The organism is Flavobacterium ammoniigenes (genome assembly GCF_020886055.1).
Lineage (GTDB): Bacteria > Bacteroidota > Bacteroidia > Flavobacteriales > Flavobacteriaceae > Flavobacterium > Flavobacterium ammoniigenes.
On record NZ_AP025184.1, the window covers coordinates 1,211,099 to 1,326,441 of the forward strand.

Below are 115,343 nucleotides of genomic sequence, written 5' to 3' on the forward strand. Positions count from 1 at the left end.
GGCAAGTGCTATTATCAAATGGTAGTTAAAGTGTAAACTCATTTTATAATCGAAATCAGAAAGCCGAAGGATTCAATTCTTTCGGCTTTTTGTTTTTAGTGTACCAAAACCGACACAAAAAAGGCTATTCTATTTCCTTCTGAAATCCTTATATTTGCACTCTTAAAAAAACAGATTCAATGTCATTACAACACATTCTTACCCCATCTATAGCAAAAGCGATTCAAGATTTATTTGAAGTATCCGTTGATAAAGTAGAGTTTCAGGCTACTCGCAAGGAGTTTGAAGGCGATATTACAATGGTTATTTTTCCTTTGTTGAAATTGGTAAAAAGCAACCCAGTGGAGTTAGGAAACAAAATAGGGAATTATTTGGTGGAGAACGTTCCAGAAGTAGCCCGATTTAATGTGGTATCTGGATTTTTGAATATTGTTATTTCAGACTCGTATTACTTGAATTTCTTTGACGGAATCAAAGACGATGTAAATTACGGTTTTGTAACGCCAAATCCTTCTGACAAGGCAGTGATGGTGGAGTATTCTTCGCCAAATACCAACAAGCCATTGCATTTGGGACACGTACGTAACAATTTATTAGGCTATTCGGTAGCAGAAATTATCAAAGCTTCAGGGAAGAAAGTCTACAAAACTCAAATTATCAACGACCGTGGAATTCATATTTGCAAGTCGATGTTGGCTTGGAAAAAAATGGGTAATGGCGAAACGCCAGAATCAACTGGGCTTAAAGGAGATAAATTAGTTGGAAATTACTACGTAGCTTTTGATAAAGCCTACAAAGAAGAAATCAATGAGTTGATGGCGGCTGGTAAAACAGAAGAAGAAGCTAAAAAGCAAGCGCCCATCATTTTGGAAGCACAAGAGATGTTGCTAAAATGGGAAGCAGGAGACGAGGAAGTGAAATCGCTTTGGGAAATGATGAACCAATGGGTGTATGATGGTTTTGCCACTACCTACAGTAATTTAGGCGTTAACTTTGATAGCTTTTATTACGAAAGCAATACCTATTTATTAGGAAAAGATGTGGTTCAAATTGGTTTAGAAAAAGGTGTTTTTGAAAAAGATCCAGACGGTTCCGTTTGGATTGATTTGACTGACGAAGGTTTGGACCGAAAAATCGTGTTGCGTTCTGATGGAACAGCGGTATATATGACACAAGATATTGGTACGGCAATCCAACGTGTGAAAGACCACCCCGATGTGGGAGGAATGGTATACACGGTGGGTAACGAACAAGATTACCATTTTAAAGTGTTGTTTTTGATTTTGCAAAAGCTCGGTTTTGATTGGGCTTCAAGCTTGTACCATTTGTCTTACGGAATGGTCGACTTGCCTTCGGGTAAGATGAAAAGCCGTGAAGGAACCGTAGTCGATGCGGATGATTTGATGCAAGAAATGACAAGTACCGCGCAAACTATTTCGGAAGAATTAGGCAAATTAGAAGGCTACTCTGAAGAAGAAAAAACCAAATTATACAACACGATTGGCTTGGGTGCATTGAAATACTACATTTTGAAAGTAGATCCTAAAAAACGCATCTTGTTCAATCCGGAGGAATCGGTTGATTTTGCTGGAAATACAGGACCGTTTATTCAATATACTTATGCGCGTATTCAGTCGATTATTCGTAAAGCGACTTTTGATTTTTCGGCTACAGCCAAAACTAATGACTTGCACGAAAAAGAAAAAGAACTGTTGAAACAAATTGAACTGTATCCAGAAGTAATTCAGAATGCAGCACAAAATCACAGTCCTGCTTTGATTGCGAATTATACCTACGAGTTGGTACGTGAATACAATTCGTTTTACCAAGCGGTGCCTATCTTAGGCGAAGAAAACCAAGAAAAGAAAATATTCAGAGTGCAACTCTCTAAAAAAGTAGCCGATACAATTGCTTCTTCGTTTAGTTTATTAGGGATCAATGTTCCGGAGCGAATGTAAAATTGGAACCCAAAAATAAAGTAAAACGACTTCTATCCGAGGTCGTTTTTTTGTTGGTATAAAAGCTCATTTTCCCCCTTTAATTATCTAAATATTGAATTGCCTAATTATTGAATTAGTTTATCTTTGCACTTCAATAAAATCAAATACTATGTTTAGTAATTTAAGCGATAAATTAGATAAAGCCTTTCACGTCTTAAAAGGACACGGAAAAATCACGGAGATTAACGTTGCCGAAACTTTAAAAGAAGTGCGTCGTGCGTTATTGGATGCCGATGTGAACTTTAAAATTGCCAAAGATTTTACTGCTAAAGTAAAAGACAAAGCGATGGGTCAAGATGTATTGACGACATTGCAACCAGGGCAATTGTTAGTGAAATTGGTCAAAGACGAATTGACCGAATTGATGGGTGGCGATGTGGCTGGAATTAATCTTTCGGGAACGCCTACGGTGATCTTGATGTCGGGTTTACAAGGTTCTGGGAAAACGACTTTCTCTGGTAAATTAGCCAATTACTTACAGACAAAAAAAGGAAAAAAACCACTTTTAGTGGCTTGTGATATTTATCGTCCAGCAGCGATTCAGCAGTTGTATGTGGTTGGAGATTCCATTGGTGTTGAGGTATACTCAGAACCTGAAAATAAAAATCCGGTTGAAATTGCTCAAAACGCCATCCAACACGCTAAAGCCAATGGTTTTAATGTGGTGATTGTCGATACAGCTGGTCGTCTAGCAGTAGATGAAGAAATGATGAACGAAATTGAACGCGTTCATAAAGCGATTCAGCCGCAAGAAACGTTGTTTGTTGTGGATTCGATGACGGGTCAAGATGCAGTGAATACCGCTAAAACTTTCAACGACAGATTGAACTTTGACGGAGTAATCTTAACCAAATTAGATGGAGATACTCGTGGTGGAGCAGCACTTTCTATTAAATCAGTAGTCAACAAACCCATTAAGTTTGTAGGTACAGGTGAGAAAATGGAAGCGATTGACGTGTTCTATCCAGACCGTATGGCGGAACGAATCCTCGGAATGGGAGACGTGGTGTCTTTGGTAGAAAGAGCACAAGAACAATACAATGAAGAAGAAGCTCGAAAACTGCAGAAGAAGATCGCGAAAAACGAATTCGGATTTGATGATTTCTTGGCACAGATTCAACAAGTAAAAAAAATGGGTAATATGAAAGACTTGGTGGGAATGATACCAGGTGCTTCAAAAGCCATGAAAGATGTGGAGATTGAAGACGATGCGTTCAAACATATTGAAGCGATTATCCATTCGATGACACCCATTGAAAGAAGCAAACCGGCTTTAATTGATATGAAACGTAAAACGAGAATTGCTAAAGGTTCAGGTACTAAAATCGAACAGGTGAATCAATTGATGAAGCAATTTGAGCAAATGAGCAAGATGATGAAAATGATGCAAGGTCCGGGAGGTAAAAACCTGATGAAGATGATGGGTGGAATGAAAGGAATGCCTGGAGGTATGCCGGGGATGAGATAATAAAAGGTTATAAGTTTAAGAGGTTAAAAGGTTAAGAGATTAAAAGGTTAAAATTACAACACACTATTCAGAGTTTATTTTTTTTAGTTTAAACATATAAACTCCTAAACAACTAAACTATATATAATGCAACTACTAGACGGAAAAAAGACATCGGAAGATATCAAACAAGAAATTGCAGCTGAGGTTCAAAAAATGAAAGCCAATGGCGAAAAAGTACCTCACTTAGCCGCAGTTTTGGTTGGAAATAACGGCGCGAGCTTGACTTATGTGGGCAGCAAAGTGCGTTCATGTGAACAAATTGGTTTCGAATCGACTTTGGTTTCTTTACCAGAAACGATTACAGAAAGCGAATTGTTAGCCAAGATTGCTGATTTGAACGAAGATGATAATTTGGACGGTTTTATAGTACAATTGCCTTTACCCAAACACATCAACGAAGAAAAAATATTGATGGCTATTCACCCCGATAAAGATGTGGATGGTTTTCATCCAACGAATTTTGGTAAAATGGCTTTGGAAATGGAAACATTTTTGCCAGCCACCCCGTTTGGAATCATGCAGTTGTTAGAACGTTACAAAGTAGAAACCGCCGGAAAACATACTGTAGTTATTGGAAGAAGTCATATTGTAGGCCGACCAATGAGTATTTTGATGAGCCGCAAAGGCTATCCAGGAGATTCAACGGTAACCTTGACACACAGTAGAACTAAAAATATTGAAGAATATACAAAGAATGCCGATATCATTATTACTGCTTTAGGCGTGCCTAATTATTTAAAAGCGGATATGGTAAAAGACGGAGTTGTTGTAATTGACGTGGGTATCACTAGAGTAGAAGATGCTTCACATCCAAAAGGCTATGTAATTACCGGTGACGTTGATTTTGATGAAGTAAGTAAAAAATCCTCTTTTATTACCCCGGTTCCTGGTGGTGTAGGCCCTATGACTATTGCGATGTTGCTGCAAAATACGCTTTTGGCAAGACAAATTAGAGCTAGAAAATAAGAGTTAATCTTAATATAACTAAAAGGCCGTTCGTGAGAACGGCCTTTTGTTTGTACTAATTTCTTCTGAATTTAGAATTATCTCTTCGGGGAATTTCTATTTTTCGTCGGGTTGGTTCTGATTTGGGTAAACTCGCTTCTTCAGTTTTACTAGAAGGTTCGATTAGCTGATTCAATTCTTTAATTTCGGCATCGGTCAATTCGCGGTAGCGCCCCACAGGTATATCAAGTGAAATATTGATAATTCGGATGCGTTTCAAAGCAGTTACTTCGTAGCCTAAATACTCACACATTCTTCGAATTTGGCGATTCAAACCTTGTGTCAGAATAATTTTGAAGGTGTATTTACTAATTTGTTCCACCTTACATTTTCGGGTTACAGTTTCCAATATTGGAACACCATTGCCCATGCGTTCAATAAAACGATCGGTTATTGGACGATTTACGGTTACGGTATATTCTTTTTCGTGATTGTTTCTGGCACGCAATATTTTGTTGACAATATCCCCGTCATTGGTCATGAAAATCAATCCTTCGCTGGCTTTGTCTAATCGGCCAATTGGGAAAATACGTTTGGGATAGTTGATGTAATCGACAATATTATCACGAACGTCTAAATTAGTCGTGCATTCGATTCCAACGGGTTTATTGAAAGCTAAATAAATTGATTTTTCGTTTTTCTCGACAATCAGTTTGCCATCGATACGCACTTCATCATCAGGAGACACTTTAGTGCCCATTTCTGGAACACTACCGTTGATGGTCACTCTTCCTTCTTCGATGAGTTTATCGGCTTCCCTGCGGGAGCAATAGCCGGTTTCTCCAATGAATTTATTAAGGCGTTTTAGATTTTCGTTTGTATTTTCCAAAGGATCAGTTGAATCAAGAATTTATTTATTTCATTTTTATGCGTGGTCAAAGATACAAACTAGAAATGTTATTTAGAGCAGGATTATAATTCTAAAATAGAAAAGGTGCTTTATTCAAGCACCTTTAAAGTTTGTTTTAATTCCAATCCCATCGAATCCCAAATGAGACATTATTTAAAGGTACTTGATTGATATTAGAATTCTTTTTAAACATTGGATTCAGATCGTATTTCAAATACAAACTTGTCGCGCGATAACCAATGTAAGTACTCAATCCGTAATTGAAATCAGATACATTGAAATCGCCTTTTTGTTTGTTTTTTTCTTTGTCACCATCGACTTCATAGTGAAGTAATTGTTTCGATTTAACACGAACTCCAGCATAACCACCAATTCCCAAACGCACTGATTCGTGTGTTCTGAAATAGGATGTTGTGCCGTCTTTTGAATATTTTTTTGGTGAAAAATCAAATTCTAAATGAAAAGGCGCAGTTAAGTACACATTTCTTAAACGCGATTCTTCTAAATTAAAAGTTGAAGTGGCCAAATAGGTTTGATCTCCGTTCTTTACAAAATAGCGATTGTCTGTTGGACGCAAATTGTTATACATAACAGAGAAACCATATTTTGCATGTACTAAATTATGATTTTTAAAGACCCTAGTATTATAGGTTAGTCCCCATTCATAAAAGTGAGAACCCCAAACTCTAAAATCGGAATTTTCTATATTTCCATCTTCAGGAATGGCATTGTTTAATCCCATAGCAAAAACAAATTGCGAAGTGGTTTTTTTGGATTTGCGTTCTGATTTTTCTTTTTGATGTTTTTCAAAATATTTTTTAAAGTCCTTTACAATATCAGCTGAGTCAGTGATAGTATAGGAAACATTATAAAATTTCCCATTAATTTTAATACTATCTTTTTTAGTTTTTTCATAATACTTACCATCTACTTTATCTTGCACCAATTGTGCTAATTTAGCTTCTTCAATTGCTACTTTGTTTTCAATATTTTTAGCGCATTCTTCTGCAACTCTCTGTTTAAGTTCTTTCCCTTTTTCTAAAGTGATTTTCCCTTCTTTCACTTGTTGGTCAATGCCTTCAACTTCAATTTTTAAATTTGTTTTTTCTTTAGTGGTAATTAATTCAATATTTGAAGCAATTTCTTTTACTTGTTTTTCAAATGTTTTTTCTTGCGCAACTACTTTACTTAAAAAGCTTACGACAATGAAAATAGTGTAGAGGATAATTTTTTGCATAATGGTTTAATTTTTAATTAATGTAAGATTTTGATTTACTCGAAATTTCTGTTAGCAATAACTGTTTTGATTTTATTAAAGTTCTTATTTAATTTGTCTAGTGTTGTTTCGCGATACACACTATCTAATTCTTTTTCAACACCACTAAGCAGAGTTGTAGCATTAATTTTTATTTTGTTTTTTGAAACAGTTTTTATGTTAGTAGTGATCGCTTTTTGCCCCGTTTGTATTTCATTTAAAAGGGCTTCTGGACTCAGGTATTTGTAATTAGCTGGTTGAGTAGTTTCTGAATTGGGTGCTATTTCTTGAGCCACTATTTTTTGAATGGGTTCTAATTCTTGGATGTTTTTTTTCTCTCTAATGATAGTTTTTGTGTTGATTTTGTTTGTATTGGTTTGAACCAATATGGGTGATTGTTTTTCGACTGCAATTGTTGCGCTTGGAGCTGCGAAATCATTTTTTGGCTCATTTACAGTTACAATAGAACTTGAATTGTCATTTTGAGTGTTAGATATTGGTGTTGTAGTGTAGAAAATTCCTAAACCAAAAAACACTACTACTGCAGCGGCAACAGCTATCCAATTGTATTTTTTGATTGGTTTATTTTTCTCCGTACTATTTAGCATCTCGTCTAATCGATCCCAAGAAGAAGCCGAAGGTGGAATAGTCCTGTTATTCAACTTGTCTTTGATTTGAGTATCTATTTTATTTGGTTCCATTGAGTTTCTTTTTTAATTCAACGATTTGATTCTGTAATAATTTTCGAGCATGTGACAACTGCGATTTTGAGGTCCCCTCACTTATTTTAAGCATTGTTGCTATTTCTTGATGTTTATAACCTTCTATTGCAAATAAATTAAAAACCATTTTATAACCATCTGGTAAATTGTCAATTAAGTGTTGAATGTCATCAATTGAAAATTCTTCCATTTCGTAAGCCGATTCATTTTGGCTTAAATTATTGTCTTCAGTATTTTGATGAATAATTTGATTTTTATTTGCTCGAATAAAGTCAATGCATTCATAAATCATAATCCGTCTTATCCATCCTTCAAAACTGCCTTTGTGTTCAAATTTTTTCAAATGGGTAAACACTTTCATAAAGCCAGTTAACATGATATCTTCCGCATGATGAATATCGCTGATATAATTCCTGCAAACGCCTAACATCTTTGCAGAAAATTGATCATAGATCTGTTTTTGAGCCTGCCGATTGTTGTCAATGGCTAAATCAATGAGTTCTTTTACTTCTTGATGTAGGGGAATTACTTTCATTTACAATTTTGTAAATTATAATTTCGGTTTAGAAATTAGTCTCTGTAGTATTAGACGAGTTTTTCTAATTAATGGTTGTATAAGGTTTACTATTTTTTTTAAAATTAAAAATATTCAAACCAAAATAGTTTTATTGAAATAGAAAGTCAACTATTTTTTTGTACACTATTTTGTTTTGCAAACTGTGTCCTAAACCTTGAGTGGTTTCTAATACAGAGGCTTTCCAATAGTGGTTTATTTTTTGACTTTCGTCATGCAATACAACTGTGTCGTCTAGGTCATGCAATAGAAGTCCTTTAGCAGTTATCGAATGCGCATAATATTGTGCTGAAAACTCAGCCACTTTTATTTGGAAACGGTCCCAATAGTGTTGGTGAATTAGTTGTTCCATTCGGCTGCTCAATCGCAATAAGCCAACGTAATTCTTAAAGATAATGGCGTAATCAGAAGGTGCGCCTAACAACACCATTTTCTCTACGGTTGGATTATTGTAGGTGGCTTGGTAGTACAAACTTGCTTTGCCTCCAATGGAGTGTCCAATAATATAATTGGGACTGTACTTTTTGGCTACTATATTGATACTTGCAGCGTAGCGTATCACGTTAAATTCTTTTCCTTCCGATAATCCGTGAGCGGGTGCGTCAATAGCAATAATGGTATGGCCGGTTTCAAGCAAATGTGGAATTAATTTTTTCCATCGTGCCGTATTGCTTTCCCAACCATGTAGTAGAAAAATAATTTTTTCATTGCCTCTCCAAATATAGGTTTGGATAGCTTGTCCGTCTTTGTCAAAAATTTCTTTTTCGGCTTCAGCCAAAAAGGGAGGAAGTTGGGTAGTCATTAGTTTTCCTTTTCGAGGATGACTAAAAAGAGAGAAAGCAAGCAGTGTTGCTTTTTTTGGTGCAAACAAACACAGTAGGTTGATATAAGCTCCGTAGGATTTGGTGGTAATAAAGAAAAGGAATCGTTTCATATAAAAAAGTCCCGATTTGCATCGGGACTTAAAGTATTTAAAATTTAGAAAATAATTTTTCCATTTTTTCTCTTTCTTCTTCGGCTAACGTACTGTCAACTAAAATTCTTCCAGAGTGCTCATCGGTGATGATTTTCTTTCTTGATGCAATTTCCACTTGTGTTTGCGGTGGGATAGTAAAGAAAGAACCTGCAGATGCGCCTCTTTCAATAGAAACCACTGCTAATCCGTTACGAACACTGCTTCTGATTCTATTGTAAGCAGTCAACAAACGCTCTTCGATTTGTCCTTGGAACTCTACTGATTTTTCAGATAAGAATTCTTCTTCTTTCTGAGTCTCCGCCATAATAGCTTCCAATTCAGATTTTTTGTGTTTCAAGTGGGTTGATTTGGCTTCTAATTTTTCTTTAGAATTAGCAATCACCTCTTTTTTGTGTTCGATAGAGGCTTTCATTTCTTTGATTTGCTTTTCAGCTAATTGAATTTCTAATTCTTGAAATTCAACTTCTTTAGTCAATGAATTGTATTCTCTGTTGTTACGAACGCTCTCTTGTTGTTTGGTGTATCTTTTGATCGCTTCTTTGTGCTCATCAATAGCATTTTTCTTTACTTTGATTTGCTCTTCGATTACTTCAAGTTCGCTTTTTAATTTTTCTGAACGAGTGCTTAAACCAGCTACTTCATCTTCTAAATCTTCTACCTCTAAAGGAAGTTCTCCTCTTACGTTTCTGATTTCGTCAATTCTAGAGTCAATTAATTGTAAATCGTAAATTGCTCTTAACTTGTCCTCGACACTTAATTCTTTTTTAGTCGCCATATTTTATAAGTACTTAACTGGATTTGTATTTTCTTCTGAAAAAATGATGGCAAAATTAAGGATTTTTTTTCTAAGAAAGTCAACAATATAATTTTTTGTATACCGTTCGCTTTCAAAATGTCCAATATCGGCCAAAAGTAACTGGTTTTCTGCTTCATAGAACTGATGGTATTTCAAATCGGCGGTCAAAAATGCATCGGCTCCAGCTTGAATAGCGTTTTGAATTGCAAAACTTCCAGCTCCGCCTAAAACCGCTACTTTTTGAATGGATTTTTCAAGAAATTGCGAATGACGAATACCGCCCGTTTGCATTTTTTCTTGCACCATTTCCAAGAATTCTTTTTCGTTCATAGGAGTTGCTAATTCGCCAATCATTCCTAATCCAATATTTTGATGTTGGTTTTTCAGGTCGTAGATTTCGTAAGCAACTTCTTCATAAATATGGGTTTGAAATAAAGCCTTTAGAATTTTGCTTTCTAAATGCTTTTCAAAGGTAACTTCGATTTTAATTTCATCGGCTTGAACTAATTCAAGGCGTTCGCCAATTACGGGATTACTATGTTCGTTGCCTTTATAGGTTCCCATTCCGTTTGAGTTGAAGCTGCAGTTGTCATAATTACCAATACTTCCCGCTCCAGCTTTGAATAATGCGTTTCGAACTTCCTCTGCATTTTCAGGAACTGTATACGTCACTAATTTGCGGATGAAATTTTCTTTTGGGATCAGGATTTTGGTATTTTTCAGTCCCAAGGCATTGCAAAATATTGTATTGACTCCTTCAGGATGATTGTCCAAAGCGGTGTGAACCGCATAGATGGCAATGTCGTTTTTGATCGCTTTAATAATGGCACGTTCTACATAGTTTTTGCCTGTAATTTTCTTCAAACCCGAAAAAAGGATGGGGTGAAAGCAAACCACCAAATTGCATTTTTTGTTAACCGCTTCGTCAATGACACTTTCCAAAGCATCATGACACACTAAAATTCCGGTTGCTTCATTTTCTTGATTTCCTACTAATAGGCCCACATTATCAAAGTCTTCGGCATAAGCCAAAGGAGCCATTTCTTCGAGGATGGGGAATATATCTTTAATTTTCATTTTCATGTATTAGAGTGAACAAAGTAACGAATAATGGTCGCAACTTTTATATAAAGATAAAATATTCTACTTTCGTAGGATGAATCTTTTTCGAAAAATACTTTTCCCTTTTGCTATTCTGTATGGTTTCATAACGGGTATTCGTAACTTTTTGTTTGACAAAGGGATTCTAAAATCGTATTCATTTCAACTTCCCGTTATCGTCGTTGGAAATTTAAGCGTCGGCGGCACTGGAAAAACACCTCAAATAGAATATTTAATTCGATTACTATCGGAACGTTTTTCACTTGCGACATTGAGTCGAGGTTATAAAAGAAAATCAGTAGGATTTATTTTAGCGAATGCCAATGCAACTGCAGAAATCCTAGGAGATGAACCTTTTCAGTTTTTTCAAAAATTTCCTTCTATACAAGTAGCAGTTGATGCAGATAGAAAAAATGGGATTGAACAATTATTGGTACAGGATAAAAAGCCAGAAGTCATTTTGTTAGATGATGCGTTTCAACACCGCAAGGTGAAAGCTGGATTTTATATACTGTTGACAGCCTATGATGATTTGTTTTCGGAGGATTTCTTATTGCCTACAGGCAATTTAAGGGAATCAAGAAGAGGCGCGCAAAGAGCAGATGTGATTGTGGTAACCAAATGTCCAACAACACTTACTAAGGAGGAACAATCAAGCCTTAAGTACAGCCTCAATGCCTATTCCAATGCTACTATTTTTTTTAGTGTTATTGCTTATGATACTTCGGTTCATTCTAAAAATTCGTCTATTTCAGTGGCTGAAATTAAGCAATCCGATGCTGTACTTTTAGCGGGGATTGCCAAACCCGATTCCTTTTTTGATTACTTAAAAAATGAGCAATCCGTTTGTTTGACTTATCCAGATCACCATCATTTTACAGAAAGTGATATTCTACATATTCAACAACAAGCGGGGGAGAAGAAAATTGTAACTACCGAAAAAGATTATGTACGTTTGAAAGATTCGGACTTGAAAGACCAATTGTATTATTTACCCATTCGCACTTCTTTTATTAATGATTCAGATCAATTTGATGCCGCAATATTGGATTATTTGAAGTGCTAATTTACCCTTTCAGTTTACTGGTAAATAAAATCAAATCAATCAGACGAGACGAATAGCCAATTTCGTTGTCGTACCAGCCTACTACTTTTACCATTTTATCAATTACAGAAGTGAGTTGTGCATCAAAAACACAAGAATTAGTATTGCCAATTACATCTACTGAAACAATTGGGTCTTCGGTGTAGGCTAATATTCCTATTAAATTCGTTTCGGCAGCCGATTTGAAAGCAGCGTTAATTTCGTCAATCGTAACTGCTCGTTTGACATTGAAAGTAATGTCGGTTAACGAACCGTCAGGAACAGGAACCCGGATACCACAGCCTCCTATTTTATTGTCTAAATGAGTGAATATTTTAGTCAAAGCTTTAGCTGCTCCAGTAGTTGTTGGAACAATAGATTGACTGGCTCCACGCGCACGACGTAAATCTTTATGGGGTTGGTCGTGTAAACTTTGATCGGTGGTAAACGAGTGAATGGTAGTAATGTATGCTTGTTCAATTCCGCACAATTGGTCAATGATTTGGATCATTGGTGCGGCATTATTGGTCGTACAACTCGCATTAGAAATAATGGTTTCACTTCCGTCAAGAATTTCTTCATTAACTCCTAAAACAACAGTTTTTATGCTATCGACTTCAGCAGGTGCTGATAGAATTACTTTTTTGGCTCCAGCCAAAATGTGTGCATTCAGTTCGTCAAATGTTTTGTATTTTCCTGTCGATTCGATGACATAGTCGATGTTGAGACTTTTCCAGTCCAAATTAGCAATGCTTTTTTCGTGAAAGAAAAGAAATTGCTGTCCGTTGATCATAATGCCTTGGTCGTCTGAGTCGACTTCAAAAGGCAGAACACCATGAATACTATCGTATTTCACCAAATGCGCCATTGTCTTAGTTTCGGCAATGTCATTGATGGCAACGACTTCGATTTCAGGATGATTCAATAGCAATCGAAATAGGTTTCGACCTATTCTTCCAAAACCGTTAATTGCAATTCGAATTTTCAAAATGGTGTGTTTAAAGAATATGTTTTTGTGCCTTGTATGAAGAACGAACTAAAGCACCACTTTCAACATGGCGGAAGCCTAATTCCAATCCGTATTTTTCATATTTTTCGAATTGTTCTGGCGTAATATATTCTTTTACAGGTAAGTGTTTTTTACTTGGTTGCAAGTACTGACCAATAGTCACCACATCCACATTAGCAGCACGCAAGTCGCGTAGTGTTTGCATTACTTCTTCCTCTTCTTCGCCTAAACCAAGCATAATTCCTGATTTGGTTCTGTTGATGCCTTTTTCTTTTAAATAACGCAATACTTCCATACTACGATCGTATTTGGCTTGGATGCGCACTTCGCGTGTTAAACGACGTACGGTTTCAATATTGTGAGAAACTACTTCCGGATTGGCTTCTACGATACGATCTAGGTTTCTTTCGATGCCTTGAAAATCGGGAATTAAAGTTTCTAAAGTCGTGTTCGGATTCATTCTGCGAATGGCTTTTACGGTTTCTATCCAAATGATAGAACCACCATCTTTTAAATCATCACGATCAACACTTGTAATCACGGCATGTTTGATGTTCATGATTTTAATAGAACGAGCTACTTTTTCGGGCTCATCCCAATCTACTGTTTCTGGACGTCCTGTTTTTACCCCACAAAAACCACAAGAACGTGTACATACATTACCCAAAATCATAAAGGTAGCAGTACCTTCTCCCCAGCATTCGCCCATATTAGGACAACTTCCAGAGGTACAAATCGTGTTCAAGTTGTATTTGTCTACTAAGCCACGTAATTCCGTATATTTTTTACCAATAGGTAATTTTACACGCAACCATTTTGGTTTAGACGTAGGTAATTTATTTTCTAAAACAGTTTCCATACAATCAATTTTTCGGTTACAAATATAAGGAATGTTGTTGAGTTGAAATGCCTTATTTTGGTTTAACAAAAGTTAAATAATAGCGGTTCAATTACTTTCCTTTTTGGATGATTTCAGCCAATAATTTTTTGGCTCTTAAAATTTTGATTTTAACATTACTCAGTGGTTCTTCAATTTTGTTGGCTATTTCTTGGTAACTCATTTCTTGAAAATAGCGCATTTGAATGACTTCTTGATAATGGGGTTTCAATTCTTTGATGAATTTTAATAACTGCGAAAGGTTTTGCTCTGTAATTAATTTATCTTCTACAGAAGGGGTAGTATCGGCGACGTTTTGGGCTCTTTGATCTTCTTGTTCCGTGATTTCGACAAACAGGCTTGACTTTCTTTTTCGCAACAAATCGACATGGCCATTTTTAGCAATGGCAATCAACCAGGTGTTGAATTGGAATTCGTTATTATAGGTGCTTATTTTATTAAAAGCTTTGGAGAAAGTTTCGATGGTAATGTCTTCGGCATCGGTTTCATTTTCTGTACGCACCAACATAAAGCCATATACTTCGTTCCAATAATAATCCAATAGAAAAGTGAAGGCGGTTTGATCGCCCAGTTTTGCTTTTTCTATTTGTTGGTTTATTTCCAATGGATTGGTTTTGAGAATAAATTGGTAAAATACGCATTTGCTTGCGTAAAGATAAGTACAATTTCAACGATTGGGAACCACCATTTAAGATCGTTTTCTTTTAATTTACCTGCTGAAAATCCAACCACTGTCCAAGCCACAATATAACGCACTAGGAAAATGCTCAGAACGATAATCCACTCATATTGAAACGCTAATAAAATGGCCGCCATTAAGACAAATGTCAACTGGGAAGCATAAAAAATCCCTAGTCGCAATTGATCCATTATTGGAAAATAATTAGCAGTGGCAATTTGTCTTCTTTTTTGATTAAAAAAATCTGAAAAAGAAGTTTTAGCTTTGGATATTGAAAAACTTTCAGGCGTAAAAGCAATCGTTGTATTTTTACCATTTGCCGCCTGATTGATAAATAATTCATCGTCGCCAGTACGAATTTGCATATGGTCAATAAATCCGTTTACATTAAAAAACTCTTCTTTTTTGTAGGCCATATTTCGACCCACACCCATATACGGTTGGCCTAATTTAGCCCATGAAAAATAGTTAATGGTTGTCAATACATTTTCAAAACGAATGATTTTATTTAAGAATGAGTTGGTAATTTTTTCATATTTACCATAACCCAAAACAATCGTTTTTTGCATGGTAAATTGCGAACTCATAGCAGTAATCCAATCTTTTGATGTTGGATAACAATCGGCATCAGTAAATAGCAGGTATTCTTTTTTAGCCGCTTTGATTCCTAAAGTCAAGGCGTATTTTTTGTTCCCCCAAAAGGCTTCGTTGTTTTCTACTTTTACCAAACGTACGTTAGAGTATTGCTTTTCAAATTGTTCGAAAATTTCTAGAGTATTATCTCCAGAAGCATCGTCAATTAATACAATTTCAAAATCAGGATAATTTTGTTCAGCCAAAAGCGGAATGAAATTAGCTACATTTTCTTCTTCATTTTTGGCACAAACAATTACCGAAATAGGAATTCTTTTGGGTGTAATTTTTTGTGCTTTCGCAAAAGCAAATTGCCCAAAAACACCTAGATAATAGGCCAATTGAATTACGGCTATGCCAATAAAAATGTATAAAAGTATCATCATGTGAAAATAGTCTTTTTAAATCGTGTGCAAAGGTAGGAATACAAAAACGAATTTGAAATGAATACGAAGCAAATTTTTAGAACAATTAACCAATTTAATTTGCAATTTAAAAAGCTGAAAATAGAGTTAAATTACATTAACTTCTGCTTCGATATGAATTCCAAAAGTAGCAAACACGGTCTCCTGAATGTTTTTGGATACGGCCAAAATTTCTTGCCCGGTGGCATTTCCATAATTGACTAATACGAGTGCTTGGTTTTTATGAACTCCAGCATCGCCAAAACGCTTGCCTTTAAAACCTGCTTGTTCAATTAACCATCCCGCTGGAACTTTCACTTCGGTAGCCGAAACTTCATAGTATTTCATTTCAGGAAATTGTTGGTGTATTTTCTCGAAATCCGATTTCAAAACAATAGGATTTTTGAAGAAACTACCGCTGTTTCCTAATTCTTTTGGATCGGGTAATTTACTTTGACGAATCGCAATAACGGCATTGCTCACATCTTTTAGACTTGGAGTTTGAATGTTATTTTTTTCTAATTCGCCAAGAATATCTCCGTAGGAAGTATTGATCTTGTGGTTGCGTTTAGTTAGTTTAAAAACTACTGAAGTAATGATGTATTGGTTTTTGACTTCGTTTTTGAAAATACTTTCTCGATAACCAAAATGACATTCTTCGTTGGAAAAGGTTCTTATCTCTTGGTTTGCAATAGCCATGGCTTGACAGGAAACAAAATGATCTTTAATTTCTGCACCATATGCCCCAATATTTTGTACCGGCGTCGTTCCAACATTGCCAGGTATTAATGACATGTTTTCTAAACCGCCAAAATTTTGTTCTATCGTCCAAAGCACAAACTCGTGCCAATTTTCACCAGCCTGACTTTCGACCCAAACAAAATCATCATTTTCCTTAATAATTTTTTTGCCTTTCAAATCGATATGAATGACCAAGGCGTCTATGTCTTGGGTTAAAAGCATGTTGCTTCCGCCACCTAAAATGAATTTCTTCTCTGTTGGATTATTTACTAAAACAGTTTTCAATTCTTCAACTGAATGTACTGCTGTAAACTGTTTCGCTTTGGCTTCAATGCCAAATGTGTTGTAGTTTTTTAGAGAAAAATGAGAATGTAGCGTCATGAAAAAAATTGCTTTTTGAAAGTTCAAAAGTAAGAATTAAAATTCGTCAGTGGTAACTGCACGATTGATAAAATCGTTCAAAGGTTTTAAAGCAATTAATTTTCGCGTCATTTTGAGAACAAAATCTTCTTTCAATACTTCTGAAATGTCAAATTTATGACTTGCTTCAAAGCTTTTTAATTTTAAGTTCTCTATTGCTGGATGGTCTTTTTCATATCCACGAGGCGGATTTTTTAAAGTGCTGGCTTCATTTCGATCAAAATCGCCAAACTCCTTTTTGAAATTTTTCTCCTGTAAAATTGCTTCCAAGTCATCATAAAAATAAGCAATTTCTCGGCGAACTTTTTTCAAATCGTCTGCTTCAGGACAGTAGAATCCGCCAGCAATAAAACTTTTATCTCGTTCAATATGAACATAGTAACCCGAACGGTTATTCCCTTTTGAACCCGAAGAAATCCAGATTCCAACGTAGGTTTTGTATGGTGTTTTGTCTTTGGAAAAACGAATATCGCGATTAATTCTAAACGTACAATTTTTAATTTCCAATAGTTCCAAAGAAGGATCTAAAGGTTTCAAAGCATCCAAAAAATGACCAACTAATTGTTGGTAGTCTTTTTTGAATGTTTTGTATCTTTTTTTGTTGTCTAAAAACCAATCTCGATTGTTATTGGCTTTTAAATCGTCTAAAAATTGTAGGCTGTCTTTAGAAAGCATGGTGTGTTTTTTAGAGTTGTTTTTTTTCAGCAGTTGTAGCCAAACCTTTAGTGGTCCAATTAATTATGCCGCCCTCCATTTCAATAATGGATGTAAAACCTAGTTCGATTAGTTTTTCTGCAGCTAAATGACTTCTTTTACCACTTCTACAATATATAAAAACTGGTTTAGATGTGTCGTATTTGGTAGTATTAGTTGAAAAATCGGGGCTATACCAATTTACATTTTCAGCATTTTGTAGATGATCTACTGTAAACTCTTCAGGAGTTCTGACATCCAAAATTTGCGCATTGGGTGTAGCGGTAATTTCATTTTTAAATGCAACGGGATCTATTATTTTGATGTTTTTTGATGATTGGGCGTTACACGATACAATAGCAAATAATAGAAAAGCTGAAAATATTGGAGCTAATGATTTCATTTATAGGTTTAATAAAATTAATAAGCTAAAGTACCTTTTTTTTAATTTTAATCGAAGTATAATCGTTATAAATTAAAAATTTTATAGCTCTGAAGTGTCGATTTAACAATGGTTTCGGTACGTTCTGGATGCGTATCCGAAATAAAGAGTTGTCCAAAGGTGTCGCTGTTTACCATGTCTATAATTTTAGCCACACGACTTTCGTCTAATTTGTCAAAAATATCATCAAAAAGTAAAATGGGTTTGACACCACTTTGTTTTTTCAAAAATTCAAATTGTGCCAACTTTAACGCAATTAAAAATGATTTTTGTTGGCCTTGTGAACCAAATTTCTTGATGGGATAGGAGTCAATTTCAAATGATAAATCGTCTTTATGAATCCCAACACTGGTGAATTGTAACGCGCGATCTTTGTTGATATTTTCAACTAATAATGTTGCCAAATCATTGTCGAATAAATGACTTTCATACACGAGTTGAACCGTTTCTTGCGAATCAGTAATAGCTTGGTGGTGTTTGTTGAAAATAGGAATAAATTCTTGAATAAATTCTTTTCTTTTTTGGAAAATAGATTGCGCAAAACCGTTGAGTTGCTCGTTGTAAATGGATAAAGTATCGTTGTCAAAAACATGATTTAAAGCAAAGTATTTCAACAAGGCATTGCGCTGACTAATTACTTTTTGGTATTGAATAAGTTGTTGTAAATAAAGTGCATCTAATTGTGATATCACACTATCCATGAATTTGCGACGTGTTTCACTTCCTTCAATAATTAAATCCCTGTCGGCAGGTGAAATGATTACCAAAGGCACAAAGCCAATATGGTCTGAAAATTTATCGTAGACTTTTCCGTTGCGTTTAAGGATTTTCTTTTGCCCTTTTTTGAGACTGCACACAATTTGTTCAGCTCTATTCTCTTTTTCCAGTTCAGCATCGATTACAAAAAACTCTTCACCGTGTTTGATATTTTGGACAGCAAGCGGATTGAAATAACTCTTTCCGTAGGATAAATGGTAGATTGCATCGAGTACATTGGTTTTTCCGATTCCGTTTTTACCAACAAAACAATTGATTTTGGTGTCAAACTCGAAATTGGCCTCCGAAAAGTTCTTGTAATTGAATAATGAAATCTTTTTTAAATACATTTTTTGTCTTGCTGGAATGAAGAATGGGGCTTTATGAGAGCGCTTTTTCAAACTGCCCGCAAATTATTGAAAAATATCCATAAAATGCCTTTTAGATTTGAATAAAAATTTTATTTTTGCCACTCACTAAATTTAATTGAAATGGCCACTTATAATAAAAGAGGATATAAAACCCCGAAAGAAAAAGAAGTTAAAGAAGTTGTAGAAGATGTACTGATTGATGAAAAAGACAGCACCACTGCTGGTGTTTTTTCAAAATTGGACGAAACTGCTTCTAAAACGGAAGATTTTGTTGCTAAAAATCAAAAAGTAATCATTGGATTTGTTGCTGCTATTGCTTTAGTGACTGTTGGGTATTTAGCCTATGAGAAATTCATCGCTACACCAAAAGAGGAAGAAGCGGCTAATGAAATGTTTGTGGCTCAACAAAATTTCCAAAAAGCAACTGACGGAGTAGCAAGTGACTCTTTGTATAAATTGTCATTGAATGGTTCTGAAGGTAAATTTGGTTTTATTAAAATTGCTGAAGAATACGCTGGAACAGATGCAGGAAACTTGGCTAACTATTATGCAGGTATTGCTTACTTGAATACAGGAAAATATGCTGAAGCTATTGATTTCTTAAGCCAGTTTGAATCAAAAGACATGATATTAAGTGCTTTGGCTAAAGGGGCAATAGGCGATGCTTACGCTCAAAAAAACCAACCCAAAGAGGCTTTAGAAAATTACATCAAAGCGGTTGAGGCTAGTAAAAACGATTTTACAACGCCACGTTTCTTGTTAAAAGCTGGTAAAACAGCTTTGGCATTAGGAAACAAAGAAGAAGCTTTGAAATACCTTACCGATATTAAAGATAATTATGATACAACTCCTGAAGCAGCTTCAGTTGATGTATTGATTGGATTGGCACAATAGTTCATTTCCAAACTACAATTTAGGTTAGCAATTATAGTCCCATTAGTTTTCTAAGGAGTTGTAATTTCTAACCTTTATTTTTTATCTTTAACTCACAACCTTAAACTTGATTTACGATGGCTACCGAAAATAAAAATTTATCAGAATACGATAAAAATAGCGTTCCAGATGCTCGCAATTTTCGTTTTGGAATTGTAGTGGCCGAGTGGAATGAAACCATTACCGAAGGGCTTTATAATGGTGCGTTTACAACCTTGATAGAGAACCAAGTTCCTCAGCAACAGATTATTCGTTGGAATGTTCCGGGAAGTTTTGAATTGGTGTATGGTGCCAAAAAAATGCTGCAAACTCAAAATGTCGATGCGGTAATCGTAATTGGTTGCGTAATTCAAGGACAAACCAAACATTTTGATTTCGTTTGTGAAGGCGTAACTCAAGGAATCAAGGATTTAAATGTACAAACGGATATTCCTGTTATTTTTTGTGTGTTGACCGACAATACCATGCAACAATCAATTGATAGAAGCGGTGGTATTCACGGCAACAAAGGAACAGAGGCGGCTATAGCGGCTATCAAAATGGCTTTTATTCGTCAGCAAGCTTCCTTTTCTAATCAAATGGACAATCAGCACTTATTAGTAAATGCTACTTTGCAAATTGATAGTAAGCCATTGCAAATAGAAGAATAGATAAAACAAAATACATTTTGAAACCTATACTGTTAACTAACTAGTATAGGTTTTTCTGTTTTTTGTAATTAGTGATGTTTTAAAACCAAGTATAAATTCCCTAAATTTGTGCTTTATGGTTTGGCCATAAATTAAACCCAACAATTAAAACTTTTTTGATGTCGAGTATTATTCAATTACTTCCTGATCATGTTGCCAATCAAATTGCCGCTGGAGAAGTGGTGCAGCGACCAGCTTCTGTGGTGAAAGAGTTATTGGAAAATGCGGTCGATGCCAAAGCAACAGACATCAAATTGATCATTAAGGATGCTGGTAAGTCCTTGATTCAAGTGATTGATAATGGAGTAGGTATGAGTGTAACCGATGCGCGTTTGTGTTTTGAGCGCCATGCTACTTCAAAAATTCGCCAGGCCGAAGATTTATTTTCCTTGCACACCAAAGGTTTTCGCGGTGAAGCCTTAGCCTCTATTGCGGCGATTGCTCATGTCGAAATGAAAACCAAGCAGGACCAGGAAGAACTAGGAACACATCTTATTATTGAAGGAAGTAAATTTATTTCTCAAGAAGTGGCAGTTTTGCCCAAGGGAACTTCGTTTGCGGTTAAAAATCTATTTTATAATATTCCGGCTCGACGCAATTTCTTGAAATCGGATATTGTGGAATACCGTCATGTGATTGACGAGTTCCAACGTGTTGCCTTGGCACATCCCAATATTCATTTCACTTTTTATCACAATGGAAGTGAAATGTTCAATTTGCCTCAATCTAATTTCAGACAGCGAATTGTGGCTATTTTTTCGGGTAAAACCAATGAAAAATTAGTTCCAGTTCAAGAAGAAACTGAAATTGTCGAGATCCAAGGATTTGTGAGCAAACCTGAATTTGCCAAAAAAAATAGGGGAGAGCAATTCTTTTTTGTTAACGATCGCTACATCAAAAGTGGCTATTTGCATCACGCAGTGATGGCAGCCTATGACGGAATTCTGAAAGATGGGACTCAACCAAGTTATTTCTTGTTTCTGACTGTTCCACCTCATACGATTGATATCAATATTCATCCAACTAAAACCGAGATTAAGTTTGATGATGAACAAGCTTTGTATGCGATTTTAAGAGCCGCTATCAAACACAGCTTGGGACAATTTAATGTGGCCCCTATTTTGGACTTTGATCGCGATGCTAATTTGGATACGCCTTATCATTACAAAGATGTTGAAGGAGCCATGCCTACTGTTCAAGTGGATGCTAATTTCAATCCTTTTGCTGACGAAAAAGCAACAAAATCCTATTCGGGTTCAAGTTCTAATTATAAAAAAACCGCAATTGCTTCGAGTTGGGAAGGATTGTATGTGGGTTTAAAACAAGAAACAGAAACCTTTTCGGCAGCTAGCAATTTTAGCTTTGAAAATGAAGAAGTCACCGCTTCTTTGTTTGATCTAGAAGATGCTGAACCCACGGTACATAGAACCTATCAAATTCATAAAAAATACATTGTGTCCCCAATCAAATCAGGGATGGTGATTGTCGATCAACAACGGGCACATCAACGCGTGTTGTACGAACAATTTTTGGTTAGTATGACGGTGCAACAAGCTTCTAGCCAGCAATTGTTATTTCCATTGAATTTGTCTTTTTCAAATAATGAGTTGGAATTGATTGCCGAATTGCAATTGTCTTTGATGAATACAGGATTTGTTTTTGAGGAAACCCAAGCCGACCATATTGTTATTTCTGGAATTCCAGTCAATATCACCGAAAGTGAAGTTGCTTTAGTTTTGGAACAATTGCTATCTGATTTGGAAGATGGTATTCCGGAAAGTAGTTTCAGTCAAAACGATACGATAGCCAAATCGATGGCGAAAAGTTTGGCGGTTAAAACCGGAAGTTATTTGACCGAAAAAGAACAAGAAAATTTGGTTAATGGCCTGTTTGCTTGTAAGGAGCCTAATGTTTCCCCATTTCAAAAACCCACTTTTATCACGATGCGTGTGGAAGATATAGATAAAAAATTTGCCCTATGAGAAATGTAACAGAGACGGTTAAACAGTTAATCATTATTAATATTTTATTTTTTATTGGTACCCTTTTAGTATCGGGTCCTGCCTATAAATACCTCGCTTTATTTTTTCCTGAAAACCAAGATTTTAAAGCTTGGCAGCCCATAACTTATATGTTTATGCACGGCGGATTTATGCATATTTTGTTTAATATGTTCGCTTTGTATTCGTTTGGTTCGGCTTTAGAATTATTTTGGGGAAGCAAGAAGTTTTTGTTTTTCTATATTTCGTGTGGATTGGGTTCGGCCTTAGTGCATACCGGAGTGAATTATTATCATTTTCAAGAAGGTTTAAATACCCTGCTTTCTAATGGTTTTTCGAAGGTAGAAATTCTACAGTTGTTGAATGAAGGTAAAATAGATACCCGTTGGCAAGAGCTTTTAACCGTTACTGAATTTCAGAATTTCACTAGCGCCTATTTAGGAACAGCTGTTGGTGCTTCGGGAGCGATTTACGGAATCATTGTTGCGTTTGCATTCATGTTTCCAGAGGCTGAATTAGGTTTGATGTTTATTCCCATTCCGATTAAAGCCAAATACTTTGTACCTGGATTGGTATTGATTGATTTATATCTAGGTGTTTCTGGTAAATCCATCTTTGGCGGAGGCGGTATTGCTCATTTTGCGCATGTTGGAGGGGCTTTGTTTGGTTTCTTAATTATGTGGTATTGGAAGAAAAATCAGTTCAATTCGAACCGTTGGAACTAGTTAAGAATCAGTAATATTTTTACAAATGAGTAGTATACTGGACGATATAAAAATGCAATATCAATTTGGAGGAGTAGCCTTTAGGCTTATCTTTTGGAATGTTTTGTGTTTTCTTGTTTCAGTACTATTTTTCTATAACTTTCAGTTGGGAGTTTTCCATTTTCCATCGTGGATCGCATTGTCTTCAGATCCAAATGTATTTATTACAATGCCTTGGACTTTAATTAGCTATGCTTTTTTTCATCATGGAATTGGGCATTTGTTTTTTAATATGATGGTCTTGCATTTCTCCAGTATGCTTTTCTTGACTTTTTTTAATTCCAAACAATTTATGGGATTGTATTTGTTAAGTGCACTATTTTCAGGAGTAGCATTTGTGGTGGGTTATTATTTTTTGCAAATGAATTCATCTATGGTGGGTGCTTCAGGAGCAATAATGGCAATTTTAGTGGCTACAACGACTTATCGTCCATTAATGACTGTTCGATTACTGTTTTTTGGTAACGTTAAATTATGGCACCTAACAGCAGTAATTTTGGTACTGGACTTCATGCAGTTTAAAATTGAAAATACTGGTGGACATATTGCGCATTTGGCGGGTGCTTTTTTTGGATTTATTTTTATTAAATTGCTTCAAAATGGAATGGATCTGAGTCGGATTTTAAATAATCCATTTAAACAATCAAAACGTACTCCTTTTAAAAAGGTACATAAAAATTATTCCAAACCGCTAGCAAAGCCGAGTTCAAGAATAGTGGTAAAAGATAAAACGCAGCAACAAATTGATGAAATTTTAGATAAAATTAGTCAATCCGGTTATGATTGTTTGACCCAAGAAGAAAAAGAATTTCTGTTCAAAGCAGGAAAATAATTTTAGATAGAATACGAAGATGAAAAATCTTTCATGGTTTAACAAAGGGATGTTTCTTTTAAATATAGTGCTGACTGTAGTGACATTCAGTGCGTATTTGTTACCTTTTTTAGCACCGAAAGCATTTCCATTATTATCGGTATTGACCTTGTTTATGCCTTTATTTTTTGTGTTTAATGCTTTGTTCTTTTTTTATTGGGGAGTCCAATTTAAAAAGCGAATGATTTTATCAGGCTTGGTTCTTTTAATGGGAATTACCTTTATTAATAAATTCTATAAATTTTCTACCAAAGAATTTCCCGAAAGCGAAAAGGATTTTACAGTCATGAGTTACAATGTTCGGTTGCTCAATCTTTTTAAATGGATTGATAGAGACGATGTGCCTTTGCAAATTGTGAGTTTTATCAATGATGAAAATCCAGATATTTTATGTATCCAAGAGTATTCTACTTCAGCGGATATCGATTTGAAAGTATATCCCCACAAATATATTTTAATGGCGGGTGACCAAATTAAAACCGGCCAAGCTATTTTTTCTAAATTTCCTATTATCAATGAAGGAAATATTGTTTTTCCTAATTCGAATAACAATGTCATTTTTGCTGATATTAAGAAAGGAAAAGAAACGATTCGTGTCTATAATATGCATTTGCAATCCATCAAAATCTCTCCCGATGTTACTGAAATTAACGATGATATCAATGTGATTAATCAAAGCAAATCGCAAAAATTGTTTAACCGAATCAGTAAAGCTTTCAAACAACAACAGCAACAAGCGGAATTGTTTAAAGAACACAAAAATGATTGTCAATATCCTTTAATCATTTGCGGCGACATGAATAATAGTGCGTTTTCTTATGTATACCGAAACATAAAAGGCAAATTAAGAGATAGCTTTGAAGAAGCTGGTAAAGGTTTTGGTGCAACCTATAAGTTTCGCTATTACCCAGCGCGCATCGATTATATTTTTGCTGATGAAAAAATGAAAGTGAAAAAATTCGAAAGCTTTTCGAGTTTTGAAAATTCGGACCATTATCCTATAATGGCTAAACTTTCTTTTGAGTAATTACTTTATGTCTAGGGATTGCGATTTCAAATAATCCAAAGCAAATTTTCCTTCGTTGAATACCAAATCCAATACACTAAGATTGTTGATGAAACCAAATTTATCATCAAACACTTGGGTGTAACTTTCAAATTGAGATTGGTCTTTTTTTCCGTTGGCCAAATAGCGAAAATCAATTATTTCGTTAGCCTTAATTTCATGTACATATTCGGTTGTTGTAGTATACTCAATTTTCATTCGAAGGCAACGTGTAATCAACTCAAATACTTCTAGATTTAAGTCCATTAAAAAGGAATGTTTTTTTTCAAAAACCGGAAGTAAATCGTCTTCAAAAAATTCAAAAAATGGAGAACTTCTGTAGGCGGCTTCTAAAGATTTGAAGTGTTGTTTTTGCCAATCAAAATCATTTTCAATTTGAATGTCTTTTGTTTTTTGATGGGCTATTTTCGAATGTTTTACAGGAATATTGAGTAGTTGAATTCCATTAGGACTGTAGATATAAGTCCGATTCCGATTGGTTTGTTTTTGGAAATTATCTTCCATTTCAAAAGTGACTTTTTCGGCTTGAACAATAGCCGCAAAATGACTGATAGAAGGGAAGTAAGTAGGGTGAATAAGAATGTTCATTCGGTTATTCGTTGATTTGGTTATTTGTTGATTTGATAATTTCGTAATCCATTTAACTTATTAGTAATGCTCTCTAATTCCAATCTTAATTTTGAATATACTTCTTCCGAAATAAAATTCATTTCAAAGCATAAGATAAGTTGGTTAATTACTTCAATAGCAGAGCTAAAAGCCATCGTAGTAAAATGAGCTTTGTCTTTATAAGTAGTTCTTGCAGAGCCTTCCGCTATATTAGAATAAATTGAAACTGCAGCTCTTCGTAATTGGGAAATTAATCCAAACTTTTCTTGATCAGGAAATGTTGAAGTTATGGTATAGATTGTTTTGGTAAATTCTTTTGATTCGTTCCAAACTTCAAGTTTTTCAAATGAATAAGTATACATTTTTTTCAAATTACCAAATTATCAAATCAACGAACAAACAACTTTAAATTACATTGTTTTCTTTTTCTTCCAAAAATATTCTCCAATGAAATAAGCGACTAAAGCGAATAGGAAAAATTTAAAATACGATTGCGGTTGCCCTTCGCCACTCACTGTTGTGAACAAACGTTCCCAACGAATTTTTTTCAATCCTTTAGCATTGGAATCATAGCTCATCCAAATAAAAGTTGGTTTTCCAACAATATGATTTTCGGGCACATAACCCCAATAGCGACTATCTTCTGAATTATGACGATTGTCTCCCATCATCCAATAGTAATTTTGTTGAAAAGTGTAAGAAGTAGCAATTTTTCCATTAATTCGAATCTCTGATCCAGTTACTTTTAAGTCGTTCTTTTCGTAATCAGTGATGATGGCTTTATAAAATGGTAAAGTTTCTAAATTTAAAGCTACCGTTTTTCCTTGTTGCGGAATATAGATAGGACCAAAATTATCGCGGTTCCATTTGTTGATATGAGGAAAAATCCCAGATTCTACTTCTTTCGAAATGATTTTTTGCACTCCTGTAATTCCTGGAATTTGTTGTAATCGTTCCGCATTAGCAGCAGTTAAGGCAGCTATGAATAAGGTATCTCTTTTTTCGGCATCCATAAAACCTGCACCATCAGTGATGTCCATATCTTGTAATAGATACTCAAAATCAATTGGAGTTTTTCCGTCAAGTGCTACTTTGTAAGAAAATTGAGGTCTCGCTCTTTCTGGTAAAATCAATTCTTTACCATTTACGAATACAATACCGTCTTTGATTTCAAATTGATCGCCAGGAACTCCAACACAACGTTTTACATAATTGGATTTTTTATCAATGGGTTTGTCTACTCTTAAACCCGATTGATCTCTGAATTTGTATACTGTATCGATTGGCCAATTGAAAACTACTATATCATTTCGCTCCACTTTTTGAACTCCTGGTAGTCTAAAATAAGGTAGTTCAGGCCAAGTTAAATAGGATTTCTTTTTGGTTAATGGAATGGTGTCATGAACCATTGGAAGCGCAACAGTAGTCATTGGAGTTCGTGCTCCGTAGTTGACTTTGCTTACAAATAAAAAGTCACCAACCAATAACGTTTTTTCTAAGGAAGAAGTTGGAATAGTAAATGGCTGAATGAAATAGGTGTGAACAAAAGTCGCTACTACAATCGCAAAAAGCAATGAACTTATAGTATCTGCAGTTTTGTTTACAGGTTCAGAACTTCTGTCTAGAGTATAGTTTAATTTTTGGGTATAGCTTATGTATGCGATATACAAACCGAAAGTAGCCACACCTAACACCTTATCTACAGTGGCGTTTTTGCTAAAACTACGAAGGGTTTCAACCCAAATTACAGGAAATATAATTAAATTGATAATAGGCAAAAAAAGTAAAATGGTCCACCAACTTGGTCTTCCAATTATTTTTAAAAGTACAATTGCATTGTATACAGGAATAGCGGCTTCCCAACTTTTTCTACCTGCGCTTACATACAATTTCCATGTTCCAATAAAGTGAACTACTTGTACTAGTAAGAAAAAAATAAACCATTGTGCTACTGTCATAATCGTGTCATTTAAGTTCTAAAGTTATCGATAAACTTTATGAATTATTTAAAATTTAATACGTCCTTCATGGTGAAAACTCCCTGTTTTCCGGCTAACCATTCGGCTGCAATGACGGCACCCAAAGCAAAACCTTCTCGGTTGTGAGCAGTATGTTTGATTTCGATACTGTCTACTTCAGAGTTGTAGGTTACGGTATGTGTTCCAGGAACTTCTGCAATTCGTAAGGCTTCAATATGAATTTCATTATCAGCCGCTTTGTCCAATGTCCAGTTGGTATAGTGACTATTTTCAATAACACCTTTGGCTAATGAAATAGCAGTTCCACTAGGTGCATCTAATTTTTGCGTGTGATGAATTTCTTCCATGTCAACAGAATAGGAAGTGTACGAAGCCATAATCTTAGCCAAATAATCGTTCAATTCAAAAAACAAGTTAACTCCTAGGCTAAAATTGGAACTTGAAATAAAGCCTCCTTTTTTCTCCTGGCAAAGTGCTATAATTTCATCATAATGCTCTAACCAACCGGTTGTTCCTGAAACTACAGGAACATTGGCATGAAAACAATTAGATATATTTTCTACCGCTGCCATAGGGACACTAAAGTCAATTGCTACATCTGCTTTTTCAAGGCCTTCATAGGTGTTGTTTTCGTCTTTTTTCAAGACAATTTCATGACTTCTTTCCAAAGCAATTCGTTCGATTACCTTGCCCATTTTTCCGTATCCTAAAAGCGCAATTTTCATTTTATTTAATTATTTAGTTATTTAGAGATGAATTTCTAATCTCTAAAAATTATAACTGAGCGTTAGTCCCACATTTGCTTTGAATGTTACAGCATCGGGATAAACGGTCGGTTGGAATGATAAATTTTCATTGACATTGAATTGGATCAATGCCGCGTCTACATTGGCATCAATTATATTTAAAGCATAAAAACCTGCCACAAACAATGCGCTTAAGTCACGATTTCGTTGGTAGAATTTTTGTGCAGTAATAAGTCGGTTAGTATCTAAATAGCTAAATTTATCATCACTATAGCCTTCTAATCTTCGTTTGTAAGCACCGCGATAGTCTTGGTATTTAGCATTGCTAGTAATGTAAAAATACAAACTGGTTCCAATAGCGCCATACACCAAAGGAATTTTCCAATATTTTTTATTGTAGGCTTGTCCCAAGCCTGGTAAAACTGCAGAATAAAAAGCAGCTTTTGCAGGTGTTAAAGGGTCGATGTTATTCGATTTCAAGCTGTCTTTTACCGTTTGCGATGGAATTGTTTTGCTTTGTGCAAAAACGAAAATGTTTCCCAAAAACAAAAATAAAAGAGCTATGAAAAGTCGTTTATGCACTATCCTTTGATTAGTTTGACAATTCGCTTGAAGTCTTCTTCAGAGTGAAAAGGAATGGTGATTTTACCTTTGCCATTTCCAGCTACTTGAATGTCAACTTTGGTTCCAAAATAGTCTGTGAATTTATTTTGCTCGCTTGCCGCCACTTCAAAAGAAGTTGATTTAGTTGTAGCAGCAGATTTTGGTTTCAAACTTTCTTGATACTTCTTAACCAAAGCTTCTGTTTCACGAACAGATAAATTTTGGCTTACGATTTTTTGGTAAATATCCGTTTGAACATCTTGGTCTTCAATGTTGATAATGGCTCGGCCATGCCCCATACTGATAAATCCATCTCGAATTCCAGTTTGGATGATTGGATCTAGTTTTAACAAACGCAAGTAATTGGCAATTGTAGAACGTTTTTTACCCACACGTTCACTCATTTGCTCTTGAGTCAATTCAATTTCGTCCATCAAACGTTGGTAAGAAAGCGCAATTTCTATAGGATCTAAGTCGTGTCGCTGAATATTTTCTACCAAAGCCATCACCAAAGACTCATTATCATTGGCAATGCGGATATAGGCAGGAACGGTTTTTAGACCAACTAAAGTAGAAGCGCGCAAACGGCGCTCTCCAGAAATCAATTGGTACTTATTGAAGTCTAATTTGCGAACCGTGATAGGCTGAATCACGCCTAATTCTTTGATAGAGGTTGCTAATTCTTTTAATGATTCTTCATTAAAATTACTTCTAGGTTGAAACGGATTAATTTCAATCGCATCAATTTCCAATTCAATAATGTTGCCCACAACTTTGTCAGCATTCTTGTCATGTACTGATTTGATATCGTTCTCTGGATCCTTCAATAAGGCCGATAATCCTCTTCCTAAAGCTTGTTTTTTTATTGCTTTTGCCATACAATTAATTGCTGTTTTTTTGAATTACTTCCTGGGCTAAATGCAAGTAGTTGGTAGCTCCTTTACTTGTAGCGTCATAATTTATAATGCTTTCGCCAAAACTCGGCGCTTCGCCTAACTTGATATTTCTTTGGATAATGGTTTCGAACACCATATCGTTAAAATGTTTTTGTACTTCTTCCACCACTTGGTTGGATAAACGCAAACGGGAATCAAACATGGTCAATAATAATCCTTCAATGTCTAATTCTGGATTGTGAATTCTTTGAATACTTTTGATGGTATTCAATAATTTTCCTAAGCCTTCTAATGCAAAATATTCGCATTGAATCGGGATAATTACCGAGTCAGCCGCAGTTAACGCATTCAAAGTTAAAAGCCCAAGAGAGGGAGCACAATCAATAATGATAAAATCGTAATTGTCTTTTACACTTTGCAATGCTTGTTTGAGCATATATTCTCTATTTTCTTTGTCAACCAATTCAATTTCAATGGCAACTAGATCAATATGAGCTGGGATAATATCGACATTCGGAGCCGAACAACCTACGATGGCTTCTTTTGGGGAATGGCTATGTTCTAAAATTTGGTAGGTGCCAATTTCAACTGCTTCCACATCAATTCCTAACCCAGAAGAGGCATTGGCTTGAGGGTCTGCATCAATTAGCAGTACTTTTTTTTCTAAAACACCTAATGATGCAGCAAGATTTACCGATGTAGTGGTTTTTCCGACTCCCCCTTTTTGATTGGCAATAGCAATGATTTTACCCATTTATTTTTTTGAATTTTGAAACGTAAAAATACAATTAATTATCGTTTCTGAAAATCTATTTCGTAAAGATTTGTTACTACTTGATTTGGGGCTCTTTGGCAACTTTAAAAAGGATATTTCAAGCTGGTTATATCAATTTTTCTGTTGAAAAATTCACCCAATTGGCAGAAAATAAAAAATCCCTTTTGCTAAGCAAAAAGGATTTTTGTCGGGGTGGCAGGATTCGAACCTGCGGCCTCCTGCTCCCAAAGCAGGCGCGATAACCGGGCTACGCTACACCCCGTAACGCGAGTGCAAAGATAGAATTAATTTTTATTTAAGCAAGTCAAAACTACAAATAGGCGATGATTATTTTTTAATAGCTAAAAATGATATTTTTTTGTTTGCCGTTTTTATTTTAAAACTACCTTTGTTTTCTTTTTAAAATATACAAATACATACAATCATGTCAGATACAATTGAAAAAATAAAATGCCTAATTATAGGTTCTGGACCAGCAGGTTATACCGCTGCAATTTATGCGGCAAGAGCCAATATGAATCCGGTTTTGTACCAAGGAATGCAACCTGGTGGACAACTTACCACTACTAATGAAGTGGAAAATTTCCCAGGATATGTAGATGGTGTAACAGGACCAGAAATGATGGTGCAATTGCAAGCTCAAGCACAACGTTTTGGTGCTGATATTCGCGATGGATGGGCTACTAAAGTTGATTTTTCCGGGTCAATTCACAAAGTTTGGATTAATGATACTATTGAATTGCATTGTGAAACAGTAATTATTTCAACTGGAGCAACAGCGAAATATTTAGGTTTGCCATCAGAACAACATTATTTGAAAATGGGAGGTGGGGTTTCTGCTTGCGCAGTTTGTGATGGATTTTTCTATAGAAATCAAGAAGTAGTGATTGTAGGAGCAGGAGATTCAGCTTGTGAAGAAGCGCACTATTTATCTAAATTGTGTAAAAAAGTAACGATGTTAGTTCGAAGTGAAAAATTTAGAGCTTCTAAAATCATGGAGGAGCGCGTACGTGCTACAGAGAATATTACCATTTTAATGAATCACGATACTGTTGAAGTCTTGGGAGATGAACAAGTGGTAACGGGTGTTAAAGCTAAAAACAAAACTACTGACGAAATTTTTGAAATTCCAGCAACTGGTTTCTTTGTAGCTATTGGTCACCAACCGAATACCGCTATTTTTAAAGAGTATATTTCTTTAGATGAAACAGGTTATATTGTCAATACACCAGGCACATCAAAAACAAATGTTGCAGGAGTATTTGTTGCAGGAGATGCTGCTGATCATGTCTATCGTCAAGCAATTACAGCTGCAGGAACAGGATGTATGGCGGCATTGGATGCGGAACGTTATTTGGCCGCTAAAGGACATTAATTCCTTCAGAATAGTATAAAAAAAAGTCCCGTAATTGGGACTTTTTTTATTTTTTAAGAGGAAGTTTTTTTAGCAATTTAGCTTCTCCTGAAAACTTACGAATTTCTATTTTTGGATTTCCATATACGTTTATTTCCGTATTATCATTAGCATCTAGGATGAGGTTGTTTTCTACAAGTAGACTACAATTTGCTTTTCCTTCAATGGTTAAATCTGACGTTTTAGAATTAAATTTGCTCGCGTTTAATTCAGCCAAATTGTCAATCCGAATAATCGAGTTGTCTGAGTCACCTTCAATTGTCGCTGTTGCTTTTTGGTACAAATCACATTTCAATTCGGCACTGTTAATTAAAGCTTTTAACGAGCTATTTTTACTTAATTCAATAAATGAGGTTTCGCTTTTTAGATTGAGTTCTATTTTCGATTTGTCGTCTGCTTGCAAATTGAAGTTACCAGCATTGACATTCAAAAATAATTTGGATTTATCCAACGATTTGAAAGTGATGGTGTCTAAAATGATTTCATGAATGGCATTGATTACCGATTCATCTTTTGCAGTAACCAGATTTAGGTCATTGGTGTAGGTAACTTTTATGGATAGCTTTTTGAATCCTTGAATTTCTTTTGTAGTTGAAACGATCAGAATTTTATCTTGAACTTTCGTGCTAATGATTTCATGTAAATTATCATCGGCTTCAATATTTATTTGGTTTTTTGCTCCTTTTTCTAAATGGATTTCTATATTGTCTTCAACTTCAATCGCAGTAAATGATTTAATTTCTTTGCTGGAAGAAGTAACTAATTTTGAACCTCTAATTTTTTCAGTTTTTTGAGCTTGAAGTAAACATGAAAAAACGCAAAGCACAATAATGGTAAGAAAAAGTTTTAGTTTCATGGCGAATAGGTTTTATACAAATATAAAAAAATCATTCACTTGTGATGAATGATTTTTCTTATTTATCTACGGAATGAAATTAATTGTATTCGATACTTCCGCCTGAACTTGTTTTCTTTTGAAGTGTTTTAGGGGCCACTTTATAGGTGATGGAGCCGCCACTAGAAGCTTCAGATTGTAAGCTAAGAATAGGATGAACTATCAATGAAGCACCACTAGAAGCGTCTGCAATTACTTCATTGGTTAACATTTCTGAGCAATCATTAGAGCTCCCACTAGATGCTTGCGCGTCTAACTTAAAAGCCAAACCTTTCAAATTTAAGTTAGCGGCACTACTCGTTTTACAATTAATAGATTCCATTTCGAGATCGAGATTGATTTGAGCTGCACTAGATGCTTTAATATAAATTTGATTTCCTTTAATAGTGTTTAAACTGTGAATAGAGGAAGCACTCGACGCCTCCAGATTTTCAATTGTGGGCATAGTAACCTTTACTTTTCTAGTTCCATTGCGAATGTTTAAGTAGGGTTCACTAGAAATGATTAATCTACCATTCTTTACTTCAGTAATAATGCTACTTTGAAGGTTGTCATCCGCTTCAACTAGTATTTCAGTTTTATCCGACTGTTCGATAGTTAATTCAATAGCGCTGCTTACATCTACACCGGTAAATTTTTCAGTTATAGTTCTGGTTTCAGTGGTAATGTTTCCACTACCTTTCTTGCTGTTGTAGTCGAAATGACACCCACTAAAAAATAATGCAGTTATGACTAGAACAATAATTTTGGTAATCCAAGTGATGATTTTAATCATGATTATTCTTTTTTAATAATTACACCTTCTTTATTAATTGTTAATCCTTTTTTAGCGGATTGATTGATAGTTACTACTTCACCATTTACTTTAACTGTTGTTGTTACTACGGTATCATTACCCGTTATATCTTCAGTAACTCCAGTTTCAACATCATTGTACTCATCTTCATTCTCTGGACAATTCAAGCATTTTACTTGTAAACTGTTTACCTTATAAAGGTAATCATCTGAGCTATAGTGTAAATTAAAAAAATCATTATTGGATTGATCGTAATGTTGTGCTGATTTATCCACTTTGAATACCATTCCTTCGGGTAAGTACAAATATATAGCTACTTCTTGATCGCGAAATTTTTCTGCTACCGAAGTTAGTAGGTAATTATCAAATACTAATTTATTTCCTTCTAATTTGTATCCAAATTGAATTTTTTCAGCGCGTTTTTTTGCTTCATTAAACGATTTCCCTCTTGCTCTTCTTTCTATTTGAATGTAAGGTGCTTTTTCATCTGATTTTTCAATTTCAAAATGAATATTATTGGAATAAATTACCTCATTTTTTGATGCGTCTTGAACAAATCTGAAATTATCAGTATCATCAAGATCATTAGTATAATTTTCGTTGTATCGGAACTCGATTTGCAAGGTGTCCGTAGGAAGAATGTTTAATGTTTCTTTTTTAATGGTCTTTCCTTCATAAGCCACTTCTGAAGCTTGTTGAATTCCAATTGAAATTAGGGCTGCAATAGCCAGGATCCATAAAGCAAATAGTGTATATTTAGCAATACTACCAATAGATTTCATACTAGGCGATAATAATCTAAATCCTAAAAGTGTCAAGAAAAAGAATGGAATTCCAACTCCCAAAAACATTAACAATCCAAATACCCAAATTGGATAGTCAGTAAAGTTACCTGCATTGGCAAATTCAGTCCAAGGGAATTCAATGAAAGCACCTGTTCCTAATGTGAAAATTCCAACGAACAAAAAGAATAAAACGGTAACGCCTGTTATAATTAAAATTACGCCTAAAAATTTCGCAAAAACTTTGAAAATGTTACTGATGATTTCGCTTAACGAATTACCAAATTTTTCAGCACCCGTTTTGATTTGATTGCCATATTTGTCGTAATCTACATTTTTAAATTTCTCAGAAACCGAATCAAATTCCTCACGCACTTTTTTCTCAATGCTAGAAATAGTTACGGGTTCACCAGTCATCTCCAATTTTTCTGAGGTAGTTACTGCTTCAGGAGTAGCTATCCATAAAATGATATAAGCTAAAATTCCTGTTCCAAAACCAAAGAAAAACAGTAATAAAATTACACGAATCCAAACTACATCAATTCCCAAATAGTGACTTAAACCAGCCGCTACACCACCAATCATACCTTTGTCTTTATCACGGTATAATTTTTTGGATTTTTTGTAAGCCTGATAATTGGATTCTACTTTTGAATCGTCTTCAATAATATAGTCTTCAGGTTGGCCCATTACGGCAATAACTTCGTCGATTTCTTTCAAACCAATCACGTGTTTGTCTGAAAGTAGTTTTTCGCTAAGCAATTCCGAAATGCGCATTTCAATGTCTTTGATAATCTCCTCTTGTCCTGATGAGTTGTTCAAAGAACGTTTGATGGCGTCAAAATAACGCGATAATTTTTGGTACGCATCTTCGTCAATATGGAATACAATTCCGCCTAAATTTATGGTTACAGTTTTATTCATGACTATTCGTTTTGATTGGTGATTAAGTTTACGGCATTCGATAATTCCATCCAAGTGCCGTTCAATTCAGTTAAAAATGTCTGTCCGTCTTCGGTCAAACCATAATATTTTCTTGGTGGACCAGAAGTCGATTCTTCCCAACGATAGTCTAATAAACCATCATTTTTTAGTCGGGTTAGTAATGGATAAATCGTTCCTTCTACCACTAATAATTTGGCGTTTTTTAAGGTGTCTAAAATCTCGGAAGTGTAGGCATATTTCTCTTTTAAAACCGAGAGAATGCAAAACTCGAGAACCCCTTTACGCATCTGGGCTTTTGTGTTTTCTATATTCATAATTAGTTTATTTTTTGTTTGAAGCTAATCCCGCTTTGCATTGCAATCTTTGTATTTCGCTACGCTCCATAAAAAAGATTTTCCTTTCACCCGAAGATTCGGGACGGGGCTAGGGGAATGCTTTATTTCATGAATTTGATGGTCAAAGGATAACTATAGTATTCTCCGTTTGCAGTCTTCACAGCTGCTCTAATAATTAAGAAAAACTCAACGATTTTTAAACATGCCAAAAAGAAAACGGCAATGGCTCCGGTAGTAATCAAACCAATGTTTTCTGAAAAGTTTAAGTCTTGCACTACAAAGTGTCTGTCATGAATCAATTCATCAAAGGTTACATGGCTTAAAAAAGTAATCAGAAAGCTTGGAATAAAAATGGCTCCTAAAATCAAAGAATACAATAAAACGCTCAATTGAAAATTGATGCATTGTTTGCCATTGTAATCCACAAAAGTAGATTCATTTTTTTTGGAACTCCAGATAATTATAGGAATTACAAAATTACCTAATGGGAAAAGGTATTGTCCAAAAGCGCCTAGATGAGTTACAGTCGCCCAATTTTTTTCTGTATTTGTTTGCATAATTAAAGTGTATAGTAATTTCTTATGCAAATATATATCTAAAAGACAGTATCTTGTTTTGCATAGTAGTAAATATTAACATAAAATTAACATTTTTAAATTATTACTAAATACTTAAGTAGTTGTTTTTAAGTGTAATAAGTGAATTTTGAAAGTTTTCTGTTTATTAATCCTAAATTACTATTTTTACTAAAAATTAGCCATTATGACCCTTACAGCCTCCAAACTGAATCAATTTTTACTATTTAAATTACCTTCTGCTTTTATTTGTGGAGTTCGTGTAAAGACTATCCATGCTACTGAATGTGTGGTATCGGTCAAACACCGATGGATCAATCAGAATCCTTTTCAGTCGATGTACTTTGCAGTTCAAGCGATGGGTGCTGAGTTGAGCACGGGTGCTTTGGTGATGTATCATATTCAAAAAAGTGGGAAGAAAATATCGATGTTAGTTGCTAACAATAAAGGTAATTTTACCAAAAAGGCAACTGGGCGAATTACTTTTAGCTGTAATGACGGTCATTTAATCGAGGAGGCTATTCAAAAAACAATAGCCACAGGCGAGGGGCAAACTTTTTGGATGAAATCCATTGGAATGAATGAACAAGGGGTGCAAGTTTCTGAAATGGACTTTGAATGGAGTGTGCGAGTTAAATAAAAAAAAGCCTCTTGAATAGAGGCTTTAGAATTTAATACAGAAAATGCAGCTATTAGCTTAGCATTTTTTTCCTGATGCTTTATGTGCTTTTGCATCACATTTTTTTCCTTCTGCTTTACATTTGGCTTGGCATTTCGTTACTTCGTCATTTGACATTTTAGCGTGTTTAGAACAACATGCCATTTCTTTTTTCTCTTGTTTAGATTCTTGAGCAGTGATGCTTACTGAAAAGAATGCTAAGGCTAGAATTGCAATTACTTTTTTCATATTCTTATTTTTTTATCGATTGATTTTATTTTCTCACACAAATATAAAATATATTTTGATATTGAATTTATTCTAACGTTAATGTTTACTTAAATCGTTTAGTGTTTATAGTACTTTTTCTTCCACCAAAAAGCCACATTTACTAATGCTATCAAAGCGGGAACTTCTACTAGTGGACCAATCACGCCCGCAAAGGCTTGTCCGCTATTAATGCCAAAAACGCCAATGGATACAGCAATAGCCAATTCAAAATTATTTCCTGAGGCGGTAAATGATAAGGCCACTGCATCTCGGTAATTAGCGCCAATTTTCTTACTTACAAAAAACATTAGCGTAAACATTATCGCAAAGAATATCACGAGAGGTAAGGCAATACGAAGAACATCTAGAGGTAAATCTACTATCATTTCGCCTTTCAAACTGAACATTATTACAATAGTAAACAATAAGGCTATCAAAGTAATAGGAGATACAAAAGGAATAAATCGCTGATTGAACCATTTGTCTCCAAGGATTTTTTTAATCGCATAACGGCTACTTACCGCCAATACAAATGGAATACCCAAATAGATCCCAACGGTTTGAGCAATTTCGATGATAGTAATATTCAACGCTAAACCTTTGATACCAAACAGCGGCAACATAATTTCAAGATAAAAATAGGCATACAAGCTAAAAAAGAATACTTGTAACAAACTGTTGATACCAATTAATCCTGCGGTAAGTTCTCGATTACCTTCGGCAAGTTCGTTCCAAACAATAACCATAGCAATACAAGGTGCTAGTCCAATGATTATGAGTCCTGTCATGTATTCTGGGAAATCTCGTAAAAACAAAACCGCCAACGAAAACATTAAAAAAGGGCCAACAATCCAGGTGATAAAAAAAGAAGCAGTTAACAACTTTGGCTTTTCAAACATTTGAGGCACTTTCGAAAAATCAATTTTGGTTAATGGTGGATACATCATTAAAATTAATCCAATGGCTAATGGAATATTGGTTGTTCCAGAAGAAAAGGTATTGATAAAACGCGATGAATTGGGAATGAAATACCCAATACTTACGCCAACCAGCATCGCTAAAAATATCCATAATGTTAAATATCGATCTAAAAACCCTAATCTTTTTTTCATGATGAAGATGTATGAAATTCGTTTGAGTTATTTTTTTATTTGCGAAAAAACATGATGCATTTCAGAAGCAATTTCCAAGCTTCGTTCCGCATATTTTACATCCATTAGGTCCGTACCGTCAAAAGCTTTAGGATCTTCATATCGAATGGGCAATCGTTTTTCGGCTCCTGCAATGAAAGGACAACCGGCATCGGCTGACGAACAGGTCATGATGGCTGCAAATTCACTTGTTGGATTGAATGCATCATCAAACGTTTTGGAAAAACAAACAATAGCCGCTTCATTTTCGTCATATTTTACAGCATAAACCGGATTGTTGTCACTGCTTAATTGTTGGATTTGAAAACCTTGATTGGTAAGGGTTTCGCCAACTTTTGGAAACATAGCCGTAGCCTCTGTTCCGCCCGAATAACAAAACACATTTTGAATATCAAAATGAAATGCCATCGTTTGAGCCCATATTTGTGACAAATGGCTGCGACGGGAATTGTGAGTACAGATGAAATTCAAACGAATGGATTGTTGTGTATCGATTTTAGTTTGAATGTATTCAATTAATGGTCGAACAACTTCTTTTCGTTCAATGGAAATTGTTGTTTTCGAACAACTTTCAATTGTAGTAATTAAATTTTGAAACATAGTTTTATTATTTGATTTAACAGCAACCTGAATCGGGTGAACAACAAGAAGTGGTTTTTGCTTTCCATTGTCCAACATGGGGCATATTTTTTTCCGGGATACCACAGTGGTCTGGAGCTAAACAGTTAGTGATTTTTGAAGTCAATTGAAAATGAGTTCCGTTAAATTCCAATCCAAACTTTCCTATACTGTCTTTCATTTGGTATTCCACTTCAATCTCTAAATCGGCTATGCCTAATTTTTGTTCCGACAATTCGATAATATTCAAAAGCTTATCAGGATGCAAACGATGATCGTAGTCTTGGGCTTCCCACAATTGGAAGTTGGCTACTTCTTCGTTTCGAATAGTTCCGCCGCAGTCGATAAAGTGTTTGGTTATTTTGCCTACTTCGGTGACATGAAAGTGAGGTGCTACGAGTTCGCCATTAGGCAACTGAAAAGCAATAGTTGTTGCTTTTTGTAATTCGGATTAAATAGCTGATAGTGTCATATTTTTTTGTTTTAGTTAACAACATTCTTTCTTAGTAAGTTGTGTATTAATATGCTCAAAAAAGCCTTTCAATGGATGGAAACCTTCTTCATTTAGACAATAACAAATGGAAGTCCCTTCAATATTTCCTTTGATAAGTCCGGCGTTTTTTAACTCCTTTAAATGTTGTGAAACGGTGGGCTGGGCGAGAGGCAATTCATTAACGATATCGCCACAAATACAAGAATCTGTTTTTAGTAAGTATTCAATTATGGCTATTCGTGCAGGATGCCCAATTGCTTTAGCTAAAACAGCCAACTCATTTTGTGTTGTTGTAAATCCTTCGGTTTTGGTAATTCCCATTGCGTTATATTTTAATATTGCAATATTACGATTAAAGTATTTTATAATGCTAATTATTATTCATAAATATTTCGCATATTTGTTCAATTATAAACTTTAAAAATAGTATAAGCGATGAAAAAATATTTCTTAATCAGTTTTCTATTTCTAGCTCTAGGAATACAAGCGCAAGGTTATAAGTATAAAATTGTTACCAGCATAGAGTCTATTGTGCCAGGCGGGGTAGGTAGATCTAGAATAATTGAAAATGGAACTGAAGTTGATTATACTCAATTTACTACTATAAGAACTAAAGACGGTAAAGAAAAAACAGAAAAGGATCGAAGTGATGTAAAAATTGACGAATTAAAAGAATCTACTTTGGTTAATTTTTATAGTTTGGTTGGAATAAATTTTCAAAACATAGCCTCTAATGATGCAATGATAACTTCTATGTTAAATAAATATAGTAAAGAAGGATGGGAATTAATCAACATAGTGAGTGGTGTTGAAAGCGATTCCGGAAAAGGTGATGGTGACGGAATATTTATTACGCGATATTATTTTAGAATAAAATAATAATCAATTATGAAAGTCAAAAACCCCTAACACATTCGTATTAGGGGTTTTACTTTTGGTAGCGAGGACGGGAGTTGAACCCGTGACCTCAGGGTTATGAATCCTGCGCTCTAACCAACTGAGCTACCTCGCCATTTCTATTGGTTATGCATCTCTCAATGCGGGTGCAAATATAGAAATAATAATAATGTTTGCAAGTATAAAATAAGAAAAAAAATATTTTTAAAAAGACTTTTTTTTTGACTTTATATTCTTATATTTCGAGAAAATTAAACAGCATTCATGGATCCAAAAGTTCGCTATGAGATTGAGTTTCCCATCAACTCTTCCCCCCAATTATTGTATCAATACATTTCTACTCCTTCCGGTTTATCAGAGTGGTTTGCCGACAATGTGAATTCCCGTGGAGAGTTCTTTACATTCATTTGGAATGACTCTCAAGAGAAAGCGAGATTGGCCTCTAAAAAATCAGGAGAGAAAGTAAAATTCAAATGGGTGGATGACAATAATAAAGACTCAGAGTATTTTTTTGAAATCCATATTCTTGAAGATGAACTAACAAAAGATGTATCGCTTTTAGTAATTGATTTTGCTCCAGCCGATGAACTTGAAGAAGCCCAACAATTGTGGGAAAATCAAATTTCCGATTTGAAACATCTCATCGGATCAGTCTAAAAATTGTATTTTATAACTTATATTTGCCCTGAACAAAATTCAGGGCTTTTTTATGATTAATAGTAACGGGAATAGTAGCGCACAAGAGAATAGTTTAATTCATAATCGTGGATTTTTATACGGTGATGCCGTTTTTGAAACGGTAAAAATTGTAAATGGTAAAATTCTCTTTTTAGAAGATCATTATTTTAGATTGATGGCTTCTATGCGTATTTTACGAATGGAAATTCCGATGGATTTTACCATGGAATTTTTTGAAGACCAAGTACTTACTACTGTTTCTAATAATGGTTTTTCCGCATCGGCTCGTGCACGAATTACCGTGTATCGTAATGATGGCGGTTATTATTTGCCAACTACCAATACTATTTCTTTTCTGATTCATACTACTGCTTTAGAAAATCAAGCTTATGTTTGGGAGTCAAAATCCTGTGAAGTGGATTTGTACAAAGATTTTTATGTTGCTAAACAATTACTTGCTACATTAAAAACTACTAACAAAGTGCTGCATGTCACAGCTAGTATTTATGCAGATGAAAATGATTTGGATAATTGTATTTTGCTTAACGAAACCAAAAATGTGGTAGAAGTGTTGCAAGGCAATATCTTCATGGTTAATGGTAATACATTGATTACTCCCCCAATTTCTGAAGGCTGTTGTAATGGTATTTTGCGTAAGCAGGTACTTAGTTTGGCCAAGAAAATGGAAGGCTTGGAAGTAATCGAAGGGGTTATTTCTCCTTTTGATCTTCAAAAAGCAGATGAGTTGTTTTACACCAATGTTATTAAAGGGATTAAGTCGATTACCAAGTATAGAAAGAAAGAATTTGGTACCGCATTGGCTTCAGAATTAGTTCAAAAGTTAAATGAAATGATCGCCAATTAATTCAAATAGGGATCATCTGGTGCGTTGGACCAGATGAGATAATCACCTCCTAATTCAATAATTTTTTCTTTCCAAAAATGCGTAGTGGATTTACTGATAATTTTGTTTTCATGAGTATTGGAAGTGGCTATCCATGAGTTTTGTTCCATTTCCAACTCCAATTGATTTTCATCCCAGCCAGTATATCCTAAGAAAAAGCGAATGTTATTTTTGCCGATTTTTTGTTGCTTAATTAACTCTTTCACCGATTCAAAACAGCCGCCCCAGTAGATACCATTTGAGATTTCGACACTATTGGGAATCAAATGGGGAACATCGTGAATAAAATAAAGATTGTCTTGTTCTACCGGCCCACCGTTATACACTTTAAATGGAGTGTTTATTTCTGGAAGCAAATCAGTAATCGAATATTGTAAAGGCTTATTGAGTATAAAGCCTACAGATCCTTCTTTGTTATGTGCGGTTAGTAAGATTACAGCTCTTGCAAAAGAGGCATCACCCAATATTAATGGGTCGGCTATAAGTAGTTGCCCTTTATTAAGTTGTGCTGAAATCATAACTCCAATTTTTATTAAAATTAATAATAAAATGTAGACGAATCATTTTTTTTCGTTTAAAGGCAAAAAAAAACCTTCCGATAAGGAAGGTTTATTTGTATAAGGAAAACTAAAATTAGTTTACAGCTCCTTCTAATTCTGCTCCAGCTTTGAATTTTACTACATTTTTAGCAGCAATTTTGATAGTTTTTCCAGTTTGTGGATTTCTACCGTCTCTTGCAGCTCTGTTAGATACTGACCAAGATCCGAAACCTACTAAAGAAACTCTTCCACCTTTTTTCAAAGTACCACTTACGTTTCCTAAAAATGATTCTAAAGCCAATTTAGCAGCTGCTTTAGTAATTCCTGCGTCAGCAGCGATAGCGTCGATTAATTCTGATTTGTTCATAATAAAAGTTTTATTAATTGTTGGTTAAAAAAAAATTGTTAAACAAAATTAGCAGGAAATCCTTACCGTGCAAGGGTAAAAAACATTTTAGGGCTAATTTGTTAATAACTTGGGTTTTTTGTTCATAAAAGTGATGATTTTCCACCCGAAAACGTTGTAAATACTGGTTTTTTTAGCGTTTAATACGCTTTTGCATCTGCTGTAAATTGGATTCCATTGAGGAATTCGGCAGTATTCATCTTCTTCTTTCCAGGGAATTGTAGGCTTTCAATTTGAATAAATCCATTGGCTACAGCAATTTTTAATTCTTTTTTGGTACTAACCAATTGGCCAATTGCTAAAGAATGCGATTCAGTTATAATACTAGATTGGTAGATTTTAACATTCCATTCTTCTCCTTTATCGCTGATGAAACACCAAGCAGCAGGATACGGACTTAGCCCTCTAATAAGATTGTGAATATCTAGAGCAGGTTTGTTCCAATCTATTTTACAGTTTTCTTTGTTTAATTTGTAAGCAGTTTTAATATCGTCATTGTCTTTTTGTATTGTGGTCGTTACTCTCCCACTTTCAAGAAGTGCTAAAGTTTCAATGACAGTTTCACTTCCCAATTCCATTAAACGATCGTGTAACTCTCCTGCTGATTCATTGGCACCTATAGCAGTTTCAGCATTTAATATCATAGCACCTGTATCAATTTTGTCATCAATAAAAAAGGTAGTGACTCCCGTTTTGGTTTCTCCCTTGATAATTGCCCAATTAATAGGAGCTGCTCCTCTGTAATTGGGTAGGAGTGAAGCATGAAGATTGAAAGTTCCTAGTGATGGCATTTTCCAAACTACTTCTGGTAACATTCTAAAGGCTACCACTATTTGTAAGTTGGCGTTTATTGCTTTCAATTCCGCTAAAAAACTTTCGTCTTTTAGATTGGTAGGTTGCAATAAATGTAAGTTGTGTGCCAATGCGTATTCTTTAACAGCCGAATATTTTATTTTTTGTCCGCGACCTGCGGGTTTATCGGCTGCAGTAATAACACCAACGACTTCGTAATTGTTGTGTAAAATAGTATCCAAAATGCCAACGGCAAATTCAGGAGTACCCATAAAGACGATTCGTAATTTCTCCATTAGTGATGAATTGTATATTTGTTATTCGCCTTGATGACGATTTGTTCTTGTTCTAACAATTGCTGCAGAATTTCAATGACTGTTTCTGTATCCGTTTGTATTCTTTCTTGAATTTCTCTCGAATTTAATTCTTCTGTTTGCAATACGCTTAGTATGGTAGCAGCAAGTGAATTGGTGTTTTTAACTTTTTTATTTTTGCCAATGCAATACGAGCAAATTCCACAATCAGTTGCTGTTTTTTCGCCAAAATAATCTAAAATCAACCGATTTTTACAAATCTGTTTCTCATTAATATAATGAATAACTGATTGCAATTGCTCTTTTTTAAGCTGGTTTTGCCTTTCTAAATATTTTGCTACTCTATTAATGGTTCGTTCGTCTTCGCGAATTTCGTTAAAAAGGAGGGACGCATCATTATTTTTTGCTTGATATTCAATGATATTTTTCTCTTTTAATTTTTGTAAAACAGCTTGAACTTCAATAGACGTATGATTTGATTTTTTAGCAATAAAATCCAAATTGAAAGCAGTTTGCATTTCATAAATGCCTGGATAGGCTCTCAACATGGTGAGCATAATTTCCTCATCATTTGGATTCAAACTAATGTATCGCAGTACTTCTTTCGAAGGAATTAAAAATTGCAATTTAATCTTTTCAGAAAATTCCTGAGACAAACTAATAATGCCTTGTCGGTCTAAAAACTGAAAGGCATTATAGGTTTTTAAAGTTGGAAAATTGTATTTCAAACAAAAGTGATTCAGGTTGAAAGCAAATTGTTCATTGATGCCTTCTCCATATGCAATTTGAAAATAATTGCACAATTTGATGTAGATCGAATTCAAAAAAGCTTTGTCAGGCAAATTGGATAAAAATTGATTTTCAGCTTGTAAGGTATCAGATGGACTGGTCAATAAAATGGCAAAAGCTTTTTCGCCATCCCGTCCAGCACGTCCTGATTCTTGGTAATAATTTTCAATATTATCTGGCAATTGAATGTGGATTACCGTTTTTACATTGGCTTTGTCAATTCCCATTCCAAAGGCATTGGTAGCGACAATTACTTGCACTTCTTCTTGCATCCACAGCGCCATATTTTTGTCTTTTTCTTTTGGCGAAAGCCCACCATGATAATAGGTAGCTTTGAATCCTATAGCGTTTAGTTGATTCGATAAATCCATGCAAGAACGTCGGTTACGAACATAAATTATGGAGGGTTGCGGATTTTTTTTGAGCACCTGTTCTATTTTATACAGTTTGTCCTCCGCCTCAATTACCATATAGGCAATGTTGTTTCGAGCAAATGATTTTTGAAATATTTGCGGATTTTGCAAAGCTGTTTCGGCAATAATATCTTCTTTAACTCTAGGAGTAGCTGTGGCAGTTAAGGCCAAAAAAGGGACTTTTTGAAAGTGTTTTTTTAGTTCGGAAATTTTTAAATAGGCCGGTCTAAAATCATGTCCCCACTGCGAAACACAATGGGCTTCGTCTATCGCAATCAAGTTAATCGGAAGATTTTTTATGCGATCCAAAATCCAATCCGATTGCAAACGTTCGGGAGATAGATACAAAAATTTGTAATTCCCAAACTGGCAATTGTCTAATAAATCAATCATTTCTTCAGAACGGATACCGCCTGTCAAGGCAATGGCTTTGATATTGCGTGCTTGTAAATTGGCGACCTGATCTTTCATTAATGCTACCAAAGGCGAAATCACCAAACAAATCCCATCTTTCATCAATGCCGGCACCTGAAAGCAGATTGATTTTCCACCGCCCGTTGGCAAAATAGCTAATGTATCCTTGCCGCTTACAACCGAATCAATGATTTCGTTTTGTAGCGATCGGAATTGATCGTGCTTCCAATATTTCTGAAGAATAGCTAGTGCTGTTTGCATAGATTTCAGGGCGCTACGTTGTAGTTGCAATGTAAAAGGGAATTGCTTTTACAAGGTATTTTTAGTTTGAAATTTGCTCTAAGATAAAAAGAATTCTTTTATCTACGGTATCTTTGGGAACCTCAATCAATTCGTAACCGTATTTTTCATAGGTCTCAACTAAATGATCGTGAATTAATTGCGCTTGTTCGAAGTTTTCATAGCGTTCTTGATCGCTCACATAGATATCCTCCCAAGGAGGTAAAATAAATATTTTGGAGTATATGTGCTCTTTACAAGCTGCGTCAAAAAAGGAAGGATAGCTGTCACCAATGTAATGCATATAAGCTAAAACATCAGGAATACCACGATCCAAAAACACAATATTATGGGGTTCTTGATGGGCATCAAGAAATTGTTTTTTTCGCCCTTCTAACAAGAGTTCGCTAAAAAGCAAAGGGTTTTCTAAAAACAATTGTTCAATTCCTTGTTGTTGTGCTTGGGCAGTAACTTGTCTAGAAATCTCAGGATAGCAACAATATCCATTTTCGACTAATCCGTCAATGATAGTTGTCTTTCCTGTTCCAGGGCCACCAATAATTACGATGATTTCTTTTTGCACTTTTTGTAAATAAGTCGCAAATTTACCTAAAGTAATTGGGATTTTAAAAATTAATCCTTTAGATAATTATCATTGATTTCAAAAAACAACTTGAAATTCTAAATTCTAAAATCAATACCTTATATTTGCGTTAATTTTATGCTTAGTAATGGATCAAGAAAAAGAAAATAAGACCGCTGAGTTTTACGAGAGATTAAAAGTAGAGTTGGACATGAGTAATACCTGGCCAGCAGAATATCTCTTTAAATTTATTGTTCCTTCAGTTGATGATAATGTCCAGCGAGTTGAAGATGCATTTGATTGCATGGGTGCTGTAATTAAAACTACGAAATCCAAAACCGGAAAATTTACCAGTGTTTCGGTAGATGTACAAATGAAAAACGCTCAAGAAATAATTGATAAATATATCGAAGTTTCGGTAATTGAAGGAATCGTTTCCTTATAAAATATGAATTCAAAATACACCAAAGAAAATGCGAATGATGTTGTACATCACTTGGAATACAATGCAGAGCGATCGCATTTGATTATTCCGGAGTACGGCCGTCATTTGCAAAAACTAATTGATCAAGCAACGGAAATTGAAGATGCTGAAGAGCGCAATAAAGCGGCTAAATACATCATTCAAGTGATGGGAACCTTGAATCCTCATTTGCGAGATGTTCCCGATTTTCAGCATAAATTATGGGATCAATTGTTTATTATGTCTGACTTTAAGTTGGACGTTGTTTCACCCTACCCAATTCCGTCTCGAGAAGTGTTACAACTGAAACCAGATGTGTTGCAATACCCACAAAATTTTCCAAAATACCGTTATTATGGCAACAATATCAAGTACATGATTGATGTAGCCAATAAATGGGACGAAGGAGAAATGAAGAGTGCTTTGGTAAAAGTGATTGCCAATCACATGAAAAAATCGTATTTAAGTTGGAATAAAGATACCGTGAAAGATGATGTTATTTTTGAACATCTTTACGAATTGTCTGATGGTAAATTGAATTTATTACAAAGTACAGAGGAGTTATTAAATACAACGGATTTACTGCGAACCAACAAACGGGTGTCGAATAAAATTTTGCCAGTAGGTCAACCAAAGATTCAAGGCAATAAAAACAACAATAAACCAGGAAAACCAAAACAGTTTCAAAAAAATAAACAAAAATAAATGGGAATTTTCAAAATCGAAGGTGGCATTCGTCTAAAAGGAGAAATCACACCACAAGGAGCAAAAAATGAGGCTTTACAAATACTTTGTGCTATTTTATTGACCCCAGAAAAAGTAACTATTAATAATGTGCCAGACATTATTGATATTAATAAACTGATTACTTTATTAGGTAATTTGGGAGTTAAAATTCAAAAAAATGGACCGAATTCTTATACGTTTCAAGCCGATGAGGTAAACGTAAATTACCTAGAAACAGAAGCTTTCAAAAAAGAAGGTGGCGCTCTTCGTGGTTCTATTATGATTGTTGGACCATTATTAGCTCGTTTTGGTAAAGGTTATATTCCAAAACCAGGTGGCGATAAAATCGGTCGTAGAAGATTAGATACTCACTTTGAGGGATTCATTAATTTAGGTGCCAAATTCAGATACAATAAAGAAGATCATTTCTATGGAGTAGAAACTCCTGCCGAAGGTTTACAAGGGGCTTATATGTTATTGGACGAAGCGTCTGTAACTGGAACGGCAAATATTGTAATGGCAGCTGTTTTAGCAAAGGGAACTACTTCAATATACAATGCTGCTTGCGAACCGTATTTGCAACAGTTGTGTAAAATGTTGAACTCTATGGGAGCCAAAATTACAGGTGTTGGATCCAACTTACTGACCATTGAAGGTGTGTCAAGTTTAGGAGGTTGTGAGCACAGAATTTTGCCTGACATGATCGAAATTGGAAGTTGGATTGGATTAGCTGCCATGACTAAATCAGAAATCACCATTAAAGATGTAAGCTGGGATAATTTAGGTGTAATTCCTAATGTGTTCAGAAAATTAGGTATCACATTAGAAAGACGCGGAGATGACATTTACATACCTTCTCATGTAGATGGTTATGAAGTCAAAACCGATATTGATGGTTCGATATTAACTATTGCTGATGCACCTTGGCCAGGTTTTACGCCAGACTTATTGAGTATTGTTTTGGTTGTGGCTACACAAGCCAAAGGTGATGTTTTAATTCACCAAAAAATGTTTGAAAGCCGTTTGTTCTTTGTGGACAAATTAATTGATATGGGTGCTAAGATTATGTTGTGTGATCCACATAGAGCAGTGGTGATTGGTCATGATTTCAAATCGCAATTAAAAGCGACTACCATGTCTTCTCCAGATATTCGTGCGGGTATCTCTTTATTGATCGCAGCACTTTCAGCAAAAGGGACTAGCACGATTCAGAATATCGATCAAATTGACAGAGGATATGAGCGTATCGATGAGCGTTTAAGAGCTATCGGGGCAAAAATTATTCGTGCCTAAATAACAAATAGTAAATAAGTAAATATCGTTTAGAGTCATTTTATTGCAAAATCTCTAAACGATATTTTAATTTATAAATCGTCATACAATGCCAAAAGTAGCAGCAGCAATTAAAGCGACTTATTTCAGTATTATTGGAAATACGGTTTTAGCCATTATCAAAGGATTAGCTGGCTTTTTTGGTAATTCGTATGCGCTTATTGCTGATGCAATAGAATCGACTACGGATATTTTTGCTTCCTTTTTAGTATTGTTTGGGATTCAATATTCCAACAAACCCGCCGATGAAAATCACCCGTATGGGCACGGAAGAGCGGAACCATTGATAACGTTTATAGTAGTGGGGTTTTTAATTACATCGGCAACAATTATTGCCTATGAAAGCATTATAAATATTGGCACAGCTCATGATTTACCTAAATCTTGGACTTTATACATTTTAGGTGCGATTATTCTATGGAAAGAATATTCTTTTCAATTGGTTTTGAAAAGGAGTAAAGAAACCAATAGTTCTTCTTTAAAAGCCGATGCATGGCACCATCGAAGTGATGCAATTACTTCAATAGCAGCATTTGTTGGAATTTCAATAGCACTTTTTTTAGGTAAAGGGTATGAATCTGCAGATGACTGGGCGGCTTTATTTGCCTCTGGATTTATATTGTACAATAGTTATCTCATTTTTAGACCTGCCTTAAGCGAGATAATGGATGAGCATGTCTATGATGATCTGATTGAAAATATTAGAACAGTATCCAAAACTGTAGAGGGAATTGTAGATACGGAGAAATGTTTCATTCGAAAGTCAGGTATGAAATACCATGTTGATTTACATGCGACTGTTAAAGCCACTATTTCGGTTAAAGAGGGGCACGACTTAGCGCATCAATTGAAAGATACCTTACGATCAGAAATTCCTGAATTAGGACATGTGTTAATTCATGTAGAACCAGACGATTCGAAATAAAAAAGGCGTTGCAAACTGCAACGCCTTTTTTATGGTTTCTATTGATTTATAAAAACGATTGAATTGCTAGGTCGTAACTGTTCAATCCAAATCCTAAAATTACTCCTTTGGCATTTCCTGAAATATAGGATTGATGGCGAAAACTTTCTCTTCCAAAGGTATTTGAAATGTGTACTTCAATTACTGGAGTGGTGATGGCTTTAACGGCATCTCCAATGCCAATAGAAGTGTGTGTGTAGGCACCAGCATTTAAAATGATTCCATCATACGAAAAACCTACTTCTTGAATTTTTCCAATCAACTCACCTTCAATATTGCTCTGAAAATAGTCGAATTCGATAGAAGAAAATTTTGCTTTTAATTGAACTAAATACTCTTCGAAGGATTGACTTCCATATACTTCAGGTTCGCGTTTTCCAAGAAGATTTAGATTGGGACCATTAACGATACAAATTTTCATAAGATTATATTTTTGTAAAAATAAAAAAACCGTTCCAATAAAAGAACGGTTCTGTAATAAATTGCTTTGTTATTAAAACATCAAACCAGCCGAGACTTGAAGTACTGAGTTTTTGACCTTAGCTTCTGGAGAGATATCGGTAAGACCTACTACATAGCGTCCTTGTAAGAACAATCCTTTTGTAATATGGATCGTTAAACCTCCACCAGCACCAAAATCTAGATTTTTCTGATCATTAATGGAAACGTCTTTCTTTTTGCTCATCAAAAAAGAAGCTTGCGGTCCAAAGTCTAAACTAAAGGTGTTGTTTAAATTTATTTTAGCCATAACTGGAATACTGATGTAGCCAATATCATTAGTAAAATCGTTAGCAACCCCTACTGCATCGTATTTAGCTCCTTGAGTTGAATATAATACCTCTGGTTGCAATGAGAAACGTTCTCCTAGTTTTACTTCAGCTAAAAGACCAATATGATAATTAGAAATAGCTTCTGTTTTATAATTAGTACTATTGACAGTAATAGCTGTACCATTTTGGTTGGCATAATTCACACCAGCTTTTAAACCTAGTTTGAAAAATTGTGCTTGAGAAGTAATTGAAAATGCTACTAATAAAAGACTTGTTAATACTATTTTTTTCATGGTTTTAAAATTTATTTCTTGTGATTTTAATTCAAAATATAACACAATACATAAGGTTATACACTTAAAAATTTCCTCACAAATGTAAGTATTTTACTTAAACGACAAATAGATTCTTTTCGTATTGTTATCCGGTACATTAGATAGAGCTAGTTTTTTAAAAATTGCGTTACTTTGTGAAGTGAATTGGACTTCCTATATAAAAAATTACCAATCCTATTTGAAAATCGAGAGAGGTTTGTCAAATAATACCATTGAAAATTATTCTTTTGATGTAGAGCGATTGTGTCTTTTTTTGGAGCAAAATCAAATTCAAGTTTCCCCGATTAACATTACCGAAGAAACAGTTCAGCAATTTATTTATAGTGTTTCAAAGCAAGTGAATGCCCGCTCTCAAGCCCGAATTATTTCGGGTTTAAAAAGTTTTTTCAATTATTTGGTTTTTGAAGATTATCGCAATAATAATCCGTTAGAACTTATTGAAACTCCCAAGACAGGAAGAAAACTTCCTGACACATTGTCCCTAGAAGAAATAGATGCATTAATTAATGCAGTTGATTTGTCTTCCAACGAAGGTGAGCGAAACCGAGCTATGTTAGAAACTTTATATGGTTGTGGACTTCGCGTTTCCGAATTGGTAAGTTTAAAAATATCCGATTTGTTCTTTGAGGAAGGATTTGTAAAAATTACAGGTAAAGGAAACAAACAGCGATTTGTGCCCATAGGCGATTTGACTCAAAAATACATTCAGTTGTATAAAGAGAATGTGCGAAATCATGTATCAGTCAAAAAAGGTTTTGAAGATACCCTTTTCCTGAATAGGCGAGGAGGTCAGCTTAGCCGCGCGATGATTTTTACCATCATTAAAGATTTGGCTGTCAAAGTCAATTTAAACAAAACGATTAGCCCGCATACGCTACGCCATTCGTTTGCTACTCATTTATTGGAAAATGGCGCTGATTTGCGTTCGATTCAATTGATGTTAGGTCACGAATCAATTACTACTACCGAAATATACGTTCATTTGGATAGAAAGTTTTTAACCGAAGTGATGAATACCTATCATCCTAGAAAGGATTAAATTAAAAAGTCCAAATTTCATATTTGAAATTTGGACTTTTAATATGTGAAATAGAGTTAATTATTTTGCGATGTTGACCGCTCTAGTTTCTCTAATTACAGTTACTTTTACTTGACCTGGATAAGTCATTTCAGTTTGGATTTTTTGTGAAATTTCAAACGATAAGTTAGATGCATTATCATCTGAAACCTTTTCACTCTCAACAATCACACGTAGTTCTCTACCCGCTTGAATTGCATAGGCACTTTTCACCCCATTAAATCCATATGCCACTTCTTCTAAGTCTTTCAAACGTTGAATGTAAGAATCCAATACTTGTCTTCTTGCACCTGGTCTTGCTCCAGAAATAGCATCACATACTTGGATAATTGGCGAAAGTAAAGATTTCATTTCTATCTCGTCGTGGTGGGCTCCAATGGCGTTGCAAACTTCTTCTTTCTCGCCGTATTTCTCAGCCCATTGCATACCTAATAAAGCGTGCGGTAAATCACTTTCTGTATCTGGCACTTTACCAATATCATGTAATAAACCGGCTCTCTTAGCTAATTTCACATTCAATCCTAATTCAGCTGCCATGATACCACAAAGCTTAGATACTTCACGTGAGTGTTGTAATAAATTTTGTCCGTAAGACGAGCGGTATTTCATTCTACCAACTACTTTAATCAATTCTGGGTGTAATCCGTGGATACCTAAATCAATTACAGTACGTTTACCCACTTCGATAATTTCGTCGTCAATTTGTTTCGCTGTTTTAGCTACCACTTCTTCAATACGTGCTGGGTGAATACGACCGTCAGTTACTAATTTATGCAATGACAAACGAGCAATTTCTCTACGCACAGGATCGAAACAAGAAAGTATAATTGCTTCTGGTGTATCGTCAACAATAATTTCGACTCCAGTTGCTGCTTCTAAAGCGCGGATGTTACGTCCTTCACGTCCAATAATACGTCCTTTTACATCATCCGATTCAATATTAAAAACAGAAACGCAATTTTCTACTGCTTCTTCTGTTCCTACACGTTGGATGGTATTGATGATAATTTTCTTAGCTTCTTGTTGTGCGGTTAATTTTGCCTCTTCAATTGTATCTTGAATTTGAGACATGGCTTGAGTTTTTGCTTCCGCTTTCAAGCCCTCAATTAATTGCTCTTTTGCTTCTTCTGCAGACAATCCAGAAATCACTTCTAATTGTTGCAATTGGCTTTTGTGCATTCTTTCTACTTCAGATTGCTTTTTCTCTAAAATTTCTAATTTAGAGTTGTATTCTAATGTTTTTGCTTCGTAATCGTCGTTTACTTTTTTGGCTTTAGCCAATTCATTAGAAATTTGAGATTCTTTGTCACGAACTCTTTTTTCTACTTCGGCTACTTTTTTGTCACGAGCTAAAATTACTTGTTCGTGTTCTGATTTTAATTCTATAAATCGTTCTTTGGCTTGAAGAATTTTATCTTTTTTAATGTTTTCTGCTTCAAAATTAGCGTCTTTGATAATTGATGCTGCTTCTTTTTTAGCTGATTTTATTAAGTTCGAAATGTTACTTTTTTCAATGATTTTTGCAATTGCAAAACCAGCTACTATTCCGACTATTCCGGTAATGATGATTGTTACTATGTTGTCCATGTTAATTAAAAATTGATGTATAAAAAAAGCCTACATTAGGTGCTTGTATAAACTCGAAAAGACAAGTTTTGAGCTAACTCACTGTTCAAGCTTCCTTACCAAAGTAGGGCATGCTATAGTAGTGACGATTCGCTCATTCTAAATTGTTAGTGTTGAGTTTACCAAATTGAACTAATGTAGGCAGTATCTTAGTCTATGTAAGAACGTATTATTTATTTGAGATATTGGTCTAAAATCGAATTGATTTTATTCAATCTTTCGATGGTTTCTACTCCATCAATGGCGTTATCGATTTGTTTTTGTTCTACTTGAGAAGCAAATTGTAAGGCACACATGGCCAATACATCTTGTTTGTCACGAACAGCATAATTTTCTTCAAATTGCTTAATCATGGTATCAATTTTTTTAGAAGCACTTCGCAGTCCTTCTTCTTGTGATGGGTCTACCGTTAATGGATAAACTCGATCTGCAATTGATATTTTTATTTTAAGCTTTTCGTCCATATTATTTAATCTGATAGCTGTGCTATGCAGTAATCAATTTCGCGAATTAATGAATTTATTTTAAGCTTAGTATCTCTTTTGTTTTCTTCACTGCCAAGCAATGAGTTGGCTATTTTGAGGGCTTCATACTCTTTTTTCAAAGTGTCAATCTCACGAGATTGGTTTTGTATGATCGTTGTAGTATTGGTTAATTCGGTCTTTAAATCTTGATTGATTTTCTCTAAACTAGCCATTCTAGTAAAGAGCTTTTCAATCTTATTTTCAAGAGTATCAATTATTTCCGCAATTACACTCATTAGTATTCCAATTCATTACTTAATCTTACAAAGTTAGTATTCCTTTTTATTAATACAATATTTTATTGGCTTTTTTATTCAAAAATTAGTAAATTATTACAAAACAAAGGGTTAAGGTTTTTGACTCTATTTCTGATTTTATTTGTGCATTTGTTTTTTTATCTTAGCCAAAATGAAATGTATGAGAATCTTTCTTTTTTATTTACTCTGTTGTAGTACTCTTTTTGCTCAAAATAATTTTCCAAAAGACTATTTTAGCCCGCCCTTGGATATTCCAATGCAATTGTCCGGTAATTTTGGGGAATTGCGACCGAATCATTTTCATGCAGGCTTTGATTATAAAACACAGCAAAGAGAAGGTTTGAAAGTATATGCATCTGCAGAAGGCTATGTTTCAAGAATAAAAATTTCAACTTTTGGGAACGGAAAAACGATTTACATCACACATCCTAATGGGTACACCTCGGTATATGCGCATTTGCAAAAAGCGGTAGGTCGAATTCAAGATTTTATCACGGCAACGCATTATAAAGAGCAGGCTTTTGAAATCGAAATGTATTTAAAGCCTGGAGAGATTCCAATTAAAAAAGGAGACTGGATTGCAATTTCAGGTAATACTGGGGCTTCTGAAGGTCCTCATTTACACTTTGAAATTCGTGATTCCAAAACAGAGTTTATCATCAACCCGATGTTATTCGGTTTTGATTCTGGTTGTAGAGACACCAAGAAACCTACAATTTCAGGATTGTATGTGTATCCTTTATTTTCTTCAACAGTTAACAAATCAAACCGACCTATAGTTCTAAATTACAGTTTACAAAAAGACGGTACTTATTTGTCAGATAAGGTTTTGGCCAATGGTCCTATTGGTTTCGGAATAACTGCGGATGATTACGATGATGTTTCGTTCAACAAGAATGGCGTGTATAGCGTGAATTCTTTTTTAAATGGACAACTTAAGTTTGGTTATCAGTTTGATACCCATTCATTTGACGATATGCGTTACGTAAATGCGCTCATTGATTATTCCAAATACAAGAAAACGGGTCAAAGAGTTCAGAAATTATTCATGAAAAACAAATACGGCTTGACTTTTATTACTTCTGATGCAACAAAAGGACAAGTAATTCCAACGCCAAATTTGGATAACGTTTATCGAATAGAAGTAGCTGATTTTTTTGGTAATAAAACTCAAATTACGGTACCGATACAATTTGATACCACTACCGCAATAATTCCTCAAGAGCCAACGGTTTCTAGCTATTTTATAAAAAGTACTGTAGATGCTGTTTTTGAAAAAGAAAATGCGTCAGTATTCTTTCCCGCGGGAACATTTTATGATGATTTTGAACTGAATTTTGATGTAAAAAACGGGATATTATTTTTACATGATGATAGCGTTCCAGCGCATTCAAATTTTACCATTTCATTGACTGATTCTACTTTGTCTAAAGAACTATTGGAAAAAACATTCATTGCAAGAATAGACAGAGATCAAATCAATTACAACACAACCTATAGAAAAGACAGTATTTTTAGTGCTAAAGTAAAGATATTGGGCAAGTACAAATTAGTAACGGATACGCTTGCTCCTAAAGTTACTATTGCTAAACCAATGGAAGGGAAATGGGTGAACCAGGATGCTATTCAAATACAAATTTCTGATTCGGGTTCTGGAATAAAAACATACAATGGGTTCTTGAATGATAGATGGGTATTGTTTGAATATGACAACAAGACCAAAACAATAACCCATTATTTTGCCGATGATTTTCTACTTAATGGCGCTAATGAGTTAAAAGTCATTGTAACCGATGCAATGGGAAATTCTACTACCTTTGAAACGCACTTTTTTAGAAATCTAAATACTAAATAGCACCGTTTGAAAACTATCCAAAAAGCAATTTTAAATTTACTATTTTTAGGAATAGGAATATCAACTTGGTCTCAAAATGCCAAGTTAAGAGGGATTGTTTTGGATGAATATAAGCAAGCGATACCCAATGTTTCGATATCAAATGGTGTTGTTGAAACTCAATCCAATTCGAATGGTTTTTATGAAGTGTCAATTCCGTCCAATAAAAAACTGACTGTTGTTTTTTCTCACATTTCGTTTAAATCAGCTTCAATAGTTGTGTTTTTAAAACCCAATGAAAGTATAGAGTTCAATCCTGTTTTGAATACCCTTCAAGAACAAATGAGTGAAGTAATCGTGACGGCTAAAAATACCAAACGTATTCAAGGTATAACATCCATTACACCGGAAGTTTTACGAAAAATTCCTGGAGCCAATGCAGGAGTAGAAAATATTTTAAAAACCTTAGCCGGTGTGAATTCTAATAATGAATTAAGTACACAATATGCGGTTCGTGGGGGCAATTATGATGAGAATTTAGTTTATGTTAACGAAATTGAAGTCTATCGTCCATTCTTAATTCGGTCGGGTCAGCAAGAAGGACTTAGTTTTACCAATACCGATTTGGTGCAAAACATTGATTTTTCAGCTGGAGGGTTTCAAGCCAAATACGGAGATAAATTGTCCTCGGTTTTGGATATAACCTATCGAAAACCATCATCATTCGGAGCCAATTTTGAAGCTAGTTTTTTAGGAGGGAGTATGGCTTTTGATGCAGTTTCCAAGAATAAAAAATGGTCTGCCGTAACTGGTTTTCGTTACCGAAATAATAGTCTTTTGGTTAAAAGTCAAGAAACCCAAACGAATTATACTCCCACTTTTGCGGACGTCCAAACTAATATTAATTACCAAGCTTCTGCCCAATGGCATTGGAGTTTTTTAGGGAATATTTCGAAAAATGACTACCGTTATCAGCCGTTAACACGCCAAACTAATTTTGGAACATTGGATCAACCCTTGGCACTTGTTGTCTATTATGAAGGGCAAGAAAAAGATCAATATGCGACTTATTTCGGAGCGATAAAATCTACTTTTAAACCTAATGATATAAGCGTTTTAAAATTTATTGGTTCCTTGTATCATACTACTGAGCAAGAGTATTTTGATATTTTGGCACAATATCGTCTTGGAGAAGTTGATGCAAATGTCGCCTCTGAAACCTATGGCAAAGTTGCGTATACCCGAGGAATCGGTTCACAGTTGAATCATGCTAGAAATAATCTTGATGCTTTAATAGCCAATATTGAAATAAAGGGTTTCCACGATTGGAAAAAAAATCAATTGGATTGGGGTGTCAAATATACTCGTGAATCCATTCGGGATCGGGTAGTGGAATGGGAAGTAATTGATTCGGCTGGATTTTCTATTCCGCCACCTATTGTCCTGCCTCTAAAAAACGAACCGTATTCGTTATATACTGGACCATTGGTTCCGTATCAAAATGTGCGAGCTACTAATTTTACCACGATCAATAGATTGTCAGGTTTTGCTCAGTGGAATTCAAAAAGTAGTATTGGAACTAGTACCATATGGTATAATGCGGGATTGCGTTTTCATCACTGGGAAGTTTCAGCTGCTGATGAAATTGGAAAATCGCAGCTGGTTTTGAGTCCAAGGGCGCAAATTTCTATCCAACCCAATTGGGATAAAGATATGCTGTTTCGTTTTTCAGGAGGAATGTATTATCAACCTCCCTTTTATAGAGAATTGCGGGATGCTAGTGGAATGGTTCAACCGAACGTAAAAGCACAGCAATCGGTTCATTTGGTTGTGGCCAATGATTATAATTTTAAAGTGTGGAATCGTCCGTTTAAATTAGTTTCAGAACTCTATTTCAAATCCATGTCGAACGTCAATACATATACTATTGATAATGTTCGAATTCGGTATGCAGCGAACAATTTGGCGAAAGCCTATGCTCAAGGTATAGACCTTCGACTGAATGGAGAATTTGTTCCAGGAACCGAATCCTGGTTTAGTTTTGGGTATTTAAAAACAGAAGAAAACAGCCAAAATAAAGGATATATTGCTCGTCCAACCGATCAATTATTAAAATTCGGATTGTTGTTTCAAGATTATATGCCCAATATTCCGAGCATGAAAGTCTATTTGAATTTAGTTTATAATACGGGTTTGCCAGGAGGTTCTCCTTCCTATTCGGATCCGTATGTGTACCAAAATAGATTGCGTGACTACCGTCGTGCGGATGTTGGTTTTTCTAAAATTGTTATCGATAATAAGGAAAATTCAATTCCAAAAAAGTGGTTAGGAAACTTCAAAGAGCTGGCCGTTGGTGTCGAGATATTTAATCTATTTAATAATCAAAATGCCATTACCAATACTTGGGTTAGAGATGTGTATTCCAAAAATCAGTATGCTATTCCCAATTACATGACTACGCGCGTCTTCAATATTAAATTGACGGCTAAATTATAGTTTAAATTAGGATATCACTTTCTAAATCTGATTTTTCAATAGCTATATCAAAACCCAATTTAGATACTAATTCGATCACCAAGTTTTTATACCAGTTTTCTGATTTCGGATGAATGTAAATTTTATCAATCAATTGGCTGATGTCTACATTAATTTTGATTCCATCATTGATGGTAATTGCTGTGTCCGAAGTATCCGAAATAATACGCACTTCGCGTTCGTATTGAAAACTTTTTCGTTTGAATAAAAAGGGGAAGAACAAATCGTCAAACGGAATGTATTCTTTTTTGTAATCAATATAATTGACTTGGCCAATGTATTGTTTCAAGTTTTTTTCGGGTTCTAAAGCTTTTTGCAAACGTCCAATAGTAGATTGTATCGCTAATCCTTCGCTGTTTTGGGTAAAGATTTGCCACATGGCAAAGGATTCGTATTCATTGATATGCCAACTACTAATCGCTACTTTTTCGCGATGGGTTTTGTAGTAATTTAAAAACTCGGGATTGTTAATAGCGAGCTTCTTTATTTCCTCAAAAGTAGGTTCGCTAAAGGTACCTTCGTATTGATCTTCAAATTTATCAGATCGGGACATGAATAATTTTTTCGAGAGCAGTAAATCCAAAAATTTAGACAAATCCAAGTACTTCCAAACAATAGTGTCGGGATCTTCTGGAAGTTTGATATTTGGACTCGTTAAATACATTACTCGAGCGATTGCATACTTACTAGTTTATTGTAAGTCCCATTCAAAGCAATTAATTCTTCATGTGTTCCTTGTTCTACAATTCGTCCTTTTTGCATTACCACAATTTTATGGGCTTTTTGGATAGTAGAAAGACGGTGAGCAATCACAATAGAAGTTCTGTTTTGCATCATATTTTCCAAAGCGACTTGTACTAATTTTTCACTTTCGGTATCCAAAGCTGAAGTAGCTTCGTCTAAAATCATAATGGGTGGATTTTTCAAAACGGCACGTGCGATAGAGAGACGTTGTTTTTGACCCCCCGATAATTTATTTCCGCTATCGCCAATATTAGTATGAATACCTTTGGGTAACTCTTTTACAAATTCGTAGGCATTGGCAATTTTCAATGCTTCAATGATTTCGTTATCGGTAGCGTCTTCTTTACCTAAGGCAATATTGGCTCTGATACTATCGTTAAACAATATACTATCTTGGGTAACCAACCCAATCATATTTCGAAGGGAATGAAGTTCTAATTGTTTAATCGCTATTCCGTCAATTTGAATACTACCTTCATTGACATCATAAAAACGAGTTAATAAATTGGCGATGGTACTTTTTCCACTTCCAGATTGGCCAACTAGTGCTACCGTTTGACCTTTCATTACATCTAGTGAAAAATCTTTCAAGACATTTTCATCTTCGTATTTGAAATTGATGTTGGTTATTTCAATTTTTGAATCAAAGGTGTCTTTTATAATTGCTTCATGATGATTTGTAATGGCATTCTCAATTTCTAATACTTCAAAAACTCGTTCGGCAGCAGCCAGACCATTTTTGACAGCATACGATGCTTTGGAAATGTTTTTTGCTGGAGTCAAAATGTTATACGATAGCAACATATAGACTAAGAACAAGGAGCCTTCTAAGGTTTTGTCAACCAAAACTAAGTTACCGCCATACCATAATAAAGTAGCAATGGTTACAATTCCCATAAACTCACTTAAAGGAGAAGCCAAGTTGTTTTTGTTTCCGATGCTATTAGTTAGTTGAAGTAAACGATCGATCGAATTGTCAAAACGTTTTTTGAATTGACTCTCGGCATTATAGCTTTTCACCACTTTGAGTCCACTTAAACTTTCTTCTACTAATGAGATGAAATATCCGCTTTCTTGTTGAGCACGAGTCGATTTGGATTTCAAACTTTTTCCGATTTTTGAAATTATAAATCCAGAAACAGGAATAAAAATAAAAACAAACAGCGTAAGATTTACACTAATATTAAGCATAGCAATTATCGTAAACACAATCGTTAACGGCTCTTTTACAATCAATTCTAAAATAGTAAAGAAAGAGTTTTGTACCTCGTTCACATCGCCGAGCATACGCGCCATGATATCGCCTTTTCTTTTTTCCGAATAATAGGAGATAGGCAAATCGATAATTTTATAATACATCTTTTGTCTCAAATCACGCAACACCCCATTTTTTAAATGCGTAATGTGATAGGATGCCAGATAATTGAATAAATTTTTAAACAAAAAAGTAACGATAACCAAAACGACTGCCAATAATAAAGCAAATTGAGGTCCTTGTTTTTGGTTCAAATCAGATATGGTGAAAAACAACCAATCTTTCCCAAATTGTCCTATGTCTTGTATGCCAGTGTACGTTGGTTCTTTAATTACCGCTGTACTTTTTTTAAACAACACTTCAAGTAATGGAAACATCGTAATCATAGAGAGTGTGCTAAACAAAGCATACAAAATATTAAATACTATATTCCATACAATATGCGATTGATAGGGTTTGGTAAAGGGGATTAGTTTTTTTATGTTTTGATCCATCTAGTTCAATTGCATTGCTGCGATTATATTTTTAATTTTTTGATCTAATTCGGCTTCTATGGCCTTGAAATTTTCGACTTTGTTCAAAGTAGTATTGACGCTGAAATAGAATTTTATTTTGGGTTCTGTTCCGCTAGGACGCGCACAAATTTTAGATCCGTCTTCCAAATAGTAGATTAATACATTTGATTTTGGGATGTTAATTGGTTCGATTTCGTTGGTTATTCGGTTTAACGAAGTCGAATTTTGATAATCATCAATGCACACGACACGTTGTCCATTAATTTCTTCCACTGGATTTTCACGTAAGTCAATCATCATTTGATTGATTTCGGCAAGACCATCAATTCCTTTTTTGGTTAACGAAATCAAATGTTCTTTGTAGCAACCAAAATCAACATATAAATTCAATAATTCTTGGTATAGCGAACTTCCAGATGCTTTTGCCAAAGCGGCAATTTCGCAAACCAAAAGCGAAGCGCCTACGGCATCTTTATCGCGCACTGCATCGCCTACCATAAATCCAAAACTTTCTTCTCCACCGCCAATGAATTTTTGGTTTGGGAAATCCTTAATCATTTTGGCAATCCATTTAAATCCGGTCAAACCTACCTTGCATTCAATTCTGTAAGCCGATGCCAATTCCAACATCATTGGAGTAGAAACAATTGTTGATCCTACAAATTCAGTTCCTGTAATTTTATCGGCACGTTTCCATTGTTCCAATAAGAAAGCGGTCATAATGATCATGGTTTGATTCCCATTCAATAAGGTCATTTTGCCTTCAGTATCTCTAACAGCAACTCCTAATCGATCGGAGTCAGGATCGGTACCAATTACGATGTCGGCATTAACTTCATCAGCCAATTTCATCGCCAATGCCAATGCTTCAGGCTCTTCTGGATTTGGAGATTTAACGGTTGGGAAATCGCCATTAGGTTCTGCTTGTTCTTTCACGCTATGAACTTGGGTGTAACCTGCTTGTGCCAAAACCGTTGGAATCGATTTTATTGAAGTCCCGTGCAGCGAAGTATATACTATTTTTAAGTTTTCTTTTGCTGCAGCTGGAGTCGTTGTAAAACTAGCATTGTCAATGGTTGATTGATGAAAAGCAGCATCTACTTCTTTGTCAATATATTGAATCAAATTATCATTGGCTTCGAATTTAATTTCGTCATAATTTAACGCCTCGATTAACTGAATAATTTCACCATCTTGAGGTGGGACTAATTGTCCACCATCTTGCCAATACACTTTGTATCCGTTATATTCAGGAGGATTGTGAGAAGCAGTTAATACAATTCCCGCATGACAATTCAGATGTTTTACAGCGAATGACAACTCGGGTGTAGTGCGCAATTCAGAAAATAAGAAAACCTGAATTCCATTGGCAGAAAAAACATCGGCAACCACTTTTGCTAAAGTATCACTATTGTGTCGGCAGTCATAAGCAATCGCAACACGTAAATTTTCGCCAGAAAACACTTTTTTCAAATAGTTAGACAAACCTTGGGTGTTTTTTCCTAAAGTATATTTGTTTATACGATTAGTTCCTACACCCATGACTCCACGCATTCCACCAGTGCCGAATTCCAAATTTTTATAAAAACTTTCTTCTAACTCTTTGGGAGCTGAAGTCATCATTTCTTTAATGGTATTTTTAGTAGCTATGTCAAAAGTCGGCGAAAGCCATTCGTTTACTTTGTCTAAAATAGTTTGTTTGATTTCCATTTTGTAATTATTTGGTATAACCAATCTTTTATTCGTTCTTGTTGTATTTGTTGTATTTGATTCGAATCCATCAAATGATTCAATGCTTTATAAATGTCTGGAAATTGCTGTTCAATTTCCGTAACTCTTTTTGTAAGTACTTCATATGTTAGCGCAAATTTTCGAAGCGAAACAAAACTGCGTATGATGGCAATGTTAATTTCAATAGTTTTTTCGTTATTCAAAACACTGGAAAGCATGGCGACTCCTTGTTCTGTAAAAGCGAAGGGAGTTGCAGCGCCTAATTTCCTTTTTGATGGTATCACAGATTGTGATACCAAATCATTTACTTCTTATTCAGTCAATTCAAACATGAAGTCTAGAGGAAATCGGTTTAGGTTTCTTCTGACGGCTTGTTTTACTATTCTTGTTTCCGTAGCATATAATTCAGCTAAATCAAAATCGAGTAATACTTTATAAACTCTGATTTCGATAATTTTTTGGGTAATGATTTGGGATTTGGGCATTCAATTCAAATTAGGGTTTAATTCAGTTCATTGGCAATTTTATAAAGTTCTTCGTTATTTTTAGTTCGAAGGATTATCTCACCCAAGAACCCAGCTAGGAATAATTGAGTTCCAATAATCATTGTGGTTAGTGCGATATAGAATAGGGGATTCTCAGTAACTAACATAGTATGGAAGCCTGCGTACAAACGGTACAATTTGACTCCAATGATTAATCCAGTTGATATGAACCCAATAATAAACATCAATACGCCTGCTGCTCCAAAAAAGTGCATCGGTCGTTTTCCATAACGCGATAAAAACCAAATGGTAATTAAATCCAAGAAGCCATTAATAAATCGGCTCATACCAAATTTGGACTCGCCGTATTTTCTAGCTTGGTGTTGTACCACTTTTTCGCCAATTTTATTAAAGCCAGCGTTTTTGGCTAAAACCGGAATATAACGGTGCATTTCGCCCGACACTTCCACATTCTTTACCACCACATTTTTGTAGGCTTTTAAGCCGCAGTTAAAATCATTCAAATACACACCCGATGTTTTTCGAGCCGCCCAGTTGAATAATTTCGACGGGATATTTTTCGCCACTACCGAATCGTAGCGTTTCTTTTTCCAACCTGAAACCAAGTCGTAGTTTCCGTTAATAATCATATCATACAAACCAGGAATTTCTTCAGGACTGTCTTGCAAATCGGCATCCATAGTAATTATGACATCGCCTTGAGCTTTGGCAAATCCAGCATGCAGGGCTTGCGATTTCCCAAAGTTTTTCATAAAACGAATTCCTTTTACATGAGGATTTTCTTGAGCAAATTGTTCAATATACTGCCAAGAATTATCGGTACTTCCATCGTCAAGAAAGATAATTTCGTAGGTGTAGTTATTGGTTTGCATCACTTTGATAATCCAAGTGTACAATTCGTTAAGCGATTCCTCTTCGTTAAGAAGCGGGATTAGTATGGATAGATTCATGTAGTTTTATTCTTGTGACTTGCTTTTGAAAAACGCGGCCATAATTAAGCCAATAATGGAGCTAATCAAGATACTGTAAACGGACCCTTTTAATAATTCAATTACAGAATAGGGATTGCTTTCATTCATTTTTGCAATCATTTCATTGATAGCTGCTGCAGGCGAATTGAATTTTTGCATCATTTCAACTGCATTTTTTATGGTGATTTCTTTTAAAGTATCTTGAATTGATGGGTCGATAACATTGAAAAGTAGAATATTAAATAGGGTTCCAATTAATGTCCCAACTACAGCAGAAATAAAATAAGTAGTAAAGGCATCTTTAAATACAAATACACCCTTCAACTCTTTCTTTGTTTTGGAAAGTAATACGATACTAATTGTTAGATAAATTACCATACTCACTACACCAATCCACCAAGAGACGAATAGATTTAAATCAATAGCATAGATAGTTGAGGTTATTAATGCAGATACAATTCCAGACAATACACCAAAAGTTAGTCCGTTCTTTTTAATAGTTTCATTTATCATGATGTAAAAATTTTAAAAATTAATCTACAAATATAGCAATTACTACATTATTAGTAACGAAAAATCGCGATTTAGCGATTGATAAAAAAAGTAAGACAAAGATTTGATTATTAAAAAATAAGTGTAAATTTGCAAACTCAAAATAATAATGTAAAAACAAAAAGTTATACTTGGTTTATACCTTTTCTGTTAGAAGAAAAGCTTCAAAACACAATTATAATTGAAACTAATAAAAAAGAATTACGATGAAAAAAGGTGTACACCCAGAAAATTACAGATTAGTTGCTTTTAAAGACATGTCAAATGATGATGTTTTTATTACTAAATCTACTGCTGAAACTAAAGAAACTGTCACTGTTGACGGTGTAGAATATCCAGTTGTAAAAATGGAGATTTCTAGAACTTCTCACCCTTTTTACACAGGTAAATCTAAATTAATTGATACTGCAGGTCGTATCGATAAATTCAAAACTAAATACGCGAAACACGTTAAATAATTTTAATTCGTTTCTTCTTATACTAAGCCTCACAATTTGTGAGGCTTTTTTTATGTAAAAACTTTGTAACTTTGACCACTTATAACTTTGAAATTTTTCAAAATGAATTACATCCTTTTTGACGGTCCTGCTCGAAATGCACTTTTGCCCTTCACTTTTACCCGGCCAGTAGCCGATATTTTAATCGGAATTTTGACGATCCGCCAAAAATGGGAAGCCTATTTAGGTTCAACCACCACCACCTTGACCGAAGACTACCTTACCGATAAATTCCCTATGGTAGAAATGGAACAAAATGTGATGATCAACGCTTCATTTTTGCCAACTGCTACTTTGGTTGACATGATTCAGAATTTGGAATCCAATCAAGCTATTTTTAAAGGTGAAGAAGTGATTGCTTTTTATACCAATGAAGAGCAAGAAGAAGTTGATTTTGACACCTATGAAATACTTGAATATACAGATGACTGTATAACCGTAGCTCACACTTGGGATATATTTGCCAAAAACGATGCAGCGCTTCGTGCTGATTTTGCGTTTTTGACTCAAGATAGAAAATCGCAACCGATTCCAAAATCAGTGAATGTAATGGCACCCGAGCATATTTTTATAGAAGAAGGAGCCAAATTAGAGTTTGTTACTTTAAACGCATCTACAGGGCCAATTTATATTGGTAAAAATGCTGAAATTATGGAAGGCTCTGTAATTCGTGGACCTTTTGCTTTGTGCGAAGGAGCTGGAGTAAAATTGGCGACAAAAGTCTATGGTGCAACAACCGTTGGGCCGTATTCTAAAATTGGAGGCGAAGTGAATAATTCGGTTTTATTTGCCTATTCGAATAAAGGGCATGACGGATTTTTAGGTAATTCTGTTTTGGGTGAATGGTGTAATATTGGCGCAGACAGTAATAATTCCAATCTTAAAAACAACTACGAAGAAGTAAAATTATGGAGTTACGAAACCGAAGGTTTTGCTAAAACGGGCTTGCAATTTTGTGGTTTGATGATGGGTGATCATAGTAAGTGCGGAATCAATACGATGTTCAATACCGGAACTGTTGTAGGAGTAAGTGCGAATATTTTTGGTAGTGGTTTTCCTCGCAATTTTGTACCTAGTTTTTCTTGGGGAGGCGCCGCTGGATTTACTACCTATGTAACTAGTAAAGCTTTTGCTACCGCAAAATTAGTAATGAGCCGCAGAGATGTGGAATTTGACCAAAAAGAACAAGCCATTTTAGAACACGTCTTTGAAGAAACCAAAAAGTGGCGAAAAGAATAACAGATTAGAATACTTTATAAAAAAAAACTCGCATCAATTGATGCGAGTTTTTTGTTTTTACTTGACTCTAATAAAATGGTCTTTCAACTTGATTTCTTTCATTCGTTTGTCATCAGGATTTTTTCTATACAATATAATCTCACTTTTGTTATAGCCAGTAATCAAACTCAATTTTGTGATAATAGAATTTAACGTATTTTCTCTACGTTTTGTAATACTTGAATAATTTTCTGATAAATCGGCTTGTTCAAATAAATTGTTTAACGAGTTGATCGGGATATATTCAGATTGATTGTGAATCAAATGCAAAATTATTTTTAATTCATTTGTATCGAAAGCATCAATAACTTTACTTTTAAATTGCAATTGTTGGGAGTTGTTGTCAAATAGAATACTCTTGTGTTGAATCAATTTATTTTTGAATTTTGACTTGTAAAATAGATAGGATAAAAAGACAACTATTGCTAACAACACAAAGGAATATATCCATTTTTCAAATGGGTTGGTAATAAAAGTTTCGGTCTGAATTGGATTATGTAATATAGTATTGAGTTTTATTCGAATGATTTTAGTTTTTACCGAAGTGCTTAAGAAATGAACAACAACAAGTTCTTGAGATTTCTCATCAAAATACAACGATTTAATATTAAATACTGATGGTAATATGTATTTTTTAATAGTATTGGTTGTTATATCAATCTCTAGTAGTTTATTGTCAGCTCCTCGGCTAATCATGTACATTTTGGACCCAAATTGGAAATTAAAATAGCAATCTGTCGAGTTGTATTTAGGGTTGTATATTCCTTCTTTACTCCATGACATAGTTTTAAGGTTCAGTTTCCAAACAATGTTGTCACTAGGGACTTGTCCAAAATAAAAATCTTTAGAATTTTCGGATAATCCACCAAAAATATACAAATTATCTCCCATTAAAATTTTATTGGCATCACGTCTCAAAGAAGGAAATTCACTTCCAAAAGTTTGAATAGCGATCCATTCTTTTGACTTAAATATATATTTTGTCAATATGTTTTTGAAGGTAAATAGGCCATAACCTCCAAAATAGTAGATTTCATTTTTGTAAACAAAAGTGGTAGCCCCAAATTGATTTTGATGTAAAAAAGAATTATCTATTCTAATTATGGAGTCATTTCTCCATTCTAAAACTGGACCACAACCATTGTGTGCAAAATAATTTTTATTACCGATCGTGAAAGCATTGTATCTTGATATTATTTCTGGATAACTAGTATGCTTTAAAAGCTGAAGTTTTTTAGGTGTGTTTTTATAATAGACAGAATCACTTTCAATTACGATTGCTTGTCGGGATCTTGCATCTTGAAAAAGATACGTTTCTCCTTTGTATTGATCCATTTGTGCAGCCCCTTGAATAGAAATGAGCAATGCAAAACAGTAGAAAATATTTTGGATCCGGTTCATAGATTTAGAATTGGTTCAAATAGTTTTCTAATATACTATTTTTATTACAATTTACAAAGCGGGAACACTATCTGGAAGTAAGTTTCTTCTAATTTCACTAATAAGACTAATATAGTCATATTTTAATTTTTTAGGAATGCGTTTTTCAATAACGACATTGTTTTTCAAAATAATTTGAAGTCGGTAGGTTTTAAAATCTAAGGTATTGATCACGATAAAATTAATACAGAAAATAAGCATTGAAAAAATAGACAATTCCATATTGAGGTATTGCATGCAGAAAAGTGTAAAAATAAAGTACCCAATCAAAAAGGTTTTTAGGATTAATTTTCGTTTCCGAATACAAATATGAATTTTGGATACATCTTCAAAAGAGATTTGTTCTTTATTTTTTGAAGTGGGATTCTAAATAATGCCTGTTTTAACAAGGCTAATGATGGTAGTGGTTTCTTTTGTAATCATATTCTTCGATTAAGTAACATTTTTACTTTTGTAAATTTCTGTAATTATGGTTGTCTATCTTGAAATAATGCACGAAACAATATTTTCTACTATTTATATTTTGCAATTGCATGATTATCAATATATTTTAAAAATCTATTTATCGTATCCTTTTGTTTTAATTGTCTATTTAAACTATTTATTTGACATAATTTTTTGGTTTTGAATGCTCTAACGATCTATTTTGAATTGCATAACAATAAATCTTTACGATTAGTCTGCAAACAAAGACTGATTTAAATTATATTTGCGCCTTTAAAAACGGGAGGTCGAATTAGTGACTTTTCCAACATATAAACCCTTTACGCAATGATTACAGTTAACGATATTTCGGTGCAATTTGGCGGAACTACACTTTTTAGTGAGGTTTCTTTCGCCATTAATGAAAATGATAAAATTGCCCTTATGGGTAAAAATGGAGCGGGAAAATCAACGCTTTTGAAAATTATTGCAGGACAAAGTAAACCTTCAACAGGTTCGATTTCGGCACCTAAAGAAGCGGTGGTAGCTTATTTGCCTCAGCACTTATTGACTACCGATGGCGCTACTGTAATGGAAGAAGCATCCAAAGCCTTTGGTGAAATTTTCAAAATGAAAGCCGAGATTGACGAAGTAAATGAGCAATTGACCGTTCGTACCGATTATGAAAGTGATGAGTACATGAAGTTGATTGAGCGTGTTTCGGACTTAAGTGAGAAATACTATGCTATTGAAGAAGTGAATTATGAAGCTGAGGTAGAAAAAATATTAATTGGTTTGGGATTTGTTCGTGACGATTTTACTCGTCAAACTTCAGAGTTTTCGGGAGGTTGGAGAATGCGAATTGAATTGGCAAAAATTCTTTTACAGAAACCGGATTTGATTTTGCTAGATGAGCCAACAAACCATATGGATATTGAAAGTATTCAATGGTTAGAAGATTTTTTGATTAATCAAGCGAAAGCAGTCGTTGTGATTTCTCACGATAGAGCCTTTGTAGATAATATTACTAATCGTACCATTGAAGTAACTATGGGACGAATTTATGATTACAAAGCCAAGTATTCTCATTATCTAGAATTGCGAAAAGACCGTCGTATGCACCAACAAAAAGCTTACGATGAGCAACAAAAAATGATTGCCGACAACAGAGCCTTTATTGATCGTTTTAAAGGAACGTTTTCTAAGACCGATGCGGTACAATCGCGTGTGAAGATGTTAGAGAAACTTGAAATTGTTCAAGTAGACGAAGTAGATACCTCGGCTTTGAAATTGAAGTTTCCACCAGCGGCTCGTTCTGGTCAATATCCAGTAATTGTTAAAGAGTTGTCTAAATCCTATGGCGATCATGTGGTATTCAAAGATGCTAATTTAGTTATTGAGCGCGGGCAAAAAGTAGCCTTCGTTGGTAAAAATGGTGAAGGAAAATCGACTATGATCAAAGCCATCATGAAAGAAATTGGTATTGATAGCGGTAGTGTCGAAATTGGTCACAACGCCCAAATTGGTTATTTTGCACAAAATCAAGCGGCTTTATTGGATGGCAATGCATCGATATTTGAGACTATTGACGATATAGCGGTAGGTGATGTTCGAACCAAAATTAAAGATATTTTAGGGGCGTTCATGTTTCATGGTGACGATGTTACTAAGAAAGTGAAAGTACTTTCTGGAGGAGAAAAAACACGTTTAGCAATGATAAAACTATTGTTAGAACCAGTGAACTTATTGATTCTGGATGAGCCTTCGAATCATTTGGATATGAAGACTAAAGACATTATCAAAGAGGCCTTAAAAGATTTTGACGGAACGTTAATTTTAGTGTCACACGACCGTGACTTCTTAGACGGTTTGGCAACTAAAGTGTTTGAATTTGGAAACAAAAGAGTGGTAGAACATTTCGAAGATATCGCTGGATTCTTGGCGCATAAGAAAATGGAGAGTTTGAGAGAAATCGAAAAGTAGTTTTTGTTGCAACTTAATTTCTTTGTGCTGTTGGAATCAATTTTTCTGATTAATATCCTTATTTTTACCCTGAAGTAATGTTTTTTCGATAATGGATACCAACAAGATTTCGGTGTATTGCATGCCTGGATTAGCGGCTAGTTCGCTAATATTTGAGCGCATTGCCTTGCCAGAAACGCATTTTGAAGTCCATCTTTTAGATTGGGAATTACCCATTGGAGACGAATCATTGCCAGCCTATGCCGAACGAATGTCGAAAAAAATTACAGCACCTAATCCGGTTTTGATTGGGGTTTCTTTCGGAGGGATTTTGGTGCAAGAAATGGCGGCCTATTTGAATCCGCTGAAAGTCATAATTATTTCAAGTGTGAAATCGAATGTCGAATTTCCACGCCGAATGAAAATTGCCAAAACCACTAAAGCGTATAAATTAATTCCGACTTCCATTTTTTCGAACATAGAAAAGTTAAGTGCTTTTTCTTTTGGAAAATCCATAGGGCAACGATTGAAATTATACGAAAGGTATCTCTCTGTTCGCGATGTGCATTATCTAGACTGGGCTATTGAACGCGTTTTATTGTGGGATAGAACACGAGTGGATCCCAATGTGATTCATATTCACGGCGATGCCGATGAGGTGTTTCCTTTACAATATATTAAAAACTGTATTGTCGTAAAAGGAGGAACTCATGTACTGATTTTAAGTAAATACAAATGGCTTAACGATAACTTACCCTCGATTATTGAAGGTACTTTTTAGTTGGTTAATCATATAAAGACAAAATAAATGAATAAAAAAACTACAACCATTCGTAAATCGATTCTATTAATCGGAATTGTCCTCATCAGCGGACTGTTTATTTTTGCATCTAAATTAGAATTGCCTTCCAATTGGATAGCCCGATTTAATCCAAATTATTTTCCGGCTAAAATTGATTTTGCAGGCGAAGCAGTGCCGTTGCAAATCGCCGATGTGCAAGAGCGTTTGGATAGAGAATTGTTGGTCAATAAACATTTGAATGCGTCAACGCTTTTGATTTTGAAAAGAGCGCGTCGTGCTTTTGCGGTAATTGAACCTATCTTAAAGAAAAATGGTGTCCCTGACGATTTTAAATATGTAGCCGTAATTGAAAGTGGTTTGGTAAATGTAATTTCTCCGGCAGGAGCTAGAGGTGTTTGGCAATTTATGCCGGATACGGCTAAAGAAATTGGTTTGGAAGTGAATGAGAATATAGACGAACGTTACCATTTGGAAAAAGCAACAGAGGCAGCTTGCGCTTATTTTTTGAAAGCCAAAGAGAAATTTGGGAATTGGACTTTAGTAGCCGCTGCGTATAATGCGGGTGGAACTGGAATCAAAAAGCAATTGGATAGCCAGAAAGTATCTAGTTATTATGATTTGTTGTTGAATGACGAAACCTCTCGTTATGTTTTCCGAATTTTAGCCTTGAAACAAATCATGCAACATCCAGAACAATATGGTTTTCCTATTACAGAGGAAGAGCAATACAAAATTGTAGCTACGAAGAAAATTGCTATTGATAGTTCGGTAACTGATTTAGCTAACCTGGCGATGCAACAAGGAATTAATTATAAAATATTGAAAATTCACAATCCGTGGTTGCGCACCACTAAGATGGTGAATCCTACCAATAAAAAATACCAGTTGGAAATTCCACTGGAAGGATACTAAAAAAAAGAGGCGATGTACATCGCCTCTTTTTTTTGTCTTATATTTTTTTCATTTGCTCTTTCATCATGCTGATTTGATCTTTCAACATGTTTTGTTTGTCGAGTTTTTTGGCTTCATTCAAAAGTGAGGTGGCTTCTAATTTTCTTCTTCTCGACATGGCAATTCCGGCTAAGTTTAATTTGGCTACAGCCAAATCCATATCCATTGACAATCCTAACTCTATCGCTTTTTTGAAAAATTTCTCGGATTGGTTGATGTTGGTTTGTGACAACATAATACCGTGCAGGTAATTAAAGTATCCTTGTTGTTTTTGAACCAAAGCGCCTTCCGGATTTTTGATTTTATCCAACCAACTTTTAGCCCCTTCAAAATCTTGTTTTCTCAACTTTAAGAAAGCCAATAAGATGAATTCGTTTTTGAAATATAAAAAAACAGGAATAGCACTCACTAATAAAAGGAAGATTCCATTTCCGATGTTACTTTCAGTAAATTGCCAAATGCCAGTAGCGACGATAAGTCCGGCAAGAATAAGTTTGATATTTTTGTGAAACATAATAGTATTGAATTTATGGTTGCAAAGATAGTAAAAGGAATTAAAAATATTTTTATAAAACTACTTGCTAGAAAAAAAAGTCTTTGTATATTTGCACTCGGTTTTGGAATAACGGTTATTCAAAAACTAGAAGACATATAAATAAAGATTTTAAAGATACAAACCAATGAGCAAAAGAACGTTTCAACCATCGAAAAGAAAAAGAAGAAATAAACACGGATTTATGGACAGAATGGCTTCTGCTAATGGAAGAAAAGTTCTTGCAAGAAGAAGAGCTAAAGGAAGACATAAATTGACTGTTTCTAGCGAACCTAGACACAAAAAATAATGGTTATTCTATAATCAACATTAAGCCGTTACTATTTTTTAGTAACGGCTTTTTTTTGAAAATTTAAACTAACTATCTTTGATTTAGACTTTTAAACAGTATCTCAAATAAGTTTTTTATCTTTAAAAAGTTTACAACAACACACAAATTATACTACAATGCCAAAAGACACATCCATTAAATCCGTTTTGATAATAGGTTCAGGTCCTATTGTAATTGGTCAAGCTTGCGAATTTGATTATGCAGGATCGCAATCAGCACGTTCTATTCGTGAAGAAGGAATCGAAGTGATATTAATCAACTCGAATCCAGCTACCATTATGACTGACCCATCGATGGCCGATCATGTTTACTTAAAACCACTGACCACCAAGTCGATTATTGAAATTTTGAAAGCGCATCCTCAAATTGATGCGGTTTTGCCAACCATGGGTGGACAAACGGCTTTGAACTTGTGTTTGGAAGCTGAAGAAAAAGGTATTTGGGAAGACTTTGGAGTACGATTGATTGGTGTTGATGTGAACGCCATTAATATTACCGAAGACAGAGAGCAATTCAAACAGTTGCTTGAAAAAATTGGAATTCCAGCCGCACCTGCCAAAACAGCAACTTCATTCTTGCAAGGAAAAGAAATTGCTCAAGAATTTGGCTTTCCATTGGTAATTCGTCCTTCGTTTACCTTAGGAGGAACAGGAGCTGCTTTTGTGCATAGTAAAGAAGAATTTGACGAAAAGTTAACCTACGGTTTGGAAATGTCACCAATCCACGAGGTGTTGATTGACAAGGCTTTGTTGGGATGGAAAGAATATGAATTAGAATTATTGAGAGATAAAAATGATAATGTCGTGATTATCTGTTCGATCGAAAATATGGACCCAATGGGAATTCATACTGGAGATTCGATCACGGTAGCACCAGCAATGACCTTATCGGATACTACCTTCCAAAAAATGCGTGATATGGCGATTTTGATGATGCGAAGCATCGGAAATTTTGCTGGAGGTTGTAACGTACAATTTGCGGTTTCACCAGACGAAAAAGAAGATATTGTTGCGATTGAAATTAATCCACGTGTATCTCGTTCATCAGCATTAGCATCAAAAGCAACGGGGTATCCAATTGCTAAAATTGCTTCGAAATTAGCTTTGGGCTACAACCTTGACGAATTGCAAAACCAAATTACAAAATCAACTTCGGCTTTATTTGAGCCGACTTTGGATTATGTAATTGTGAAAATACCACGTTGGAACTTCGATAAATTTGAAGGTGCCGATAAGACTTTGGGTCTTCAAATGAAATCAGTAGGTGAGGTGATGGGAATTGGACGTTCTTTCCAAGAAGCTTTACACAAAGCCACACAATCATTGGAAATCAAAAGAAATGGTTTGGGCGCTGACGGAAAAGGATATACGAATTACGAACAAATCATCGATAAACTGACGCATGCAAGTTGGGATCGTGTTTTCGTAATTTATGACGCCATTGCGATGGGAATTCCTTTGAGTCGTATTCATGAGATCACAAAAATAGACATGTGGTTCTTAAAACAATACGAGCAATTATTCACTTTAGAAAAAGAAATTGCTACTTACAAAGTAGATTCTTTACCTAGAGAATTATTGTTAGAGGCCAAACAAAAAGGTTTCTCTGACAGACAAATTGCACACATGATGGGTTGTTTGGAAAGTCAAGTACATACCTTGCGTATGGACATGAAAATCAACCGAGTATTTAAATTAGTAGATACTTGTGCTGCCGAATTTAAAGCACAAACACCATACTATTATTCTACTTTTGAGGCCGAAATTGAAACGCCAAGCGGAGAACGTTATGTTCACAACGAAAGTGTAGTTACCGATAAAAAGAAAATTATTGTTTTAGGGTCAGGCCCAAATAGAATTGGACAAGGAATCGAATTTGATTATTCTTGTGTTCACGGGGTGTTGGCGGCCAAAGAATGTGGTTACGAAACCATCATGATCAACTGTAATCCAGAAACAGTTTCAACTGATTTTGATACGGCTGATAAATTGTATTTCGAACCTGTTTTCTGGGAGCATATTTATGATATTATCCAACACGAAAAACCAGAAGGTGTAATCGTGCAATTAGGAGGTCAAACGGCCTTGAAATTGGCAGAAAAATTATCGAAATATGGAGTAAAAATCTTAGGAACTAGTTTTGATGCTTTGGATTTAGCCGAAGACAGAGGACGTTTCTCTGATTTATTAACCGAGTTGAATATCCCTTTCCCAAAATTTGGAATTGCTGAAACTGCTGACGAGGCTTCTGCTCTTGCCGACACTTTGGATTTCCCATTGTTAATTCGTCCTTCTTATGTATTAGGAGGTCAGGGAATGAAAATTGTGATCAACAAGCAAGAATTAGAAGAACACGTAATCAATTTGTTGAAATCAATTCCAGGCAATAAATTGTTGTTAGATCATTATTTAGATGGTGCTATCGAAGCGGAAGCAGATGCTATTTGCGATGCAGATGGTAATGTATACATCATTGGAATCATGGAGCACATCGAACCTTGCGGAGTTCACTCTGGGGATAGTAATGCGACTTTGCCACCATTTAATTTAGGTGAATTTGTAATGCAACAAATCAAAGATCATACACATAAAATTGCCGTAGCTTTAAAAACTGTTGGTTTGATCAACATTCAGTTTGCTATCAAAAATGATATTGTATACATCATTGAGGCCAATCCAAGAGCGTCTAGAACAGTTCCATTCATTGCTAAGGCGTATGGCGAACCCTATGTAAATTATGCGACTAAAGTAATGTTAGGTGCAAATAAAGTAACCGACTTTAACTACAATCCTCAATTGAAAGGCTATGCGATTAAACAACCGGTTTTCTCTTTCAGTAAATTCCAAAATGTGAATAAAGCATTAGGACCAGAGATGAAATCGACAGGAGAAAGTATCTTGTTTATTGACGATTTGAAAGACGATCAATTTTATGAATTGTACTCTAGAAGAAAAATGTATTTGAGTAAATAATACTTGAATCTTAGAAATAAAAAAGCCTCTAATCAGAGGCTTTTTTTATGGAATTAAATCAAGGGAGAACGATTCTTTCTAAAAATATTATTCCGTACCTTATTAAATTAGCTTCTTATCTTTTTTTATTTTACTTTTGTTTAATTAAAATTAAAAAAGAATGAACAACGTTAAGAACGTATTCAGTATCAAAGACCTTGAAAATTTATCAGGTATTAAAGCACATACGATTCGTATTTGGGAAAAGAGATACAATATCTTGGAACCCATGCGCACGGATACCAACATTAGGTTGTATGATCTAGCCAGTTTGCAAAAGTTGCTCAACATCACTTTGCTTCACGATTACGGCTACAAAATATCTAAGATTGCCACCTATCCACCAGATACAATACCCACTTTAGTTCGTGAGATTGTGACCAATAAAACAGCCAAAAGTCACGCTTTGAGCGAATTTAAAATGGCCATGATGAATTTTGATCAAGAGTTGTTTTTTAACACATACAATTGGTTGATGGCTGAAAAATCGTTTCAGGAAATCTTTTACGAAGTGTTTTTGCCTTTAATGCAAGAATTAGGAATGTTGTGGCAAACAGATACCATTTCGCCAGCACACGAGCATTTCATTACCTTTTTGATCAAACAAAAATTATTGATTCAAACCGAACAACTTCAGGTATTAAAGCCAAGAAAAACCGATAAGGTTTTTGTTTTGTCTTTGCCAATGAATGAAATTCACGAATTGGGATTGATGTATTTGAATTATGAAATTCTTTCTAAAGGTTATAAAACGATTTATCTTGGCGAAAGCATGCCGATTGAAAATTTGAAAGATTTAAAGAAACATTTCGACTCCATTGTTTTTGTTTCGTACCTTACAGTACAACCCGATAAAGATTCAGTTAATGATTATGTCAGCAGAATGAAACAAGAACTAGAAGACGAGACTACCCAATTATGGTATATAGGACGAATGGTTGAACATATAGACCTTAGTACTCTGTCAAATAATATGCTGGTTTTCAATTCTATAGATTCTTTGGTAGGAGTTATTAAATAATAATTAGAAATAATAAGTAAATGAATCAAACCAAAATAATAACAATAATAGGTTCTGGATTTTCGTCTTTGGCGGCAGCAAGTTATTTAGCTCAAAGTGGTCATCAAGTAACGGTTTATGAAAAAAATGCTACCATTGGTGGTCGTGCCCGTCAATTAAAAAGTGATGGTTTTACTTTTGATATGGGGCCAAGCTGGTATTGGATGCCGGATGTATTTGATCGTTTTTTTGCTGATTTTGGAAAAAAAACGACAGATTATTATGAGTTGATTAAGTTGTCTCCAGCCTACAGAGTCTATTTTGGGATCAACGAATTCATTTCAATTGCTGATAATTTACCTGAAATTATTGCCACTTTTGAATCAGTTGAAAAGGGTAGTGGTGCTGTTTTGGAACAATTTATGGCCGAGGCGCGATCCAATTATGATATTGCAATTAAAGACCTAGTTTACCGTCCGGGAGTATCTCCTTTGGAATTGATCACTTTGGAAACGGCCAAAAAAGTAGGGCAGTTTTTCAGTAACATCAGTCGTGATGTTCGCAAGAAATTCAAGAATGAAAAGTTAATTCAAATCTTAGAATTCCCAGTTTTGTTTTTAGGGGCTAAACCTTCAGATACGCCTTCTTTTTATAGTTTCATGAATTATGCCGATTTCGGATTGGGTACTTGGCATCCAAAAACAGGTATGTTTGATGTAATTCGTGGCATGGAAAGTTTGGCTACCGAATTAGGAGTGAAATTTGTAACCAATGCGGCTATTGAAAAAATAATCGTTGACAATAAAACCGCCAAAGGAATCGTAGTCAACGGTCAAACCATCTATTCGGATGTGGTATTAAGTGGAGCCGATTACCATCATACAGAAACCTTATTGGAGGAACAACACCGCGCTTATTCTGAAAAATATTGGGATAGTCGAGTATTTGCGCCTTCTTCTTTGTTGTTCTATGTGGGTTTCAATAAAAAAATAGAAAACATTTCGCATCACGCTTTGTTCTTTGACACCGATTTTAATCAGCATGCTGTAGATATTTATGACAGTCCAAGATGGCCGGCAGAGCCTTTATTTTATGCTAATTTCCCTTCTTTAACAGATCCTTCGACTGCTCCTGAAGGAATGGAGTCAGCCTTTTTCTTGATCCCGTTAGCTCCAGGAATTGAAGATACTGAAGCATTGCGTGAAGAATATTTTTATAAAATCATGGATAGATTTGAGTCGGTGACCGGACAAGAAGTTAGAAAAAATATTATCTTTAGACGATCTTTTTGTAAAAATGATTTTGTCCAAGATTATAATTCCTATAAAGGGAATGCCTATGGAATGGCCAATACCTTATTACAAACTGCATTTTTAAGACCCAAATTAAAAAGTAAAAAAGTAGAAAATCTTTTTTTTACAGGTCAATTGACTGTTCCTGGACCAGGTGTGCCTCCCGCCTTAATTTCTGGAAAATTAGTGTCAGAATTAATTAATAAACAATTTTCAAAAGCATAACATGAAGCAGTTATTTGACGACGTATCTTTTAAATGCAGTAAGCTAGTAACCAAAAACTATAGTACTTCATTTTCATTAGCAGTCTACATGCTTTCACCAAGCATCAGAGAGGCTATTTATAGCGTATATGGATTTGTTCGTTTTGCGGATGAAATTGTGGATTCTTTTCATGGTTACGAAAAAGAAACCTTGATTCATGATTTTGAAACTGAATATTATAAAGCCTATCATTCTGGAATTAGCTTGAATCCTATTTTGAATTCGTTTCAAATTACGGTGAAACGCTATAACATCTCAGATGATTTGATTCAGGCTTTTTTGAAAAGTATGAAATTGGATTTGGTGAAAACCGAATACCACAGCAAAGAAGAGTACGAAGAATACATTTATGGTTCTGCTGATGTTGTTGGTCTAATGTGTTTGAAAGTGTTTGTGGATGGCGATATAGAGAAATACAATTTGTTGAAGGACGAAGCAATGCGATTGGGATCGGCTTTTCAAAAAGTCAACTTTTTACGTGATTTGAAAGACGATAACTTGGTTTTAAATCGTACCTATTTCCCAGGAGTTGATTTGAATTCGTTTGATGAAAATGCCAAACAAGCAATTATTAACGAGATAGAGGAAGATTTTAAAGTGGCTTTTCAAGGAATTACCAAATTACCAATGGAAGCCAAATTTGGAGTTTATACAGCTTATGTATACTACAAGAAATTGTTGAATAAATTAGAAAAAACTCCAAGTCATAAAATTGGCACTGCCCGAATCCGAGTTTCTAATTATACTAAAGCAGGACTACTTGCTCAATCTTTTGTTACGTACAAATTAAAATTAGTTTAAATATAATTACAATGAATGAAATCCAGTTTTTTCTGATTTTCTTAGTTACTTTTTTGATTATGGAATGTGTAACTTGGTGCACCCACAAGTTTGTGATGCACGGTTTTATGTGGTATTTTCACGCTGACCATCACCAACCTAAATATGCGGGCATCTTTGAACGCAATGATGTGTTCTTTGTCATTTTTGCTATTCCAAGCATTACACTTTTCTATTTTGGTGTTGAGGGCGGATTGAATTATAAATTCTTCATCGGCTTAGGAATTATGTTTTACGGCATGTGTTACTTTTTGATACACGATGTATTAATTCACCAACGATTCAAATGGTTTAAAAATACCAATAATAAGTATTTAATTGGCTTGCGTAAAGCGCACAAAGTACACCACAAGCATTTAGGAAAAGAACACGGAGAATGTTTTGGGATGTTATTTGTTCCATTCAAATACTATAAAATATAATGAAAGTATATTCATTAAAGACCGAACAGTTTGTCAATGCTAATATTGAAGAATGCTGGTCTTTCTTTTCAAATCCAAAGAATTTACAAAAAATCACACCGAGCGATATGGGATTCGAAATCACTGATTTTGATGAAAAAAACATGTATGCGGGACAAATTATTCAATACAAAGTTTCCCCTCTTTTTGGAATCAAATTAGGTTGGATGACTGTAATTACGGTTGTTAAAGACCAAAGCTATTTTGTAGACGAACAACGTTTTGGACCTTATACTCTTTGGCATCACAAACACTTTTTTGAAGTAAAAGACAATGGTGTTCTTATGACTGATTTGATACATTATGCGTTGCCTTTGGGCTTCATAGGTCGTATTATGAATAGTTTGGTGGTTAAAAATAAATTGAAAACCATTTTTGAATATCGAAAAGTAAAGGTGGACGAATTATTTAACGCTTAAAAATGGCAAAAGAAGCAGTTTCTTTTTTCTGGTTTCGACGCGATTTACGTTTGGAAGATAATCTTGGTTTGTTTCAAGCATTGCAATCTCAACATCCAGTAATTCCTCTTTTTATTTTTGATGAAACTATTTTGGAACCTTTACCAAACAACGATCCAAGAGTGGGATTTATTCATGAATCTTTGGCAGCTATCAATACTAAACTCCTTGAATTTGGCACTTCACTTTTGGTAAAAAAAGGAAAACCATCAGAAGTTTGGGAGTCATTACTAAACGATTATAATATTCAAGAAGTATATTGGAATAAAGATTACGAACCCAATGCCATTCAGCGAGATCTTGTTGTTGACAATTTATTGGTATCTAAAGGAGTTACCGTTTTAGCGTTTAAAGACCAAGTGATCTTTGAAGAAGCCGAGATTGTAAAAGCCGATGGTTTACCTTATACCGTCTATACTCCTTTTAAAAATAAATGGTTGGAAAAATACAATTCAATTGCTCCGGTTCAAGAATGGGACGCAACTCCTTATTTTTCTAATTTTTTCAAATCTACGTTTGAGTTTCCAAGTTTGGGACAAATTGGTTTTATACTAAGTTCAATTAAAGTAAAGCCACATAATCTAAAATTAGTCGCTAATTACCACGAAACGCGTGACTTCCCGGCATTGGACAGCACGTCGTATTTGTCTCCGCATTTGCGTTTTGGTACGGTTAGTATTCGCAAATTAGTGAATTGGGCCGTTCGGAAAAATCCAGTTTTCTTGAGCGAATTAATTTGGAGAGAGTTTTTTATGCAAATTTTGTTTCACTTTCCAAAAGTGAAAAATAGGAATTTCAAGTCGGCATACGATGGTATCGAATGGCGCAATGACGAAGCCGATTTTAAACGTTGGTGCGAAGGAAAAACAGGGTATCCAATGGTAGATGCAGGAATGCGTCAATTGAATGAAACGGGCTATATGCACAACAGAGTTCGTATGGTGGTTGCTAGTTTTTTATGCAAACATTTACTTATTGAATGGCAATGGGGCGAAGCCTATTTTGCTGAAAAATTATTGGATTACGAAATGGCGGCTAATGTTGGCAATTGGCAATGGGCTGCTGGTACAGGTTGTGATGCGGCACCTTATTTTAGAGTTTTCAATCCGGAGATTCAACAGAAAAAATTTGACGAAAAAGGAATTTATATCCGTCAATGGATAGCTGAATTTGACTTAGGATACGGCCAACCAATGGTCGAGCATGCAATGGCTAGAGATCGTGCAATTGCTACTTACAAAGCAGGTATTGTAAAATAACTTCATAAAAAAAACTCCCGATAACTTCAAGAAGTTTTTCGGGAGTTTCCAACCTAACCCTAACCTAAAAACAATTAATTATTAGCTCAATTTATTTGAAATTAAACTAATAAACTCTTTACGCGTTTTGTCTTTTTCAAAAGCGCCCGTAAACGACGAAGTTGTCGTAACTGAATTTTGTTTTTGAATCCCACGCATTTGCATGCACATATGTTGGGCTTCTATTACAACTGCTACACCTAAAGGTTCTAGAGCAGCTTGGATACAATCTTTAATTTGGTCTGTCAAACGTTCTTGCACTTGCATTCTACGTGCAAAAGCATCAACTATTCTTGGGATTTTACTTAATCCAACAATTTTTCCATTCGGAATATAAGCTACATGCGCTTTGCCAAAAAACGGCAACATATGATGCTCACACATCGAATATACTTCTATGTCTTTTACTACAATCATTTGTTGATGATCTTCTGTAAATAATGCAGATTTTAATATTTGTAACGGATCTAATCCGTAACCGTGTGTAAGATACTGCATGGCTTTAGCCACTCTTTCTGGCGTTTTTTCTAATCCTTCACGGGTAACATCTTCGCCTAAATTTTCAATGATGGTTTTGTAATTATTAGATAATATATCTGTTGCTTTGGTATTATATTGTTCAATCTTTTCGTAGTTTTTCATTTAGTATTTTTCAGGTGTATGTATTAAATTTTAAAGCTGACAATTCCATAATCCATTTCAAATATTTGTCCGGATATCGATTTTGCTTTTTCAGAAATCAAAAAGTCAGCCATGTTTGCTACTTCTTCGGGTTGTAAATAACCTTTCATTGGATGGCGTTCGATCATGTTTTCTTTCATACGATCGTTTCTCAATATTCCCGCAGCTAAACTTGTATCTGTAATGGTTGGTGCAATGGCGTTGATGCGAATGCTCGAGGCTAATTCAGCTCCAAGTGATTTTACCAAACCTTCTACACCAGCTTTGGCAGTTGCAATACTGGCATGAAATGGCATTCCTAATTTAGCCGCAACCGTACTAAACAAAAGGATAGAAGGTTGGTTGCCTTTTTTCAAAACAGGCAAGTATTTCTGAATTACTTTTACCGCTCCAATTACATTGATTTCAAAATCATTTCTAAAATCATCAATACTCAAACTTCCAATTGGTTTTAAAGTAATGGAACCTGGACAATATATCAAAGTATCTAAACTTTCAATTTCAGGAAGTGTATCTTGCAATACGTCTAACGAATAATGCGTAAGACTTGGATGTGTAATTTCTGGTGCGTTACGGCTAATAGTAATTACGGTGTTATTTTCTAACTGTTGTTGCAAAATGGCATTGCCAATTCCTTTGCTACCTCCAATGATGAGTATTTTTTTCATTTTATATAGTTTAGCGTTTCGCTATTTTGTTATTATTGATTTGTCTTTGGCGACTACACTTAAAACGCCCTTCTCTAAAATCACGTAATTTTTCGTGCTTTGTTTTTCTTCCTTGCACTCTAGCACGCCACATTCTAAAACTAGAAGGTTTCATTTCGGCACGCATGAGGTCAATCACTTCTTGTTCTTTTAACCCAAATTGCAGCAAAATAGCATCAAAGGTGGTTCGGTCTTCCCAAGCCATTTCGATAATGCGGTCTTTTTCGATATCGGTTAATTCTTTCTTCATTAGTTGTATTTCTGATAATTATGAACTTTTATCTCCGCTTTTAAATCAAACAATAAATTGTATAAACCAAAGAAAGTTCTGTTCATATAAATAAAATGTTTGGAACCACGGTTTCCATTCATCTTTCTTAGATTCGTATCGTTAGCAAAACGTTCTCCTAGTTGGGCAATTTTTTCAAAAAACAGTTCGTCAGAAAAATCAAATGTTTCTGATTGAAATGGTTGCGTAAACAAGGTCAACAAGTCGTAGAACATCGAAGTAAAATAGGTTACTTCTTCTGGGCTGTCATCTGTTCTCAGAATTTCAAGTTCAAATAATTTATCACTAAACAATACTTTATTATCAATGATTTCTTTTTTAACTAATTCGAAATAAGGAATGTAAAAGTCATTCGGAATGGCTTTCATACATCCAAAATCCAAAGCCACTAATTGGTTTTTTTCGTTGACCAAAAAATTTCCAGGATGCGGATCGGCATGCACTTTACGCAACACATGAATTTGGTACATGTAAAAATCCCATAGGGCTTGACCCAATTGATTCCCAATTTCCGAGTTGGTATTGTCTTTAGTAAATTCAGATAAATGTTTCCCAGTCATCCAATCCATAGTAATGATTCTTTCCGAAGAATATTCTGGATAGTAATTAGGAAAAACCAAATGATCGATTTTAGAACAAGTGGCCACTACTTCTTGACTTTGTTTTAGTTCTAACAAATAGTTGGTTTCTTCAATTAATTTGTCTTCTACTTCTTTGAAGTATTTATCCGAATCTTTGCCTTGTAAATTAAACATTCGAATGGCAATTGGTTTTACTAAAGCCAAGTCTGAAGAAATGCTATTCGCTACACCAGGATACTGAATTTTAACGGCTAATTTTTTATTGTTTTTTACTGCCAAATGAACCTGTCCAATACTCGCAGCGTTCACTGAATTGGGATTGAATTCGTCAAAAATTTCGTAGGGTGTTTTTCCCAAATTTGATTTGAATGTTTTCAAAACCAAAGGTGCTGATAATGGCGGCACCGAAAATTGAGACAATGAAAATTTTTCTACATACGCTTGAGGTAAAAAGCTTTTGTCCATACTCAACATTTGAGCTACCTTCAAAGCACTTCCTTTTAAACTTTTTAAACCATCGTAAATATCTTCGGCATTGTCTTCATTCAATTTGTCGCGATTTAGTGTCGGGTTGACTACTTTTTCGCCATAGTATTTTAAATAATTGACTCCTACTTTCGCCCCCGTTTGTACTAATTTGCTAGCACGTTCAATTTTAGAAGTAGGAATATAATCGATTGTTTTCATTTAGTTGTGTTGTATTTTTTCTTTGAATAGGAATTTTCCAAAATCAATTAGGCTTTCTAATGGAGCGGTATTCATTAATTCAAAAGATGCTTTTACCGATTTTTCAATAAAAAGATCTGTTTTTTCAAAAGATGCAGAGCTGTCGTCTAACCAGAATTTCAGAGTCATCATCAGCTGAAACCAAGCTGATTCTTGTAACGCTTTTTCTTGAATCTCTTGAAACTTTTCTTGTTTCAAACGGTATTCGTCAGAAATGATTCCGCTAACAAAATCTTTAAATCCATTTCGTAAACTAGATAATTGCATCAAACCTTGTAATGGATTTTTGTTTCCTTTCAAACTCAACACCACATAGCTACGGTTAGCCGATAATAATTCAAAAAAAGTAAAGTAGAAACTTAGCATTTTACTTTTCATGTCATAGTATTCATAGTCTTTGTCCTTACCTAAAAGTTCTATGGTTTTAGCTAAAAAAGTGCTAAAAATTTCTTTTTCAACTCCTTCAAGCCCTCCAAAGAAATTGTAAAATTCCGTTTCTGATAGTCCATTAGCTTTCGCAAAATGATATACAGACTTAGGTTTTTCATTGTTTTCCAGGGTGTCTTGCATGAACATTGATACTATCTTGTCTTTTGTCAAAGTTGATTTTTTAGTAGCCATTTTCAAATCGTTTTCAAATTAGAGCATAAAGATATGAAATGTTTAACAAAATATAAAAAAAGTTAAACAAAATATTTGTTTATATTTGTAATGAATTCGAACTATAATACTAAGTCGGTTATGAAAAAAAATGTTCTTTTGACGGGAGGTACCGGATTTATTGGGAAAATATTGACCGAATTATTAATTGCTAACGGTTTTTCTGTTTCGATTTTGAGTCGTTCAGTAAAACAAAATCATACCGACATTTCGTACTTTCAATGGGATGTTGACTCAGGGACCATCGATGAGGAAGCTATTTTGAAAGCCGATTATGTCATTCATTTAGCGGGAGAAAATATTGGCGCAAAGCGATGGACAGCAAGTAGGAAAAAAGCCGTATTGGATAGTAGAGTAAAATCTATAAAGTTATTGTATACCTGTTTGAAATTGAATAATAAAAAATTAGATGGTTTCATTTCAGCATCTGGTGTTGGTATTTATGGCGCAATTACTGATGAGCAACTTTGTGATGAAACTACGTCTCCTGCCCATGATTTTTTAGGAACGGTCTGTCAAGAATGGGAATCGGCTACTATTCCTATTCATGATTTAGGTATCAGAACAGTTCAAATTCGTACAGGATTGGTTTTAGGTAAAGAGGATGGCGTATTAAAACAACTGGCTCCTTTGTTCCGATACAAATTAGGGAGCGTTATCGGTACTGGAAAACAGTACATGCCTTGGATTCACATAGATGATTTGTGTCAGATTTATTTGAAAGCCATTTTAGATTCAACAATGCAAGGGCCATTCAATGCTGCGGTAAATGATAAAACAACGAACACCATTTTCTCTGAATCTTTAGCTAAAGTATTTGGCTATTCGATTTGGTTGCCAAAAGTTCCTGCTTTTGTATTGCAATTAGTTTTAGGCGAAATGGCACAATTGGTTTTGAAAGGGAGGAGAGTTTCCTCTGATAAAATTGAAAAAACGGGATTCCAATTTCAATATACAGATTTAGAAAAAGCGTTACGCAATTGTTTGTAAGGCTAATGGGATTCTAAAATACAATCCAATTGAGTTTGGACTTTTTTAGAAACTTTTGCAATTATCATACTCGGAATTTTTATTTCAAAATCATCGGTATCAAGGATAAAGTTAGCTTGCAATTGTAGTTGATTTTTTGATTTCTTGAAAATCCCATTGATACTTAATGGTTTTGAAACCCCATGAATCTTTATCGTTCCGTTTATTTTTAAAATAGTCCCTTCGTTTGAAATTTTATCAATATCTAAATTAGGTATACTTCCTTTAAATAGCGCTCTTGGATATTTGTCACTTTCCAAATAAATTTCATTGAAATGGGTCTTCATTAAATCCAGCTTAAAATTAAAATCCTTGATTTTTACTATACAACTAATCGTTTTGTTTTTAGTGTTTATGGTACATTCAACGAAATTATTTTCTGCGATGATTTCTTCAAATAAAGGAACTGAAGCCTCGAAATGAATGGTGCCGGATTGCGTTGTCCATCTTTGTTGCGAAAATGCAGTAAAACTTAATGATAAAAATAATAAGCTGAAGAAAAGTTTCATAATCAATTTTGTTCTTAAACTAAAGATAGCAAATGATACTGATTAAACAAAGCGTTTTGTTTTATTTCAACTCAATAGAAACATTGTACTTTTTAAGACTCTCAATTGTTTCAATAGAACTGTAATCAAAAATTTCTTCGTGCAAATCCCTTTCTTTTTTCAAAGCAATTTGTTTAAGGCAATTGCAAAAACGGCGTACTTCTTTTAGATTAGAAATAATCAATCCAGGAACAGGGACGCTGTTTCCTTCTTTATCTTTGGCTACCATCGTAAAATAAGAAGAGTTACAGTGTTTTATAACTCCTGTTTGAATGTTTTCGGCTTCTACTCGTATGCCAATAATCATTGAACTTTTTCCCACATAATTAACGCTAGCTTTCATGGTTACGAGTTCGCCGACTTCAATGGGTTTTAAAAAATTGACAGTGTCAACTGAAGCAGTAACACAATAATTTCCTGAAAATTTAGCTGCGCACGCAAAGGCGATTTGATCTAGTAGAGACAATATATAACCTCCATGAATTTTACCACTAAAATTAGTATGAGAAGGAAGCATTAGCTCTGAAATGCTGATATAGGAAGAGGCTACGGTTTTAAAGTTGTTATTCATTATTCAGATTGATTTTCGTCTATTTCGGCACGATTAATAATGTTGTCTGGCAGCGCTTTTTTGGCTTTGGCCCCCATTTTTTTCAAACGTTCAACGCTACTAATTAAGTTGCCTTTTCCTTCTACTAATTTATTCATAGCGCCGGCATATTCCACCTTACTTTCGTCAATTTTCTTCCCGATTTTAATTAAGTCGGCAACAAAACCTTCAAATTTATCGTATAATGCTCCCGCTTGACGCGCAATTTCTAAGGCATTTTCTTGTTGTTTTTGATTGGTCCACATACTGTCAATGGTTCGCAAAGTAGCCAATAAAGTAGCTGGAGTCACGATGACAATGTTTTTTTCAAATGCCTTATTATATAAGGAGGTATCTTCATTTAAAGCCATCGCAAAAGCAGGTTCAATAGGAATAAAGAGCAACACAAAATCAGGACTTTCAATTTGGTACAAATCCTGGTAATTTTTGTTACCCAATTGTTCAACATGGCGTTTGATAGAATTGACGTGTTCTTTTAAGAAGTTGGATTTCAACTCATCGTCTTCTTCATTGATGTATTTCTCGTATGCCGTTAATGACACTTTGGAATCGACAATCATTTTTTTGCCATCAGGCAAATTAATAACAACATCCGGGAAAACGCGATTGCCTTCGTCAGTAGTAAAGGCTTGTTGTACTTCGTATTCACGACCTTTTTCTAAACCTGATTTTTCTAAAACGCGTTCCAGAACTAATTCGCCCCAATTGCCTTGCATTTTACTGTCGCCTTTTAATGCTTTGGTCAAATTGATGGTCTCTTTGCTCATCTGAATATTCATTTCGCGTAAGCCTAAGATTTGTTGGCGCAAAGCCGCGTGGTAATCAATACTCTCTTTGTGAGTGTCTTCTACTTTTTTCTCGAATAATTGAATTTTATCTTGTAATGGCGTCAAGATATTTTGCATATTTTCTTTGTTCTGCTCAGTGAATTTATTCGATTTTTCGTCTAGTATTTTGTTTGCTAAATTTTCGAATTCTTTGGTAAATTTTTCCTGAAGCTGTTCTACTTCTTGTTTTTGTTCTTTATTGCGTTCCCAAAGATTCTCAAAATCAACTTCTTTTTTAGATAATTGAATAGCTAAGCTGTCTTTTTCGTTTCGAATGACTTCTTTTTCCAAACGTTCTTTTTCTAGCGCTTCTTTGAAATTTTGAATTTGGGCTTGACCCGCTAGTACCTTTTCTTCTAAACTGATTTTTTCAGCTTGTGTTTTAGCCGAAAATAGGAGTTTTCCAATATAGATACCAATAGCCAAAGCTACAATAAAGGCCAACAAAAAAGGAAGAATAGCAGTCATAGAAAGGATAAATTTAGAAAGTAGTAAAAGTAGGTAATTCTCTGAATTTGGTGCTTCAAAATAATTATTTTTTCTTCAATAATAATGTACTTTTGCCACAAATTACCACCACATGTCTCACCAGCATTTTATCATACATAAACCTTATGGCTATTTGAGTCAGTTTGTGTATGAATTAAAAAGAAAGAAACGGCTTTTAGGAGAATTGTATCCTTTTCCAGAAGGAACTATGGCTATTGGGCGTTTGGATGAAGATTCAGAAGGTTTGTTACTTTTGACTACTGATGGTAGGATGAGTGAACTCGTTCGTAGTAAAAAAGTAGAGAAAGAATATTATGTTCAGGTGGATGGGGTTATTCATCAAGAAGCAGTGGAGCAGTTGCAAAAAGGAGTCGAAATTGGATTTAATGGTAGAAAATACATCACGAAACCTTGCAAAGCATTCCTGATTCATCAAGTCCCTGCTTTTGGAGCTAGAGGAAAAAAGATTCGAGACGAACGTCACGGTCCTACTTCTTGGCTTTCCATCACGATTAATGAAGGCAAGTTCAGACAAGTCCGTAAAATGACGGCATATGTAGGTTTTCCTACTTTGCGTTTGGTTCGTGTTCGCGTTGGTAATATTCATTTGAATGATTTACAAGCTGGTGAAGTAATTGAAATGAATGATTTTCAAATCGAAAATAAATAAAAGTATGTTAAACATCGTATTGGTTGAACCTGAAATTCCGAATAACACAGGTAATATTGGTCGGCTTTGTGTAGGGACAGAAAGTAAATTGCACTTGATTCATCCTTTTGGATTTGTAATCAACGACAAGAATTTAAAACGTTCGGGATTGGATTATTGGGTACATTTGGATGTGACTGAATATCAGAATGTAGACGAATGGCTGAATGAAATTCCAGACCGTTCCCGTGTCTTTTTAATGAGTTCTCATGCGTCAAAATCGTATTTGGAAACCGAATTTCAAGACGGTGATTGGTTGGTATTTGGCAAAGAGAGTGTAGGTTTAAGCGCTGCGGTCTTAGCCTTGTTTGAAAATCATTTGACTATTCCGATGTCGCCATTAATTCGCAGTTTTAATATTGCCAATTCGGTTGCTTTTGTGGTGGGAGAAGCCAAAAGACAAATCGGCTTGAAACGTTAAATCTGTTATCCTTTGATGACGAATTTTCCTTTTTCGGCATCAAAACTAATATGTTCGTCCTGAAATAAGGTATTGAAACTTCCTTTCATAATTAAATTACATGGTTGGTCTTGTACCACTGATTCGGGAGTCATTAGTATCATTTCGTCACTCAATTGAATGGCCATATCAATATCGTGTGTAGAAAACAAAATCGATTTTCCAGTTTCTTGGGTTAGTTTTTTTAAAAGTTTGAAAAGGGTAACTTTGTGCAATAAATCCAAGTGAGTTGTGGGTTCATCCAGAATAATTAGTGGGGTATCTTGTGCCAATGCACGTGCAATAAGTACGATCTGTAATTGCCCATCACTAATTTCAAAATGACGTTTATCGGCCAAATGACTAATTTGTGTCAGCTCCATTGCTTCATTTACTTTTGCAATATCCTCAGTTGAAAGTTTTCCAATCCAATTCGTATACGGTTGTCTTCCTAATGCAATGAGTTCAAATACTGTTAGGTTACTTGGTGGTAATGTATCAGTCAGTACTACACTTAAATGTTGTGCTAAAGTCAAATTATCTAAGGAATGAATGGCCTTGTTTTCTAAAAAAACGGTACCAGAAAGTGGTGATTGAATTCCAATTAAAGTGCGTAAAAGCGTTGATTTTCCAATTCCATTGGCACCAATTAAAGCTGTTAGTTTTCCTTTTTCTAATGAAACAGAAACTTGAGAAGCAACAGTGGTACTTTTCTTTTTATTGGTGTACCCAATGCTAATGTCTTTGGTATGTAAAATAATAGTGGGCTCCATTAATTCATCAATTTACGTTTGCGAATAAGTAACCAAATTACAATTGGAGCACCTAAAATAGAAGTAATGGCATTGATTGGAATCACAATTGCTGAATTAGGTAACTGCGAAATACTATCACAAACTAACATAATCATAGCACCAAATAATAGGGTGCCCCAAAATAAAATCAGGTGATTACTGGTTTGAAAAACTAATTTAGCGATATGTGGAACCGCCAAACCAACAAAGGCGATTGGCCCAGCAAAAGCAGTAATACTTCCCGCTAGAATACTAGTAGCTAAGATGATTAAAAATCGAGCTTTGGTATAATTCAATCCTAAACTCTTAGCGTAATTTTCTCCTAAAAGCAAACTGTTTAACGGTTTGATACTTACCAAACTTAAGATCAATCCAACTGCAACACAAACAGACAAAATAGTAATTGATGTCCAAGATAAATTACCTAATGTTCCTAACGACCAGAAGGTGAATTTTTGTAATTGTGCCGCTGTACTAAAATAGGTTAACGTGCCAACTAAAGCATTGGTCAAACTACCAAACATTAATCCTACTATGAGAATCGCCATGGTATCTCGCAATCGTTGGGCTACAGCCAAAACCGCTAGTAAGACTAGAAAACTACCCAAACTAGAAGCCAATACAATTCCGTAAGACGAGAGAATAAATTCACTAGCAAAGGCGGGTAAAAAGGCCGATCCTAAAATCACTAAGGCTACTCCTAAACTTGCACCTGAACTGAGTCCAAGTACATAAGGTCCCGCTAGAGGATTCCGAAATAAAGTCTGCATTAAGAGTCCGCTAATGGCTAAACCCATTCCTACTAAAATGGCGACAATAGCTTTGGGTAATCGGTAATCCATTATGATATATTCCCAGGATGATTTAGTGGCACCCGAACCGAATATACTTAGGCATACTTCTTTTAATGGAATAGCAACAGCACCGATACTAATATCAAGGAGCAATAGGAAAACCAATCCTAAACTCAGGAATATAAATAGTATAGTATTTCGGTTAGTAGTATTCAAGTTAATTTAGTTTTTCAAAAAAATAAGGATGATGATTTGGGAGTAATTCTGGATGAAAAATAGCAATCAAATCTTTCAGTACCCAATCTGGGCGAGTGGCAGACCATTCAAAAAACAAAATTCCCCCTTTAGCCCCTTTGTGTAATGCGTACGAATATACTTTTTTATTTTTAAACGCCTCAAATTTGGCATAATGTGGATTGCTATTATTCATTTCTTTAATAGACGAAAAATCACCTGGGGCAATCCAAAATTCGGCTTTTTGTGCTTTTTCTAAAATAGTTTCAAAAGGCAAAGTTAAACTGCCTGTTCCTTTGGTATTGGCCCATAAATAATTGGATTGCGACTCTTTTAAAAACAAAGCCATCCAGCTTTCTCCTTGAGGAACAAACCATTGATCTTGGTACATAGCACCACTCATAACAGTTGGTTTGTATGGTGCTTTTTTGGCTAAAGCCAAAGTAGTATGGTATTCTTTTTCAATGGATGAGAAAATTGTTTTGGCTTTGGCATCCATGCCATACAAAGCACCAAAAAATTTAATCCATTCTGCTTTTCCAAGGGGAGATTGTTCGTTCCAATCGCCATTTAAAAGAACCTTTAAACCACTTTTTTGTAAATTATCTAGTGTAGGATTGCTATTGTTTAAACCAAAACTTACAATCACATCGGGCGCCATATCAATCAGAATTTCGGTATTGAGCGTTTCATTTGTTCCAACTTCTTTTACGCGTCCTGCATCGATTCGTTTTCGAGTTTTGGGTGACGAAATAAAATCGGTATTTGGGAAGCCGACCAAGGTGTTTTCCACGCCTAATAATTCTAAAGCAGGAATATGAGTGGTAGAGGTGACCACGATGGATTGAATAGGAACCGAAATGCGGGAGTACTGTTGTAAACTATCGGGAATTATGCCATTTTTTTCTTGTAAAATATAGGTAAACGGTTGTGTGGCATTGGGCCAAGGATGCGTAATTTTAAGAATAGAATAGCCTTTTCGTTTATACAATTCTAATCCTTTGGCATATTGAATTTCGTTTTTTTCTGGACTTTGGGTTGCTGATGAACGCGCATTATTTTGTTTGCAACTACTTAGGAGCAGTGCAGCAAAAAGGAAAATAAATGTAGAAATAAATGATTTCATCGCTTTGATTACAAGAATTGCAAAGGTAGGTGTAAACGGTTTTAAAAATCAAATTTAATTTTTTATCCCAAACTTAGCCTTATCTTTGTAGCTGTATTGAGGTTGCTTTTTTGTTTTTCAAAATAGTATTAAAAGGGAATTAGGTGCAATACCTAAGCTGTACCCGCAACTGTAAGCTACCAAGCTTGTTGTTATCTACAAAACCATTGTTCGGCAACGAATGAGAAGGTAAACAACAAGACGCAAGCCAGGAGACCTGCCTATTACATCGAGTATCAAACTTTCGGGAAAAAAGGTTTGGGTATGGGTAATTCTATACTTTTCTCCCTATTTATTAGTAAAGTAACAGTGCTACTGTTGCAAAATGTTGAATTAAATGAACAAGAAAAAGGTTCGTATTAGCGTATTATTAGCGCTAATATCGTCTTGTGTTTTCGCGCAAGAAAAAGAAATTATAGCTTCTCAACAGGAGCTAGACGAAGTGGTGGTATCAGATTCCAAATTTGCTTTGGCAAAAGAAAAATCGGGAAAAGTAATCACCAACATTACTGCCAAAGAGTTGCTAAATCGACCAGGACAAAGTGTAGCTACCATTTTAAACACGATTGCTGGGATTGAAATTAACGGGAATCAAAGTGCTGCTGGTAAAAACTTAGGCTATTACATTCGTGGAGGTAAAAACAGTCAAGTACTTATCTTGATTGATGGAATTCCGGTTAACGATGCCTCAGGAATTAGCATGGAATACGATTTGCGTTTGCTTCCTGTCGAACAAGTAGAAAGTATTGAGATTATGAAGGGAGCGGCAAGTACTTTGTACGGATCTGGAGCAGCAACAGGATTGATCAATATCAAACTGAAAAAATCGGGTAAAAAATCACTATCTGGGAATGCGTATTTTAATGTGGGTACCAATACCACGGCAACACAGCAGAATCAAAAAGCAGCCGATTTTAATCAAGGGTTTTCTATTAATGGAAGAACCACTAAACTAAGCTATTTTACTGCTTTAAACAGTACAGAAACAAATGGAATTTCTCAAATTGCGCCACCAAATCCAAATGTCAACTATGAAGAAGATCCTTTTTCACGTTTGAATTATATGGCTAAAGTAGGTTATTCTGTTTCGGATAAAATGACTTTAGATTTTTTCGGGAATTACGATCAAATTAAAAATGATTATGATGGAGGTTTTGATAATACTGGAACTAGCGATACCAATTTAAACAAAACAAGTTCGAAACAATTTCGTTTTGGATTTTCTCCTAAATTCAAATACAACAAAGGGGAATTCATAATAAATTCAAGTTTGAATAAACTCGTTCGTTCTTACGATGAGTTGGATACCTATTCGAATTCGGTTGGTTTTTCACAATATGAATCGAGAAGCGTGAATGTAGACGGATTTAATAAATACCAAATTAGTGATTCTTTCTATTTGGTTTCGGGTTTACAGTATCAATTTCACGATGCTAATAGTGTGACTCCTTATGGAAATATTACCAAAGAAAATACTAAGTTCAATATGATTGATCCTTATGTAACTGGAGTTTACACTTCGAGTTTAGGTTTCAATTTGAATGTAGGTGCACGATGGAATAGTCACAGTGCCTATGGCAATCAATTAGTCTACAATGTGAATCCTTCGTTTGATTTTCAAACACTTCCATTCAAAATTATCAGTTCCTACAGTACCGCTTTTGTTACCCCAAGTTTGTACCAATTGTATTCTCCTTATGGTAATTCTAGCTTGACACCTGAAAAAAATAGTACCGCCGAGTTGGGTTTTGAAACGCAATTAGGCAACAATAATATCCGATGGAATCTAGTGGGTTTTTATCGCGAACAAACTAATTTTATTGGGTTTTATTTCAATCCAGTAACTGATGCATCCAATTACGTTAATATAAATGGTTTGAATAAAGCCAAAGGAATTGAAACAGAGATTCAATTTGTTTTGAGTAATCAATTGAAATGGAATTCAAACTATACATTTACTCAAGTTGATGAAGCCTTAGATCGGTTAATTCCAAAGCACAAATTAAATTCTTCGTTAGATTATAAAGTTTCAGATCGCCTTTTTTGGAATGTGAGTTACCAATACATAGACGCTAGAAAAGATGCTTTTTTTGATGGGAATACCTATGCAACCACCCAGGTTAATTTAGGGTCCTATCAACTAGTAAATTCTCTAGCTAGGTATGAAATCATTAAAAATAGATGTTCTGTATTTGGTTCGGCACAAAATATTTTTAATGCTGATTTTATCGAGAATTTAGGCTACAGTACTTTGGGTCGCAACTTTAAATTTGGGATAACATTGAATTGGTAAATTCTATATACTTATAAAAAAGGCTTTCTAAATTTGAAAGCCTTTTTTGTATAATGTTATTTAGTCCAATGCTTTTTGGAGTCCAGCCGGAGCTTTATCTAAATACATTTGATTGCCAAATGGATTCATGGATTTAGAGTCCCTAAAGAAATTAAATTGTGTACCGGTGCTTTGTGTTGTCATTTTTCCAGTTCCTGTAATTTTGGCTATAGCCAATTTTAATAAAGGTTCATTCACGTCGCCAAGTACTCCAAAAGTACTAATGGTTTCTTTTAACTCATGAGTTGGAGTCAATCCGTTAAAGTAATCACCAAAGCCATCGGAGTTAACAATTTTCAACACGATAGGCTGCATGGCATATTTGTGTTTTGGATTTCTATTGGTTGCCGAAAAATCAGGTGAATCATATAAAGTTACTGATCCTACATTTTTCCCTGTAGTCACATCGCCAATCTGAACCACATTGATATGAGGTTTTAGACCGTTAATAACGAGTTCACTCGCCGATGCGCTACTTTTGGTTGTCAAAATATATACTTTTGACATATTCACACTATTGATAGGAGTGGATCCAATTTTATCTGTAAAGAAATTACGTAAACCATTAGGGTCATTGGTTTCAAAGTAGGAATTGATTTTGGTGTTCCATTGTTGTTTTGCAAAAACTTTTCCGGTAAACTGCCCTGTAATCATACTGGCCAAATAAGTAGCAGTTCGCACAGAACCACCACTATTATAACGTAAATCCAAAACCAAATCGGTAATGCCTTGTGTTTTAAAATCACCAAAAGCGGCATTCAGTTGAGAATCAAAATCAGCATAAAAACCGTTGTACATTAAATACCCAATCTTCTTAGCGCCAACTGTAATTACATTTTTAATTAAAATTGGATTTTCGGATAAGGTTGTTTTTGTTAATTGTACTGTTTTTCCATTGGAAGAAAAGGTAGTTCCATTATAATCTGCCATGTTTAATGTATAATTATCATTGGTTCCAAACAATAAACTTTGGTAATTTGTTGTTGTCAACGGGGTACCATTTACGGCTGTAAATATTTCGCCTCTACGTATGTCTTTAGTCGATGCATCCGAACCTGGGATAATGTAACGGACATAACCAAATACTTCAGTAGTACTGTTGGGTTTGTAACTCAAACCAAACTCTACCCCATTGTTTTTTGAGATTCCTTGTAGCGATTGTTCTAAGGTTACATAGTCATCTACCATCCAACTGAATCGATCAATAGTGGGACTCACTCGTAACGCATCAAACAAGTCTTGAGGTACTTTGTAGTTGGTTAAAAAGGCATCAAGTGCAGCTTGATTGGCAAATCGGTTGTCCGCTAAATTAGCAACGTCTGTTTGCCATAAATAATACTGATTCAATCCTTTCCAAATAAAGTTTTGAACTTCTAAATTGGCTATTGATGAGGATGAACCTACAATAGTGTCATCTTGATCCTTTTGGCATGCTTGAGCAGTTATAAGCAGCAACAATAGTAGTATAAAAAAGGGAATGAATTTTTTCATAATGCGATTTTAGAATTCGATTTTAAAAGTAAAAATACAAACTTTTATACTATATTTTCATAAAAATAGTAGCCTACTTTTTGAGAACGTTTCATTTTTAATTAATACATTTAGCACTATAAATACTTTATTAGGATAATTATGAGAAAACAATTAGTTGCTATTTTATTTATATTAATTTCCAATTCATTTTATGCCCAATCTGTTTTTGATCAATTTGATGGTATTGCGGGTGTTGATGCGATAACCATCAATAAGAAAATGTTTGATTTGATGAGTAAGGTTAAATTGGACGCTTCAGATAAAGAAACGACGCAATACATGAGTTTAATTAAGAAAATAGATAACCTTAAAGTATACCGAACACAAAATGAACGAATTTCTATTCAAATGCGTTTGACTGCTGAAAAATATGCAAAAACAGCAGGTTTATCCGAACTGCTTTCTACATTTGAAGGAGGTAAAAGAGTGAAAATACTTGCTAAACAGGGTGGGAGCGAAACCCAATTAAAGGAGTTGCTCTTGTTTGTTGAGGGAAGCAAGACAGAGGATACCGTTTTGATGTCAATTACGGGTGATTTTGATTTGAATGAAGTACCTGCTCTAACGGATAAAATGAAAATTCCAGGAAGTGCTGAGTTAAGGAAAGTGGGGAAGAATTAATTTTTTTTACTTAGGTTTTCCAAAATTAAAAACACCAATATTGGTGTTTTTTTTATTTCATGTTTTTGGACTGACTCCGTATTTACCTTAAAGTTCCGCTTTGAAAAAACAAACGCTTAAAAAATAATTTCAAGCCAGCTTGATTATTTGTTCAGCGTTTGTTTTTATTCGTGACCATGGAGGGGTTTATACCCATGTATTTATTCAAATTAATATAATACTAAAACAATCGTTATATCAACAATAACAAGGGAATCGATTTCATTAGATTTGTTTAGATTCATTTGAATACACTTTTCGTTGACTAAATGTTGACTAAGTTAGAATATTTAGCTTATATTTGAATATCAAATTCAATAAAATGGCTACCGTTAAGTATTTACTCCAAAGTTCAAGTGTTAATTCAAATATCTATGTTCGGTTTTCTATCAATAGAAAGACTGTTCTGAAAAGAAAAACTGGATTTGTAATCAATTCTACTGATTGGAATTCTGAGAGGTCTCAACCGAAAATGGGAAGAGAAGATTTAAAGAGAATCAAATCAAAATTAGATTACTTAGCGCTATTCATACAAGAGGCTTACAATACCGACATTAGTAAAGGTGTTGAGCTTAATGGTGATTGGCTTCAATATGTCATAGATCAGTTTAACAACAAAACACCAGTAGTTGAATTAGATGTATTGACAAACTATATTGAAAAATATAAAGATGAAGCACCCTTCAAAACCAATTCAAAAGGAGGTACAGGACTTAGTGCTGGAAGAATTAGTAATATTAAGTTATTCAAAAACACGATTTTAAGATATGAAAAAGAGAGTTTAAATTCTCAAAAAGTGATTATTAAAAATATAGACATCCAGTTTGCAGAAGATTTTAAAATATGGCTTTCAAAACAAGGGTATTCTATCAGTTATATTGGAAAGAATATTGCAAACCTCAATACAATGTGTAATGATGCTTTTAAAAATGGTATAGAAACTAATAAACAGATTAAGAACATCAAAGTAGTTTCTGAAAAACGTAAACCTGAAGATATTGTTTATTTGAGTACAGAAGAGCAACAGAAAATAAAAGAGACTGAATTAACCAGCACAGCTTATATTAATGCAAGGAAATGGCTTTTATTAGGCTGTTTGATTGGTCAAAGAGGTGGTGATTTACTTAGTCTTACACCTGAGAATATAAAAGAATGGCAAGGACACAAAATAATTGAGTTAGTTCAACAAAAAACGGGTAAACAAGTTGCTATTCCAGTTAGTAATAAAGCTTTAGAGTATGTCGAAAGTGATTTCCCATATAAAATATCTTTGGCTAAATTCAATGAGTATATTAAAAAGATATGTGAAAAGGCTGAAATTAATATACCTACAATCGGACTAATAAAAGAGGAGGGAAAAAAAGCAAAAGTAAAAACTATACTTCCGAAATGGAAAACTATTAGTTCTCACGTTTGCAGAAGGTCTTTCGCTACTAATTATTATACTAAAATACCAACTCCATTATTGATGAATATAACAGCTCATAGTTCTGAAAAGGTCTTTTTAGCTTACATCGGTAAAACTACTTATGATAATGCTTCTCAGATTTTAGATTATTTTAATAAATTAGATTAAATTTAGTAAAGATAAGATTGCAAATAAACTAAGAACTAAAATATGATTGTGAGTAACAGAATAGAAATTGCTGTAAATAAAGTACTTAATGGGAATATGAGCAATTTTGATTTTATTATAGAGTTTTCAGATATTAATTCTCCAGAATTAATAGATGTGTTTATATCAGAAGTAAGAAACATGTATGAAACTGCATATATGTTTCATTCTCTAGATTACGCTTATGACGGAGATGGTAACGTTGTTGATATTCTTGAAACATCAGAGCCTTATTATCCTATACATATTGAAAGCTTAAAAATGATTATAGATCATTTTGAAAAACAAATTTCTAAGGACACTCTTAATAGATCTAATACTGAAACCTATACTGATATTGAACCATCATTTAATGTTGATACAAGCGAAAAATCTGAACGGAATCCAAATCATTTTAATAGGGAATGTTATAATTTATTTCTCTACTTAGTTGAAAATTATAATAAAAGAGATAAAATTAAATTTATAAATATTTTTTACTATTTGACTTATTATGTTGATGAAAAAATCTATTTTTTTAAATTCACTCAAGAAAAGTACAAAGAATTTATATTAAATAAATTTTCCGTAGAACCTAAAAGTTTTAAAAAAAATGTATTCGATAATTCATCAGAGATGTATACTTTAAGTTCTCATGAACAAGATTTCAGAAGACAATAATCAAATTTAGCTAATTATACCTTTTTTATACCTTTCTTATACTAGTTACAGGTCTTTTTTGCCACCCAAACTCAACAATATCATTGTAATCTAATTTTAAATAGATTAACAATGAATAATCAAATTCTACTAAACGGCATTACATTACAACAGTTAGCCGATGCAATTAGTCCACTATTGCAAAAAACAAATGAATCAAATAGTAAATTCGATTCAGAAAAAGAACTTCTTACTCGTATTGAAGTTTGTGAATTACTATCAATTAACAAAACTAGTCTTTGGAAACATACTAAAAGTGGTAAGTTAAAATCTTATGGGTTTAGTAGTCGTGTTTATTACAAAAGAAGTGAAGTCTTAGGAGCAGTTAAACCTATTAACTCGTAACGGCTATGGAAACAGTATATAAACCACTCCAGCAGAAAAAATATATTTCTAAAAAAATAGAGTTAGATTTTTTCAATGATTCAAATCTAAAAACTTCTATCCAAGATAGGATTTCAAAAAATACGGAGGATGAATTTGTTACACATCTTAACAATATTAGGGGGGATAAACAGTCTGGTTCTTCATTTTCAGAGGTTACGCTTTGGGCTTTGGCTTATTTCTATAGTGAAATATTCACCGATAAAATTAAAGACAACTTCTATACACTCAATTATGTAAAGGCATTTTTGGATGGCGACAATTTAACGTCATACACCGCAATTAAGGAGCTGGATGTAGTTTACTATAAACTTAAAAAAGCACCTTATTTCAAACATTGTTGGCTTATAATTCAAAGTGCTTGGTTTTTTAATTCTGACAACTTTGGGGGACATCAGTATATTGATTATATCAATCATTTCGCTAAAACAGGACAGAAGCTCCCTATTGAATTATACAAATACGATAAAGACCATTTAGAAAAAAAGTATACAGAATTATCAGATACAACTGATTCTATGACTAGTACAAATGGTTATTCAATTGTATATAAATGGTATTATTATATCCTGTTTTTGATTTGTAAGGAATTACAATTACAGACTGCAAACTTTAAAATAGTACGTAGAGATAATCGTGAGTATAACCCTTTGACTAAATCTCCAAAGCAATTAAGGGGAATAGCCCCATTTAAAATTATTGAATGTGATATTAAAAGTGCTTTCCCAACTTTTATAGATTATGAAATAAGCTCTAATTTAAGAGATAAGGTGTATAATAATTTAATAGTTTCAAGGAGAATAACTAGAGTTGAAGCTAAAATATTATTTAGTAAATTTTGCAATAGTGGTAAATACAACTCTCAGGAAAAAACCATTGCCTTTTTTAAAGAATGTGGCTATACTGATGAACAATCAATTCAACTAGTTGAATTTACTCATGACCCCGTAAAAAAGTTCTTTTCATTTATGACAAGACATGAAAATTTAGCTATAGCTTCATTTATTCAATCTAACAATCTTTATCGAGGTGGACGACTTCACGATTCTATTATTTTTATAGATGATAAAACTAAGCCTTGCATTTTAACTATTAATAAAAATTGTGAATTTGGGTATAAAGAACTTAATCGTCCTTATATAAAAGAGACCTTTGGATATGGTACTAAACGTTTACATCCTGCCTATATAAGCAGTATTCCTAAAGGGTTAGCTTTAATCACAAGATATGAAGGCCTAAAGCCTGAAATAAAAGGAATCAAAAAATCATTTAGATTCTACGCAAATCCTTTCGAGTATATTAAAGCTAGTTTTAACTTAAATAACTACTATAAAAGCCATTTAGAGGACACTAGGGCTTATTTTTACAGCCAGTTAGATAAAATGTTCAGTACGTTGTTATATTTGAATAAGCGCCAGTTAAAAGCGCCTGAATTATATTTTATTTTAATGCACATTAGAAGCAACAGTAATTATATTTTTAATGTAAGGGCTCTATATAATCGAATAAGAAAACAGGGATGGAATAAGACTGAGGTTATAGTACAAGAAAAAGATTTTGACCAAATTGAGATAAAGCCTTTTACTAGAAGGTTAGATTATATTAAAGAACTAAATCAAGCAAGGAAAATTGTAAATACAGATTATAATTACTCAAACTTGTTCTTATTAATACAAGAACATATTTCAAATAAAGATTATAGCTATTTAGAATTAGATATAATAGGCAAAAGAAAAAATAATGAATTGCCTTATGCAATACTAAAAAAATACAATTTACTGGTAACTGGACGACAAAGAAAGCAACGAAAAGAAGTTAAAAATGACCCTCTTTATATAAGTACTATAAAGAGGGTACTAATTAAGTCAATGTCGTTACGTTATCAACAACAAAACTCATCTGCTAAAAGAAGTATTGTGCAATATGAAAAAGAACTTCAAGCATATAATCGCTTAGTTAACAATAGAGAAGTTGCAAAACAATTGCTACTAGTTGTTGGAGAGTTAGTAGAGCTTACAACTGATTTTATTATTGATAGAGATGAAGATGTTATAAATAAGTTGAAAACTGAACTATATGAAACTTTAACCAAAACACGTTGTATATCCGAAGAGGTTGGAGCTAAGTTATTTGATGAAATGTTTAGAAAGAATGAAATTCTCAAAGTTGAACCGATAATCCCTGATGATTGTGACTTTGAAACTGATATGGAGAAAAGTATTTTTAATCAAATTGATATCGAAGAGGCCTATTATAAGGGGGATGGTTTCTTTTCTGAATATTTACAATTTCATAAAGAAGTAAACTCAGATATCAACTTTATTCCTAGTTTGCCTTTAGAAACATATCGTCTTCCCGAATTAGAATTTTAGTTAACAAAAACTTCAAATTTGTATTAATATAGGGTTTGTTTTTTAGTTAAAGCAAGCCCTTTTAAAAGTTTAACACTAATTATTTTTTTGATTTTGGTAATTCAATACCAGCAAAGAACTCTTCCAAAGTAACATCAAGAAGTTTACAAATTTTGATTAACGTTTTTATTTCAAAGTTAACACCTTTTTCAAGTCTCCAATATGCAGAACGACTCATTTCAAGAGCAAATGCAATATGCTCATAATTTGAATACCCTTTTTCTTTTCTAAGCAACTTTAGTCTATTAGCAATTGCTTCATACTCGAGTTTATTAAAATTTTCAATAGATTTTTCCATAATTCAAATCTCAATAATTTACCTAATTTGAGGTACTCTATTATAAAGTGTACTATTTAATAGAATTTTATATACATTTGTACGAAATATATTCTACTCTAATTATGAAAAAAGTTGTAATATCTCTAAGTTTGGTATTTGTATTGTTATATGGATGCTCTTCAAATAACACCAACACTGACATAACGTCTATTGTACCACCCTCTAACTTAGCTGGTAGCGTTATTTCGTCTACTCAGATAAATTTAACTTGGAAAGATAACTCTACTAATGAAGTTGGTTTTAAAATAGAACGTAAAACAGATTCAGGTACATATGTATTAGTAGGGAGTGTAGGAACTAATATAATGGCTTTTAATGATGTTAATTTAACACCTAATACAAACTATACTTATAGAATTTATTCGTATAATTCCTCTGGAAATTCTCCTACATACTCTAATGAAATTAGTTTAAAAACGAGTAGTACAATCGTATTACCCAGCATTACTACAAAAGCAGTTACTAGCATAACAAGTACTACAGCATCCTGTGGAGGAATTATACAATCCGATGGTGGCTCACCAATTTTAGGCGGAGGTTTAGTTTGGAGTACATCACAAAATCCAACCTCGGATTTAGCAACTAAATATACTTTTGGGATGGCTGTACTTTCTTTTGGTACTGAAATGACTGGTCTTACACCTAATACAACATATTATGCAAGAACGTATGTTAAAAATATAATTGGTACAGCCTATGGGAATCAAGTAACATTTACTACTACTAGCTCCCCTATAATTCCAACATCTGTAACCGATATAGATGGTAATTCATACCCTACAATAGTTTTATGTGACAACAAAGTTTGGACTACTAAAAATCTTAATGTATCCAAGTACAGAAATGGAGATATAATACCACAAGTTACTTCGACTTCTAATCTAAATATTTCAACGGGAGCTTGGTGTTATTACTCGTTTTCTACACCTAATGGAACAATTTATGGGAAATTATATAATTGGGCTGCAATAATTGATTCAAGAGGTCTAGCACCACTTGGATGGCATATTCCTAGTCAAGATGAATGGACAAATATGACTAATTGTTATGGTGGTTTAGGATATGCGGGTGCAAAGCTAAAACAGATAGGTATAAATTATTGGCAAAGTCCTAATACTGGTGCTACAAATGCTAGTAGCTTCTCAGGATTGCCTGGGGGGTATTATTCTCCTAATACATTTTTTGATATAAATCAAAATGCTTACTTCTGGGCTAATACTACTTATGGTACACAGTATTCTTATTACTGGAGATTAAATTATGACAATATCAATGTTGGATATGGTCTTTTCACAAGAAACAGTTTCTTGAGTGTACGTTTAGTAAAAGATTAAAGAACAAGTATTATGTTAATCATTTTACATAAGTAAACAAGGTAGCCAACATCCCTAATCAACATTGAAACCCATTAACTATAAGTTTACAAAATAAAATTAAAACTAATTGATTATCAGTATTTTATTTTTAAATTTAACAATATGCTTCTTTTATAATTTTTTTGCATTAGGATTTTTAAAATTCAAAATACATTAATTTTATATGATTATAGAAAAAGTGAAAATTGATTTTAATTCTACATACCTAACTTTTTATAAAAAAACTAAACTAGTTATTGAACTAAAAGACTATTAATTTTACAACGTTAATATCACTCGAAAACAACTTCTCTATAAATCGCAATAGGATTCACTGCAATTTTCGGGAAACTTGGAACAAAAAAGAACTTCTCAAAATTTTCAAATGAAGAGAAAACACTTCGAAAAGCTTTATTGTAGGTCATCTCTACTGTCAATTCATCATCATTATAACCAAGAAACTCATCATTATGATCAACTCGATTATCAGTAGGTTGAGGACAAGAACTTATAATACCAAATACTGTTAATTTTATATTTGGTCTACTACCGTAGGTATAAATAAGATTTTCAAAATCACCGTTTACTAAATATTCACTTTTTAGATTGGCTAAAATTTGAAATTCAGGAAATATATCAAAAGGTAACAGCCTAAAATTTAATCTGTTTGGAGTAAATGTATCTAGAAAAATTTTTACCCTCTCTATAAAAGTTTCATCTAATAAACTAGCATCAGATACTTTTTCCATAATTTCATCGAAATTTTTTTCCATAGCTTTTAAACGGCTTAATTCTTTTGGATTTGGTGCTTTTTTTAAACCTTTCTTTAAATCGTTTATTTGCTTTTTCAAAGATATTATCTCTGTATTACTTTCAAGAACTGATGCATAAATTAATCTTTGAATATCATTGAAGTTTGACATTATCCTTTTGAATCTTTCATAATCTTCAAATGAACTCCAACCGTTTACTTTTATATACGTTGAATTAGGTAAGTCAAGAATGAAATCATTATACGATTTTCCATTATTTTCAAAACAGTCATTTAGATTTTTCAAAACATTTTTTGAAGATAATTGCTCTTCAACTTGATTCAATAATTCATGATAAAGTTCAATTTTTTCAGTATTTATTGTTTTTTCTTGATTTGATGAACCAACTTTAGCTTTAAAAAGTTTTATGTCAATTCCAGTTTCTGAATCAAAACCTCCTTCATTTTCTATTGCCCGAGTTATTTCACTTATTAATCCGCCACTTAATTGACTGTTTATCGATTTGGCTTTTTCGTAATCGAAGTATATTAATTCTTTAATTGATTTCATGTCTAAAGAGATGGTGTTAATGGCTATTGTCTAACGGTTCGCCGTTTCATGTAGTTGCGAACTTTGGAGCTTGTTATTTTCTGTTAGAGAAAAAATTTCTTGTGAAATGTTAATTTGTCACAAAATTCGCAATCTTGCTAGACGCCTATTTGCTACGGGGCTTTTTTTAGTTCTTTATATTCTTCTGGTATTTTTAGGCCTTTTTTATAGTTTTCTATATTACTATGGTTTCTGTATTTGTCCAATAGTGTTCTAAATGAAACAGCTGAAATTATAAAAATAATTAAAGAGAAAATCCCACTTATTATTATATTTGATTGTAATTCAACTATATATTCTGAAGCATTTTTGATACTCCAATTGGAAATATAGAGAATATAAGTTATACCCCCCCAAACGATTAAAATTGAAATAGTAAATTCAATCCAACTTTTTCTCCTCCAATTGAAAATTTGTTCATTTAGCCATTGATCTCTTTTTTCTTCTCTTATTTTATTTTGTTGTTCTAAAAGTTTTGCTTCTAATTGAATTACTTTAGATTCAGACTGATCTTTTAACTTTAAAACATTATCAAACCCCTCTGATTTCTTTTCAAATGTTTTCTTTGTTTTTTCTAGTTCTTCTGATCTATTTGAAATTTCCTCAAATACTTTTTCAAGTTTACGAATTCTACTTACTTCTATTCGTTTCTGTTTAGCAGCTTCTTCTTCTAATCGTTTAACAAATTGTTCTTTGTCTTTTTCTGCAAGAATATTTAGTCCTTCAATATCTTTTAGCTGTTTATTAGTAATTCTAGTTGCAACTCTTACGATATCAGTGTCACTAATCTCTTCTTTTGCATACTTGTGAATATTATCATCTAACTCTCTTAGAATTTGAGATTTTGGTAGATTTTTATTTAAAGTTAATGAAATTATAGAAGTTAGTCCTATTTCCGCTAAATCTTCACCTGCAATTTCTTTATTTATTTGAGGATTACTAAGCCACAAAATATTTAATAAATCATCAGCTTTTATTGTTTCAGGTTGAAATCCATCTTTTAAATATATATTATCTCCTTCCACTGAAGCTGAATTGTTAACAAACCAAGCATTAACTTTTTCAAACTCTTTAATGTTTTTTCCTCTTTGTTTTCTAATATATAATAATGCTGTTGCATCATGCAATGCTGAACGTTTACTTTTTCTAACTTCTTCAAATATTTTGTATTCCTCAGTAAACTTCGCCTCTTTTTTTAATTTATCAGTCTGAAATAACATGCTTATTCCATAAGTACTAGTTGTATCTTCTAATTTGTCAGCTATTCTTTCTAAATCTGTTTTTGAAATATTTCTTCTATCACAGGCATTATAAACATCTTCAGGATTAACCTTTTTTTGTAAAAAGGATTTTTCAAAAAAAGATGCTTTAGTCTCTAATAGATTTTTAGTCTCTTCAATTGTATCTTTTAGCACAGTAATTCTAAATCCTTGTTGCTTTGCTATTTTAATTAAGGTTCTACAAGTATGTGTAGATTCAGGAGTATTTAAATCTAATAAACCTACAAGAAAATTTGTATCCAATAGTAATTCAATTTCTCTTTTTACCCCATCTGGATTATATTCGATATATCCAGCAATTATGGACCCCAAATAAATATTTTTTATTCTTTCATAAATTGAAGGTATTCGTCTAAAAAAGTCAATAAATTGGGCTTCTGGTGTATAGTCTTGGCCGTTTGATGATTGTTTATTTGAAATATATTTTGATAATATAAATTTGTTTTTCTCAATAAATTTAAAAATAGAATCACTATTTGCAATTTCGAATTCTGAAGTTTCACAAAAACGTTTAAATAATTCTTCTAATTCATTTATTTCTTTTTCTTGGCTTAAAATAATATCCTCGTAATCTGTGAATGTATATTGATTAATGCTAAAAGCACCATCACTATAAATGGTGAAATGAGTAGATTCATCTGTGTTTATTTCTTTACAAATTTCATCCAATATTTTCTTTAAAACAGGTATTGGGAAATCTATATTATACAAAACATCCGTTCTGTTTTTTATTTCTAAAATACTTTTGCCCTTATAAATCCCTTCATTATTCAATATTGAAAGAGCTCTTTTAATTAAAGGAATAAAGATATCAATTGGTCCTTTGGCTAATGTTCCAGTGTTTCTAATATGTGCTAATAAACTATATGTTATTGCTCTTTCTTTTTCGTGGTTCATTTATATTATATTATTTTATTCTAAATATTTTTCTTATATACTTGTAGCTAACATCCCAATAGATGCATTGCGTCAATCTAAGATTAAAATCATGCGTACATCTATTTTGCAAATCAGCAAAATATCAATGAAATCTATTTATTAGTAACACATTATTAAGTTTAAATACCAATTAGTTTTTAATTGATTGTGATCTTGCAAAAATCTATTTATATTATAAATAAACATTACGGTTTCATTCATTCTTTTCTTACGGTTCTAATACAACATCTTTGTCTTTACTCTTTCCAATACTCACTATAAAAATTACTGGTTTGTAATAGTTGTTCGTGATTACCGTGATGGGTAATTGTTTTATCTTCTAAAACATAAATTTCATCAGCAATATTCTTCAGCGTGTTTAATCTATGTGAGATAAAGAAAATGGCACACTTGGGTTTTATCTTTTCTAACAACTCCATTGAAAATTTCTCTGTATTTCTATCCATTGCAGAGGTAGCCTCATCCAAGATTAAAAATTGAGGTTGTTTGAATAAAACACGAGCGAGTGCAATTATCTGTTTTTGGCCTCCCGAGAGGTTAATTCCTTCTTCACCTACAACAGTACCCAATCCTTGTGGTAATTGGTTAAAATAGTCTAAAAATCCATATTGAGTGATAAATTCCATTATGGTTTCGGGTGTAACAGTATCGCCCAACAGAATATTGTCAATTACAGTACCATTAAAGATGTTTATCTCTTGTGGAATAACACCAATTAGGTTTCTAAAACTCTTGAGTTCAATATCGTTAAGTTCATACTCATTGTTCACTTTAATACTCCCACTTTCAAAAGGATAAAAACGTTGTAAAATTTGTCCCAAAGTACTTTTTCCACTGCCACTTTCACCAACTATAGCCACTAACTTCCCTCTTTCAATAGTTAGATTAATATTTTTAAACATCTCTTTTCTTCCTGCAAAACGGAATGAAAGGTCTTGAACTGTGATACTTTGAATCTCAGATATAGTTTGACCACCCTCAGGTTCTTTTTCCATTGAGGCAAACTCATACATCCTGTTAAAGGCAATCTTAGCTTCGTTGATTGGTATTGAGATTAGAGCCAAATTAGCGATGGAAGGCAACAATGAACTCACAATCCCTAATATCGCCATCAGTTCTCCTAATTTAATTTCTTTATTAAAAACCTGAATCGAAGTGTAAACCAAAACACCAATTAAAAAGAAAACACTCGCCAATCCCGACTGCCAAGACAATTGAATGTTGATTTTTCCAAGGTTAAAAATCTTCTCCTGAAAAATCCCAAATACAGCCTGATTCAAATTCTTAAAAACCTCCTGTTTGTTGTCATTTTTGATAGTTGAAATCCCTTGGATGGTATTGATGTAATTACCCTCATTAAAAGCGTAACTCTGCATCACATCGGTTTGAGATTGAATGATTTTTTTGTTACTTCTGTAAATGATATAAAAGTAGATAGGTAAACTAAGAAGTGAAATTAACCCAACCTTCCAAGAATACCCAAATAAAAACACCAATGAAATAATAGATACCAAAACATCAATTACCAAACTACTTGTTAATAGTTTAATCACACTTTGTATTCTTTGTGTATCGTTTAATCGAGCAACTAATTCTCCGATCTTTCGGGTATCAAAAAAAGACTTAGGTAGGTGTAATAAAGAACTGAAAAATTGATTGTTGATTCGGTTATTGAAGTCTTTGGTTTGTTGCAATAAAAAGTATTCTCTTAGTACTGAAATACCTACCCTTGCCAATAGGAGAATGGTTAATAGTCCAATTCCTGAGACCAACTTGGTGATTTTGTGTGAAGGTAGAATGTCATCAATTAATTTCTGAGAGAATATAGACATTGACATTCCTAAACACGCAATAAACACACCCAACAAAACACTAATCCAAAGTAGTTTGTCGTCTTGTTTTATTAAATCAATAAACCATTTTCTTTTGTTGTTTTTGGAAGTAATTGATTTCTCAAATTTATCGGTTGGTTCTAAGGTCAAACAACTTTTAGATTCCCAGATTTTATCTAACTCTTCAACAGATAAAAAGTAAATTCCCTTAGCAGGGTCACCAATAAGAAATCCATTCTCCTTAGAATATTCATAACAAACGACATAATGTTGTAATTGTTTGTCAATAACCACGTGAAGTATAACAGGATGATTGTGTTCTATTAATGAAGGAATATCTGCCTCACATCCCTCTGTATTAAAACCAAGAGAATTTGCAACTTGATATAAACCCAGAAGAGTAGTTCCCTGTTGAGTAGTTCCGCTAAGTTCTCTTAGTTTTTCTATCGAGTGATTACCTTGATAGAATTTAATTATACTTAGTAAACAAGCTACACCACAATCGGACTGATCTAATTGAAGGGTATGGGTTTTTTCAATATGCTTTGGAATCATAAATTATAAAGTGAAATTCATTAAAGAGGGCAAAGAATTTTAAATAACAAGGAATTAAAACTAAGAGTATAACTAATCCTTAGTTGTTAATTTTTTAATGAGAACTTCAGGTTTAATTTGACCTTTGATTTTTTCAATAAGGTGTTGGTCTTTATCATACAAGACTAAGCAAGGAAGTGATTTAACATCAAAAGTAGGAGCGAAACTAATTTTTGTATCAGATAGGAAATTAATTTTATCATAATTGATTAGTTTATGGTTAATGGCAAAATCTTTAATTTTATCAGGGTTTTCAATAGAAACAAAAATCAATTGAAAAGTTGAGAACTTATCGATATTCTGTTTTATCATTTCTGCTTCTTCATTACAAAATTCACATTCACTATCAAAATAAACAAAAAGAGTTGGTGCGTTTTTAATTAGATTTTCATTGGTAAAACGTCCCCCATTTACATTTTGAAAATCAAAGTTTGGAATAGTCTTTATGTTTTCAGCTACTTCCTTTTTGTGTTTAATCTTTGAGGTAATCTGGAAAATTAAAGATCCAAACAATCCTACGAACAAAAAAGGTATAATTATTTTAAGATGTTTTTGCATTGTATTTTAAGAAAAATTTAGAGTGAAAAACATAATGATAATTACCCATAAGAAAAGTGATATTCCATAACTTGTTGAAACAATTATTAGTCCAAAGTCTATAGGATACTTATTTTGGTCTGTTTTATTTGATTGGACAAGTTTACTTATGAAATATGATAATAATATCCAATATCCAAATTCAAATAAATTTAATGTTTGTAATGGATAAATAAACCAAGAATCTATTTCGTTATAATCTAAAAAATTAATTACAGAAAAAGGATAAAAATACTGTACATCCTTAAGCGTGTAATTAGTTTGAAAAAAGTAAAACCAGATAATTTTACAGATTAATGCTATCAAAAACAAAAACTCTGCCTTCACAGCAATATCCCATAACAATTTATATTTTACTTCGGTTTTACTATAAAAATAAGTGCCAATATATAGTATACTAGCGATTAAGTTAGTTTTAATTAATATATAAATTGGAGTAAAAACAATAGAAAACCAATGCCATTTAGATTGTTGATTAAAAAAGAACTCAATTTGTTGATTTGTAAGATTTTCAGCAAGTGAAATTTGTATTAATTTATTGAAATTCAATACATTTTTTGTGATTTCTGCAATCAATATCATACAACAGGAAAGCACAAGATATCTGAAAAAAGGTTTTCTAAACATATATGTGTATTTAAAAAACCCGAGAGTGCAACATTATAATAGATATAACTAAAATAAAACACAATCTCGAGTTTTTTTAATTTTTTTCTTCAGGAGCAGTTTTAATTTCTGTGTCCTTAGAGGCATTTTTAAACTCTTTAATTCCGTTACCCAGCCCCTTCATTAGCTCAGGTATTTTTTTACCTCCAAATAATAATAAAACTATAAAAATTATTGGCAATAGCTCTGTAAATCCAATACGTCCCATAAAAATGAATTTTAAAACAACCTCAGGCAAATTAATTGATCCTGAGGTTATTAAGTTAAACAAAGGAAGAATTATTTTTTTCTGTCCCTATATAATTTATATCGGGAACCTAATCCGATTACTATAATGAGTATAATTATTGTTATAGACCCTTTGCTCATAACTATTTTTTTAATTTAATAGAAAACAAGATGCAGTAGCAAGACCTCCAATAATTGGAGACCAAGGACCAGGCACAGAAAGGCCTGCTGCTATACCACCCAATGCACAACCCCATTGTCTACTTGTTAAACCTCCCGATAAGTTTTCCATTTGATTCAATTCTAATTTTTTCATAATTTTCAAAATTTGAGATTAATAATGATTTTAAACAAATAGACATTCTGCAGAAACTTTTGTTTGAAACAAATTTTAGAAAGTTTATTCAGACTTGCAAGAACAAAATACTACTAAATTATTCATACTTAATCTAAAGGATTTTGGAATACATTTCTTTCATTTTGATTTTTTTTGTAATATTGTACATCCCCATAAATTACTGAATAAATTAACTAATACTGAATTGTAATCATATGAATATTGTCCTCAATACTATCCGATTAACTAGATTGGAGAAGAAACTATCTCAAGAATATGTGGCTTCAAAACTAAATTTCACCCAGAGTTATTATGCTAAAATGGAAAATGGAGAAGCCGATATTTCCGTTAGAAATTTACTGTTACTACTTGATATATTAGAAATTGAACCTGTTGACTTTTTTAAAGAAGTAAAGAGGAAAAAGAAATCTCAAAAATAAGTCACTGTAATATCTTTGTTTAAGAAACAAAAACTTTAAAGTAGTGTTATAACTTATCTTTTGTAATTTTACTTACGAGTAAGTATATATAAGTATGTCGCTTTGATTCGACAGATGTATTAAATACCAAAAAATCCAAGGTTATATGCGGTTTTACGAACAAGCATCTGTACAGGAAAACGATTCTTTTTTTACCCCTAGGTATTTGTAAACTAAATTGAAATTGGAATTTTTTGGCTTTTTTGAAGACTAAAAAAAAAGGTTTTAATCAAACGAATTTAGTGTTGTTGACTAAATGTTGACTAAAAACCTTGTTATCCCTTATAAAATAAGAATTAATGTGACCATGGAGGGATTTGAACCCTCACGCCCTTGCGAGCACCACCCCCTCAAGATGGCGAGTCTACCGTTTCTCCACATGGCCTTAAAAAAGAAAAGGTCATTCGAAAAACGAACAACCTTTTGTGACCCGACTGGGGCTCGAACCCAGGACCCCATCATTAAAAGTGATGTGCTCTACCAACTGAGCTATCGAGTCAATGACTCAAGAAATGAAATGTATTAATAATTTTGTGACCCGACTGGGGCTCGAACCCAGGACCCCATCATTAAAAGTGATGTGCTCTACCAACTGAGCTATCGAGTCATTATCATTTCTTGAATGCGGGTGCAAATATAAGGCCTTATTTTTGATATTTCAAAGCTATTTTATTATAAATTTGTCTTTTTTAAACAAAAGTCTTTAACGCCTTAATTTGTAGGGTTTTATTCCAATGAAAAAAATTATATTATTAGGATATATGGGGTCTGGCAAATCAACCATAGCCGAAAAACTCTCAGGGTTAATCCAAATCCCTTTTGTTGATTTAGACAAAAGTATTGAAGCCAAAGCTGGAATGTCAATCAACCAAATTTTCGAAACTTTTGGAGAAGTCTATTTTAGAAAATTAGAACACGATGTTTTTGTCGAATTGCTCGCTACATCCGAAAATCAAATCATTGGTTTAGGTGGAGGTACACCTTGTTATGCCAATAATCATGAATTGTTAAAAGGCAAGGGAATTACTTCTATTTATTTGAAAGCATCAGTAGAAACATTGTTTAATAGATTGTCTCACAATAAAAGTAAACGTCCCATAGTAGCTAATAAATCAGAAGCTGAGCTACAAGAGTTTATTGCAAAGCACCTATTTGATCGCAGTTATTATTATAATCAAGCCGAATATAAAGTAGCTGTAGATGCAAAATCAATTGATGAAACGGTTGCCGATATTATATCAATTTTAGCTTAAATAAGCTGAATTTTGTCCGTTATCATCAAAAACAACACGCACATGTTCTAATAATGAAGTAGACAAAGAGATGCCTTTAAAATCAGCTTTGACTGGATATTTCTTATGATTTCGATCTACTAAAACAGCTGTTTTGAATTTAGTTAATGGAACATCTAAAAAGTGTCTCACTGCATAAATTAAAGTTGTTCCTGAATTGAGAACATCATCTACTACAATTAATCCTTTGTTAGCGTATTCTTCTTTGGATAGTGAAGTTTGAATTGGCGCTTCGGGATGTATTTTGTTGACATTCACCTCGCACAAAGCAATTTTTAGAGTTGCAATTTCTTGTAAAGCAGTTGCAATTTTTTGAGCAAAAATGAATCCGTTTGTAGCAATGCCTGCAATGACAATTTCTTCTTCATCAACAAATGTCTCATAGATTTGATAAGCAATACGTTTGATTTTATGCTCAATTTCTTGATGGGTTAAGATGATGTTTTGGCTCATAGTCTATTTTTTGTGAAAGGTACAATCTTTTTTTATTCGTTTTAATCCTTAAAGTTTCAATTTTTACAAAAAGTCTTCTTCAAGATCTTCTGGAATTTCATTTCCATATTCGTCTATATCTCTTCGGTCTTTTTTAGTAGGACGCCCCGTTCCTGTTTTTCGGTAATGCTCTTTGGATAATTTTAATAATTCTAAATGCGCAAAGGCTTCAGCAGGCGTGTCATTTCGTCGATAGATGTCTACTAATTTTGCTCCAACACGACTTTCAGGAATATCTAAAACGGTTATAATTTGTGTGATTTGG

The 115,343-nt window shown here is 34.0% G+C and carries 121 protein-coding genes, 5 tRNA genes, 1 pseudogene and 1 riboswitch (2 of these 128 running past the window's edge); of the genes and pseudogenes, 48 read left to right on the forward strand and 79 right to left on the reverse strand.

Annotated features, from left to right (window positions below; genetic code table 11):
- The 4 genes from LPC21_RS05455 to LPC21_RS05470 form a co-directional block, all read left to right on the forward strand.
- Window positions 1–25: the final stretch of a 3-oxoacyl-ACP synthase III family protein gene (locus tag LPC21_RS05455; RefSeq protein WP_229316165.1), read on the forward strand. 983 nt of this gene lie to the left of the window's left edge; 25 of the gene's 1,008 nt are visible here — the last part of the coding sequence; its start codon lies off the left edge, out of view; the stop codon is at window positions 23–25.
- Window positions 26–179: 154 nt separating this feature from the next.
- Window positions 180–1,958, forward strand: coding sequence for an arginine--tRNA ligase (argS, locus tag LPC21_RS05460; protein WP_229316166.1), 1,779 nt, complete (start codon window positions 180–182; stop codon window positions 1,956–1,958).
- A 151-nt stretch (window positions 1,959–2,109) separates the two neighbouring features.
- Window positions 2,110–3,468, forward strand: a complete 1,359-nt coding sequence (gene ffh / locus LPC21_RS05465; RefSeq protein ID WP_229316167.1) for a signal recognition particle protein — start codon at window positions 2,110–2,112, stop codon at window positions 3,466–3,468.
- A 126-nt stretch (window positions 3,469–3,594) separates the two neighbouring features.
- The gene (locus tag LPC21_RS05470; protein ID WP_229316168.1) at window positions 3,595–4,476 is read left to right on the forward strand and encodes a bifunctional 5,10-methylenetetrahydrofolate dehydrogenase/5,10-methenyltetrahydrofolate cyclohydrolase; all 882 of its coding nucleotides are present in this window, start codon (window positions 3,595–3,597) and stop codon (window positions 4,474–4,476) included.
- 55 nt (window positions 4,477–4,531) lie between these two features.
- Here the strand turns inward: LPC21_RS05470 and rluF are convergent, their stop codons facing one another.
- The 7 genes from rluF to LPC21_RS05505 all read right to left on the reverse strand — a co-directional run bounded on the left by rluF (window position 4,532) and on the right by LPC21_RS05505 (window position 10,765).
- Window positions 4,532–5,344: a 23S rRNA pseudouridine(2604) synthase RluF gene (gene rluF, locus LPC21_RS05475; RefSeq protein ID WP_229316169.1), complete on the reverse strand. Its 813-nt coding sequence runs from the start codon at window positions 5,342–5,344 to the stop codon at window positions 4,532–4,534.
- Between the two features lie 136 nt (window positions 5,345–5,480).
- Window positions 5,481–6,602, reverse strand: coding sequence for a hypothetical protein (locus LPC21_RS05480; protein WP_229316170.1), 1,122 nt, complete (start codon window positions 6,600–6,602; stop codon window positions 5,481–5,483).
- A gap of 35 nt (window positions 6,603–6,637) precedes the next feature.
- On the reverse strand, window positions 6,638–7,321 hold the full coding sequence (locus LPC21_RS05485) for a hypothetical protein (RefSeq protein WP_229316171.1): 684 nt from the start codon (window positions 7,319–7,321) through the stop codon (window positions 6,638–6,640).
- Window positions 7,308–7,877, reverse strand: coding sequence for an RNA polymerase sigma factor (locus LPC21_RS05490; RefSeq protein WP_229316172.1), 570 nt, complete (start codon window positions 7,875–7,877; stop codon window positions 7,308–7,310). Before LPC21_RS05490 ends, LPC21_RS05485 begins: the two co-directional genes overlap by 14 nt.
- 130 nt (window positions 7,878–8,007) lie before the next feature.
- Window positions 8,008–8,850, reverse strand: coding sequence for an alpha/beta hydrolase (locus LPC21_RS05495; protein WP_229316173.1), 843 nt, complete (start codon window positions 8,848–8,850; stop codon window positions 8,008–8,010).
- Between the two features lie 37 nt (window positions 8,851–8,887).
- Complete coding sequence (locus LPC21_RS05500; RefSeq protein ID WP_229316174.1) at window positions 8,888–9,667, reverse strand: zinc ribbon domain-containing protein; 780 nt, start codon at window positions 9,665–9,667, stop codon at window positions 8,888–8,890.
- A gap of 3 nt (window positions 9,668–9,670) precedes the next feature.
- Window positions 9,671–10,765: a Nif3-like dinuclear metal center hexameric protein gene (locus tag LPC21_RS05505; protein ID WP_229316175.1), complete on the reverse strand. Its 1,095-nt coding sequence runs from the start codon at window positions 10,763–10,765 to the stop codon at window positions 9,671–9,673.
- Between the two features lie 79 nt (window positions 10,766–10,844).
- On the opposite strand from LPC21_RS05505, the gene lpxK reads away from it, so the two are divergent.
- Complete coding sequence (lpxK, locus tag LPC21_RS05510; RefSeq protein WP_229316176.1) at window positions 10,845–11,855, forward strand: tetraacyldisaccharide 4'-kinase; 1,011 nt, start codon at window positions 10,845–10,847, stop codon at window positions 11,853–11,855.
- Window position 11,856: 1 nt separating this feature from the next.
- Here the strand turns inward: lpxK and gap are convergent, their stop codons facing one another.
- The 8 genes from gap to recF form a co-directional block, all read right to left on the reverse strand.
- On the reverse strand, window positions 11,857–12,861 hold the full coding sequence (gene gap, locus LPC21_RS05515) for a type I glyceraldehyde-3-phosphate dehydrogenase (protein WP_229316177.1): 1,005 nt from the start codon (window positions 12,859–12,861) through the stop codon (window positions 11,857–11,859).
- 10 nt (window positions 12,862–12,871) lie between these two features.
- Window positions 12,872–13,741 (reverse strand): lipoyl synthase, encoded by an 870-nt coding sequence (lipA, locus tag LPC21_RS05520; protein WP_229316178.1) that lies wholly within the window; start codon window positions 13,739–13,741, stop codon window positions 12,872–12,874.
- Window positions 13,742–13,832: 91 nt separating this feature from the next.
- Complete coding sequence (locus LPC21_RS05525; protein WP_229316179.1) at window positions 13,833–14,384, reverse strand: RNA polymerase sigma factor; 552 nt, start codon at window positions 14,382–14,384, stop codon at window positions 13,833–13,835.
- On the reverse strand, window positions 14,375–15,478 hold the full coding sequence (locus LPC21_RS05530) for a glycosyltransferase (protein ID WP_229316180.1): 1,104 nt from the start codon (window positions 15,476–15,478) through the stop codon (window positions 14,375–14,377). Before LPC21_RS05530 ends, LPC21_RS05525 begins: the two co-directional genes overlap by 10 nt.
- Window positions 15,479–15,604: 126 nt before the next feature.
- A complete protein-coding gene (gene murB, locus LPC21_RS05535) occupies window positions 15,605–16,618 on the reverse strand; it encodes a UDP-N-acetylmuramate dehydrogenase (protein WP_229316181.1) in 1,014 nt (337 codons plus the stop codon).
- Between the two features lie 36 nt (window positions 16,619–16,654).
- Entirely contained in the window at window positions 16,655–17,332 is a 678-nt protein-coding gene (locus LPC21_RS05540; protein ID WP_229316182.1) for a DUF2461 domain-containing protein, read from the reverse strand.
- A 10-nt stretch (window positions 17,333–17,342) separates the two neighbouring features.
- Window positions 17,343–17,753 (reverse strand): rhodanese-like domain-containing protein, encoded by a 411-nt coding sequence (locus LPC21_RS05545; RefSeq protein ID WP_229316183.1) that lies wholly within the window; start codon window positions 17,751–17,753, stop codon window positions 17,343–17,345.
- A gap of 65 nt (window positions 17,754–17,818) precedes the next feature.
- A complete protein-coding gene (recF, locus tag LPC21_RS05550) occupies window positions 17,819–18,898 on the reverse strand; it encodes a DNA replication/repair protein RecF (RefSeq protein ID WP_229318556.1) in 1,080 nt (359 codons plus the stop codon).
- A gap of 141 nt (window positions 18,899–19,039) precedes the next feature.
- On the opposite strand from recF, the gene LPC21_RS05555 reads away from it, so the two are divergent.
- The 6 genes from LPC21_RS05555 (at window position 19,040) to LPC21_RS05580 (ending at window position 25,203) form a co-directional block, all read left to right on the forward strand.
- Window positions 19,040–19,813: a tetratricopeptide repeat protein gene (locus LPC21_RS05555; RefSeq protein WP_229316184.1), complete on the forward strand. Its 774-nt coding sequence runs from the start codon at window positions 19,040–19,042 to the stop codon at window positions 19,811–19,813.
- Window positions 19,814–19,929: 116 nt separating this feature from the next.
- Complete coding sequence (ribH, locus tag LPC21_RS05560; protein WP_229316185.1) at window positions 19,930–20,502, forward strand: 6,7-dimethyl-8-ribityllumazine synthase; 573 nt, start codon at window positions 19,930–19,932, stop codon at window positions 20,500–20,502.
- 158 nt (window positions 20,503–20,660) lie between these two features.
- Entirely contained in the window at window positions 20,661–22,523 is a 1,863-nt protein-coding gene (gene mutL / locus LPC21_RS05565) for a DNA mismatch repair endonuclease MutL (protein ID WP_229316186.1), read from the forward strand.
- Complete coding sequence (locus LPC21_RS05570) at window positions 22,520–23,266, forward strand: rhomboid family intramembrane serine protease (protein WP_229316187.1); 747 nt, start codon at window positions 22,520–22,522, stop codon at window positions 23,264–23,266. The genes mutL and LPC21_RS05570 overlap by 4 nt, the downstream gene beginning before the upstream one ends.
- Before the next feature lie 25 nt (window positions 23,267–23,291).
- A complete protein-coding gene (locus tag LPC21_RS05575) occupies window positions 23,292–24,137 on the forward strand; it encodes a rhomboid family intramembrane serine protease (protein ID WP_229316188.1) in 846 nt (281 codons plus the stop codon).
- 19 nt (window positions 24,138–24,156) lie between these two features.
- Window positions 24,157–25,203: an endonuclease/exonuclease/phosphatase family protein gene (locus LPC21_RS05580; protein ID WP_229316189.1), complete on the forward strand. Its 1,047-nt coding sequence runs from the start codon at window positions 24,157–24,159 to the stop codon at window positions 25,201–25,203.
- Here LPC21_RS05580 and LPC21_RS05585 read toward each other — a convergent pair whose 3' ends face one another.
- From LPC21_RS05585 to LPC21_RS05620, 8 genes are all read right to left on the reverse strand, one after another.
- On the reverse strand, window positions 25,204–25,830 hold the full coding sequence (locus tag LPC21_RS05585; protein WP_229316190.1) for a WbqC family protein: 627 nt from the start codon (window positions 25,828–25,830) through the stop codon (window positions 25,204–25,206).
- 20 nt (window positions 25,831–25,850) lie between these two features.
- On the reverse strand, window positions 25,851–26,213 hold the full coding sequence (locus tag LPC21_RS05590) for a four helix bundle protein (protein WP_229316191.1): 363 nt from the start codon (window positions 26,211–26,213) through the stop codon (window positions 25,851–25,853).
- Window positions 26,214–26,261: 48 nt separating this feature from the next.
- Window positions 26,262–27,809: a signal peptidase I gene (lepB, locus tag LPC21_RS05595; protein ID WP_229316192.1), complete on the reverse strand. Its 1,548-nt coding sequence runs from the start codon at window positions 27,807–27,809 to the stop codon at window positions 26,262–26,264.
- Window positions 27,810–27,853: 44 nt separating this feature from the next.
- Window positions 27,854–28,555: a 4-hydroxy-tetrahydrodipicolinate reductase gene (gene dapB / locus LPC21_RS05600; RefSeq protein WP_229316193.1), complete on the reverse strand. Its 702-nt coding sequence runs from the start codon at window positions 28,553–28,555 to the stop codon at window positions 27,854–27,856.
- A gap of 42 nt (window positions 28,556–28,597) precedes the next feature.
- A complete protein-coding gene (locus LPC21_RS05605) occupies window positions 28,598–29,158 on the reverse strand; it encodes a DUF5683 domain-containing protein (protein WP_420828054.1) in 561 nt (186 codons plus the stop codon).
- A complete protein-coding gene (locus LPC21_RS05610; protein WP_229316195.1) occupies window positions 29,158–30,057 on the reverse strand; it encodes a ParB/RepB/Spo0J family partition protein in 900 nt (299 codons plus the stop codon). The genes LPC21_RS05605 and LPC21_RS05610 overlap by 1 nt, the downstream gene beginning before the upstream one ends.
- 4 nt (window positions 30,058–30,061) lie before the next feature.
- Window positions 30,062–30,829 (reverse strand): ParA family protein, encoded by a 768-nt coding sequence (locus LPC21_RS05615; protein ID WP_229316196.1) that lies wholly within the window; start codon window positions 30,827–30,829, stop codon window positions 30,062–30,064.
- A 208-nt stretch (window positions 30,830–31,037) separates the two neighbouring features.
- Window positions 31,038–31,112: transfer RNA gene (locus LPC21_RS05620), tRNA-Pro, on the reverse strand.
- A 162-nt stretch (window positions 31,113–31,274) separates the two neighbouring features.
- On the opposite strand from LPC21_RS05620, the gene trxB reads away from it, so the two are divergent.
- Window positions 31,275–32,225, forward strand: a complete 951-nt coding sequence (gene trxB, locus LPC21_RS05625; protein WP_229316197.1) for a thioredoxin-disulfide reductase — start codon at window positions 31,275–31,277, stop codon at window positions 32,223–32,225.
- Window positions 32,226–32,271: 46 nt separating this feature from the next.
- Here trxB and LPC21_RS05630 read toward each other — a convergent pair whose 3' ends face one another.
- The 5 genes from LPC21_RS05630 to LPC21_RS05650 form a co-directional block, all read right to left on the reverse strand.
- Complete coding sequence (locus LPC21_RS05630) at window positions 32,272–33,120, reverse strand: GIN domain-containing protein (RefSeq protein WP_229316198.1); 849 nt, start codon at window positions 33,118–33,120, stop codon at window positions 32,272–32,274.
- A gap of 79 nt (window positions 33,121–33,199) precedes the next feature.
- A complete protein-coding gene (locus LPC21_RS05635) occupies window positions 33,200–33,934 on the reverse strand; it encodes a head GIN domain-containing protein (RefSeq protein WP_229316199.1) in 735 nt (244 codons plus the stop codon).
- 2 nt (window positions 33,935–33,936) lie between these two features.
- On the reverse strand, window positions 33,937–35,661 hold the full coding sequence (locus LPC21_RS05640; protein WP_229316200.1) for a PspC domain-containing protein: 1,725 nt from the start codon (window positions 35,659–35,661) through the stop codon (window positions 33,937–33,939).
- Window positions 35,662–35,663: 2 nt separating this feature from the next.
- The gene (locus LPC21_RS05645; RefSeq protein WP_229316201.1) at window positions 35,664–35,996 is read right to left on the reverse strand and encodes a PadR family transcriptional regulator; all 333 of its coding nucleotides are present in this window, start codon (window positions 35,994–35,996) and stop codon (window positions 35,664–35,666) included.
- A 122-nt stretch (window positions 35,997–36,118) separates the two neighbouring features.
- Window positions 36,119–36,574: a DUF4870 domain-containing protein gene (locus LPC21_RS05650; RefSeq protein WP_229316202.1), complete on the reverse strand. Its 456-nt coding sequence runs from the start codon at window positions 36,572–36,574 to the stop codon at window positions 36,119–36,121.
- A 205-nt stretch (window positions 36,575–36,779) separates the two neighbouring features.
- Between LPC21_RS05650 and LPC21_RS05655 the strand changes: the two genes are divergently transcribed.
- Entirely contained in the window at window positions 36,780–37,232 is a 453-nt protein-coding gene (locus LPC21_RS05655) for a DUF4442 domain-containing protein (RefSeq protein WP_229316203.1), read from the forward strand.
- Between the two features lie 57 nt (window positions 37,233–37,289).
- Here LPC21_RS05655 and LPC21_RS05660 read toward each other — a convergent pair whose 3' ends face one another.
- From LPC21_RS05660 to LPC21_RS05680, 5 genes and pseudogenes are all read right to left on the reverse strand, one after another.
- Window positions 37,290–37,499, reverse strand: a complete 210-nt coding sequence (locus LPC21_RS05660) for a hypothetical protein (RefSeq protein WP_229316204.1) — start codon at window positions 37,497–37,499, stop codon at window positions 37,290–37,292.
- A 98-nt stretch (window positions 37,500–37,597) separates the two neighbouring features.
- Complete coding sequence (gene arsB / locus LPC21_RS05665) at window positions 37,598–38,632, reverse strand: ACR3 family arsenite efflux transporter (RefSeq protein ID WP_229316205.1); 1,035 nt, start codon at window positions 38,630–38,632, stop codon at window positions 37,598–37,600.
- Between the two features lie 27 nt (window positions 38,633–38,659).
- Window positions 38,660–39,271, reverse strand: a complete 612-nt coding sequence (locus LPC21_RS05670) for an arsenate-mycothiol transferase ArsC (protein ID WP_229316206.1) — start codon at window positions 39,269–39,271, stop codon at window positions 38,660–38,662.
- Window positions 39,272–39,287: 16 nt separating this feature from the next.
- Window positions 39,288–39,734, reverse strand: a pseudogene (locus tag LPC21_RS05675) (DUF6428 family protein); the annotation flags it as partial.
- A gap of 42 nt (window positions 39,735–39,776) precedes the next feature.
- The gene (locus LPC21_RS05680; protein ID WP_229316207.1) at window positions 39,777–40,103 is read right to left on the reverse strand and encodes an ArsR/SmtB family transcription factor; all 327 of its coding nucleotides are present in this window, start codon (window positions 40,101–40,103) and stop codon (window positions 39,777–39,779) included.
- Between the two features lie 114 nt (window positions 40,104–40,217).
- On the opposite strand from LPC21_RS05680, the gene LPC21_RS05685 reads away from it, so the two are divergent.
- Window positions 40,218–40,661 carry a hypothetical protein gene (locus tag LPC21_RS05685; protein WP_229316208.1) on the forward strand — a complete coding sequence of 148 codons (444 nt, stop codon included), beginning with the start codon at window positions 40,218–40,220 and terminating at the stop codon, window positions 40,659–40,661.
- Between the two features lie 56 nt (window positions 40,662–40,717).
- Here the strand turns inward: LPC21_RS05685 and LPC21_RS05690 are convergent.
- Window positions 40,718–40,794 (reverse strand) — tRNA-Met (locus LPC21_RS05690).
- Between the two features lie 149 nt (window positions 40,795–40,943).
- Here LPC21_RS05690 and LPC21_RS05695 point away from each other — a divergent pair.
- Window positions 40,944–41,336: an START-like domain-containing protein gene (locus tag LPC21_RS05695; protein ID WP_229316209.1), complete on the forward strand. Its 393-nt coding sequence runs from the start codon at window positions 40,944–40,946 to the stop codon at window positions 41,334–41,336.
- Window positions 41,337–41,388: 52 nt separating this feature from the next.
- Window positions 41,389–42,222: an aminotransferase class IV gene (locus LPC21_RS05700; protein ID WP_229316210.1), complete on the forward strand. Its 834-nt coding sequence runs from the start codon at window positions 41,389–41,391 to the stop codon at window positions 42,220–42,222.
- On the opposite strand, the gene LPC21_RS05705 is transcribed toward LPC21_RS05700, so the two are convergent.
- From LPC21_RS05705 to LPC21_RS05725, 5 genes are all read right to left on the reverse strand, one after another.
- Entirely contained in the window at window positions 42,219–42,779 is a 561-nt protein-coding gene (locus LPC21_RS05705; RefSeq protein ID WP_229316211.1) for a YqgE/AlgH family protein, read from the reverse strand. The two genes, LPC21_RS05700 and LPC21_RS05705, sit on opposite strands and share 4 nt — an antisense overlap.
- Before the next feature lie 115 nt (window positions 42,780–42,894).
- Window positions 42,895–43,167, reverse strand: coding sequence for an HU family DNA-binding protein (locus tag LPC21_RS05710; RefSeq protein ID WP_229316212.1), 273 nt, complete (start codon window positions 43,165–43,167; stop codon window positions 42,895–42,897).
- 179 nt (window positions 43,168–43,346) lie between these two features.
- Window positions 43,347–44,294 carry a methionyl-tRNA formyltransferase gene (gene fmt, locus LPC21_RS05715; protein ID WP_229316213.1) on the reverse strand — a complete coding sequence of 316 codons (948 nt, stop codon included), beginning with the start codon at window positions 44,292–44,294 and terminating at the stop codon, window positions 43,347–43,349.
- A complete protein-coding gene (locus LPC21_RS05720; protein ID WP_229316214.1) occupies window positions 44,294–46,189 on the reverse strand; it encodes a RecQ family ATP-dependent DNA helicase in 1,896 nt (631 codons plus the stop codon). The genes fmt and LPC21_RS05720 overlap by 1 nt, the downstream gene beginning before the upstream one ends.
- A gap of 61 nt (window positions 46,190–46,250) precedes the next feature.
- Window positions 46,251–46,790 (reverse strand): AAA family ATPase, encoded by a 540-nt coding sequence (locus LPC21_RS05725; protein WP_229316215.1) that lies wholly within the window; start codon window positions 46,788–46,790, stop codon window positions 46,251–46,253.
- 148 nt (window positions 46,791–46,938) lie between these two features.
- Between LPC21_RS05725 and LPC21_RS05730 the strand changes: the two genes are divergently transcribed.
- The 4 genes from LPC21_RS05730 (at window position 46,939) to LPC21_RS05745 (ending at window position 50,236) form a co-directional block, all read left to right on the forward strand.
- Entirely contained in the window at window positions 46,939–47,235 is a 297-nt protein-coding gene (locus tag LPC21_RS05730; RefSeq protein ID WP_229316216.1) for a DUF493 family protein, read from the forward strand.
- Window positions 47,236–47,238: 3 nt separating this feature from the next.
- Complete coding sequence (locus tag LPC21_RS05735) at window positions 47,239–47,958, forward strand: DUF4290 domain-containing protein (protein WP_229316217.1); 720 nt, start codon at window positions 47,239–47,241, stop codon at window positions 47,956–47,958.
- The gene (gene murA / locus LPC21_RS05740; RefSeq protein ID WP_229316218.1) at window positions 47,959–49,272 is read left to right on the forward strand and encodes a UDP-N-acetylglucosamine 1-carboxyvinyltransferase; all 1,314 of its coding nucleotides are present in this window, start codon (window positions 47,959–47,961) and stop codon (window positions 49,270–49,272) included.
- A gap of 88 nt (window positions 49,273–49,360) precedes the next feature.
- A complete protein-coding gene (locus LPC21_RS05745) occupies window positions 49,361–50,236 on the forward strand; it encodes a cation diffusion facilitator family transporter (protein ID WP_229316219.1) in 876 nt (291 codons plus the stop codon).
- Between the two features lie 46 nt (window positions 50,237–50,282).
- Here the strand turns inward: LPC21_RS05745 and aroQ are convergent, their stop codons facing one another.
- Window positions 50,283–50,696, reverse strand: a complete 414-nt coding sequence (aroQ, locus tag LPC21_RS05750) for a type II 3-dehydroquinate dehydratase (protein ID WP_229316220.1) — start codon at window positions 50,694–50,696, stop codon at window positions 50,283–50,285.
- A gap of 72 nt (window positions 50,697–50,768) precedes the next feature.
- Entirely contained in the window at window positions 50,769–51,338 is a 570-nt protein-coding gene (locus LPC21_RS05755) for a porin family protein (protein ID WP_229316221.1), read from the reverse strand.
- A 181-nt stretch (window positions 51,339–51,519) separates the two neighbouring features.
- Between LPC21_RS05755 and xerD the strand changes: the two genes are divergently transcribed.
- Window positions 51,520–52,419, forward strand: a complete 900-nt coding sequence (gene xerD, locus LPC21_RS05760; RefSeq protein ID WP_229318560.1) for a site-specific tyrosine recombinase XerD — start codon at window positions 51,520–51,522, stop codon at window positions 52,417–52,419.
- Between the two features lie 60 nt (window positions 52,420–52,479).
- Here xerD and rny read toward each other — a convergent pair whose 3' ends face one another.
- From rny to LPC21_RS05775, 3 genes are all read right to left on the reverse strand, one after another.
- Window positions 52,480–54,045: a ribonuclease Y gene (rny, locus tag LPC21_RS05765; RefSeq protein WP_229316222.1), complete on the reverse strand. Its 1,566-nt coding sequence runs from the start codon at window positions 54,043–54,045 to the stop codon at window positions 52,480–52,482.
- A 212-nt stretch (window positions 54,046–54,257) separates the two neighbouring features.
- Window positions 54,258–54,548: a cell division protein ZapA gene (locus LPC21_RS05770; protein WP_229316223.1), complete on the reverse strand. Its 291-nt coding sequence runs from the start codon at window positions 54,546–54,548 to the stop codon at window positions 54,258–54,260.
- A 5-nt stretch (window positions 54,549–54,553) separates the two neighbouring features.
- Entirely contained in the window at window positions 54,554–54,844 is a 291-nt protein-coding gene (locus LPC21_RS05775) for a hypothetical protein (RefSeq protein ID WP_229316224.1), read from the reverse strand.
- Window positions 54,845–55,025: 181 nt separating this feature from the next.
- Here LPC21_RS05775 and LPC21_RS05780 point away from each other — a divergent pair, with 181 nt between their 5' ends.
- Window positions 55,026–56,720 (forward strand): M23 family metallopeptidase, encoded by a 1,695-nt coding sequence (locus LPC21_RS05780; RefSeq protein WP_229316225.1) that lies wholly within the window; start codon window positions 55,026–55,028, stop codon window positions 56,718–56,720.
- A 15-nt stretch (window positions 56,721–56,735) separates the two neighbouring features.
- On the forward strand, window positions 56,736–59,195 hold the full coding sequence (locus LPC21_RS05785) for a TonB-dependent receptor (protein ID WP_229318562.1): 2,460 nt from the start codon (window positions 56,736–56,738) through the stop codon (window positions 59,193–59,195).
- Between the two features lies 1 nt (window position 59,196).
- On the opposite strand, the gene LPC21_RS05790 is transcribed toward LPC21_RS05785, so the two are convergent.
- Genes LPC21_RS05790 through LPC21_RS05820 form a run of 7 tightly spaced genes read right to left on the reverse strand, consistent with a single transcriptional unit; the run spans window position 59,197 to window position 65,469 of the window.
- The gene (locus tag LPC21_RS05790; RefSeq protein ID WP_229316226.1) at window positions 59,197–59,898 is read right to left on the reverse strand and encodes a hypothetical protein; all 702 of its coding nucleotides are present in this window, start codon (window positions 59,896–59,898) and stop codon (window positions 59,197–59,199) included.
- Window positions 59,898–61,727 (reverse strand): ABC transporter ATP-binding protein, encoded by a 1,830-nt coding sequence (locus LPC21_RS05795; RefSeq protein WP_229316227.1) that lies wholly within the window; start codon window positions 61,725–61,727, stop codon window positions 59,898–59,900. Before LPC21_RS05795 ends, LPC21_RS05790 begins: the two co-directional genes overlap by 1 nt.
- The gene (locus LPC21_RS05800) at window positions 61,728–63,458 is read right to left on the reverse strand and encodes a phospho-sugar mutase (protein WP_229316228.1); all 1,731 of its coding nucleotides are present in this window, start codon (window positions 63,456–63,458) and stop codon (window positions 61,728–61,730) included.
- On the reverse strand, window positions 63,434–63,763 hold the full coding sequence (locus LPC21_RS05805; protein ID WP_229316229.1) for an ORF6N domain-containing protein: 330 nt from the start codon (window positions 63,761–63,763) through the stop codon (window positions 63,434–63,436). The genes LPC21_RS05800 and LPC21_RS05805 overlap by 25 nt, the downstream gene beginning before the upstream one ends.
- A 27-nt stretch (window positions 63,764–63,790) precedes the next feature.
- Window positions 63,791–63,964, reverse strand: a complete 174-nt coding sequence (locus LPC21_RS05810; RefSeq protein ID WP_229316230.1) for an ORF6N domain-containing protein — start codon at window positions 63,962–63,964, stop codon at window positions 63,791–63,793.
- Window positions 63,965–63,981: 17 nt separating this feature from the next.
- Window positions 63,982–64,935, reverse strand: coding sequence for a glycosyltransferase family 2 protein (locus LPC21_RS05815; RefSeq protein ID WP_229316231.1), 954 nt, complete (start codon window positions 64,933–64,935; stop codon window positions 63,982–63,984).
- A gap of 6 nt (window positions 64,936–64,941) precedes the next feature.
- Window positions 64,942–65,469, reverse strand: coding sequence for a DUF4199 domain-containing protein (locus LPC21_RS05820; RefSeq protein WP_229316232.1), 528 nt, complete (start codon window positions 65,467–65,469; stop codon window positions 64,942–64,944).
- 245 nt (window positions 65,470–65,714) lie between these two features.
- Between LPC21_RS05820 and LPC21_RS05825 the strand changes: the two genes are divergently transcribed.
- Both LPC21_RS05825 and LPC21_RS05830 read left to right on the forward strand, forming a co-directional pair.
- The gene (locus LPC21_RS05825; protein WP_229316233.1) at window positions 65,715–65,966 is read left to right on the forward strand and encodes a type B 50S ribosomal protein L31; all 252 of its coding nucleotides are present in this window, start codon (window positions 65,715–65,717) and stop codon (window positions 65,964–65,966) included.
- A 102-nt stretch (window positions 65,967–66,068) separates the two neighbouring features.
- Window positions 66,069–67,244 carry a GlmU family protein gene (locus tag LPC21_RS05830; protein WP_229316234.1) on the forward strand — a complete coding sequence of 392 codons (1,176 nt, stop codon included), beginning with the start codon at window positions 66,069–66,071 and terminating at the stop codon, window positions 67,242–67,244.
- A 57-nt stretch (window positions 67,245–67,301) separates the two neighbouring features.
- Here LPC21_RS05830 and LPC21_RS05835 read toward each other — a convergent pair whose 3' ends face one another.
- Both LPC21_RS05835 and LPC21_RS05840 read right to left on the reverse strand, forming a co-directional pair.
- Window positions 67,302–68,684 (reverse strand): Kelch repeat-containing protein, encoded by a 1,383-nt coding sequence (locus tag LPC21_RS05835; RefSeq protein ID WP_229316235.1) that lies wholly within the window; start codon window positions 68,682–68,684, stop codon window positions 67,302–67,304.
- A gap of 51 nt (window positions 68,685–68,735) precedes the next feature.
- Window positions 68,736–68,960 (reverse strand): hypothetical protein, encoded by a 225-nt coding sequence (locus tag LPC21_RS05840; RefSeq protein WP_229316236.1) that lies wholly within the window; start codon window positions 68,958–68,960, stop codon window positions 68,736–68,738.
- Window positions 68,961–69,494: 534 nt separating this feature from the next.
- On the opposite strand from LPC21_RS05840, the gene LPC21_RS05845 reads away from it, so the two are divergent.
- The 3 genes from LPC21_RS05845 to LPC21_RS05855 all read left to right on the forward strand — a co-directional run bounded on the left by LPC21_RS05845 (window position 69,495) and on the right by LPC21_RS05855 (window position 72,822).
- Entirely contained in the window at window positions 69,495–71,129 is a 1,635-nt protein-coding gene (locus LPC21_RS05845) for an ABC-F family ATP-binding cassette domain-containing protein (protein ID WP_229316237.1), read from the forward strand.
- 91 nt (window positions 71,130–71,220) lie between these two features.
- Window positions 71,221–71,889, forward strand: a complete 669-nt coding sequence (locus tag LPC21_RS05850; RefSeq protein WP_229316238.1) for an alpha/beta fold hydrolase — start codon at window positions 71,221–71,223, stop codon at window positions 71,887–71,889.
- A 27-nt stretch (window positions 71,890–71,916) separates the two neighbouring features.
- Window positions 71,917–72,822, forward strand: coding sequence for a lytic transglycosylase domain-containing protein (locus LPC21_RS05855; RefSeq protein ID WP_229316239.1), 906 nt, complete (start codon window positions 71,917–71,919; stop codon window positions 72,820–72,822).
- Between the two features lie 37 nt (window positions 72,823–72,859).
- Here the strand turns inward: LPC21_RS05855 and LPC21_RS05860 are convergent, their stop codons facing one another.
- Complete coding sequence (locus LPC21_RS05860; RefSeq protein WP_229316240.1) at window positions 72,860–73,375, reverse strand: DUF2892 domain-containing protein; 516 nt, start codon at window positions 73,373–73,375, stop codon at window positions 72,860–72,862.
- Between the two features lie 166 nt (window positions 73,376–73,541).
- On the opposite strand from LPC21_RS05860, the gene rpmH reads away from it, so the two are divergent.
- From rpmH to LPC21_RS05900, 8 genes are all read left to right on the forward strand, one after another.
- Entirely contained in the window at window positions 73,542–73,703 is a 162-nt protein-coding gene (gene rpmH / locus LPC21_RS05865) for a 50S ribosomal protein L34 (protein WP_008464848.1), read from the forward strand.
- 158 nt (window positions 73,704–73,861) lie between these two features.
- Window positions 73,862–76,717, forward strand: coding sequence for a carbamoyl-phosphate synthase large subunit (gene carB, locus LPC21_RS05870; RefSeq protein ID WP_229316241.1), 2,856 nt, complete (start codon window positions 73,862–73,864; stop codon window positions 76,715–76,717).
- Window positions 76,718–76,877: 160 nt separating this feature from the next.
- On the forward strand, window positions 76,878–77,777 hold the full coding sequence (locus LPC21_RS05875; RefSeq protein ID WP_229316242.1) for a MerR family transcriptional regulator: 900 nt from the start codon (window positions 76,878–76,880) through the stop codon (window positions 77,775–77,777).
- A 20-nt stretch (window positions 77,778–77,797) separates the two neighbouring features.
- The gene (locus LPC21_RS05880) at window positions 77,798–79,273 is read left to right on the forward strand and encodes a phytoene desaturase family protein (protein ID WP_229316243.1); all 1,476 of its coding nucleotides are present in this window, start codon (window positions 77,798–77,800) and stop codon (window positions 79,271–79,273) included.
- A 1-nt stretch (window position 79,274) separates the two neighbouring features.
- Window positions 79,275–80,114: a phytoene/squalene synthase family protein gene (locus tag LPC21_RS05885; protein WP_229316244.1), complete on the forward strand. Its 840-nt coding sequence runs from the start codon at window positions 79,275–79,277 to the stop codon at window positions 80,112–80,114.
- Window positions 80,115–80,125: 11 nt separating this feature from the next.
- Complete coding sequence (locus LPC21_RS05890) at window positions 80,126–80,575, forward strand: sterol desaturase family protein (RefSeq protein ID WP_229316245.1); 450 nt, start codon at window positions 80,126–80,128, stop codon at window positions 80,573–80,575.
- The gene (locus LPC21_RS05895; protein WP_229316246.1) at window positions 80,575–81,033 is read left to right on the forward strand and encodes an SRPBCC family protein; all 459 of its coding nucleotides are present in this window, start codon (window positions 80,575–80,577) and stop codon (window positions 81,031–81,033) included. The genes LPC21_RS05890 and LPC21_RS05895 overlap by 1 nt, the downstream gene beginning before the upstream one ends.
- A 2-nt stretch (window positions 81,034–81,035) precedes the next feature.
- Window positions 81,036–82,331, forward strand: coding sequence for a cryptochrome/photolyase family protein (locus LPC21_RS05900; protein WP_229316247.1), 1,296 nt, complete (start codon window positions 81,036–81,038; stop codon window positions 82,329–82,331).
- Between the two features lie 81 nt (window positions 82,332–82,412).
- Here LPC21_RS05900 and folE read toward each other — a convergent pair whose 3' ends face one another.
- Genes folE through LPC21_RS05925 form a run of 5 tightly spaced genes read right to left on the reverse strand, consistent with a single transcriptional unit; the run spans window position 82,413 to window position 85,975 of the window.
- Entirely contained in the window at window positions 82,413–83,012 is a 600-nt protein-coding gene (gene folE / locus LPC21_RS05905) for a GTP cyclohydrolase I FolE (RefSeq protein WP_229316248.1), read from the reverse strand.
- Between the two features lie 23 nt (window positions 83,013–83,035).
- A complete protein-coding gene (locus LPC21_RS05910) occupies window positions 83,036–83,719 on the reverse strand; it encodes an SDR family NAD(P)-dependent oxidoreductase (RefSeq protein WP_229316249.1) in 684 nt (227 codons plus the stop codon).
- Between the two features lie 10 nt (window positions 83,720–83,729).
- Complete coding sequence (locus tag LPC21_RS05915; RefSeq protein ID WP_229316250.1) at window positions 83,730–84,008, reverse strand: TIGR03643 family protein; 279 nt, start codon at window positions 84,006–84,008, stop codon at window positions 83,730–83,732.
- Window positions 84,008–85,315: an ABC1 kinase family protein gene (locus tag LPC21_RS05920; RefSeq protein ID WP_229316251.1), complete on the reverse strand. Its 1,308-nt coding sequence runs from the start codon at window positions 85,313–85,315 to the stop codon at window positions 84,008–84,010. The genes LPC21_RS05915 and LPC21_RS05920 overlap by 1 nt, the downstream gene beginning before the upstream one ends.
- Entirely contained in the window at window positions 85,316–85,975 is a 660-nt protein-coding gene (locus LPC21_RS05925; RefSeq protein WP_229316252.1) for a TetR family transcriptional regulator C-terminal domain-containing protein, read from the reverse strand.
- 120 nt (window positions 85,976–86,095) lie between these two features.
- On the opposite strand from LPC21_RS05925, the gene LPC21_RS05930 reads away from it, so the two are divergent.
- Window positions 86,096–87,004 (forward strand): TIGR01777 family oxidoreductase, encoded by a 909-nt coding sequence (locus tag LPC21_RS05930; RefSeq protein ID WP_229316253.1) that lies wholly within the window; start codon window positions 86,096–86,098, stop codon window positions 87,002–87,004.
- A 2-nt stretch (window positions 87,005–87,006) separates the two neighbouring features.
- On the opposite strand, the gene LPC21_RS05935 is transcribed toward LPC21_RS05930, so the two are convergent.
- The 3 genes from LPC21_RS05935 to LPC21_RS05945 form a co-directional block, all read right to left on the reverse strand.
- The gene (locus LPC21_RS05935) at window positions 87,007–87,552 is read right to left on the reverse strand and encodes a YceI family protein (RefSeq protein WP_229316254.1); all 546 of its coding nucleotides are present in this window, start codon (window positions 87,550–87,552) and stop codon (window positions 87,007–87,009) included.
- Window positions 87,553–87,613: 61 nt separating this feature from the next.
- Window positions 87,614–88,162, reverse strand: coding sequence for an acyl-CoA thioesterase (locus LPC21_RS05940; protein ID WP_229316255.1), 549 nt, complete (start codon window positions 88,160–88,162; stop codon window positions 87,614–87,616).
- A complete protein-coding gene (locus LPC21_RS05945; RefSeq protein ID WP_229316256.1) occupies window positions 88,162–89,496 on the reverse strand; it encodes a DNA recombination protein RmuC in 1,335 nt (444 codons plus the stop codon). The genes LPC21_RS05940 and LPC21_RS05945 overlap by 1 nt, the downstream gene beginning before the upstream one ends.
- 112 nt (window positions 89,497–89,608) lie before the next feature.
- Between LPC21_RS05945 and LPC21_RS05950 the strand changes: the two genes are divergently transcribed.
- Both LPC21_RS05950 and LPC21_RS05955 read left to right on the forward strand, forming a co-directional pair.
- Complete coding sequence (locus LPC21_RS05950; protein WP_229316257.1) at window positions 89,609–90,187, forward strand: pseudouridine synthase; 579 nt, start codon at window positions 89,609–89,611, stop codon at window positions 90,185–90,187.
- Between the two features lie 4 nt (window positions 90,188–90,191).
- Window positions 90,192–90,647, forward strand: coding sequence for a tRNA (cytidine(34)-2'-O)-methyltransferase (locus LPC21_RS05955; RefSeq protein ID WP_229316258.1), 456 nt, complete (start codon window positions 90,192–90,194; stop codon window positions 90,645–90,647).
- A gap of 5 nt (window positions 90,648–90,652) precedes the next feature.
- Here the strand turns inward: LPC21_RS05955 and LPC21_RS05960 are convergent, their stop codons facing one another.
- The 3 genes from LPC21_RS05960 to LPC21_RS05970 are packed head-to-tail and all read right to left on the reverse strand — an operon-like array spanning window position 90,653 to window position 93,613.
- Window positions 90,653–91,438 carry an ABC transporter ATP-binding protein gene (locus LPC21_RS05960; protein ID WP_229316259.1) on the reverse strand — a complete coding sequence of 262 codons (786 nt, stop codon included), beginning with the start codon at window positions 91,436–91,438 and terminating at the stop codon, window positions 90,653–90,655.
- Entirely contained in the window at window positions 91,438–92,469 is a 1,032-nt protein-coding gene (locus LPC21_RS05965) for an iron ABC transporter permease (RefSeq protein WP_229316260.1), read from the reverse strand. Before LPC21_RS05965 ends, LPC21_RS05960 begins: the two co-directional genes overlap by 1 nt.
- A gap of 1 nt (window position 92,470) precedes the next feature.
- The gene (locus tag LPC21_RS05970; RefSeq protein WP_229316261.1) at window positions 92,471–93,613 is read right to left on the reverse strand and encodes an ABC transporter substrate-binding protein; all 1,143 of its coding nucleotides are present in this window, start codon (window positions 93,611–93,613) and stop codon (window positions 92,471–92,473) included.
- 82 nt (window positions 93,614–93,695) lie between these two features.
- A riboswitch (cobalamin riboswitch) is annotated at window positions 93,696–93,890 on the forward strand.
- Between the two features lie 99 nt (window positions 93,891–93,989).
- On the opposite strand from LPC21_RS05970, the gene LPC21_RS05975 reads away from it, so the two are divergent.
- Window positions 93,990–95,945 carry a TonB-dependent receptor plug domain-containing protein gene (locus LPC21_RS05975; protein ID WP_229316262.1) on the forward strand — a complete coding sequence of 652 codons (1,956 nt, stop codon included), beginning with the start codon at window positions 93,990–93,992 and terminating at the stop codon, window positions 95,943–95,945.
- Between the two features lie 60 nt (window positions 95,946–96,005).
- Here LPC21_RS05975 and LPC21_RS05980 read toward each other — a convergent pair whose 3' ends face one another.
- A complete protein-coding gene (locus LPC21_RS05980) occupies window positions 96,006–97,475 on the reverse strand; it encodes a S41 family peptidase (RefSeq protein ID WP_229316263.1) in 1,470 nt (489 codons plus the stop codon).
- A gap of 141 nt (window positions 97,476–97,616) precedes the next feature.
- Here LPC21_RS05980 and LPC21_RS05985 point away from each other — a divergent pair, with 141 nt between their 5' ends.
- From LPC21_RS05985 to LPC21_RS06005, 5 genes are all read left to right on the forward strand, one after another.
- Entirely contained in the window at window positions 97,617–98,138 is a 522-nt protein-coding gene (locus LPC21_RS05985; protein WP_229316264.1) for a DUF4252 domain-containing protein, read from the forward strand.
- Between the two features lie 361 nt (window positions 98,139–98,499).
- Window positions 98,500–99,753, forward strand: a complete 1,254-nt coding sequence (locus LPC21_RS05990) for a tyrosine-type recombinase/integrase (RefSeq protein ID WP_229316265.1) — start codon at window positions 98,500–98,502, stop codon at window positions 99,751–99,753.
- Window positions 99,754–99,801: 48 nt separating this feature from the next.
- A complete protein-coding gene (locus LPC21_RS05995; protein WP_229316266.1) occupies window positions 99,802–100,452 on the forward strand; it encodes a hypothetical protein in 651 nt (216 codons plus the stop codon).
- 111 nt (window positions 100,453–100,563) lie between these two features.
- On the forward strand, window positions 100,564–100,836 hold the full coding sequence (locus tag LPC21_RS06000; protein ID WP_229316267.1) for a helix-turn-helix domain-containing protein: 273 nt from the start codon (window positions 100,564–100,566) through the stop codon (window positions 100,834–100,836).
- A gap of 5 nt (window positions 100,837–100,841) precedes the next feature.
- Window positions 100,842–103,247 carry a hypothetical protein gene (locus LPC21_RS06005; protein WP_229316268.1) on the forward strand — a complete coding sequence of 802 codons (2,406 nt, stop codon included), beginning with the start codon at window positions 100,842–100,844 and terminating at the stop codon, window positions 103,245–103,247.
- A gap of 79 nt (window positions 103,248–103,326) precedes the next feature.
- Here LPC21_RS06005 and LPC21_RS06010 read toward each other — a convergent pair whose 3' ends face one another.
- A complete protein-coding gene (locus tag LPC21_RS06010) occupies window positions 103,327–103,584 on the reverse strand; it encodes a helix-turn-helix domain-containing protein (protein WP_229316269.1) in 258 nt (85 codons plus the stop codon).
- Between the two features lie 104 nt (window positions 103,585–103,688).
- Here LPC21_RS06010 and LPC21_RS06015 point away from each other — a divergent pair, with 104 nt between their 5' ends.
- Complete coding sequence (locus LPC21_RS06015; RefSeq protein ID WP_229316270.1) at window positions 103,689–104,960, forward strand: FISUMP domain-containing protein; 1,272 nt, start codon at window positions 103,689–103,691, stop codon at window positions 104,958–104,960.
- A gap of 314 nt (window positions 104,961–105,274) precedes the next feature.
- On the opposite strand, the gene LPC21_RS06020 is transcribed toward LPC21_RS06015, so the two are convergent.
- From LPC21_RS06020 to LPC21_RS06050, 7 genes are all read right to left on the reverse strand, one after another.
- Window positions 105,275–106,303, reverse strand: a complete 1,029-nt coding sequence (locus LPC21_RS06020) for a DUF6414 family protein (protein ID WP_229316271.1) — start codon at window positions 106,301–106,303, stop codon at window positions 105,275–105,277.
- A gap of 152 nt (window positions 106,304–106,455) precedes the next feature.
- The gene (locus LPC21_RS06025; RefSeq protein WP_229316272.1) at window positions 106,456–108,519 is read right to left on the reverse strand and encodes a hypothetical protein; all 2,064 of its coding nucleotides are present in this window, start codon (window positions 108,517–108,519) and stop codon (window positions 106,456–106,458) included.
- A gap of 278 nt (window positions 108,520–108,797) precedes the next feature.
- Window positions 108,798–110,948, reverse strand: coding sequence for a peptidase domain-containing ABC transporter (locus tag LPC21_RS06030; protein WP_229316273.1), 2,151 nt, complete (start codon window positions 110,946–110,948; stop codon window positions 108,798–108,800).
- A 72-nt stretch (window positions 110,949–111,020) separates the two neighbouring features.
- Window positions 111,021–111,545, reverse strand: a complete 525-nt coding sequence (locus LPC21_RS06035; protein ID WP_229316274.1) for a TlpA family protein disulfide reductase — start codon at window positions 111,543–111,545, stop codon at window positions 111,021–111,023.
- Window positions 111,546–111,551: 6 nt separating this feature from the next.
- On the reverse strand, window positions 111,552–112,211 hold the full coding sequence (locus tag LPC21_RS06040; RefSeq protein ID WP_229316275.1) for a hypothetical protein: 660 nt from the start codon (window positions 112,209–112,211) through the stop codon (window positions 111,552–111,554).
- A 76-nt stretch (window positions 112,212–112,287) separates the two neighbouring features.
- Entirely contained in the window at window positions 112,288–112,458 is a 171-nt protein-coding gene (locus tag LPC21_RS06045; protein ID WP_229316276.1) for a Sec-independent protein translocase subunit TatA/TatB, read from the reverse strand.
- A 171-nt stretch (window positions 112,459–112,629) separates the two neighbouring features.
- A complete protein-coding gene (locus tag LPC21_RS06050; protein ID WP_229316277.1) occupies window positions 112,630–112,794 on the reverse strand; it encodes a hypothetical protein in 165 nt (54 codons plus the stop codon).
- Window positions 112,795–113,030: 236 nt separating this feature from the next.
- Here LPC21_RS06050 and LPC21_RS06055 point away from each other — a divergent pair, with 236 nt between their 5' ends.
- Window positions 113,031–113,255: a helix-turn-helix domain-containing protein gene (locus LPC21_RS06055; protein ID WP_229316278.1), complete on the forward strand. Its 225-nt coding sequence runs from the start codon at window positions 113,031–113,033 to the stop codon at window positions 113,253–113,255.
- Window positions 113,256–113,596: 341 nt separating this feature from the next.
- Here the strand turns inward: LPC21_RS06055 and LPC21_RS06060 are convergent.
- The 3 genes from LPC21_RS06060 to LPC21_RS06070 all read right to left on the reverse strand — a co-directional run bounded on the left by LPC21_RS06060 (window position 113,597) and on the right by LPC21_RS06070 (window position 113,901).
- A tRNA-Leu gene (locus tag LPC21_RS06060) sits at window positions 113,597–113,679 on the reverse strand.
- A gap of 41 nt (window positions 113,680–113,720) precedes the next feature.
- Window positions 113,721–113,793, reverse strand: a tRNA-Lys gene (locus tag LPC21_RS06065).
- Between the two features lie 35 nt (window positions 113,794–113,828).
- Window positions 113,829–113,901 (reverse strand) — tRNA-Lys (locus LPC21_RS06070).
- A gap of 127 nt (window positions 113,902–114,028) precedes the next feature.
- Between LPC21_RS06070 and LPC21_RS06075 the strand changes: the two genes are divergently transcribed.
- Window positions 114,029–114,547, forward strand: coding sequence for a shikimate kinase (locus tag LPC21_RS06075; RefSeq protein WP_229316279.1), 519 nt, complete (start codon window positions 114,029–114,031; stop codon window positions 114,545–114,547).
- Here LPC21_RS06075 and LPC21_RS06080 read toward each other — a convergent pair.
- Window positions 114,539–115,039, reverse strand: a complete 501-nt coding sequence (locus LPC21_RS06080; RefSeq protein ID WP_229316280.1) for a phosphoribosyltransferase domain-containing protein — start codon at window positions 115,037–115,039, stop codon at window positions 114,539–114,541. The genes LPC21_RS06075 and LPC21_RS06080 overlap by 9 nt on opposite strands.
- A 63-nt stretch (window positions 115,040–115,102) precedes the next feature.
- A protein-coding gene (locus LPC21_RS06085; protein WP_229316281.1) for an RNA-binding S4 domain-containing protein crosses the window boundary here: on the reverse strand, window positions 115,103–115,343 show its 3' portion. It continues 155 nt past the right edge of the window; 241 of the gene's 396 nt are visible here — the last part of the coding sequence; its start codon lies beyond the right edge, outside the window; its stop codon occupies window positions 115,103–115,105.

Excerpts from the sequence above, each read along its gene's own strand:
- argS (WP_229316166.1), top strand. The coding sequence starts at position 180 with ATGTCATTACAACACATTCTTACCCCATCTATAGCAAAAGCGATTCAA.
- ffh (WP_229316167.1), top strand. The coding sequence starts at position 2,110 with ATGTTTAGTAATTTAAGCGATAAATTAGATAAAGCCTTTCACGTCTTA.
- LPC21_RS05470 (WP_229316168.1), top strand. The coding sequence starts at position 3,595 with ATGCAACTACTAGACGGAAAAAAGACATCGGAAGATATCAAACAAGAA.
- LPC21_RS05480 (WP_229316170.1), bottom strand. The coding sequence starts at position 6,602 with ATGCAAAAAATTATCCTCTACACTATTTTCATTGTCGTAAGCTTTTTA.
- LPC21_RS05485 (WP_229316171.1), bottom strand. The coding sequence starts at position 7,321 with ATGGAACCAAATAAAATAGATACTCAAATCAAAGACAAGTTGAATAAC.
- LPC21_RS05490 (WP_229316172.1), bottom strand. The coding sequence starts at position 7,877 with ATGAAAGTAATTCCCCTACATCAAGAAGTAAAAGAACTCATTGATTTA.
- LPC21_RS05495 (WP_229316173.1), bottom strand. The coding sequence starts at position 8,850 with ATGAAACGATTCCTTTTCTTTATTACCACCAAATCCTACGGAGCTTAT.
- LPC21_RS05500 (WP_229316174.1), bottom strand. The coding sequence starts at position 9,667 with ATGGCGACTAAAAAAGAATTAAGTGTCGAGGACAAGTTAAGAGCAATT.
- LPC21_RS05505 (WP_229316175.1), bottom strand. The coding sequence starts at position 10,765 with ATGAAAATTAAAGATATATTCCCCATCCTCGAAGAAATGGCTCCTTTG.
- lpxK (WP_229316176.1), top strand. The coding sequence starts at position 10,845 with ATGAATCTTTTTCGAAAAATACTTTTCCCTTTTGCTATTCTGTATGGT.
- lipA (WP_229316178.1), bottom strand. The coding sequence starts at position 13,741 with ATGGAAACTGTTTTAGAAAATAAATTACCTACGTCTAAACCAAAATGG.
- LPC21_RS05530 (WP_229316180.1), bottom strand. The coding sequence starts at position 15,478 with ATGATGATACTTTTATACATTTTTATTGGCATAGCCGTAATTCAATTG.
- murB (WP_229316181.1), bottom strand. The coding sequence starts at position 16,618 with ATGACGCTACATTCTCATTTTTCTCTAAAAAACTACAACACATTTGGC.
- LPC21_RS05540 (WP_229316182.1), bottom strand. The coding sequence starts at position 17,332 with ATGCTTTCTAAAGACAGCCTACAATTTTTAGACGATTTAAAAGCCAAT.
- LPC21_RS05545 (WP_229316183.1), bottom strand. The coding sequence starts at position 17,753 with ATGAAATCATTAGCTCCAATATTTTCAGCTTTTCTATTATTTGCTATT.
- recF (WP_229318556.1), bottom strand. The coding sequence starts at position 18,898 with ATGTATTTAAAAAAGATTTCATTATTCAATTACAAGAACTTTTCGGAG.
- LPC21_RS05555 (WP_229316184.1), top strand. The coding sequence starts at position 19,040 with ATGGCCACTTATAATAAAAGAGGATATAAAACCCCGAAAGAAAAAGAA.
- ribH (WP_229316185.1), top strand. The coding sequence starts at position 19,930 with ATGGCTACCGAAAATAAAAATTTATCAGAATACGATAAAAATAGCGTT.
- mutL (WP_229316186.1), top strand. The coding sequence starts at position 20,661 with ATGTCGAGTATTATTCAATTACTTCCTGATCATGTTGCCAATCAAATT.
- LPC21_RS05570 (WP_229316187.1), top strand. The coding sequence starts at position 22,520 with ATGAGAAATGTAACAGAGACGGTTAAACAGTTAATCATTATTAATATT.
- LPC21_RS05575 (WP_229316188.1), top strand. The coding sequence starts at position 23,292 with ATGAGTAGTATACTGGACGATATAAAAATGCAATATCAATTTGGAGGA.
- LPC21_RS05580 (WP_229316189.1), top strand. The coding sequence starts at position 24,157 with ATGAAAAATCTTTCATGGTTTAACAAAGGGATGTTTCTTTTAAATATA.
- LPC21_RS05585 (WP_229316190.1), bottom strand. The coding sequence starts at position 25,830 with ATGAACATTCTTATTCACCCTACTTACTTCCCTTCTATCAGTCATTTT.
- LPC21_RS05590 (WP_229316191.1), bottom strand. The coding sequence starts at position 26,213 with ATGTATACTTATTCATTTGAAAAACTTGAAGTTTGGAACGAATCAAAA.
- lepB (WP_229316192.1), bottom strand. The coding sequence starts at position 27,809 with ATGACAGTAGCACAATGGTTTATTTTTTTCTTACTAGTACAAGTAGTT.
- dapB (WP_229316193.1), bottom strand. The coding sequence starts at position 28,555 with ATGAAAATTGCGCTTTTAGGATACGGAAAAATGGGCAAGGTAATCGAA.
- LPC21_RS05610 (WP_229316195.1), bottom strand. The coding sequence starts at position 30,057 with ATGGCAAAAGCAATAAAAAAACAAGCTTTAGGAAGAGGATTATCGGCC.
- LPC21_RS05615 (WP_229316196.1), bottom strand. The coding sequence starts at position 30,829 with ATGGGTAAAATCATTGCTATTGCCAATCAAAAAGGGGGAGTCGGAAAA.
- trxB (WP_229316197.1), top strand. The coding sequence starts at position 31,275 with ATGTCAGATACAATTGAAAAAATAAAATGCCTAATTATAGGTTCTGGA.
- LPC21_RS05630 (WP_229316198.1), bottom strand. The coding sequence starts at position 33,120 with ATGAAACTAAAACTTTTTCTTACCATTATTGTGCTTTGCGTTTTTTCA.
- LPC21_RS05635 (WP_229316199.1), bottom strand. The coding sequence starts at position 33,934 with ATGATTAAAATCATCACTTGGATTACCAAAATTATTGTTCTAGTCATA.
- LPC21_RS05640 (WP_229316200.1), bottom strand. The coding sequence starts at position 35,661 with ATGAATAAAACTGTAACCATAAATTTAGGCGGAATTGTATTCCATATT.
- LPC21_RS05645 (WP_229316201.1), bottom strand. The coding sequence starts at position 35,996 with ATGAATATAGAAAACACAAAAGCCCAGATGCGTAAAGGGGTTCTCGAG.
- LPC21_RS05650 (WP_229316202.1), bottom strand. The coding sequence starts at position 36,574 with ATGCAAACAAATACAGAAAAAAATTGGGCGACTGTAACTCATCTAGGC.
- LPC21_RS05655 (WP_229316203.1), top strand. The coding sequence starts at position 36,780 with ATGACCCTTACAGCCTCCAAACTGAATCAATTTTTACTATTTAAATTA.
- LPC21_RS05660 (WP_229316204.1), bottom strand. The coding sequence starts at position 37,499 with ATGAAAAAAGTAATTGCAATTCTAGCCTTAGCATTCTTTTCAGTAAGC.
- arsB (WP_229316205.1), bottom strand. The coding sequence starts at position 38,632 with ATGAAAAAAAGATTAGGGTTTTTAGATCGATATTTAACATTATGGATA.
- LPC21_RS05670 (WP_229316206.1), bottom strand. The coding sequence starts at position 39,271 with ATGTTTCAAAATTTAATTACTACAATTGAAAGTTGTTCGAAAACAACA.
- LPC21_RS05680 (WP_229316207.1), bottom strand. The coding sequence starts at position 40,103 with ATGGGAATTACCAAAACCGAAGGATTTACAACAACACAAAATGAGTTG.
- LPC21_RS05685 (WP_229316208.1), top strand. The coding sequence starts at position 40,218 with ATGAAAAAATATTTCTTAATCAGTTTTCTATTTCTAGCTCTAGGAATA.
- LPC21_RS05695 (WP_229316209.1), top strand. The coding sequence starts at position 40,944 with ATGGATCCAAAAGTTCGCTATGAGATTGAGTTTCCCATCAACTCTTCC.
- LPC21_RS05700 (WP_229316210.1), top strand. The coding sequence starts at position 41,389 with ATGATTAATAGTAACGGGAATAGTAGCGCACAAGAGAATAGTTTAATT.
- LPC21_RS05705 (WP_229316211.1), bottom strand. The coding sequence starts at position 42,779 with ATGATTTCAGCACAACTTAATAAAGGGCAACTACTTATAGCCGACCCA.
- LPC21_RS05710 (WP_229316212.1), bottom strand. The coding sequence starts at position 43,167 with ATGAACAAATCAGAATTAATCGACGCTATCGCTGCTGACGCAGGAATT.
- fmt (WP_229316213.1), bottom strand. The coding sequence starts at position 44,294 with ATGGAGAAATTACGAATCGTCTTTATGGGTACTCCTGAATTTGCCGTT.
- LPC21_RS05720 (WP_229316214.1), bottom strand. The coding sequence starts at position 46,189 with ATGCAAACAGCACTAGCTATTCTTCAGAAATATTGGAAGCACGATCAA.
- LPC21_RS05730 (WP_229316216.1), top strand. The coding sequence starts at position 46,939 with ATGGATCAAGAAAAAGAAAATAAGACCGCTGAGTTTTACGAGAGATTA.
- LPC21_RS05735 (WP_229316217.1), top strand. The coding sequence starts at position 47,239 with ATGAATTCAAAATACACCAAAGAAAATGCGAATGATGTTGTACATCAC.
- murA (WP_229316218.1), top strand. The coding sequence starts at position 47,959 with ATGGGAATTTTCAAAATCGAAGGTGGCATTCGTCTAAAAGGAGAAATC.
- LPC21_RS05745 (WP_229316219.1), top strand. The coding sequence starts at position 49,361 with ATGCCAAAAGTAGCAGCAGCAATTAAAGCGACTTATTTCAGTATTATT.
- aroQ (WP_229316220.1), bottom strand. The coding sequence starts at position 50,696 with ATGAAAATTTGTATCGTTAATGGTCCCAATCTAAATCTTCTTGGAAAA.
- LPC21_RS05755 (WP_229316221.1), bottom strand. The coding sequence starts at position 51,338 with ATGAAAAAAATAGTATTAACAAGTCTTTTATTAGTAGCATTTTCAATT.
- rny (WP_229316222.1), bottom strand. The coding sequence starts at position 54,045 with ATGGACAACATAGTAACAATCATCATTACCGGAATAGTCGGAATAGTA.
- LPC21_RS05770 (WP_229316223.1), bottom strand. The coding sequence starts at position 54,548 with ATGGACGAAAAGCTTAAAATAAAAATATCAATTGCAGATCGAGTTTAT.
- LPC21_RS05775 (WP_229316224.1), bottom strand. The coding sequence starts at position 54,844 with ATGAGTGTAATTGCGGAAATAATTGATACTCTTGAAAATAAGATTGAA.
- LPC21_RS05780 (WP_229316225.1), top strand. The coding sequence starts at position 55,026 with ATGAGAATCTTTCTTTTTTATTTACTCTGTTGTAGTACTCTTTTTGCT.
- LPC21_RS05790 (WP_229316226.1), bottom strand. The coding sequence starts at position 59,898 with ATGTATTTAACGAGTCCAAATATCAAACTTCCAGAAGATCCCGACACT.
- LPC21_RS05795 (WP_229316227.1), bottom strand. The coding sequence starts at position 61,727 with ATGGATCAAAACATAAAAAAACTAATCCCCTTTACCAAACCCTATCAA.
- LPC21_RS05800 (WP_229316228.1), bottom strand. The coding sequence starts at position 63,458 with ATGGAAATCAAACAAACTATTTTAGACAAAGTAAACGAATGGCTTTCG.
- LPC21_RS05810 (WP_229316230.1), bottom strand. The coding sequence starts at position 63,964 with ATGCCCAAATCCCAAATCATTACCCAAAAAATTATCGAAATCAGAGTT.
- LPC21_RS05815 (WP_229316231.1), bottom strand. The coding sequence starts at position 64,935 with ATGAATCTATCCATACTAATCCCGCTTCTTAACGAAGAGGAATCGCTT.
- LPC21_RS05820 (WP_229316232.1), bottom strand. The coding sequence starts at position 65,469 with ATGATAAATGAAACTATTAAAAAGAACGGACTAACTTTTGGTGTATTG.
- LPC21_RS05825 (WP_229316233.1), top strand. The coding sequence starts at position 65,715 with ATGAAAAAAGGTGTACACCCAGAAAATTACAGATTAGTTGCTTTTAAA.
- LPC21_RS05830 (WP_229316234.1), top strand. The coding sequence starts at position 66,069 with ATGAATTACATCCTTTTTGACGGTCCTGCTCGAAATGCACTTTTGCCC.
- LPC21_RS05835 (WP_229316235.1), bottom strand. The coding sequence starts at position 68,684 with ATGAACCGGATCCAAAATATTTTCTACTGTTTTGCATTGCTCATTTCT.
- LPC21_RS05840 (WP_229316236.1), bottom strand. The coding sequence starts at position 68,960 with ATGCAATACCTCAATATGGAATTGTCTATTTTTTCAATGCTTATTTTC.
- LPC21_RS05845 (WP_229316237.1), top strand. The coding sequence starts at position 69,495 with ATGATTACAGTTAACGATATTTCGGTGCAATTTGGCGGAACTACACTT.
- LPC21_RS05850 (WP_229316238.1), top strand. The coding sequence starts at position 71,221 with ATGGATACCAACAAGATTTCGGTGTATTGCATGCCTGGATTAGCGGCT.
- LPC21_RS05855 (WP_229316239.1), top strand. The coding sequence starts at position 71,917 with ATGAATAAAAAAACTACAACCATTCGTAAATCGATTCTATTAATCGGA.
- LPC21_RS05860 (WP_229316240.1), bottom strand. The coding sequence starts at position 73,375 with ATGTTTCACAAAAATATCAAACTTATTCTTGCCGGACTTATCGTCGCT.
- rpmH (WP_008464848.1), top strand. The coding sequence starts at position 73,542 with ATGAGCAAAAGAACGTTTCAACCATCGAAAAGAAAAAGAAGAAATAAA.
- carB (WP_229316241.1), top strand. The coding sequence starts at position 73,862 with ATGCCAAAAGACACATCCATTAAATCCGTTTTGATAATAGGTTCAGGT.
- LPC21_RS05875 (WP_229316242.1), top strand. The coding sequence starts at position 76,878 with ATGAACAACGTTAAGAACGTATTCAGTATCAAAGACCTTGAAAATTTA.
- LPC21_RS05880 (WP_229316243.1), top strand. The coding sequence starts at position 77,798 with ATGAATCAAACCAAAATAATAACAATAATAGGTTCTGGATTTTCGTCT.
- LPC21_RS05885 (WP_229316244.1), top strand. The coding sequence starts at position 79,275 with ATGAAGCAGTTATTTGACGACGTATCTTTTAAATGCAGTAAGCTAGTA.
- LPC21_RS05890 (WP_229316245.1), top strand. The coding sequence starts at position 80,126 with ATGAATGAAATCCAGTTTTTTCTGATTTTCTTAGTTACTTTTTTGATT.
- LPC21_RS05895 (WP_229316246.1), top strand. The coding sequence starts at position 80,575 with ATGAAAGTATATTCATTAAAGACCGAACAGTTTGTCAATGCTAATATT.
- LPC21_RS05900 (WP_229316247.1), top strand. The coding sequence starts at position 81,036 with ATGGCAAAAGAAGCAGTTTCTTTTTTCTGGTTTCGACGCGATTTACGT.
- folE (WP_229316248.1), bottom strand. The coding sequence starts at position 83,012 with ATGAAAAACTACGAAAAGATTGAACAATATAATACCAAAGCAACAGAT.
- LPC21_RS05910 (WP_229316249.1), bottom strand. The coding sequence starts at position 83,719 with ATGAAAAAAATACTCATCATTGGAGGTAGCAAAGGAATTGGCAATGCC.
- LPC21_RS05915 (WP_229316250.1), bottom strand. The coding sequence starts at position 84,008 with ATGAAGAAAGAATTAACCGATATCGAAAAAGACCGCATTATCGAAATG.
- LPC21_RS05920 (WP_229316251.1), bottom strand. The coding sequence starts at position 85,315 with ATGAAAACAATCGATTATATTCCTACTTCTAAAATTGAACGTGCTAGC.
- LPC21_RS05925 (WP_229316252.1), bottom strand. The coding sequence starts at position 85,975 with ATGGCTACTAAAAAATCAACTTTGACAAAAGACAAGATAGTATCAATG.
- LPC21_RS05930 (WP_229316253.1), top strand. The coding sequence starts at position 86,096 with ATGAAAAAAAATGTTCTTTTGACGGGAGGTACCGGATTTATTGGGAAA.
- LPC21_RS05935 (WP_229316254.1), bottom strand. The coding sequence starts at position 87,552 with ATGAAACTTTTCTTCAGCTTATTATTTTTATCATTAAGTTTTACTGCA.
- LPC21_RS05940 (WP_229316255.1), bottom strand. The coding sequence starts at position 88,162 with ATGAATAACAACTTTAAAACCGTAGCCTCTTCCTATATCAGCATTTCA.
- LPC21_RS05945 (WP_229316256.1), bottom strand. The coding sequence starts at position 89,496 with ATGACTGCTATTCTTCCTTTTTTGTTGGCCTTTATTGTAGCTTTGGCT.
- LPC21_RS05950 (WP_229316257.1), top strand. The coding sequence starts at position 89,609 with ATGTCTCACCAGCATTTTATCATACATAAACCTTATGGCTATTTGAGT.
- LPC21_RS05955 (WP_229316258.1), top strand. The coding sequence starts at position 90,192 with ATGTTAAACATCGTATTGGTTGAACCTGAAATTCCGAATAACACAGGT.
- LPC21_RS05960 (WP_229316259.1), bottom strand. The coding sequence starts at position 91,438 with ATGGAGCCCACTATTATTTTACATACCAAAGACATTAGCATTGGGTAC.
- LPC21_RS05970 (WP_229316261.1), bottom strand. The coding sequence starts at position 93,613 with ATGAAATCATTTATTTCTACATTTATTTTCCTTTTTGCTGCACTGCTC.
- LPC21_RS05975 (WP_229316262.1), top strand. The coding sequence starts at position 93,990 with ATGAACAAGAAAAAGGTTCGTATTAGCGTATTATTAGCGCTAATATCG.
- LPC21_RS05980 (WP_229316263.1), bottom strand. The coding sequence starts at position 97,475 with ATGAAAAAATTCATTCCCTTTTTTATACTACTATTGTTGCTGCTTATA.
- LPC21_RS05985 (WP_229316264.1), top strand. The coding sequence starts at position 97,617 with ATGAGAAAACAATTAGTTGCTATTTTATTTATATTAATTTCCAATTCA.
- LPC21_RS05990 (WP_229316265.1), top strand. The coding sequence starts at position 98,500 with ATGGCTACCGTTAAGTATTTACTCCAAAGTTCAAGTGTTAATTCAAAT.
- LPC21_RS06000 (WP_229316267.1), top strand. The coding sequence starts at position 100,564 with ATGAATAATCAAATTCTACTAAACGGCATTACATTACAACAGTTAGCC.
- LPC21_RS06005 (WP_229316268.1), top strand. The coding sequence starts at position 100,842 with ATGGAAACAGTATATAAACCACTCCAGCAGAAAAAATATATTTCTAAA.
- LPC21_RS06010 (WP_229316269.1), bottom strand. The coding sequence starts at position 103,584 with ATGGAAAAATCTATTGAAAATTTTAATAAACTCGAGTATGAAGCAATT.
- LPC21_RS06015 (WP_229316270.1), top strand. The coding sequence starts at position 103,689 with ATGAAAAAAGTTGTAATATCTCTAAGTTTGGTATTTGTATTGTTATAT.
- LPC21_RS06020 (WP_229316271.1), bottom strand. The coding sequence starts at position 106,303 with ATGAAATCAATTAAAGAATTAATATACTTCGATTACGAAAAAGCCAAA.
- LPC21_RS06025 (WP_229316272.1), bottom strand. The coding sequence starts at position 108,519 with ATGAACCACGAAAAAGAAAGAGCAATAACATATAGTTTATTAGCACAT.
- LPC21_RS06030 (WP_229316273.1), bottom strand. The coding sequence starts at position 110,948 with ATGATTCCAAAGCATATTGAAAAAACCCATACCCTTCAATTAGATCAG.
- LPC21_RS06035 (WP_229316274.1), bottom strand. The coding sequence starts at position 111,545 with ATGCAAAAACATCTTAAAATAATTATACCTTTTTTGTTCGTAGGATTG.
- LPC21_RS06040 (WP_229316275.1), bottom strand. The coding sequence starts at position 112,211 with ATGTTTAGAAAACCTTTTTTCAGATATCTTGTGCTTTCCTGTTGTATG.
- LPC21_RS06045 (WP_229316276.1), bottom strand. The coding sequence starts at position 112,458 with ATGGGACGTATTGGATTTACAGAGCTATTGCCAATAATTTTTATAGTT.
- LPC21_RS06050 (WP_229316277.1), bottom strand. The coding sequence starts at position 112,794 with ATGAAAAAATTAGAATTGAATCAAATGGAAAACTTATCGGGAGGTTTA.
- LPC21_RS06055 (WP_229316278.1), top strand. The coding sequence starts at position 113,031 with ATGAATATTGTCCTCAATACTATCCGATTAACTAGATTGGAGAAGAAA.
- LPC21_RS06075 (WP_229316279.1), top strand. The coding sequence starts at position 114,029 with ATGAAAAAAATTATATTATTAGGATATATGGGGTCTGGCAAATCAACC.
- LPC21_RS06080 (WP_229316280.1), bottom strand. The coding sequence starts at position 115,039 with ATGAGCCAAAACATCATCTTAACCCATCAAGAAATTGAGCATAAAATC.